At 71.1% G+C, this 109,230-nt stretch carries 113 protein-coding genes (2 of these 113 cut by a window edge); 47 read left to right on the top strand and 66 right to left on the bottom strand.

Features of this window, described 5'->3' with window-relative positions; translation table 11 throughout:
* The 3 genes from I8E28_RS08330 to I8E28_RS08320 form a co-directional block, all read left to right on the top strand.
* A protein-coding gene (locus I8E28_RS08330) for a sensor histidine kinase (RefSeq protein WP_200787525.1) crosses the window boundary here: on the top strand, positions 1–344 show its 3' portion. Its footprint begins 34 nt before the window's first position; the window shows 344 of its 378 coding nt (coding positions 35–378); its start codon lies off the left edge, out of view; the stop codon is at positions 342–344.
* A gap of 250 nt (positions 345–594) precedes the next feature.
* Entirely contained in the window at positions 595–1,689 is a 1,095-nt protein-coding gene (locus I8E28_RS08325) for a sensor histidine kinase (protein ID WP_200787524.1), read from the top strand.
* A gap of 46 nt (positions 1,690–1,735) precedes the next feature.
* A complete protein-coding gene (locus tag I8E28_RS08320) occupies positions 1,736–2,134 on the top strand; it encodes a response regulator (protein WP_200787523.1) in 399 nt (132 codons plus the stop codon).
* Between the two features lie 126 nt (positions 2,135–2,260).
* Here I8E28_RS08320 and I8E28_RS08315 read toward each other — a convergent pair whose 3' ends face one another.
* The gene (locus tag I8E28_RS08315) at positions 2,261–3,568 is read right to left on the bottom strand and encodes an amino acid permease (protein ID WP_200787522.1); all 1,308 of its coding nucleotides are present in this window, start codon (positions 3,566–3,568) and stop codon (positions 2,261–2,263) included.
* A 191-nt stretch (positions 3,569–3,759) separates the two neighbouring features.
* Here I8E28_RS08315 and I8E28_RS08310 point away from each other — a divergent pair, with 191 nt between their 5' ends.
* On the top strand, positions 3,760–4,236 hold the full coding sequence (locus I8E28_RS08310) for a response regulator (RefSeq protein WP_200787521.1): 477 nt from the start codon (positions 3,760–3,762) through the stop codon (positions 4,234–4,236).
* Between the two features lie 18 nt (positions 4,237–4,254).
* Here the strand turns inward: I8E28_RS08310 and I8E28_RS08305 are convergent, their stop codons facing one another.
* Entirely contained in the window at positions 4,255–5,793 is a 1,539-nt protein-coding gene (locus I8E28_RS08305; RefSeq protein WP_275403453.1) for a CoA-acylating methylmalonate-semialdehyde dehydrogenase, read from the bottom strand.
* A 72-nt stretch (positions 5,794–5,865) separates the two neighbouring features.
* On the opposite strand from I8E28_RS08305, the gene I8E28_RS08300 reads away from it, so the two are divergent.
* Positions 5,866–6,789, top strand: a complete 924-nt coding sequence (locus tag I8E28_RS08300) for a LysR family transcriptional regulator (RefSeq protein WP_200787520.1) — start codon at positions 5,866–5,868, stop codon at positions 6,787–6,789.
* On the opposite strand, the gene I8E28_RS08295 is transcribed toward I8E28_RS08300, so the two are convergent.
* From I8E28_RS08295 to I8E28_RS08280, 4 genes are all read right to left on the bottom strand, one after another.
* Positions 6,700–7,266 carry a MerR family DNA-binding protein gene (locus I8E28_RS08295; protein ID WP_200787519.1) on the bottom strand — a complete coding sequence of 189 codons (567 nt, stop codon included), beginning with the start codon at positions 7,264–7,266 and terminating at the stop codon, positions 6,700–6,702. The two genes, I8E28_RS08300 and I8E28_RS08295, sit on opposite strands and share 90 nt — an antisense overlap.
* 85 nt (positions 7,267–7,351) lie before the next feature.
* Positions 7,352–7,837: a PaaI family thioesterase gene (locus tag I8E28_RS08290; protein WP_200787518.1), complete on the bottom strand. Its 486-nt coding sequence runs from the start codon at positions 7,835–7,837 to the stop codon at positions 7,352–7,354.
* Positions 7,838–7,847: 10 nt separating this feature from the next.
* Positions 7,848–8,102 (bottom strand): hypothetical protein, encoded by a 255-nt coding sequence (locus tag I8E28_RS08285; RefSeq protein ID WP_200787517.1) that lies wholly within the window; start codon positions 8,100–8,102, stop codon positions 7,848–7,850.
* Between the two features lie 242 nt (positions 8,103–8,344).
* Positions 8,345–9,244 (bottom strand): LysR family transcriptional regulator, encoded by a 900-nt coding sequence (locus tag I8E28_RS08280; protein ID WP_200787516.1) that lies wholly within the window; start codon positions 9,242–9,244, stop codon positions 8,345–8,347.
* A gap of 113 nt (positions 9,245–9,357) precedes the next feature.
* Here I8E28_RS08280 and I8E28_RS08275 point away from each other — a divergent pair, with 113 nt between their 5' ends.
* The 4 genes from I8E28_RS08275 (at position 9,358) to I8E28_RS08260 (ending at position 16,179) form a co-directional block, all read left to right on the top strand.
* Positions 9,358–10,173, top strand: a complete 816-nt coding sequence (locus I8E28_RS08275; protein ID WP_200787515.1) for an alpha/beta hydrolase — start codon at positions 9,358–9,360, stop codon at positions 10,171–10,173.
* Positions 10,174–10,270: 97 nt separating this feature from the next.
* The gene (locus I8E28_RS08270) at positions 10,271–11,458 is read left to right on the top strand and encodes an efflux RND transporter periplasmic adaptor subunit (protein WP_200787514.1); all 1,188 of its coding nucleotides are present in this window, start codon (positions 10,271–10,273) and stop codon (positions 11,456–11,458) included.
* 30 nt (positions 11,459–11,488) lie between these two features.
* Entirely contained in the window at positions 11,489–14,722 is a 3,234-nt protein-coding gene (locus tag I8E28_RS08265) for an efflux RND transporter permease subunit (RefSeq protein ID WP_200787513.1), read from the top strand.
* Between the two features lie 14 nt (positions 14,723–14,736).
* Positions 14,737–16,179, top strand: coding sequence for an efflux transporter outer membrane subunit (locus I8E28_RS08260; RefSeq protein ID WP_200787512.1), 1,443 nt, complete (start codon positions 14,737–14,739; stop codon positions 16,177–16,179).
* Between the two features lie 8 nt (positions 16,180–16,187).
* On the opposite strand, the gene I8E28_RS08255 is transcribed toward I8E28_RS08260, so the two are convergent.
* The 14 genes from I8E28_RS08255 to I8E28_RS08190 all read right to left on the bottom strand — a co-directional run bounded on the left by I8E28_RS08255 (position 16,188) and on the right by I8E28_RS08190 (position 32,719).
* A complete protein-coding gene (locus I8E28_RS08255) occupies positions 16,188–16,415 on the bottom strand; it encodes a DUF3079 domain-containing protein (RefSeq protein ID WP_200787511.1) in 228 nt (75 codons plus the stop codon).
* 12 nt (positions 16,416–16,427) lie between these two features.
* On the bottom strand, positions 16,428–17,027 hold the full coding sequence (locus I8E28_RS08250; protein WP_200787510.1) for an SCO family protein: 600 nt from the start codon (positions 17,025–17,027) through the stop codon (positions 16,428–16,430).
* Positions 17,024–17,803: a formylglycine-generating enzyme family protein gene (locus I8E28_RS08245; RefSeq protein WP_200787509.1), complete on the bottom strand. Its 780-nt coding sequence runs from the start codon at positions 17,801–17,803 to the stop codon at positions 17,024–17,026. The genes I8E28_RS08250 and I8E28_RS08245 overlap by 4 nt, the downstream gene beginning before the upstream one ends.
* A 19-nt stretch (positions 17,804–17,822) precedes the next feature.
* The gene (gene nirK / locus I8E28_RS08240; protein ID WP_200787508.1) at positions 17,823–19,319 is read right to left on the bottom strand and encodes a copper-containing nitrite reductase; all 1,497 of its coding nucleotides are present in this window, start codon (positions 19,317–19,319) and stop codon (positions 17,823–17,825) included.
* Between the two features lie 452 nt (positions 19,320–19,771).
* Complete coding sequence (locus I8E28_RS08235) at positions 19,772–20,962, bottom strand: NnrS family protein (RefSeq protein ID WP_200787507.1); 1,191 nt, start codon at positions 20,960–20,962, stop codon at positions 19,772–19,774.
* Positions 20,963–20,975: 13 nt separating this feature from the next.
* A complete protein-coding gene (locus I8E28_RS08230) occupies positions 20,976–22,202 on the bottom strand; it encodes an NnrS family protein (RefSeq protein ID WP_200787506.1) in 1,227 nt (408 codons plus the stop codon).
* Entirely contained in the window at positions 22,195–25,737 is a 3,543-nt protein-coding gene (locus tag I8E28_RS08225) for an LAGLIDADG family homing endonuclease (protein WP_200787505.1), read from the bottom strand. The genes I8E28_RS08230 and I8E28_RS08225 overlap by 8 nt, the downstream gene beginning before the upstream one ends.
* The gene (locus tag I8E28_RS08220; protein ID WP_239027201.1) at positions 25,727–26,992 is read right to left on the bottom strand and encodes an NAD(P)H-dependent flavin oxidoreductase; all 1,266 of its coding nucleotides are present in this window, start codon (positions 26,990–26,992) and stop codon (positions 25,727–25,729) included. Before I8E28_RS08220 ends, I8E28_RS08225 begins: the two co-directional genes overlap by 11 nt.
* A complete protein-coding gene (locus tag I8E28_RS08215; RefSeq protein WP_200787504.1) occupies positions 26,989–28,179 on the bottom strand; it encodes a hypothetical protein in 1,191 nt (396 codons plus the stop codon). Before I8E28_RS08215 ends, I8E28_RS08220 begins: the two co-directional genes overlap by 4 nt.
* 1 nt (position 28,180) lies before the next feature.
* A complete protein-coding gene (locus tag I8E28_RS08210; protein ID WP_200787503.1) occupies positions 28,181–28,513 on the bottom strand; it encodes a metal-sulfur cluster assembly factor in 333 nt (110 codons plus the stop codon).
* On the bottom strand, positions 28,510–28,971 hold the full coding sequence (locus I8E28_RS08205) for an RrF2 family transcriptional regulator (RefSeq protein ID WP_200787502.1): 462 nt from the start codon (positions 28,969–28,971) through the stop codon (positions 28,510–28,512). The genes I8E28_RS08210 and I8E28_RS08205 overlap by 4 nt, the downstream gene beginning before the upstream one ends.
* A gap of 52 nt (positions 28,972–29,023) precedes the next feature.
* On the bottom strand, positions 29,024–31,300 hold the full coding sequence (locus I8E28_RS08200; protein ID WP_200787501.1) for a nitric-oxide reductase large subunit: 2,277 nt from the start codon (positions 31,298–31,300) through the stop codon (positions 29,024–29,026).
* A gap of 20 nt (positions 31,301–31,320) precedes the next feature.
* Positions 31,321–31,608: a DUF2249 domain-containing protein gene (locus I8E28_RS08195; protein ID WP_200787500.1), complete on the bottom strand. Its 288-nt coding sequence runs from the start codon at positions 31,606–31,608 to the stop codon at positions 31,321–31,323.
* A gap of 160 nt (positions 31,609–31,768) precedes the next feature.
* Positions 31,769–32,719, bottom strand: a complete 951-nt coding sequence (locus tag I8E28_RS08190; protein ID WP_200787499.1) for a tripartite tricarboxylate transporter substrate-binding protein — start codon at positions 32,717–32,719, stop codon at positions 31,769–31,771.
* Positions 32,720–32,852: 133 nt separating this feature from the next.
* Here I8E28_RS08190 and I8E28_RS08185 point away from each other — a divergent pair, with 133 nt between their 5' ends.
* Genes I8E28_RS08185 through I8E28_RS08175 form a run of 3 tightly spaced genes read left to right on the top strand, consistent with a single transcriptional unit; the run spans position 32,853 to position 35,331 of the window.
* Positions 32,853–33,617, top strand: a complete 765-nt coding sequence (locus tag I8E28_RS08185; RefSeq protein WP_200787498.1) for an SDR family NAD(P)-dependent oxidoreductase — start codon at positions 32,853–32,855, stop codon at positions 33,615–33,617.
* A gap of 13 nt (positions 33,618–33,630) precedes the next feature.
* Positions 33,631–34,668 carry a zinc-dependent alcohol dehydrogenase gene (locus I8E28_RS08180; RefSeq protein ID WP_200787497.1) on the top strand — a complete coding sequence of 346 codons (1,038 nt, stop codon included), beginning with the start codon at positions 33,631–33,633 and terminating at the stop codon, positions 34,666–34,668.
* Positions 34,669–34,707: 39 nt separating this feature from the next.
* Positions 34,708–35,331: a hypothetical protein gene (locus I8E28_RS08175; RefSeq protein ID WP_200787496.1), complete on the top strand. Its 624-nt coding sequence runs from the start codon at positions 34,708–34,710 to the stop codon at positions 35,329–35,331.
* A 15-nt stretch (positions 35,332–35,346) separates the two neighbouring features.
* On the opposite strand, the gene I8E28_RS08170 is transcribed toward I8E28_RS08175, so the two are convergent.
* Genes I8E28_RS08170 through I8E28_RS08160 form a run of 3 tightly spaced genes read right to left on the bottom strand, consistent with a single transcriptional unit; the run spans position 35,347 to position 38,747 of the window.
* Entirely contained in the window at positions 35,347–36,180 is an 834-nt protein-coding gene (locus I8E28_RS08170) for an aldolase/citrate lyase family protein (protein ID WP_200787495.1), read from the bottom strand.
* 9 nt (positions 36,181–36,189) lie between these two features.
* The gene (locus I8E28_RS08165) at positions 36,190–37,371 is read right to left on the bottom strand and encodes a CaiB/BaiF CoA transferase family protein (protein ID WP_200787494.1); all 1,182 of its coding nucleotides are present in this window, start codon (positions 37,369–37,371) and stop codon (positions 36,190–36,192) included.
* Complete coding sequence (locus tag I8E28_RS08160; RefSeq protein ID WP_200787493.1) at positions 37,368–38,747, bottom strand: MmgE/PrpD family protein; 1,380 nt, start codon at positions 38,745–38,747, stop codon at positions 37,368–37,370. Before I8E28_RS08160 ends, I8E28_RS08165 begins: the two co-directional genes overlap by 4 nt.
* Positions 38,748–38,882: 135 nt before the next feature.
* On the opposite strand from I8E28_RS08160, the gene I8E28_RS08155 reads away from it, so the two are divergent.
* On the top strand, positions 38,883–39,797 hold the full coding sequence (locus tag I8E28_RS08155; RefSeq protein WP_200787492.1) for a LysR family transcriptional regulator: 915 nt from the start codon (positions 38,883–38,885) through the stop codon (positions 39,795–39,797).
* Positions 39,798–39,817: 20 nt separating this feature from the next.
* On the opposite strand, the gene I8E28_RS08150 is transcribed toward I8E28_RS08155, so the two are convergent.
* From I8E28_RS08150 to I8E28_RS08115, 8 genes are all read right to left on the bottom strand, one after another.
* Complete coding sequence (locus tag I8E28_RS08150; protein ID WP_200787491.1) at positions 39,818–40,984, bottom strand: acyl-CoA dehydrogenase family protein; 1,167 nt, start codon at positions 40,982–40,984, stop codon at positions 39,818–39,820.
* Positions 40,981–41,832, bottom strand: coding sequence for an HTD2 family dehydratase (locus I8E28_RS08145; RefSeq protein WP_200787490.1), 852 nt, complete (start codon positions 41,830–41,832; stop codon positions 40,981–40,983). Before I8E28_RS08145 ends, I8E28_RS08150 begins: the two co-directional genes overlap by 4 nt.
* A gap of 86 nt (positions 41,833–41,918) precedes the next feature.
* On the bottom strand, positions 41,919–42,893 hold the full coding sequence (locus I8E28_RS08140) for a tripartite tricarboxylate transporter substrate binding protein (RefSeq protein WP_200787489.1): 975 nt from the start codon (positions 42,891–42,893) through the stop codon (positions 41,919–41,921).
* Between the two features lie 24 nt (positions 42,894–42,917).
* Positions 42,918–44,141, bottom strand: a complete 1,224-nt coding sequence (locus tag I8E28_RS08135; protein ID WP_239027200.1) for a CaiB/BaiF CoA transferase family protein — start codon at positions 44,139–44,141, stop codon at positions 42,918–42,920.
* 29 nt (positions 44,142–44,170) lie between these two features.
* Positions 44,171–44,587 carry a Zn-ribbon domain-containing OB-fold protein gene (locus I8E28_RS08130; RefSeq protein ID WP_200787488.1) on the bottom strand — a complete coding sequence of 139 codons (417 nt, stop codon included), beginning with the start codon at positions 44,585–44,587 and terminating at the stop codon, positions 44,171–44,173.
* Positions 44,587–45,756, bottom strand: coding sequence for a thiolase C-terminal domain-containing protein (locus I8E28_RS08125; protein ID WP_200787486.1), 1,170 nt, complete (start codon positions 45,754–45,756; stop codon positions 44,587–44,589). Before I8E28_RS08125 ends, I8E28_RS08130 begins: the two co-directional genes overlap by 1 nt.
* 44 nt (positions 45,757–45,800) lie before the next feature.
* Entirely contained in the window at positions 45,801–46,859 is a 1,059-nt protein-coding gene (locus tag I8E28_RS08120; RefSeq protein ID WP_200787485.1) for a flavin reductase, read from the bottom strand.
* Positions 46,860–46,870: 11 nt separating this feature from the next.
* Entirely contained in the window at positions 46,871–48,337 is a 1,467-nt protein-coding gene (locus I8E28_RS08115; protein ID WP_200787484.1) for an aldehyde dehydrogenase family protein, read from the bottom strand.
* A gap of 112 nt (positions 48,338–48,449) precedes the next feature.
* On the opposite strand from I8E28_RS08115, the gene I8E28_RS08110 reads away from it, so the two are divergent.
* Positions 48,450–49,670, top strand: a complete 1,221-nt coding sequence (locus I8E28_RS08110; protein ID WP_200787483.1) for an amidohydrolase family protein — start codon at positions 48,450–48,452, stop codon at positions 49,668–49,670.
* Between the two features lie 13 nt (positions 49,671–49,683).
* On the opposite strand, the gene I8E28_RS08105 is transcribed toward I8E28_RS08110, so the two are convergent.
* Positions 49,684–50,658, bottom strand: a complete 975-nt coding sequence (locus I8E28_RS08105) for a LysR family transcriptional regulator (RefSeq protein WP_200787481.1) — start codon at positions 50,656–50,658, stop codon at positions 49,684–49,686.
* 119 nt (positions 50,659–50,777) lie between these two features.
* Between I8E28_RS08105 and I8E28_RS08100 the strand changes: the two genes are divergently transcribed.
* Positions 50,778–51,746 carry a Bug family tripartite tricarboxylate transporter substrate binding protein gene (locus I8E28_RS08100; protein WP_200787480.1) on the top strand — a complete coding sequence of 323 codons (969 nt, stop codon included), beginning with the start codon at positions 50,778–50,780 and terminating at the stop codon, positions 51,744–51,746.
* Positions 51,747–51,805: 59 nt separating this feature from the next.
* Here I8E28_RS08100 and I8E28_RS08095 read toward each other — a convergent pair whose 3' ends face one another.
* From I8E28_RS08095 to I8E28_RS08040, 12 genes are all read right to left on the bottom strand, one after another.
* Complete coding sequence (locus I8E28_RS08095) at positions 51,806–52,291, bottom strand: heme-binding protein (protein WP_200787479.1); 486 nt, start codon at positions 52,289–52,291, stop codon at positions 51,806–51,808.
* A complete protein-coding gene (gene soxB, locus I8E28_RS08090) occupies positions 52,288–54,024 on the bottom strand; it encodes a thiosulfohydrolase SoxB (protein ID WP_200787478.1) in 1,737 nt (578 codons plus the stop codon). Before soxB ends, I8E28_RS08095 begins: the two co-directional genes overlap by 4 nt.
* A 133-nt stretch (positions 54,025–54,157) precedes the next feature.
* A complete protein-coding gene (gene soxX, locus I8E28_RS08085; protein WP_200787477.1) occupies positions 54,158–54,838 on the bottom strand; it encodes a sulfur oxidation c-type cytochrome SoxX in 681 nt (226 codons plus the stop codon).
* A gap of 10 nt (positions 54,839–54,848) precedes the next feature.
* Positions 54,849–55,658: a sulfur oxidation c-type cytochrome SoxA gene (gene soxA, locus I8E28_RS08080; protein ID WP_200787476.1), complete on the bottom strand. Its 810-nt coding sequence runs from the start codon at positions 55,656–55,658 to the stop codon at positions 54,849–54,851.
* Between the two features lie 55 nt (positions 55,659–55,713).
* Complete coding sequence (gene soxZ / locus I8E28_RS08075; RefSeq protein ID WP_200787475.1) at positions 55,714–56,025, bottom strand: thiosulfate oxidation carrier complex protein SoxZ; 312 nt, start codon at positions 56,023–56,025, stop codon at positions 55,714–55,716.
* Positions 56,026–56,046: 21 nt separating this feature from the next.
* Complete coding sequence (soxY, locus tag I8E28_RS08070; protein WP_200787474.1) at positions 56,047–56,508, bottom strand: thiosulfate oxidation carrier protein SoxY; 462 nt, start codon at positions 56,506–56,508, stop codon at positions 56,047–56,049.
* Positions 56,509–56,578: 70 nt separating this feature from the next.
* A complete protein-coding gene (locus tag I8E28_RS08065; protein WP_200787473.1) occupies positions 56,579–57,622 on the bottom strand; it encodes a c-type cytochrome in 1,044 nt (347 codons plus the stop codon).
* Positions 57,606–58,958, bottom strand: coding sequence for a sulfite dehydrogenase (gene soxC, locus I8E28_RS08060; protein WP_200787472.1), 1,353 nt, complete (start codon positions 58,956–58,958; stop codon positions 57,606–57,608). Before soxC ends, I8E28_RS08065 begins: the two co-directional genes overlap by 17 nt.
* A 76-nt stretch (positions 58,959–59,034) precedes the next feature.
* A complete protein-coding gene (locus I8E28_RS08055; RefSeq protein ID WP_200787471.1) occupies positions 59,035–59,982 on the bottom strand; it encodes an MBL fold metallo-hydrolase in 948 nt (315 codons plus the stop codon).
* A gap of 5 nt (positions 59,983–59,987) precedes the next feature.
* Positions 59,988–60,335 carry an ArsR/SmtB family transcription factor gene (locus I8E28_RS08050; RefSeq protein ID WP_200787470.1) on the bottom strand — a complete coding sequence of 116 codons (348 nt, stop codon included), beginning with the start codon at positions 60,333–60,335 and terminating at the stop codon, positions 59,988–59,990.
* Between the two features lies 1 nt (position 60,336).
* On the bottom strand, positions 60,337–60,765 hold the full coding sequence (locus tag I8E28_RS08045; RefSeq protein WP_200787469.1) for a DsrE family protein: 429 nt from the start codon (positions 60,763–60,765) through the stop codon (positions 60,337–60,339).
* A gap of 94 nt (positions 60,766–60,859) precedes the next feature.
* The gene (locus I8E28_RS08040) at positions 60,860–62,011 is read right to left on the bottom strand and encodes a YeeE/YedE family protein (RefSeq protein ID WP_200787468.1); all 1,152 of its coding nucleotides are present in this window, start codon (positions 62,009–62,011) and stop codon (positions 60,860–60,862) included.
* A gap of 53 nt (positions 62,012–62,064) precedes the next feature.
* Here I8E28_RS08040 and I8E28_RS08035 point away from each other — a divergent pair, with 53 nt between their 5' ends.
* A complete protein-coding gene (locus I8E28_RS08035) occupies positions 62,065–62,838 on the top strand; it encodes a phosphatase PAP2 family protein (RefSeq protein ID WP_200787467.1) in 774 nt (257 codons plus the stop codon).
* Positions 62,839–62,862: 24 nt separating this feature from the next.
* On the opposite strand, the gene I8E28_RS08030 is transcribed toward I8E28_RS08035, so the two are convergent.
* Positions 62,863–63,609, bottom strand: a complete 747-nt coding sequence (locus I8E28_RS08030; protein WP_200787466.1) for a class II aldolase/adducin family protein — start codon at positions 63,607–63,609, stop codon at positions 62,863–62,865.
* A gap of 85 nt (positions 63,610–63,694) precedes the next feature.
* On the opposite strand from I8E28_RS08030, the gene I8E28_RS08025 reads away from it, so the two are divergent.
* Both I8E28_RS08025 and I8E28_RS08020 read left to right on the top strand, forming a co-directional pair.
* Complete coding sequence (locus I8E28_RS08025; protein WP_200787465.1) at positions 63,695–64,792, top strand: 3-deoxy-7-phosphoheptulonate synthase; 1,098 nt, start codon at positions 63,695–63,697, stop codon at positions 64,790–64,792.
* A 316-nt stretch (positions 64,793–65,108) separates the two neighbouring features.
* Positions 65,109–65,738: a response regulator transcription factor gene (locus I8E28_RS08020; RefSeq protein ID WP_200787464.1), complete on the top strand. Its 630-nt coding sequence runs from the start codon at positions 65,109–65,111 to the stop codon at positions 65,736–65,738.
* Positions 65,739–65,749: 11 nt separating this feature from the next.
* Here the strand turns inward: I8E28_RS08020 and I8E28_RS08015 are convergent, their stop codons facing one another.
* On the bottom strand, positions 65,750–66,589 hold the full coding sequence (locus I8E28_RS08015) for a helix-turn-helix domain-containing protein (protein WP_200787463.1): 840 nt from the start codon (positions 66,587–66,589) through the stop codon (positions 65,750–65,752).
* A gap of 140 nt (positions 66,590–66,729) precedes the next feature.
* Positions 66,730–67,254 carry a flavodoxin family protein gene (locus tag I8E28_RS08010; protein WP_200787462.1) on the bottom strand — a complete coding sequence of 175 codons (525 nt, stop codon included), beginning with the start codon at positions 67,252–67,254 and terminating at the stop codon, positions 66,730–66,732.
* Between the two features lie 147 nt (positions 67,255–67,401).
* Between I8E28_RS08010 and I8E28_RS08005 the strand changes: the two genes are divergently transcribed.
* Positions 67,402–70,056 carry a bifunctional acetate--CoA ligase family protein/GNAT family N-acetyltransferase gene (locus I8E28_RS08005; protein WP_200787461.1) on the top strand — a complete coding sequence of 885 codons (2,655 nt, stop codon included), beginning with the start codon at positions 67,402–67,404 and terminating at the stop codon, positions 70,054–70,056.
* An 86-nt stretch (positions 70,057–70,142) separates the two neighbouring features.
* A complete protein-coding gene (locus I8E28_RS08000) occupies positions 70,143–70,616 on the top strand; it encodes a universal stress protein (RefSeq protein WP_200787460.1) in 474 nt (157 codons plus the stop codon).
* 9 nt (positions 70,617–70,625) lie between these two features.
* Here the strand turns inward: I8E28_RS08000 and I8E28_RS07995 are convergent, their stop codons facing one another.
* Both I8E28_RS07995 and I8E28_RS07990 read right to left on the bottom strand, forming a co-directional pair.
* Positions 70,626–72,161: a PAS domain-containing sensor histidine kinase gene (locus I8E28_RS07995; RefSeq protein ID WP_200787459.1), complete on the bottom strand. Its 1,536-nt coding sequence runs from the start codon at positions 72,159–72,161 to the stop codon at positions 70,626–70,628.
* Positions 72,162–72,289: 128 nt separating this feature from the next.
* On the bottom strand, positions 72,290–73,654 hold the full coding sequence (locus tag I8E28_RS07990; RefSeq protein ID WP_200787458.1) for a trypsin-like peptidase domain-containing protein: 1,365 nt from the start codon (positions 73,652–73,654) through the stop codon (positions 72,290–72,292).
* Between the two features lie 105 nt (positions 73,655–73,759).
* Here I8E28_RS07990 and I8E28_RS20930 point away from each other — a divergent pair, with 105 nt between their 5' ends.
* The 8 genes from I8E28_RS20930 (at position 73,760) to I8E28_RS07955 (ending at position 76,538) form a co-directional block, all read left to right on the top strand.
* Positions 73,760–73,951 carry a universal stress protein gene (locus I8E28_RS20930; RefSeq protein WP_338050742.1) on the top strand — a complete coding sequence of 64 codons (192 nt, stop codon included), beginning with the start codon at positions 73,760–73,762 and terminating at the stop codon, positions 73,949–73,951.
* Complete coding sequence (locus I8E28_RS20925) at positions 73,948–74,097, top strand: universal stress protein (protein WP_338050741.1); 150 nt, start codon at positions 73,948–73,950, stop codon at positions 74,095–74,097. The genes I8E28_RS20930 and I8E28_RS20925 overlap by 4 nt, the downstream gene beginning before the upstream one ends.
* A gap of 6 nt (positions 74,098–74,103) precedes the next feature.
* Complete coding sequence (locus I8E28_RS07980; RefSeq protein WP_338050740.1) at positions 74,104–74,352, top strand: YgaP family membrane protein; 249 nt, start codon at positions 74,104–74,106, stop codon at positions 74,350–74,352.
* A gap of 1 nt (position 74,353) precedes the next feature.
* Entirely contained in the window at positions 74,354–74,809 is a 456-nt protein-coding gene (locus I8E28_RS07975) for a universal stress protein (RefSeq protein ID WP_200787457.1), read from the top strand.
* 33 nt (positions 74,810–74,842) lie between these two features.
* Positions 74,843–75,271, top strand: coding sequence for a universal stress protein (locus I8E28_RS07970; protein ID WP_200787456.1), 429 nt, complete (start codon positions 74,843–74,845; stop codon positions 75,269–75,271).
* Between the two features lie 173 nt (positions 75,272–75,444).
* Positions 75,445–75,609: a DUF1328 domain-containing protein gene (locus tag I8E28_RS07965; protein WP_200787455.1), complete on the top strand. Its 165-nt coding sequence runs from the start codon at positions 75,445–75,447 to the stop codon at positions 75,607–75,609.
* 49 nt (positions 75,610–75,658) lie between these two features.
* A complete protein-coding gene (locus tag I8E28_RS07960) occupies positions 75,659–76,309 on the top strand; it encodes a trimeric intracellular cation channel family protein (RefSeq protein ID WP_200787454.1) in 651 nt (216 codons plus the stop codon).
* A gap of 34 nt (positions 76,310–76,343) precedes the next feature.
* Positions 76,344–76,538 carry an RcnB family protein gene (locus I8E28_RS07955; protein ID WP_338050739.1) on the top strand — a complete coding sequence of 65 codons (195 nt, stop codon included), beginning with the start codon at positions 76,344–76,346 and terminating at the stop codon, positions 76,536–76,538.
* Here I8E28_RS07955 and I8E28_RS07950 read toward each other — a convergent pair.
* Positions 76,513–77,484 (bottom strand): LysR family transcriptional regulator, encoded by a 972-nt coding sequence (locus I8E28_RS07950; protein WP_200787452.1) that lies wholly within the window; start codon positions 77,482–77,484, stop codon positions 76,513–76,515. The two genes, I8E28_RS07955 and I8E28_RS07950, sit on opposite strands and share 26 nt — an antisense overlap.
* A gap of 183 nt (positions 77,485–77,667) precedes the next feature.
* Here I8E28_RS07950 and I8E28_RS07945 point away from each other — a divergent pair, with 183 nt between their 5' ends.
* From I8E28_RS07945 to I8E28_RS07915, 7 genes are all read left to right on the top strand, one after another.
* Complete coding sequence (locus I8E28_RS07945) at positions 77,668–78,699, top strand: TRAP transporter substrate-binding protein (RefSeq protein WP_200787451.1); 1,032 nt, start codon at positions 77,668–77,670, stop codon at positions 78,697–78,699.
* Complete coding sequence (locus tag I8E28_RS07940) at positions 78,699–79,208, top strand: TRAP transporter small permease (RefSeq protein WP_200787450.1); 510 nt, start codon at positions 78,699–78,701, stop codon at positions 79,206–79,208. Before I8E28_RS07945 ends, I8E28_RS07940 begins: the two co-directional genes overlap by 1 nt.
* Positions 79,198–80,499 carry a TRAP transporter large permease gene (locus I8E28_RS07935; protein ID WP_200787449.1) on the top strand — a complete coding sequence of 434 codons (1,302 nt, stop codon included), beginning with the start codon at positions 79,198–79,200 and terminating at the stop codon, positions 80,497–80,499. The genes I8E28_RS07940 and I8E28_RS07935 overlap by 11 nt, the downstream gene beginning before the upstream one ends.
* A gap of 28 nt (positions 80,500–80,527) precedes the next feature.
* Positions 80,528–82,675 carry a thiamine pyrophosphate-dependent enzyme gene (locus tag I8E28_RS07930; protein WP_200787448.1) on the top strand — a complete coding sequence of 716 codons (2,148 nt, stop codon included), beginning with the start codon at positions 80,528–80,530 and terminating at the stop codon, positions 82,673–82,675.
* 1 nt (position 82,676) lies between these two features.
* Positions 82,677–84,212 (top strand): indolepyruvate oxidoreductase subunit beta family protein, encoded by a 1,536-nt coding sequence (locus I8E28_RS07925; protein ID WP_200787447.1) that lies wholly within the window; start codon positions 82,677–82,679, stop codon positions 84,210–84,212.
* A 293-nt stretch (positions 84,213–84,505) separates the two neighbouring features.
* Positions 84,506–84,775: a hypothetical protein gene (locus I8E28_RS07920; RefSeq protein WP_200787446.1), complete on the top strand. Its 270-nt coding sequence runs from the start codon at positions 84,506–84,508 to the stop codon at positions 84,773–84,775.
* A 55-nt stretch (positions 84,776–84,830) separates the two neighbouring features.
* Positions 84,831–86,069, top strand: coding sequence for a multidrug effflux MFS transporter (locus I8E28_RS07915; protein ID WP_200787445.1), 1,239 nt, complete (start codon positions 84,831–84,833; stop codon positions 86,067–86,069).
* Between the two features lie 133 nt (positions 86,070–86,202).
* Here I8E28_RS07915 and I8E28_RS07910 read toward each other — a convergent pair whose 3' ends face one another.
* Both I8E28_RS07910 and orn read right to left on the bottom strand, forming a co-directional pair.
* On the bottom strand, positions 86,203–87,789 hold the full coding sequence (locus I8E28_RS07910) for a DEAD/DEAH box helicase (protein WP_200787444.1): 1,587 nt from the start codon (positions 87,787–87,789) through the stop codon (positions 86,203–86,205).
* A gap of 334 nt (positions 87,790–88,123) precedes the next feature.
* Positions 88,124–88,687 (bottom strand): oligoribonuclease, encoded by a 564-nt coding sequence (gene orn, locus I8E28_RS07905; protein WP_200787443.1) that lies wholly within the window; start codon positions 88,685–88,687, stop codon positions 88,124–88,126.
* Positions 88,688–88,721: 34 nt separating this feature from the next.
* Between orn and I8E28_RS07900 the strand changes: the two genes are divergently transcribed.
* The 3 genes from I8E28_RS07900 to rsgA are packed head-to-tail and all read left to right on the top strand — an operon-like array spanning position 88,722 to position 91,243.
* Positions 88,722–89,981, top strand: a complete 1,260-nt coding sequence (locus I8E28_RS07900; protein WP_200787442.1) for a M48 family metallopeptidase — start codon at positions 88,722–88,724, stop codon at positions 89,979–89,981.
* Positions 89,978–90,304 carry a 4a-hydroxytetrahydrobiopterin dehydratase gene (locus tag I8E28_RS07895; RefSeq protein ID WP_200787441.1) on the top strand — a complete coding sequence of 109 codons (327 nt, stop codon included), beginning with the start codon at positions 89,978–89,980 and terminating at the stop codon, positions 90,302–90,304. Before I8E28_RS07900 ends, I8E28_RS07895 begins: the two co-directional genes overlap by 4 nt.
* A gap of 18 nt (positions 90,305–90,322) precedes the next feature.
* Positions 90,323–91,243, top strand: a complete 921-nt coding sequence (gene rsgA, locus I8E28_RS07890) for a ribosome small subunit-dependent GTPase A (RefSeq protein ID WP_200787440.1) — start codon at positions 90,323–90,325, stop codon at positions 91,241–91,243.
* 3 nt (positions 91,244–91,246) lie between these two features.
* On the opposite strand, the gene I8E28_RS07885 is transcribed toward rsgA, so the two are convergent.
* From I8E28_RS07885 to rpsP, 6 genes are all read right to left on the bottom strand, one after another.
* On the bottom strand, positions 91,247–92,242 hold the full coding sequence (locus I8E28_RS07885; protein ID WP_200787439.1) for a CobD/CbiB family protein: 996 nt from the start codon (positions 92,240–92,242) through the stop codon (positions 91,247–91,249).
* A 34-nt stretch (positions 92,243–92,276) separates the two neighbouring features.
* Positions 92,277–92,999: a CoA pyrophosphatase gene (locus tag I8E28_RS07880; protein ID WP_200787438.1), complete on the bottom strand. Its 723-nt coding sequence runs from the start codon at positions 92,997–92,999 to the stop codon at positions 92,277–92,279.
* A gap of 94 nt (positions 93,000–93,093) precedes the next feature.
* Positions 93,094–93,486 carry a 50S ribosomal protein L19 gene (gene rplS / locus I8E28_RS07875; protein WP_200787437.1) on the bottom strand — a complete coding sequence of 131 codons (393 nt, stop codon included), beginning with the start codon at positions 93,484–93,486 and terminating at the stop codon, positions 93,094–93,096.
* A 126-nt stretch (positions 93,487–93,612) separates the two neighbouring features.
* A complete protein-coding gene (gene trmD / locus I8E28_RS07870; RefSeq protein WP_200787436.1) occupies positions 93,613–94,368 on the bottom strand; it encodes a tRNA (guanosine(37)-N1)-methyltransferase TrmD in 756 nt (251 codons plus the stop codon).
* A 1-nt stretch (position 94,369) separates the two neighbouring features.
* Positions 94,370–94,936, bottom strand: a complete 567-nt coding sequence (rimM, locus tag I8E28_RS07865; protein WP_200787435.1) for a ribosome maturation factor RimM — start codon at positions 94,934–94,936, stop codon at positions 94,370–94,372.
* A gap of 8 nt (positions 94,937–94,944) precedes the next feature.
* Positions 94,945–95,208, bottom strand: a complete 264-nt coding sequence (rpsP, locus tag I8E28_RS07860; RefSeq protein WP_200787434.1) for a 30S ribosomal protein S16 — start codon at positions 95,206–95,208, stop codon at positions 94,945–94,947.
* A 129-nt stretch (positions 95,209–95,337) separates the two neighbouring features.
* On the opposite strand from rpsP, the gene I8E28_RS07855 reads away from it, so the two are divergent.
* The 3 genes from I8E28_RS07855 to I8E28_RS07845 all read left to right on the top strand — a co-directional run bounded on the left by I8E28_RS07855 (position 95,338) and on the right by I8E28_RS07845 (position 96,945).
* Entirely contained in the window at positions 95,338–95,859 is a 522-nt protein-coding gene (locus tag I8E28_RS07855; RefSeq protein ID WP_200787433.1) for a GNAT family N-acetyltransferase, read from the top strand.
* Positions 95,856–96,302 carry an NINE protein gene (locus I8E28_RS07850; protein WP_200787432.1) on the top strand — a complete coding sequence of 149 codons (447 nt, stop codon included), beginning with the start codon at positions 95,856–95,858 and terminating at the stop codon, positions 96,300–96,302. Before I8E28_RS07855 ends, I8E28_RS07850 begins: the two co-directional genes overlap by 4 nt.
* A gap of 106 nt (positions 96,303–96,408) precedes the next feature.
* On the top strand, positions 96,409–96,945 hold the full coding sequence (locus I8E28_RS07845; protein ID WP_200787431.1) for a GNAT family N-acetyltransferase: 537 nt from the start codon (positions 96,409–96,411) through the stop codon (positions 96,943–96,945).
* A gap of 95 nt (positions 96,946–97,040) precedes the next feature.
* Here the strand turns inward: I8E28_RS07845 and I8E28_RS07840 are convergent, their stop codons facing one another.
* Genes I8E28_RS07840 through I8E28_RS07830 form a run of 3 tightly spaced genes read right to left on the bottom strand, consistent with a single transcriptional unit; the run spans position 97,041 to position 99,124 of the window.
* On the bottom strand, positions 97,041–98,051 hold the full coding sequence (locus I8E28_RS07840; protein WP_200787430.1) for an inorganic phosphate transporter: 1,011 nt from the start codon (positions 98,049–98,051) through the stop codon (positions 97,041–97,043).
* The gene (locus tag I8E28_RS07835) at positions 98,051–98,698 is read right to left on the bottom strand and encodes a DUF47 domain-containing protein (protein WP_200787429.1); all 648 of its coding nucleotides are present in this window, start codon (positions 98,696–98,698) and stop codon (positions 98,051–98,053) included. Before I8E28_RS07835 ends, I8E28_RS07840 begins: the two co-directional genes overlap by 1 nt.
* A 60-nt stretch (positions 98,699–98,758) precedes the next feature.
* Positions 98,759–99,124: a DMT family protein gene (locus tag I8E28_RS07830; RefSeq protein WP_200787428.1), complete on the bottom strand. Its 366-nt coding sequence runs from the start codon at positions 99,122–99,124 to the stop codon at positions 98,759–98,761.
* Between I8E28_RS07830 and I8E28_RS07825 the strand changes: the two genes are divergently transcribed.
* The 5 genes from I8E28_RS07825 to I8E28_RS07805 are packed head-to-tail and all read left to right on the top strand — an operon-like array spanning position 99,123 to position 103,449.
* Positions 99,123–99,782: an RluA family pseudouridine synthase gene (locus I8E28_RS07825; protein ID WP_200790333.1), complete on the top strand. Its 660-nt coding sequence runs from the start codon at positions 99,123–99,125 to the stop codon at positions 99,780–99,782. The two genes, I8E28_RS07830 and I8E28_RS07825, sit on opposite strands and share 2 nt — an antisense overlap.
* 37 nt (positions 99,783–99,819) lie before the next feature.
* Positions 99,820–100,434 carry a dioxygenase family protein gene (locus I8E28_RS07820; RefSeq protein WP_200787427.1) on the top strand — a complete coding sequence of 205 codons (615 nt, stop codon included), beginning with the start codon at positions 99,820–99,822 and terminating at the stop codon, positions 100,432–100,434.
* A 9-nt stretch (positions 100,435–100,443) separates the two neighbouring features.
* Complete coding sequence (locus I8E28_RS07815; RefSeq protein ID WP_200787426.1) at positions 100,444–101,202, top strand: SDR family NAD(P)-dependent oxidoreductase; 759 nt, start codon at positions 100,444–100,446, stop codon at positions 101,200–101,202.
* Positions 101,195–102,139 carry an ABC transporter ATP-binding protein gene (locus I8E28_RS07810; protein ID WP_200787425.1) on the top strand — a complete coding sequence of 315 codons (945 nt, stop codon included), beginning with the start codon at positions 101,195–101,197 and terminating at the stop codon, positions 102,137–102,139. Before I8E28_RS07815 ends, I8E28_RS07810 begins: the two co-directional genes overlap by 8 nt.
* Positions 102,136–103,449, top strand: a complete 1,314-nt coding sequence (locus tag I8E28_RS07805; RefSeq protein ID WP_200787424.1) for a hypothetical protein — start codon at positions 102,136–102,138, stop codon at positions 103,447–103,449. The genes I8E28_RS07810 and I8E28_RS07805 overlap by 4 nt, the downstream gene beginning before the upstream one ends.
* Here the strand turns inward: I8E28_RS07805 and I8E28_RS07800 are convergent.
* The 5 genes from I8E28_RS07800 to egtB all read right to left on the bottom strand — a co-directional run bounded on the left by I8E28_RS07800 (position 103,446) and on the right by egtB (position 108,863).
* Complete coding sequence (locus I8E28_RS07800; RefSeq protein WP_200787423.1) at positions 103,446–105,431, bottom strand: S9 family peptidase; 1,986 nt, start codon at positions 105,429–105,431, stop codon at positions 103,446–103,448. The genes I8E28_RS07805 and I8E28_RS07800 overlap by 4 nt on opposite strands.
* Positions 105,432–105,513: 82 nt before the next feature.
* On the bottom strand, positions 105,514–106,242 hold the full coding sequence (locus tag I8E28_RS07795; protein WP_200787422.1) for a 2OG-Fe dioxygenase family protein: 729 nt from the start codon (positions 106,240–106,242) through the stop codon (positions 105,514–105,516).
* A 155-nt stretch (positions 106,243–106,397) separates the two neighbouring features.
* Positions 106,398–106,679, bottom strand: coding sequence for a DUF427 domain-containing protein (locus I8E28_RS07790; RefSeq protein ID WP_200787421.1), 282 nt, complete (start codon positions 106,677–106,679; stop codon positions 106,398–106,400).
* Positions 106,680–106,695: 16 nt separating this feature from the next.
* A complete protein-coding gene (egtD, locus tag I8E28_RS07785; RefSeq protein WP_200787420.1) occupies positions 106,696–107,667 on the bottom strand; it encodes an L-histidine N(alpha)-methyltransferase in 972 nt (323 codons plus the stop codon).
* On the bottom strand, positions 107,664–108,863 hold the full coding sequence (egtB, locus tag I8E28_RS07780) for an ergothioneine biosynthesis protein EgtB (protein WP_207794107.1): 1,200 nt from the start codon (positions 108,861–108,863) through the stop codon (positions 107,664–107,666). The genes egtD and egtB overlap by 4 nt, the downstream gene beginning before the upstream one ends.
* A 197-nt stretch (positions 108,864–109,060) precedes the next feature.
* Between egtB and I8E28_RS07775 the strand changes: the two genes are divergently transcribed.
* Positions 109,061–109,230 carry the 5' portion of an NADP-dependent oxidoreductase gene (locus I8E28_RS07775; protein WP_200787418.1) on the top strand. 868 nt of this gene lie beyond the right edge of the window, so only the first 170 of its 1,038 coding nucleotides appear in the window; the start codon lies at positions 109,061–109,063; its stop codon lies beyond the right edge, outside the window.

Genomic DNA, 109,230 nt, shown 5'->3' with positions numbered 1-109,230 from the left:
TCGCCCTCCGGAACCTGATCGGCAATGCCTGGAAGTTCTCCGCGAAGAAGGAACTAACCCGCATCGAGGTCTGCATTGACGAACGCACCGGGTCGCATGTGGTCCTGCGGGTGTCGGACCAGGGAGCAGGCTTCGACCCACGCTTCGCCGAGAGGCTGTTCGCGCCTTTCGGCCGCCTTCACCATTCGGCGGATTTCCCGGGAACCGGGATCGGCCTGGCCAGCGTGGCCCGCGTCGTGCGCCGGCACGGCGGCACCATCCGGGCCGAATCGACTCCCGAAGAAGGTGCAACGTTCTGGATCACGTTGCCACAGGGCTCGTCCTTTGCGGAGTCGCAACGGTAAAGAGGAGGCAGCAGCAAATCCAGCTCGTTCGGCTGGGTGCGGGTGAAGTTGCCTGGCCACCTTTGCGGGACGCGTGAACACAGTCGCATGTTGCCTTGGGCGCAGCCACCTGCGAACAATGGTCCGACGACACGGTGTCGTGGAGAAAGGCGATCGATGAAGGCGATTGTTATGGCCGAACGGGTTGCGGACATCGCCGGCCCGCGCTCCCGCGAACGCCTCCCTCGCGCGCGCGCGCAGGAGAGTGGGAATGAGACCTGAGCAATTCGGATTGCCGGGGCTGGCTGCGGCCGCCGGCGCAACCTGGACGGTGGAGATCGAAAGCGGGCGGGTGCTGTGGTCCGAGCAGGCTCGGTTGCTCCACGAAGTCCCGGCCGGCTACAACCCGACGGTCTGGGAGGCGCTCGAAGCGATCGAGCCCGAGGACCGGGCGCCCCTGTTTGCAGCGGCCCTGGCCTGCGTGACGGGGGGACGGCCGTTGCGCCAACTGGTCACGCTGCGCACGCCGCGCAGCGGACGCAAGCGCGTGCTGCTGGAGGGCGCGCGGTCGACCGGGCCGCACGGAGGCCTGACGCTGGCAGGAACCCTTTCACCGGTGCAATGCCCGATCGGCGAGGTACCGTCGTCTTCCGACGCACAGGAGCTGCTTGCGCAACTTCGGGAGTGGGAGCTTCTCGGGCACGGGCTCTCACACGACCTGCGCGCACCTGCGGCCGCGGTGCACGGCTTCGCCCTGGCTCTCATGTCCGCGGAGGACGGCCTGAGCGATCGCGGGAAGCACCACGTCCGCCGCATCGCCGCAGCAGGCAAGCGCGTGGAAGGCCTGCTCGATTGCATCCTGCAGTTCGCCCATCTCTCGTCCCAGCCCTTGCGGCCCCAGTTCGTGGACCTCAGTCGCCTCGCGGAGAAGAGCCTCGCAGCGCTCCGCGAAACAGACTCCCACCGACGCGTGGACGTGCGGATCGATCCGGAGATGCGGGCCTATGGCGACGCCTCGCTGCTGCGGCTGGTCGTCCACAACCTGCTGGACAACGCCTGGAAATTCACGAGTCGTCAACTCGAGGCGACGATTCACTTCTCACTCGAGCAGTACGACCTGCGCCAGGTGTACTGCGTGCGCGACAACGGCTGCGGGTTTCGCGCGGACGAGGCCTCGCGGCTCTTCGTGCCATTCCAGCGGCTGCATTCGCGCGAGCAGTTCGATGGCAGCGGCATGGGCCTGGCGCTGGTTCGCCGCGCCGTCGAAAGGCACGGCGGCATGGTGTGGGCCCATTCGGTGCCGGGTCAAGGCGCCAGCTTCTGGTTTGGGCTGCCGTCCCGCATCGGCCAGTCTGGGCCACCCTGATCCGGGAACGAACGCGATGCCTTTCCTGGCACCCGAAGGATTGATCATGGCGAACGCCGTTTCCCGCGATGCGCTGAATATCCTCATCGTCGACGACAACACCGATGCCGCGCACATGCTGTCCATGCTGCTCGAACTGGAAGGTCACAGCACCGTGGTCGCCCACGACGGGCTGGACGCACTCGAGGCGGCTTCGGCGGCCAGGTTCGACGCCGTCCTGCTCGACTTGGGCATGCCGGTCATGGACGGATTCCAGGTCGCCGCCGCATTGCGAGAGCTCGATCCCGCGCCGGCGCTGATCGCGTGCACGGCGTGGAGCGATCCGCAGACGCGCCGGAGGACGGAGTCCCTGGGCTTCCGCGCCCATCTGGTCAAGCCAGTCGGCCTGCGCTCGTTGCAGCACGCACTTGGCGCAGTCGCGGCGGGGAAGGACACTGCGCACTGACTCGCGTTCCATCGCGCCGCGCGATGTCCGCGCGCCTACTACACCGTCGAAAGAGGCCTGGCCGGCCGCTGAGCCGTACCGGATCGAGCCTGATGCGGCGCTGCCGGTCGAGTGAAGAGCGCCAGCTCAGCCCACCGCCGATGGGCGCACCAGCGCGTACAGCGCCAGGATCCCGAGCAGCAGTCCGCCGGCCAGCGCCGGCGCGTGCCAATCACTGCTGGACATCCGGAATCCGATCAGCGCGACGCACAAGACCATGCCGGCGGCGGGCACCCAGCGAGGCACTTCGAACCGTCCCGGCGGATCGTCCACGCGCCTTTGCAGCACGAACAAGGCGCCGTTGACGACGGCAAACACACCCAGCAGCAACAGCACCGCAGCCGAGGCCAGGTTGGCGACACTGCCCAGCAGCCCCAGCGGCAGGAGGATCGCGAGCAACGCGATGGTGGCCAGGTGCGGCGTGCGAAAGCCGTGGTGCACGCTGCCGAGCCTGCGCGGCAGCAAGCCCTGCTGGGCCATGCCATAGACCAGCCGTGAACTGGTGATGTAGTTCACCAGCGCCGTGTTCGCCACGGCGAAGAGCGTGATCGCCGTGAAGACGAGGGGCGGGATGGCGGGCGCGGCGCGTGCCATCACCTCGGTCAGCGGGCCGGGCGCCTGCGACAGGTCCTGCCACGGCACGACCGAGACCGCGGTGATCGCGACCGCGACATAGATCGTGGCGCCGACCAGCATCGCGGTGACCAGCGCGATCGGCACCGTCCGCTGGGGGTCGCGGCATTCCTCGGCGACGTTGAGGGTGTCCTCGAAGCCGATGTACGCGAAGAACGTCAGCACCGCGCCTTGCATCACCAGCAGCACGGCGGGTTCGCCGCCGGCGGACGCGGGCATCTCCAGCAGGTCGACGGATCCCCAGTACCGAAGGCCGACCGCGATCACCAGCAGCAGGCCGCCCGCTTCCACGAGCGTGAAGACGACGTTCACCCACATCGACTCGCGGATGCCGCGCAGGACCAGCGACGCGACCACCAGCAGGAAGCCCGCCGCCGCGGCCCGCGGCGGCATCGACGCCCCCGGAAGCAAGGCCACGAGGTTGCCCGCGAACACCTGCGACTGGGTGGCGACGGAAGCCAGGCCGGAGCACACGACGGCCAGGCCGACGACGAAGCTGAGCAACGGCCGTCCGTACGCCTTCTGCGTCACGAACGCGGCGCCGCCCGCGCGCGGATGGCGCGAGCCCAGGGACGCATACGACAGCGCCGTCAGCAGGGCAGCCGCCATCGCCACCAGGAACGACGCCCAGACCAGGTTGCCGACCTGTCCGGCGGCCTGGCCGACCAGCCCGTAGATGCCGGACCCCAGCATGCTGCCCAGCCCGTACAGCGTGAGCTGGAACGGGCCGATGGACCGGATCAGGGCGGGCGCGGGCTGCACCGGGCACAGTATCTGCCCCCGCTGCCTCGCGAGTCCCGGCGCATGGCTGGGGCAAGCAGCGTGCCGGGCGTCAACATCGCCGCAAGCGAACAAATTCTTTCGCGCGGCGGCTGGCCGGCACTTGCGCGGCACCGGGCCGGCGAGTCCACTGGTCGGCGGCCCTTCCCTGCCGGGCCGTAAGGAGTGCACCCTTGCAGCGTGTTCTTGTCGCCGACAGCCACCGGGACTGTCGCGAGTCCCTGGCCGAACTCCTGGCCATGGACGGGGACCTGGTGGCCCACGCCGCCTCGTTCGAAGAGGTCCTGCAGGCCATGAACGCGGAGGACTTCGATTTCCTCCTGGTCGACTGCCGGCTGGATGGGGCCTCTGCGTTCCTGCTGGAGGGCCTGGGCGAGCGTTGCAGGGGAAGGCTGGCGATCACGGTGACCTCGACGGACGACCCGGCGGTCGGCAGGTTCACTGCCGCTGGCGTCGCGGTCCTGCCCAAGCCGCTCGACCACCGGCTGCTGCGCAAGTTGATCGATTGCCCGCTGCTGCGGCTGGTGATGCTCTGCGCGGAGCAAGGCTTCCGGCCGCAACTGAAAGTGGACTGGCTGCCGCAATCGTCAACGCGCACCGGTGCGGCAGCTGCTGAAGTTCGCGGATCGCAGGCCCCGGGCGCACGCTGACGCCCGGCCCGCCCGCCGTCACTTCGACGTCGGCATCACGAACTCGGCGCCCTTGCCGATGCTCTCGGGCCAGCGCTGCATCACCGACTTCTGCTTCGTATAGAAGCGCACGCCTTCCTCGCCGTAGGCATGCATGTCGCCGAACAGGCTCTTCTTCCAGCCGCCGAACCCGTGCCACGCCATCGGCACCGGGATCGGCACGTTGATGCCGACCATGCCGACCTGCACGCGGCGCGAGAACTCACGCGCCACGTGGCCGTCGCGCGTGAAGCAGGCGACGCCGTTGCCGTAGTCGTGCGAGTTGATCAGCTCCACGGCTTCCTTCAGGTCCTTCACGCGCACGCAGCCCAGCACGGGGCCGAAAATCTCGTCCTGGTAGATCTTCATCGACGGCTTGACGTCGTCGAACAGCGTGCCGCCCATCCAGAAGCCGTTGTCGCAGCCCGCGCCGGCCTTGGCGCCCTGGAACGCGCGCCCGTCGACGACCAGCTTGGCGCCTTCCTTGGCGCCCTGCTCGATGTAGCCGGCGATGCGCTGGCGCGCGACGTCGGACACGATCGGGCCCATCTCGGCATCCGACTCGGTGCCGTTCTTGATCTTCAGCGCGCGCGTGCGCTCCGCCAGCACCGGCAGCAGCTTGTCGGCGGCCGAGCCCACCAGCACGCCCAGCGAGATCGCCATGCAGCGCTCGCCGGCGGAACCGAAGGCCGAGCCGATCAGCGCGTCGGCCGCCTGCTCCATGTCGGCGTCGGGCATGACGACCATGTGGTTCTTCGCGCCGCCCAGCGCCTGCACGCGCTTGCCGTGCCGCGCGCCGGTCTCGTAGATCTTCTGCGCGATGGCCGTGGAGCCGACGAAGGAGATCGCCTGCACGTCCGGATGCTCCAGCAGCGCGTCGACGGCTTCCTTGTCGCCCTGCACGACGTTGAACACGCCGTCGGGCAGGCCGGCTTCCTTCAGCATCCGCGCCATCATCAGCGACGCCGACGGGTCCAGCGGGCTGGGCTTGAGGATGAAGCAGTTGCCCGCCGCGATGGCCACCGGGTACATCCACATCGGGACCATGCAGGGGAAGTTGAACGGCGTGACGCCGGCCACCACCCCCAGCGGCTGGCGCATCGTCCAGTTGTCGATGCCGGTGGAGACCTGCTCGGTGTAGTCGCCCTTGAGCAGTTGCGGGATGCCGCAGGCGAATTCCACGATCTCGATGCCGCGCGTGACCTCGCCCTGCGCATCGCTGAACACCTTGCCGTGCTCGGCGGTGATGGCGCGCGCCAGGTCGTCGCGGTGGCGGTTCAGCTGTTCGAGGAACCGGAACATCACGCGCGCGCGGCGCAGCGGCGGCAGGTCGGCCCAGGCCGGGAACGCGGCACGCGCGGACTCGACCGCGCGTGCGACTTCCGCAGTGCTGGCCAGCGCGACCTTGCCCGTCACCGTGCCGGTGGCGGGGTTGAAGACGTCGGCGGTGCGGCCGCTCTGGCCGGGGACGACGCGGCCGTCGATCCAGTGGTCGATGGAGGCCAGCGCGGCGGTGCGGGTGGGGTCGGGGGCGTTCATGCGCCCAGTGTAGGAGCGCAAGGGTCGGCGTGAACGGCGGGAATTGACAACACTGTTCAGGATAATGAACAGATGACCACGCCCTCCTTCGACGACCTGCACCTGCTGACCGTGCTCGCGCAGACGCGCAGCTACACGTCGACGGCGGCGCGGCTCGGCATCTCCAAGGCCAGCGTGAGCATGCGGGTGGCGGCGCTGGAACGCGCGGCCGGCGTGCAACTCGTGCGACGCACGACGCGGTCGGTGACGCTGACGCCGGCGGGCCAGGAGTTCGTCGGCGCCTCCGCGCACGCGTTCGAGCACATCGAACGTGCGTTTGGCGGCGTGCGCGACCTGGCCGACGAGCCACGCGGCCTGGTGCGCGTCACGGCGCCAGTGGCCCTGGGGCGGCAGCACATCGCGCCGACACTCGCCGCGTTCTGCACGCGTTATCCCGAAGTGCGGCTGGAGCTCGACCTGAGCGACCGCTTGGTGAACCTCGCGCAGGACGGCTTCGACCTCGCGATCCGGCACGCCGAAGCGCCGCCGGAAACCCACGTGGCCTGGGCACTGGCGCCCTGCACTTCGATCCTGGTCGCGTCGGCCGGCTACCTGCACCGGCGGGGCATGCCCAAGCACCCGAACGACCTCGCCGGGCATGCGTGCCTGCTCTACCTGCGCGGTGGCGGGCGCACGTGGACGTTCCAGCGTGGAGACGAGGATCCGGTCTCGGTCGTCGTCGACGGGCCACTGAAGGCGAACAACAGCGAGGTGCTGCGGCAAGCAGCGTTGGGCGGGCTGGGCATCGCGCTGCTGCCGGCGTTCAGCGCGGCCGGCCACATGGGGACGCGGCGGCTGGTGCAGGTGTTGCCGAAGTGGCGGCCGCTCGGCTTCTTCGCGGAGCAGATCTATGCGATCCGGCCCTGGTCACCGCACGTGCCACGCGCGGTGCAATGCGTCGTGGACCACTTCAAGGCCGTGTTCGCGGCGCAGGACTGGCGCAGCGCCGCGTCCTGAGCTTCGCCGCTCGCGCGGCTGCGTCACGCGCAGCGCGCGCTTCCTCTCCTGGCCCGGATTTCTCGCCGTCGCGGGCGCTGCGGCCGTGGCCAACCCGTCGAGGATCACGCAGTGCGCATCCTCGTCGCCGCGGCATTGCGTCACCATCTTCTCCAGCGAGGCGCGCATCTGGTCCAGCTCGCGCTGCTGCTCCAGCAACGCCTGCAACTGGCGTTGCGCGACCTGCTTCACGTCGTGGCTTCGCCGCGTGGGGTCGCGCCAGAACGCCATCAGCTGGCCGATCTGCTCCATCGAGAACCCGAGCGTGCGCGACTGGCGGATGAAGCGCAGCATCGCGATCTCCCCGTCGCCGTAAAGGCGGTAGCCGGCTTCCGTGCGGTCGGCCTCGGGGATGAGGCCGAGCGACTCGTAGTGGCGGACCATCTTGGGCGTGACGCCCGCCGCGGCGGCGGCGTCTCCGATGTTCAGGCGTTGCATCGTCAGCTCCTTCGGTTCGGGGCAGTGTCGACCTTCCCACCATGGCAAGGTCAAGCGGCCAGTGGCCGAGGCAAGGTGATCGCGTTCATGGGCGAACCGGCGCGACCATCGCCGTGGCGGTCGCGAACGGCGCACCACCTGCCACCGGCTCCAGCACCGCCTGCGCGAAGCCGAAGCCACGCGACGAGCGCGTGAGGCCGGCGCGGAACACGAGCGGCGCGTCCGTACGCGCCAGCGACAGGAACTGCACGGACAGCTCCAGCGTGACGACGACATCCGCATCGAAATGCCCGAGCCCCGCGAGCACCACGGCGGCATCGAAGCCGGCCGCGACCACGCCGCCGTTGAGCGCTGCAACCCCACCGCCGCCCAGCACACCCGGATGCAACCGCGACAAGGTGATCTCGGCGATGCCGGGACCCGCGTACCGGCCTTCGAAGCCGAACCACCCGATCTCGCTCCGGCATGCGAAGCTGGCCAGCCGCGCACGGCGCTCCGCAGCCCCGAGCCGGAACGGGAGCAGACCGAGCCGCAGGCCGGGCTCCGCGAGCGTCGCATCGGCGCGCTGCATGGCGCTGCCTTCAGCGCCGAATCGCCCGGCCCGGGAAGAAGGGCTGCGCGTCGATCCAGCTGCGGCGCGCCACGGGACCGGAGGGGGTCATGAGGATGCCGCTCTCCACGCCGCGCGAGTGCGTGATGCCGATATCGCGCAACTCCCGCCATTCCATGCGAGCGAGTTCATCGGCGTCTCGGCGCAGGCGTCCGCGTTCGGACAACCAGCTGCGCGCGTTGGCGATCCACGCCGGCGAGCGGGACCAGGGGTTGGGTTCGTGCATTCGATGCTCCTTGGAGAGGAGCTCGCATGGTTCCGGTTGCCACGGTGGCAAGGTCAAGGCGCCCCTTGCCGGCCAATCTAGGGTGTGCGAACCTGCGTGGCAATTCCCCTCACGCGCGGACATCGTCTGCGGATTTGCACATGGTCACCGCCCCCCGACCGAAGCGGCTGCGTTGCGACAGCGTTTCGGCGAATTCGGTGGTGAGCTGCAGGTCATCGGCGCGAATCGGCCGGCCGCGCCGCTCACTGGCGCGCAAACAACTCCGCCGACCACTCCACGAACGCGCGCACCTTCGCGCTCAGGTGCCGGTTGGGCGGGTACACCACGTGCAGCGGAATCGGCGGCCGGTCCCAGTCGGGCAGCAGCCGCACCAGCTCGCCGCGCTCCAGGTGCGGACGCGAGCCGAACTCGGCCACCTGCGACACGCCCAGGCCGGCCAGCACGGCCGCCATGTGCGCGTTCGCTTCGTTGAGCGACAGCCGGTAGCGGCCCAGGATCTCCAGCGATTCACCGTCCTTGTCGAACAGGTGCGGATACGGGCGCCCGGTGCGCGTGGAAAAGTAGTTGACCGTCGTGTGCCGCCCTTCCTCCAGCGACTGCGGCGTCTCCGGCACCCCGTGTTCGCGCACGTACGCCGGCGACGCAACCGTGAGCAAGCGCAGGTTGGCGATGCGTCGCGCGACGAGCGACTGCTCGGTGAGTTCGCCGCCGCGCAGCACGACGTCGACGTTGTCGGCCATCAGGTCCACCGGCCGATCGGTCACGCCCAGGTCGAGCTGGATGTCCGGATAGCGGCGGAAGAAATCCGGCAGCGCGGGAATGAGGATGAGCCGCGCGACCGACGTGCCGACGTCCACGCGCAACCGGCCGCTCGGGTTGGCCTGCGCATTGGAGAGGCTGGCCTCGATGTCGTCGAGATCGTTGAGCAGCCGCGACGCGCGCTCGTAGTACGCCGCGCCGTCGGCGGTCACCGTCACGCGGCGCGTCGTGCGGTGGAGCAGGCGCACCTTCAGCCGCTCCTCGAGTTGCTGGACCAGCTTGGTGACCGAGCCCTTGGGCAGGTTGAACGATTCGGCCGCGCGCGTGAAGCTGCCCGTCTCCACCACGCGGGCGAACACCTGCATCGCCTGGATCCTGTCCATCTCTTTCCTCGCTTCCCTCGGGCTCGTTCGGCGCGGATTGTTCATCGGCCGGAAACAGAGAACTGGACAAGGCCCTCTTTATCCGCATGCGATGCGTGCCTATCCTTCGGACCATGCCTGTGATCCCGCGTCCTCCCGAAGTGCGCACCATGCCGGTGCCCGGCACCGGCCGCAACGCTTGCGTGCTCGGCGCCAAGCGGCGTGGCCAGGTGCTGCCGCTCGTGCTGCATTTCCATGGCGGCAACTTCACCGGCGGCCACCCCGATGACGAATCCAGCATGGCTCCGCTGCTGGCCGGCGCCGGCGCGGTGGTCGCGTCGTTCGATTACCCGCTCGCGCCCGACCACCGGTTTCCGGTGGCGGTCGAGGCGGGCTACGTGGCACTCGAGTGGCTGTCCAGGCAGCGCGGCACGCTGGCGGGCAAGGACGCGCCGCTGTTCGTCGCCGGCGAGGAAGCCGGCGGCAATCTCGCGGCCGCGGTCGCGATGGTCGCGCGGGACCGCCTGCATCCGCCGCTTGCCGGCCAGATCCTGGTGGCGCCGATGCTCGATCCCTGCACCGGGTCGCCCTCCCTGCGTGACAAGCTCGGCACGCAGCTGGCCTGCCGTTGGTCCGATGGCTGGCAGCAGTACCTGCGCGGCCCGATGGATGCCGAACATCCGTATGCGGTGCCTGGCCGTGCGCAGCGCCTCGCCGGCCTGCCGCGGGCGCTGATCCTCACCGCCGCCGACGACGCGATGCGCGACGAAGCAATCGCGTTCGCACAGCGCCTGCGCGATGCAGGCGTGTCCGTCACCAGCCCCGTGCTCGGCACGCCGTCGGGCTGGCCGGAATCGCTGGAACAGGTGCCGCCGGACCAGTGTCCGTGCGCGGCCGAAGCCCAGGAGCACCTGCGCGCGTTCCTGCGGCCGCCGATCGTGCCTTCCTAGGGCCCCTCCCCACACCCCTTGACCTTTCCCTCGTGGCAAGCCCGATCGTGCGGGCTGGCCTGGACTCGCTCACCCCAAAACCGACAAGGACCGCCCCATGAAGAAGACTCTCGCCACCGTCAAGCCCCGCCACTGGTGGGCCGCCGCCAGCCTCGGCGCCGTCGCGGCCGCCGTGACGCTCGTGCTCGGGCCGCAGCCCGGCGCGCAAGCCAGTGCGCCCGCCGCGGCGCCCCCTGCCACCCCTGTGTCCGTCGCGACGCTCGCCGAGCGTGAAGTGACCGCGTGGGACGAGTTCTCCGGCCGCCTCGAAGCGGTCGAGCGCGTGGACCTCCGCTCGCGGGTCGCCGGCGCGGTGCAGGCCGTGCACTTCCGCGAAGGCGCGATCGTGAACAAGGGCGACCTGCTCGTGACGATCGACCCGGCGCCGTACGCGGCCGAAGTCGAACGCGCCGAAGCCCAGGCCGCCGCCGCACAGGCCCGCGTGACGAACGCGACCAGCGAGCAGGCACGTGCGCGCCGGCTGTGGGAAGACAGCGCGATCGCGCAGCGGGAGCTCGACGAGCGCACGAACGGCCTGCGCGAGGCGCAAGCGAACCTGCGCGCCGCGCAGGCGCAACTGCAGGCCGCGCGCCTGAACCTGTCGTACTCGCAGGTACGCGCTCCCGTGTCGGGCCGCGTCGGCAAGCTGGAAGTGACGGTCGGGAACCTGGTGACCGCAGGACCGGGCGCGCCCGTGCTCACCACGCTGGTGTCGGTGAGCCCGATCTACGCCAGCTTCGAAGCCGACGAACAGACCATCGTGCGCGCGCTGCGCGACCTGCACGGCGGTGCGAGCGCGCGGCAGCTGCTCGAGCGCATCCCCGTGCGCATGGACACCGCCGCCGGTGACGACCGCACCTGGGAAGGCAAGCTGCAGCTGATCGACAACCAGGTCGATGCCAAGAGCGGCACGGTGCGCGTGCGCGCGGCGTTCGACAACAAGGACGGCAGCCTGATCCCCGGCCAGTTCGCCCGCATCCGCATGGGCCAGCCGAAGCCGGCGCGCGTGCTGCTGGTGAGCGAACGCGCGATCGGCACCGACCAGGACAAGAAGTTCGTGCTGGTCGTGGGCGACGGCAACAAGGCCGAATACCGCGAGGTCGCCCTCGGCGCCCCGGTCGACGGCTTGCGCGTCGTGCGCAGTGGCCTCAAGCCCGGCGAACGCATCGTCGTCAACGGCCTGCAGCGCGTGCGCCCCGGCGCCGTCGTCGCACCGCAACCTGTAGAGATGGTTGCGAAGTCCTGAGTTCATCCCGCCCCTGAGTGAGAGAACAAGATGAACTTTTCGAAATTCTTCATCGACCGGCCGATCTTCGCGGGCGTGCTATCCGTGCTGATCTTCCTGTCCGGGCTGATCGCGCTGCGCGGGCTGCCGATTTCCGAGTACCCGGAAGTCGTTCCGCCCACTGTCGTCGTGCGGGCCAACTACCCGGGCGCCAATCCGAAGGTGATCGCCGAGACGGTCGCCACGCCGCTCGAGGAAGCGATCAACGGCGTCGAGGGCATGCTCTACATGAGCAGCCAGGCCACCACCGACGGCCTGCTCACGCTGAACGTCACGTTCAAGCTCGGCACGGACCCGGACAAGGCGCAGCAGCTGGTGCAGAACCGCGTCTCGCAGGCCGAGCCGCGGCTGCCGGAGGAAGTGCGCCGCCTCGGCCTGTCCACGGTCAAGAGCGCGCCGGACATCACGATGGTCGTGCACCTGGTGTCGCCCAACGGCCGCTACGGCATGGACTACCTGCGCAACTACGCGGTGCTCAACGTCAAGGACCGGCTCGCGCGCATCCAGGGTGTCGGCCAGGTCGGCATCTGGGGCGGCGGCGAGTACGCGATGCGCATCTGGCTCGACCCGCAGAAGGTCGCGCAGCGCGGGCTGTCGGCGGGTGACCTCGCGCATGCGGTGCGCGGCGAGAACGTGCAGGCCGCGGCCGGCGCCGTCGGTGCCTCGCCCACGCTGCCTGGCGTGGATGTGCAGATGTCGCTGAACGCGCAAGGCCGGCTGACCAACGAGCAGGAGTTCGGCGACGTCATCGTCAAGGCCGGCGCCGACGGCGCCGTGACGCGCCTGCGCGACGTCGCGCGGCTGGAGCTCGGCGCGGCCGACTACTCGCTGCGCTCGCTGCTGGACAACCAGCCGGCCGTGGGCATCGGCGTCTTCCAGTCGCCCGGCTCCAACGCGCTCGAGATCTCCGAGCAGGTGCGCGCCACCATGGCCGAGATCGCGAAGACGATGCCCGAGGGCGTCGAGTACCGCATCGCCTACGACCCGACGCAGTTCGTGCGCGCCTCGATCAAGTCGGTGGTGCAGACGCTGCTGGAAGCCATCGCGCTCGTCGTGCTGGTGGTGATCCTGTTCCTGCAGACCTGGCGTGCGTCGCTGATCCCGCTGCTGGCCGTGCCGGTGTCGGTGGTCGGCACCTTCGCCGTGCTGCACCTGCTGGGGTTCTCGATCAACGCGCTGAGCCTGTTCGGGCTGGTGCTCGCGATCGGCATCGTCGTCGACGACGCGATCGTGGTGGTGGAGAACGTCGAGCGCAACATCGAGGCCGGGCACTCGCCGCTGCAGGCCACGTACATCGCGATGCGCGAAGTGTCCGGGCCGATCATCGCCATCGCACTGGTGCTGGTCGCCGTGTTCGTGCCGCTGGCGTTCATCAGCGGCCTGACGGGCCAGTTCTACCGCCAGTTCGCGGTCACCATCGCGATCTCCACCGTCATCTCGGCGATCAATTCGCTGACGCTGTCGCCCGCGCTGGCTGCGTTGCTGCTGCGCGGCCACGACGCGCCGAAGGATGCGCTGACGCGCTTCATGGACAAGTGGCTGGGCTGGCTGTTCCGCGGCTTCAACCGCGCGTTCGGCCGCGGCGCCGACAAGTACGCCGGCGGCCTGCGCGGTGCCGTCGGCCGCAAGGCGCTGATGCTGGGCGTGTACGCGGCGCTGGCCGTCGCCACCGTGGGCCTGTTCAAGGCCGTCCCCGGTGGGTTCGTGCCGGGCCAGGACAAGCAGTACCTGATCGGCTTCGCGCAATTGCCCGACGGCGCGACGCTCGACCGCACCGAGTCGGTGATCCGCAAGATGGGCGAGATCGCGCAGAAGAACCCGAACGTGGCGGGCACGCTGGCCTTCCCGGGCCTGTCGATCAACGGCTTCACCAACAGCTCGAACTCCGGGATCGTGTTCGCGATGCTCAAGCCCTTCGAGGAGCGCAAGCACGCGGACCAGAGCGGCAACGCGGTCGCGCAGCAGCTGAACCAGCAGTTCGCCGGCATCCAGGACGCGTTCATCGTGATGTTCCCGCCCCCGCCCGTGCAGGGCCTGGGCACCACCGGCGGCTTCAAGCTGCAGCTGGAGGACCGCGCCTCGCTCGGCTATGACGCGATGGATGCGGCGGTGAAGGCATTCATGGCGAAAGCTTCGCAGGCGCCCGAGCTCGCCGGCCTGTTCACCAGCTGGCAGGTCAACGTGCCGCAGCTATGGGCCGACGTCGACCGCACCAAGGCGCGCCAGCTGAACGTGCCGCTCACGGACATCTTCGACACGCTGCAGATCTACCTGGGCAGCCTGTACGTGAACGACTTCAACAAGTTCGGCCGCACGTACTCGGTGCGCATGCAGGCGGACGCGCCCTACCGCGCGCACGCCGACGACATCGGCCTGCTGAAGGTGCGCTCCACCACCGGCGAGATGGTGCCGCTGTCGGCGCTGATGAAGGTGCGCGAGAGCTACGGCCCCGAGCGCGCCATGCGCTACAACGGGTACCTGGCCGCCGACATCAACGGCGGTGCGGCGCCCGGCTACTCCTCGCACCAGGCGCAGGCCGCCATCGAGCGCATCGCCGCCGAGACGCTGCCGCCCGGCATCACGTTCGAGTGGACCGACCTCACCTACCAGGAGATCCTGGCCGGCAACTCGGCGCTGTGGGTGTTCCCGCTCGCCGTGCTGCTGGTGTTCCTGGTGCTGGCCGCGCAGTACGAGAGCCTGACGCTGCCGCTGTCGATCATCCTGATCGTGCCGATGGGGCTGCTGGCCGCCATGACCGGCGTGTGGCTCTCGCGCGGGGACAACAACATGTTCACCCAGATCGGGCTGATGGTGCTGGTCGGGCTGTCGGCGAAGAACGCGATCCTGATCGTGGAGTTCGCGCGCGAGCTCGAGTTCGCCGGCCGCACGCCGGTGCAAGCGGCGCTCGAAGCGGCCCGTCTGCGCCTGCGTCCGATCCTGATGACGTCGCTGGCCTTCGTGATGGGCGTGCTGCCGCTGGTGCTGTCCACCGGCGCCGGCGCCGAGATGCGCCAGGCCATGGGCGTGGCCGTGTTCGCCGGGATGATCGGCGTGACCGCGTTCGGCCTGTTCCTCACGCCGGTGTTCTACGTGGTGCTGCGTCGCCTGGCCGGCAACCGGCCGCTGCGCCAGCACGGTCCGTCGACACACGAGGATCCGGTGCCCGCTTTCGGCGGCGGCGCCACCGCCCGCGCGCTTCCCGCCGCCCCGCGGCTGCACGATTGATGAAGGAGCACGCCATGCGACGCTTTCTCCTGTTGCCCCTCGCCGCCGCGCTGCTCGTCGCCGGCTGCGCCACGTCCCTGCCGGACCTCCCGGCCGACGCCCCCGTGCCCGCACGGTTCAAGGAAGACGGTGCCCGCTGGACCGTCGCCCACCCTGCGGAAGCGCAGGACCGCGGCACCTGGTGGAAACCTTTCGCCGACCCGGCGCTGGACCGCCTGGTCGAACAGGCTGCGGAGCGCAACACCTCGATCGCCGAAGCCGGCGCGCGGCTCGCACAAGCGCGGGCCCTCGTCCGCTCCGCGCGTGCGGACCGCATGCCGCAAGTCGGCCTCGGTGCATCCGCCAGCCGCGGCGCCGGCGCGAACACGCCCTCGGGCGCCGAGCCCGCCACGCTGCTGCAGGCCGACGCGGCGCTCTCGTGGGAGCTCGATCTCTCGGGCCGCCTGGCCCGCGCGCAGGATGCCAATGCCCTCGACGCGCAGGCGCGTGAGGCGCTGCTGCAAAGCACGCGCCTGATGGTGCAGGCCGAAGTCGCGCAGGCCTACCTGGCGCTGCGTGCCCTCGATGCCGAACGCACGCTGGTGCGCGAGACCGTGCGCGCGTATGGCGACACGCTGCGCCTGACGCAGCGGCGCTACCAGGCCGGCGACGTGGCCGAACTGGACGTCGTTCGCGTGCAGACCGAGTTCTCCGCGACCGAGTCGGAAGCGCTCGCGCTGGACCGGCAGCGTGCGCAACTGGAACACGCGCTGGCCGTGCTGGTCGGCGAAGCCGCGAGCGAGTTCAGCTTGCCGCCGATCGCGTGGTCGACGGCACTGCCGGCGATCCCGCCTGGCGTGCCCGGCACGGTGCTCGCGCGCCGGCCCGACGTCGCGGCCGCGCAGTCCAGCCTGCTGGCGGCGCAGGCGCGCGTCGGCGTCGCGCAGTCCGCGTGGTTCCCCAGCGTCGCGCTCACCGGCGCCGGTGGCTTTGCCTCGCCCGAACTCGGCGACCTGTTCAAGTGGTCGGCGCGCGCATGGTCGGTCGGTGCGCTGCTGTCGCTGCCGATCTTCGACGGCGGCCGGCGCGAGGCGGGCGTGCTGTCGGCGCAGGCGCAGCTCGATGCGCAGCTGGCGCAGTACCGCGGCCAGGTGCTGAACGCGTTCCGCGAAGTCGAAGACCAGCTGTCGGCCTTGCGCCTGCTCGACGAGCAATCGCAGGCGCAAGGCCGCGCCGTGGATGCGGCGCGGCGCGCCAGCGCGATCTCGGAAACGCGCTACCACGCCGGCATGGTCAGCCAGCTGGAGCTGCTCGATGCGCGACGCAGCGAACTGCGCAACCGCCGCCAGGCGCTGCAGGTGCGCTCGGCGCAGTACCAGGCGACCGTGGGGCTGATCCGCGCGCTGGGGGGTGGCTGGGATGCGGCGCCTTCGGCACCTGCAGCCACGAAGGAACATTCGCAACTCGCCGCGCGCTGACGCTCGGGTCAGGTTCCTGGCTGCGCGGTGGGGGTCGCGGCAGGCGAAGCCCCGGGTTCGGCCTGCACCGGATCGAGCCCGAATCCTTCCCAGCCGGGCCCGTACAACTCGATCGGGTGCTGGGTGCGCTCGGTGCCGTTGCCGCAGATCATCTGGTCAGCCGCGCAGTAGCGGTCGCAGCCCCAGCACGTGCGCTCCGGGTGCGCCGGCCTGATGGGGAAGATCTTCCTGGCCAAGTGCGCCCCCGATCAGGCGATCTTGCGCACCGCCGCCAGCACCACCGGGTCGACTTCGCCCAGCTTCCCCGTGCGCGCCACGATGCGGCCGCTGGCATCGAGCACGTCGACGACGCTCGAGTGGTTGTATTCGCCGTCCGACAGCCTGCGGTACTGGATGCCCAGCACGGCCGCGAGCTTGCGCGTGGTCGCCTCGTCGGCGCGCGCCAGGATCCAGTTCGCACCGGCCGAGCGCGCCTGCGCGGTCTTCTTGAGCACCGCGACGGTGTCGCGCTCCGGGTCGAAGCTGGCCATCAGCACCTTCACGCGCGCACGGTCCGCGGCCGGCATCGCGCGCAGCGTCGCGTGGATCGTCTCGATGATCATCGGGCAGACCATGTCGCACGAGGTGTAGAACATGCTGGCGAGGACGGGGCCGCCGCGCAACGAGGACAGCGCGAACGGACGGCCCTCCTGGTCGACGAGCGTGGCGTCGAGCCGGTAGATCGAATCGGGCGGCACTGGCGCGGCGGGCAGCGGGTTGTCGTGCGCATCATGCGCGAAGGCCGGCGCGGCCGCCAGGGCCGCCAGCGACAGGAGCGCGCCGCGGCGCGTGAAGGTGGAAGCCGTCATGGGGTTCCTTGCACGGGCTTCACGCAGCGGAAGCCCAGGGTCGCCGTCGTGTCGGCGGCGTTGAGGGACGACAGCAGCGCGATGCGCATGAGCACCGCATAGCTGTCGCGATCGATGATGTTCAGCGCGCCGGCACCGCAGAACTTGAGCTTGTCGGGGTCGCCCTGGGTGCGGCTGTCGCCGGCGATGAACAGCGCGTTGAAGTCGTCCACCCACTCCCACACCAGGCCGTGCAGGTCGCGCAGGCCGTAGGCGTTGGGTGCCCCGCCGACAGCCGCGAGCGCGGTGCCGCCGGGCTTCTCGTACCAGGACAGGATGGCGCGGCGCCACGCGGGGTCGGCACGCGCGTCGGTGCGCGTGGCGTCGGCGGCGGCGGCGTACTCCCACTCGATCCAGGTCGGCAGCCGCGCGCCTTCGCTCTCGCAGAACGCGCGCGCGGCGAACCAGCTGACTTCGGTGACGGGCACGCCGCGCTCGAGCGCGGGACCGGCCGCCGCAGGCGTGGCCCACTGCAGCAGGTAGCGGCGGTCCACGAAGACCGAGGGCGCCTGCCCGCGCATCCACTCGGGATGCGCCTGCACGAAGGAGGAGAACTCGCCGACCGTGACCGGCGTGGTGCGCATCGCGAACGGCGCGACGTCCACCGGCGCCGACACGGTGGCCACCGGGCCTTGCGGCAGCACGCTCTCGAAACGGCCGCCGGGTACCAGGCGGTACTCGCCGGCTTGCACCACCGCGCAGGCGGCGGCGAGGACGACGGCGGCGAGCGGCTTCATGGCAGTTCTCGCGGAGCGCTCACTTGTGCTCGGCCTGGCCCTGGGCGGCGGGCGCCGCGGCGCGGGCCTTCTTCACGTCGTCCTTGGAGACCACGTGGCCGGGGTTGCCCCAGCTGTTGAAGACGTAGGTCAGGATGTTGGCCACCTCGTCGTCGTTGAGCTGGTTCATCGGCGGCATCACCGAGTTGTAGTCGGTGCCGTTCACGGTGACCTTGCCCGACAGGCCGCGGAGCACCACGTCGATGGCCTTCGCGGCTCCCGCGCCGAGGAAGTCGGACTTGGCCAGCGGCGGGAACACGCCGGCCATGCCCTTGCCGTCCGACTGGTGGCACACCGAGCAGGTGCCGGCGAACAGCTGCTGGCCGGCCTTGATCTGCTCGTCCTTGGTCAGCTTGCCGGCGGCGGCGCCCTGCGCGGCCTGCGTCACCGCGGCCAGGTTGGGCTGCGCGCGATCGCCGAGGTACACCGCATCGACTTCCTTGCCCGAGTAGATCGCCTTGTTCTCGGCGCCATCGATGCGAAGGATGGCGAGCGCGCCCTTGTTGAACGCGCGGAACAGCGAGTGATCCACCATCACGTAGCTGCCCGGCACGCGCGCCGTGAAGGTCGCGATGGCCGCGCCGCCCGCGGGGATGACCGTGGTCTGCACGTTCTTCTGCACGTTGCTGCCGCCCTCGAACCGCACCTGGTCGAAGATCGCGCCGATCACGTGGAAGCTCGAGATCAGGTTCGGGCCCCCGTTGCCGATGTACAGGCGCACCTTCTCGCCGACGTTGGCGGTGATGGCCTTGTCGCCGGTGAGCGCGCCCTCGGCGCCGTTGAACAGCACGTAGGTCGGCTTCTCGTCGATGGCCTTCTCCATGTCGAACGGCTGGTGGCCCTTCTCGCGGTACTTGCCCGTCGTGTAGAAGTCGCCCTGCATCACGTAGTACTCCTTGTCCACCTTGGGCAGCCCTTGCGGCGGCTCCACCAGGATCAGGCCGTACATGCCGTTGGCCACGTGCATGCCCACCGGCGCCGTGGCGCAGTGGTAGACGTAGATGCCTTCGTTGAGCGCCTTGAAGGTGAACTGCGACTCGTGGCCCGGCGCGGTGAAGCTGGAAGCCGCGCCACCGCCCGGCCCGGTGACGCCGTGCAGGTCGATGTTGTGCGGCATCTTGCTGCCCGGGTGGTTCTTCAGGTGGAACTCCACCGTGTCGCCCTGGCGCACGCGGATGAAGCTGCCGGGCACCGTGCCGCCGAAAGTCCAGAACGTGTAGTTCACGCCCTCGGAGATCTGCATCGTCTTCTCGACGACCTCCAGGTTCACGATCACCTTCGCCGGGTAGTTCCGGTTGGTCGGCGGCGGCACGTGCGGCGGGCTGGTGAGGATCGCCTCGATCGGCTTGCCGCGCGGCGTGCCTGCGTCGGCCGGCGCCGCAGGCGCGGCAACCGACAGCAGCGGCCCGCCGATCGCGGCGGCCAGCACCAGCAGGCGCGAGGCGCGCAACAGCCGGGGGAGGGTCAGGGTCGTCATCTTGGTTTCCTCAGGTCGATAGCAAAGCAGCATCTGCCATGGACCTTAGGCTCGCGACTGCCGGGCAGCCTTGACCTAAATCAACCGTCTGCCGGGCCGGCGCCGCGCTGTCGCGTGCGCGCCAGTGCGCGGGACACAGGCCTTCGTCGTCCCCGCGAAGGCGGGGACCCAGCGCTTTCCTTGTCTTGTCATTCCGGCGAAGGCCAGAAGCGCGCCGCGCGCATCACTCGACCATCGAAAATCGGCCCCGGCAGGCACCGCCTGACGCGCCCCCCTCGTCACGCTCCGCCGTGCCTTCTCCGACCAAGGCGCCCAACACCCGTGGCGCACTCGCTCGCACAACCCGGACAACCTTCAATCCTCTGCGTCCTCTGCGCTTGCTCTGCGTCCTCTGCGTTAGGGAGTCCACGAAGCGGCGCGATGGCGCCGCGCACGCACGACAGCGCCGCGCATCAGCCCGGCTTGCCGTCCAGCCGAGGCCGCGTCAACACGGGCAGGTAGCGCACCGTGAACAGCCCGAAACCCGCAGCCCACAGCAGCGCCGCAGCGAGCCACGCTTGCGCCGTCGCGGCCGGCAGCAGCGGCGGCACCAGCACGCGCACCACGCCCGCCGCGGCGACCAGCACGTAGCAGGCCACGTCCCAGCGGTCGGCGCGCAGCGGGCGCGCGGTGTGGCCCCGCGAGGTGCGCGTCATCATCCCGACGACCAGCAGGCCGAGCGCGCCGGTGGTCAATGCGTGCGTCGCCACCGAGTTGGTGACCCACCCCACGGCCGCCGCCGCGCGCAGCGCGAGGTGGATCCACAGCCAGGCGTAGCCCGCGTGCAGCACCCACACCAACGGCGTGCGCAGCGTGCGCCAGGGCTGCCACAGGCACCAACGCGCCAGGTGCGCGAGCGCGGCGATCGCGGCGACCCCAGCGAGCAGCGCGATCGGCGCCTGCAGCACGTCGAGCGCCAGCAGCGCCAGCAGGCTGCCCAGTGCCACCTTCTCGAGCCACGCGCGCCGCTGCGCGTTCGCACCGGGCACGCCGTTGTTGGTGAACATGGGCACCACGCGCCCCGCCATCACGGCCAGGATGAACAGCACGACGTCCAGCGCGAGCCCGATGCCGGCCCATCCGGGCAGCGCGAGCCGCCCCATCGCATGCAGGTGCACCACCAGCGTGGCGAGCGCGAACGCGACGAGCAGCGCGACGAAGAAGTAGTTGCGCCGGTTGCGCGCACGCACGAACGGAATCGCCAGCGCGATCGCGGCGGCCAGCGGGAACGCGGCGTTCAGCAGGGCCGACGTCATCGGCCACGGCGTCATCACGGCCAGCCGGCCCGCGAGCCAGAGCGCCGCCAGCGCGGCGAGCCGCCCGCCGGTCGGCGTGGGCTGGTTGGTCCAGTTGCGCCCCGCCGTGAACAGGAAGCCGACGATCACCGGCAGCGCGAAGCCGAACAGCATCTCGTGCGCGTGCCACAGCGGATCGGCGAGATACGTCATGCCGAGGTGGCCACCCATCTGCAATCCCCACAGCAGGGCGGAGAGCGCGCCGAACGTGCCGGCCAGCAGGTAGAAGGGGCGGAAGCCCAGTTGCCACAGCGCGAAGCGCGGCAGGGCACGGACGGGAGGTTCTTCGATGTGGAGGAAACCGGACATGGGCGAAAGAAGGTCAATGCCGCGCGCGCGCCGTCGTGGCGAGCGCCGCTTCGTGGACGATGCGGAAGGCCCAGGCGCCGAGCGAGGCGCTCCACAGCACGGCGGCGGGCAGCAGGAGGAACGGGAGGGCGAACGCCGCCGCGGCGATGCGCAGCAGCACGGCGCCCTGTACCGCAGCGAACAGCCAGGCCGGGCGGGCGCCGAGCACGAGCGGGCGCGCCGTGTGCGCGGCCACGACTTGCGACGCCATGCCTGCCAGCAGCAGGCTGAAGGCGCCGGCGCCCAGCGCATGCACGTCGGCCAGCGGCAGCGGGGCCGCATGGCCCGCCGCGCGCGATGCCGCGTTGAACGCGCCGAGCAGCCAGCCGGCAGCGAACCAGCAGCTGCCCAGGAACAGCGCGCGCACGAGCGGCGTGCGCAGGTGCCGCGCGCGTTGCCAGGCGAACGCGCCGGCGGCGATGGCGAGCCCCGCGGCGCCCTGCACCGCCGCGAGCAGTCCCAGCCACGCCACGTGCTCGCCCATCCACGGTGCGATCGCCCGCAGCACCACCGCCGCCAGCACCACGGCGAGCAGTGCATGCGCACGGCGCGAGGCGCCGGGCAGGTCGAACGCGGGGACGAGGCGGTCGGCCGCGACGGTGAACACCGCCGCCACGCAGCCCCAGAAACCGGTGAGAACGGCGGCGCCGGCGACGTCCCAGCGTTGCAGCGCGGTGGCCGCAGCCAGCACCGCGGTCGCAACCGCGCCGGCGGCGAGCGCAGCGGCGATGAGCGCCGGGTGCAGGCGGTCGGGCTTGTCGCTCGCGCGCACCTGCCGCACGGCGCGCCGCGCGAGATCGGCCAGCCCCGCCGCGGCGATTGCAGCGCCCACGGCGGCGAACGCAGGAGCGACCAGGGTGCCTGCGAGCCACACGCACCAGCCGATCGCCTGCGCGCCGAAGGCCGGCAACAGCGACGCCGTCGGCGGGGCCGGCACGCGCAGCCAGCGCGGCAGCGCGGTGAAGGCGAAGCCGCCGATGAACAGCGGGAACGGCCCCAGCGCCATCACCGCCCCGTGCGCGAGCGGCCGCGGCACGGCCCAGCGCGGCACGGCACCCGGCACGAGCACGGCGATCCACCACGCGCCCGCCAGCGCCAGCAGCGTGGCGCCGGCGGCGAAGCCGAGCCGCCACGGCTGCGCGAGCAGCGACTGCAGCTGCCAGCGCGCAGGGCTTAGCGGCGAAGCGGCAGGATCAGCCACAAGCTCCCACATGGCCGCACTGGGTGCAGAACTCGCACCCGTCCTTCCGGATGACAGCATGCGCGCCGCACTCGGGGCACTTGGTGCCGGCCATCGCGGTGCCGGCGACGCCGACGGCGGGCGCCGGCGTGGTGAGTGTCGGCGCGGCGTCGCCGCGGCGGCGCGCGATCAGCGCCTGGATGGCATACGCGATCGCCGCCACCTCGGAGTCGTGCCACAGCGGCACCTCGGCGCCGTCCGCGCGCTGGTACGTGCCCAGCCGCACCGGCCCGCGGTCCCACGCGACCTTGCGCATGTCGTCCAGCGCGCGGTCGAGGAAGCCGCCGCGCGCGGCCAGCGACAGCAGCCGCATGCAGGCGGAGATCCACTGCTGCGACTCGCCCTGCTGGCCCACCGGCATGAAGAACTCGATCGCGCGCTCGCGGCCCTCGCCCACCGGCAGGAAGGACACCACGAGGTACAGGGTCTGGCGGCCCTGCTGCGTCCAGTACTCGACCTTCTCGGCCACCGCGGGCAAGGTGCCGCGCGGGCGGCGCTCGATGACCGCGCGCATCGGGTCCGGCGCGGGCGTCTCCAGCAGCGGCGCGACGGCCGCCTGTGCGGGGCCGGCGTCGAGCACCGAGCCGAGGATGGTGTTGGGCCGGTACGTGGCCAGCCCCTTCAGGCCCGCGCGCCATGCTTCCAGGTACAGGTCCTTGAAGTCGTCGTACGGATAGTCCTCGGGCACGTTGACCGTCTTGCTGATCGCCGTGTCGACGAAGGGCTGCACCGCTTCCATCATCGCCAGGTGCGCCGCCGCCGGCATCTCCAGCGCGCTGACGAAATACGGCGGCCGTTCGGCGGTCTCGCCGGCGAGCGAGCGGTACAGCCGCCAGGCGTGGTCGACCACCTCGTACTCGCTGGTGCTGCCGTCGGCTTCGCGCTTCTTGCGCCGGTAGGTCCACGAGAAGGGCGGCTCGATGCCGTTGGACGCGTTGTCGGCGAACGCCAGGCTCACGGTGCCGGTGGGCGCGACCGACAGCAGGTGGCTGTTGCGGATGCCGTGCGCGCGGATCGCGTCCTGCAACGCCGGGTCGAGCCGGCTGGCGAACGTGCCGGGCCGCAGGTAGCCGCCGGCGTCGAAGGCCGGGAACGCCCCCTTCTCCCTGGCCAGCTCGACCGACGCCGCATACGCCGCGTCGCGCATGGCGCGCGCGATGCGCACCGCCATCGCGCGGCCGTCGTCCTCGTCGTAGCGCAGCTTGAGCATCGCCAACGCGTTGCCCAGCCCGGTGAAGCCCACGCCGATGCGGCGCTTGGCGCGCGCCTCGTCCTGCTGCTGCGGCAGCGGCCAGTGCGTGAGGTCCAGCACGTTGTCCAGCGCGCGCACCTGCACCGCCACCGCGTCGCGGAAGGCGTCGAAGTCGAACGCCGCCTCGCCGCCGAACCCGAACGGCTGGCGCACGAAGCGCGTGAGGATCACCGGGCCGAGGTCGCAGCAGCCGTACGCGGGCAGCGGTTGTTCACCGCAGTTGTGCACGTACAGGCCGTTGGCGTCGAACGCGTGGACGTCGCGCACCGTGACGTCGTAGACGTCCTCCTCCCCGTCCTCGTCGACCGCCTCGACGGTGGCCGTGAAGCGCTCGACGTTCAGGGCACGGCGGTACGCCGACAGCGCATGGTCCAGGCGCTCGCGCTTGCCGGTGTCGGCGAAGCCCACGCGCTCCTCGAACTCCAGCAGGTTCGCGCCGCTGATGACCAGCTCGTGCACGGGCCGCGCGTCGTAGAGCGCCTGCCCTCCCTTGCCATCGCGCATGACCTGGCGCAGCGCGGGCTTGCGATCACGGTAGATCGTGCTTGCAATGCCCAGGCGCAGCAGCATGCGCTGCGCGGCCGCGAGCAGCGAGACGTCCGACTGCGTGAGCCGCACGCTCACGCCCTTGTCCTGGCTGCCCTGCACCGAGCCGTCGGCATCGAACAACCCGCGCAGGAGGCCCACGGTGAAGTCGCTGGACTGGCGCTCGACGTGCGGCGTGATTGTCTTGTGTCCCACGCGCAGGCCAAGCCTGAAGGCCAGGTCGCGCAAGGCCGCGGACCCCATGCGCATCTCGCCGCGGCCGTCGCCCACCGGCCGCTGGAAGCCGCCGAAGTCGGCGCGGTGCGGCAAGGTGCTCGCGGCGGCTTCCGCGGCGGCCACGATGCCCGCGCTTCCGCCCAGGGCGGTGTGCTCGTCGCCGACGGCGCGCAGCTCCGGCGCCCACACGGAGAGCACCGCCTTGTCTTTTTTGAGCGTCCCGTCGCCGATCAACAGGCCCAGCAGGTAGCCCTCCTGCTCGGTGCCGGCTCCCTGCCAGCCGCGCGTGGCGCGGTGGTCGTGCAGCACGATCTCGTCGCCCCGCTGCAGGTCACCGGCTGGCGACCACTGCACCTCCGTGACGTAGCGCGTCCGGCGCGCCATCTTGCGCACCAGGTGGTCCGGCGTGAGCCGCAGCTCATGCCCCTCGCGGGTGCGCAGGCGCACGACCTGCTTGCGCCCAGTGGCGAAGAACCCGTCGCTGTCGACCGGGAACGCCTTGCCGTCGACGACGGCGGTGAAGCGGCGGCCGACGAGGTCGGCTACCTGCGCGGGCCCCTCGGTCGTGAGCACCCACGTGTCCGCGGTGACGCACGGATTCGTCGCCGTGATCCGCTCGCAGTACGCGAGGTTGTTGTCGGTGTTGATCGTGTCCAGGAACAGGATGCCGGGCTCGGCGAAGTCGTAGGCCGAGCGCATCACCAGGTCCCACAGTTCGCACGCGGGCACGGTGCGGTAGACCCACATCCCGTCGGCGCGCTGGTGGGCGCCGGCGGCGACGAGATCCCGACCCGGCTCGGCACGGTGCACCAAGGGCCAGTCCGCGCCCGCTTCCAACGCACGCATGAACTCGCCAGGCACGCCCACCGACACGTTGAAGTTGGACCAGCGGCCCGGCGTGCGCTTGGCGCCGATGAACTCGCGTACGTCCGGGTGGTCGATGCGCAGCACGCCCATCTGCGCGCCGCGGCGCGAGCCCGCGCTCTCGACCGTCGCGCAGGAGCGGTCGAACACGTCGATGTAGCCGCACGGGCCGGACGCGATCGAGCGCGTCTTGCGCACGATGGCGCCGCGCGGGCGGATGGCCGAGAAGTCGTAGCCGACGCCGCCGCCGCGGCGCATCGTCTCCGCCGCTTCGCGCAGCGCCTCGTAGATGCCGGGCAGCCCCTGGTCGTCGCGGCCCTGGATCGCGTCGCCCACCGGCTGCACGAAGCAGTTGATCAGCGTGGCCTCGAGGTCGGTGCCGGCGGCGCTCATGATGCGACCGGCCCCGATCGCGCCCCGGCGCAGGTTCTCCAGGAAGCGCGCCTCCCACAGCTCACACAGCGGCGGGGCCTCCACGCTGGCCAGCGCCCGCGCGACGCGCTCGTACAGGTCGTCCAGCCCGCGCTCGCCGTCCTTGAGGTACTTCTCGGCCAGCACGTCGGTGCTGATCGGTTGCGGCGGCAGCGCCGCGGCGCGCACGGGATCGTCACGTTGCATGGATCACCTCCAGGGTCGGCGCGGCGGGGCGGATGCCCCCCAGCAGCCACTGCATCAGCTCGGCGACGCTGCGGACCTGCTCGCCGAAGGGTAGCGCGCCGGCGCCGCGGAAGAACAGGCCCTTGCGCACTTCCCCCAGCCACGCGTGGCCGAGCACCTTGTCGATGCAGAACTGGCCCCAGTCTGCCTTGCCGTCGCGCAGGCCGCACTGCGCGAGGCAATCGAACCACATCGTGCAGTGGCGCTTGGCGTGCGCGCCCGCCTGCAGGCGGCTCTCGAGGCGCAGGTACTTGTCCAGCCACGGCGTGCGCACCGCGCGCGCGGGCAGGCCGGCGACGCTGGTGAACTCGACGATGTCCTCCGGCCGGGCCTCGGCCAGCACCTGCTTGAAGTGCGGATGCGCATCGCTTTCCCGCGTGACTGCAAAGGGCGTCCCGAGTTGCGCGGCGGCGGCGCCGAGCGCCTGCACGCGCGCGATGTCGTCGCGGCTGCGGATGCCACCGGCCGCGATCACGGGTACGTCGCGCTCCAGCCCCATCTCGCGCAGCACCTCCAGCACCTGCGGCAGCACGACCTCGAAGTCGAAGCGCGGGTCGTGCAGGTCCTCGATGCGCGCCGCGCCAAGGTGGCCACCCGCGTGGCCGGGGTGCTCGATGACGATCGCGTCGGGCTTGCGGCCGCGCCTGGCCCAGCGCCGCAGCACCAGCTGCGTGCCGCGGGCGTCCGACAGGATCGGCACCAGCGCGACGTGCGGATGGTCGGCCGCGAGCTCGGGCAGGTCCAGCGGCAGCCCGGCGCCGACCACCAGCGCGTCGGCGCCGCTCTCCAGTGCCTGGCGCACGGACGCCGGGTACTCGCCCACCGCGCGCATCACGTTCACCGCGACGAGGCCGCGGCCCTGCGCGATGTCGCGCGCACGCCGGATCTCGCGCGACAGCGCTTCCAGGTTCGCCGCGTTGATCGCGCCCCTGGCGCCCTCGCCTTCCAGCGCCGCGGTGCGCTCCATCAGGTCCGGATGCACGCGGCGCAGGTCCACCGACGCGATCGTGCCGACCGCGCCGCACCCGGCCACCGTGCCGGCGAGACCGCCGGCGGACACGCCCACGCCCATCCCGCCCTGCACCACCGGCAGCAAGCTGCGGCCGCGCCACTGCAGCGCCTTCAATCCGCTGTCCTGCGCCAGTTGCGCCAGGCTCGCGGCGAACGCGGCGCCTTCCTCGGTGGCCTGCGCGGCCGCCATCCCGTCATCGGTCATCGTGTTGCCCTCTCTCCTTCATCCCGTGGCCCGCCAGCCGCACCGGCGCGTGCCTCGGCCCGGGGGTCGTGAACCAGCGCGCGGCGCCGCCAGGCGACAGCGCCCGCGACGACGGCGATGAACACCAGCAGCGCGAGCGCGTTGCCCGCCGCGCCCGCGGCGCGCCACGTGGCGTCGACCGCGCCGCCCGCGAGGCGCGCCAGCAGCGTCAGGTGCAGCAACGCCAGCGGCAGATAGAAGGCGCGCCCGAAGGCGAGCTTCCAGCCCGCAATGGCCGGAAGGATCACGGGCGCGTGCCCCAGCACCATGCTGGCGACGAAACCGAGCCCGATCGCATGCAGCGCCGCGTCGCGCACCGGCGCCCCGTAGGCGGTAGCGATCCAGGCGATGCCGCCGATGCCGAGCCAGCCGTAGCCCGCCAGCAGGCACACCGCCATGTAGCGGGGCAGCCCCGGCGCGTGCAGGGTGCGGCGCGCGATGTCATGGCGAAGGAACCAGCCGGCCAGCAGCAGCAGCGCCGCGCCGAACACCGCGCCGCCCGCGCGTGGGGAGAAGAACGTCGCGGCCGCGCCGGCCACGAGCAGCGCGAGCAGCGCGTGCAGCCGCCACTCGGCGGCCGGATGGCGGCGCATCAGGCGCGTCATCTCCAGCCGCTCGGCGGCGATCGTGGCGACGAGGAAGGTGAACCACCACGGCACGATCGCGTCGGCCGGCGCGGCGGCCGCGAACAGCACGTTGCCGGCGAGCCAGCCGGCGGCGGCCAGCACCAGCAGGCGCGTGTGCGGCGCCGGCTGGCGCCGCATCAACGCGACGTTGACCGCGACGAAGCAGGCCGATGCCAGCGCGAGCAGCAGCGCGCCTTCGGCGACACGGCCGGCCAGCAACGCGGCGGCCGCCAGGGCCGATGCGACCGGCGAGGTCCAGCCGAGCGGGTGGCGCAAGGCGACCGCGCGCTCCAGGCCGATGACCGTGCCCAGCATCCCGCCGATCACCAGCGCGCCGTGCAGCGCGGCCGCGGTCGCCCAGGCGGTGCCGGGCGTGCCGGGCCACGGGACGCCCGCGCGCAGCAGGCCACCGCCGAACGCAGCGATGCCGGCCAGCACGGCAGCAGCCGCGAGCAGCGGCCCCGCAGCGGCGAGCCGTGCCGGGCGGGCTGCAGGTCGCGCGATCCGGCCGGGCGCGGGCATCTCACCAGCCCATGAAGCGCCGCGCGCTGTCGCTCAGGCGCTCGGGCGACCAGGGCGGCTCCCACACCAGCTCGACGCGGATCAGGAGGTCGGCGGGCACGGCCTGGTCCAGCTCGTGCTCGATGTCGCCGACGATGGTGTCGGCCACCGGGCAGGCGGCCGAGGTCATGGTGACCCGCACCTGCAGCTCGCGCCCGTGCAGTGCCACGCCGTAGACGAGCCCCAGGTCGACGATGTTCATCGCCACCTCGGGGTCGGCCACGCGCCGCAGCGCGTGGTCGACGGCGGCCGCCAGCTCGGGCGGGCCGTCGCAGGGATAGGCCTGGCCGCTCATGCGCGCTTCCGCGCGCCGGCGGCCGGGAAGAACAGCACCTGGGCGAGTTGCCCGCGGTTGCGGACGACGTCGGCCAGCGTGTAGCGGTCCAGCACCGCGTAGAAGGCGGCGATCGCCTCCTCCAGCGGGCCGCGCAGCTTGCAGCTGCCGGCGATCACGCAACTGTCGCTGCGCTCGCCGTCGAAGCACTCCGCCACCACCGCGTCGCCTTCGGTGTCGCGGACGACCGCACCGATGTTGATGCGCGCCGGCGGCAGCGCCAGCTCGAGGCCGCCGCCCTTGCCGCGCACGTTGCGCAGCCAGCCGGCCTTGCCCAGGAAATGCGCCACCTTCACGAGGTGGTGCTCGGAGATGGCGAACGCGGCCGCGATCTCGCCGATGGTGGCGCGGCGGCCGGGCTCGACGCCCAGGTACATCAGGACCCGCAGGCTGTAGTCGGTGAAGGCGGTCAGGCGCATGTGGACTCCTTGTGCGCGCGGCGGGGGCCCGGGGCCCCCGCCCATTTCACTGCTAGCGGGCCACCGCGGCGGCGACTTGCGCCGGCACGATCGCTTCGCGGCGGCCGCGGCCCAGCAGGCGCATCACGTAGACGGCCAGGAACAGCGCACCGGCCGCGAACACGATGTCGCCGGGGACGCGCAGCCAGACCATCGTCTCCATGAACGGCGAGTGGATGACCTCGGGCGAGCGGGCGTACCACATGCCCTTGCTGATGCTGGCGGCGGCCTGGTAGATGCCGGCGGGCAGCAGCGACAGGAAGATCATCAGCGCCAGGCCGATGTTCAGGCACCAGTAGGCGGGCTTGAGCAGGCGGTCGGCATGCAGGTGGCGCGCGTACAGGCCGCGCAGGCAGAACAGCATCAGGCCGATGCCCAGCATGCCGTAGACACCGAACAGCGCGCCGTGGCCGTGGGCCGCGGTCATGTTCAGGCCCTGCACGTAGTACAGCGACGCCGGCGGGTTGATGGCGAAGCCGAGCAGGCCGGCGCCCACGGTGTTCCAGAAGCCCACCGCGACGAAGCACAGCACGGGCCACTTGTAGGCGGCGAGCCAGGGCATGCCTTGCGAGCGCCTCCAGGTCTGGAGCGCTTCGAGGCCGATCAGCGTGAGCGGCACCACCTCCAGCGCGGAGAACACGGCACCGACGGCGATCACCGAGGTGGGCGTGCCGGTCCAGTACAGGTGGTGCAGCGTGCCCAGGATGCCGCCGAACAGGAACACGATGGTCTCGGCGACGATGGCGCGGTTGGCGCTCGCGGCGCGCACCAGGCCCAGCTTGGTGAACAGCAGCGCGATGACGGCGGTGGCGAACACTTCGAAGAAGCCCTCGACCCACAGGTGCACCAGCCACCACCTCCAGTACTCCACCATCGAGTAGTGGGTGTGCTGGCCCCAGGCGAGCGAGGTCGCGTAGAAGCCGCCGATGCAGGTGGCCGACAGGAACACCATCGCGATCAGGCCGCGGCTTTCCGACGGCGTCTTCAGCGCAGGCCACAGCGCACGGCCCAGCAGCACCGCCCACAGCAGCAGGCCGACGAACAGCAGGTACTGCCACACGCGGCCCATGCTGGTGAACTCCAGGCCCTGGTTGCCGACCCAGAAGCTGAAGTCGACGCCGCGGTGCTGCAGCGTGCCCAGCCAGCCGGTCACGGTGGACCCCACCACGATGGCGATCAGCGCCCAGAACAGGAAGTCGGTGCCCAGCTTCTGGAGCCTGGGCTCCTTGCCGCCCAGCATCGGGGCGATGTACAGGCCGGTGGCGAGCCACGCGGTGGCGATCCAGAACACGCCCACTTGCGTGTGGATGGTGCGGCTGGTCACGTAGGGCAGCAGGTCGGAGATCGGCAAGCCGAAGAAGGAACTGCCCTCGACCGCGTAGTGCGCGGTGATCGCGCCCATGCCGATCTGCAGCAGCAGCAGGCCGGCGACGGCGAAGAAGTACTTGCGCGTGGCCTTCATCGACGCCGTGGCCTGGAAGCCCAGGAGCGGGTCGGCCTTGGGCGGTACCGCTTCTTCTTCGTGCTTGCCGGCGCCGTGCAGCCACAGCATGGCGGCGATGCCGGCCAGCAGCAGGATGATGCTGGCCATCGACCACATCGCCGACGACGTCGTCATCGTGTTGCCCACCAGCGGCTCGTGCGGCCAGTTGCTGGTGTACGAGACGCCGGGCTCGTCGGGGCGATCGGTCGCCGCGGCCCAGGCACTCCAGAAGAAAAAGGCGGCCAGTGCGTCACGATCCTGGGCCGCGGGAACTTCGCCGCTGCGCATCGCGTATTGCTCGCGCAGCTTGTCGAGGGAGGAGGCGTCGCCGAACAGCGCGGTGTAGTGCGCCGCGGTCTCGCGGATGGCCTGCGCGCGCAGTTCCGACACCGTCACCTTGCCGGTGGCGGCGTCGTACGTGTTGCCGCGCATCTCGTCCTTCAGCGCGCCGTCGACGGCGTGCTGCTGCGACGGCGACAGGCCGGCCGGGTCGCTCACCAGCGCCTTCGCACGCAGCGTGCGCAGCGCCAGGGCTTCACGGTGCAGCCAGTCGGCGGACCAGTCCGGCGCGACGTACGCGCCGTGGCCCCAGACGCTGCCTTGCTGCTGGCCGCCGGCGGCCAGCCAGACCTGTTGGCCGCGCTGCACCTGCTCGCCGGTGAACAGCGTGTCGCCGCGGGCCGTGGCGACGGCCGTCGGGATCGGCGGCGCCGAGACGTAGATCTGCCAGCCCAGGTACCCGAGGGCCCCGAACGACAGGACGAAGACCAGCCCCAGCCAGCGCCAGAGCGTTTGCGTGTTCTTCATGGTGGACTCCGGGTGGGTGCTCAATGACCGCCGCCGCCGCACGCGCCGCAGCAGGTGGGCTCGGGCGGGGCGGAACGCACGCGCGTGATCCCCACGCGCCAGGTCTGCGGGCCGCGCTCGAGGTAGTTCCATTCGGACTCCTGCGGCGCGAGCAGCTCGAAGTGCGATTTCAGGACCACCGGGTCGTGGTCGCAGAGCAGCTCCATCGCCTCGCCCTCGGCGAGGTCCTGGAACGTCAGGAAGATGATCGGGTGTCGGCGGCGCGGCTCGATGCTGCGCACGTCCACGCGGGCCACGGTGTCGGACATTGCGGGCTCCTCTCTCGTTGAAGGTGCATGGGGAATGCACCTATTAGAGGAGCCCGGCCGGGCTCAGGACTTGATGTAAGTCAACCTCGCGCGCTGCGCGGGGCGCCGGTCGTCGGTCGCGAATCCCGCGGCGTGCCGGCGCCACCGCGGGTCGAGGCGATCACTTCTGCAGGTTGACCGTCTTCAGCGCCTCGCCCCACTCGGCCGAACGGCGCTTCACGTTGGCTTCGAACTCGGCGCCGGGGATGCGCAGCGGATCGTTGCCGAGCTTGCTCAACGCGTCCTGGAACTCGGGCTTGGCGGCGATCGCGAGGACGGCGGCCTCGACCTTCTTCACGATCTCCTTCGGCGTGCCCTTCGGTGCGGCGATGGCCGTCCACGATTCGGCGCCGGCCTCGATGCCCAGTTCCTTGATGCTCGGCACGTCCGGGGCCTCGGGCCAGCGCGCCGGGCTGGCCGACGCCAGCAGCCGCACCTTGCCGGTGGGGATGTGCGGCAGGATGTCCGCCGGGTTGCCCAGGATCGCCTGCACCTGCCCGCCCAGCAGCGCCGCCGAGACTTCCGCGCCGGACTTGTAGTTGGCGATGCCGAACTTGCTCTTCCCGGCAGTGGCGATGTTCTGGATGATCAGGCTGTTCAAAGCCGCGCCCGACGCGAAGAAGATGTCGCCCTTGCGGCCCGCGTCCAGCAGGTCCTGCATGGTCTTGTACGGCGAATCGGCGCGCACGGCGACGCCGAAGCGCGGGTTGGCGAACGCCGCGGCGTACTCGAAGTCGGCCAGCGTGAACTTCACCGGCACCAGGTGCGGCGCCAGCGCGATGGTGGACGCGGTGACGATGCCCAGGTTGTAGCCGTCGGGCTTCTGCCGCGACACGAAATCCGGGCCCAGGGTGCCCATCGCGCCCACCTTGTTCAGCACCACCACCGGCTTGCCCAGCGCACCTTCGAGGTGCCTCGCGATCAGCCGGGTCATCAGGTCGGTGTTCCCGCCGGCCCCGTACATGACGGTCAGCGAGATATCGCGTTCCGGCCACGCCGCCTGCGCCGATGCGAAGGTCGAGACGGCCAGCACGGAAAGGGCCACGAGGCCTCGGACGAATTGCCTGATCACGGATGTCTCCTGGGTTGTAGTCGCGCGGCAGATGCTACGAGCGGGACGCGCGTGACACGTTTCTTCTTTGCGGAAGCGACCCTTTGCCAAAGCCGAATGGGCCGCCCAGCCTGCCGTGCCTAGGATCGCGGGCATGCAGGACAAGCTCCAGGGCCGAGTGGCCATCGTCACGGGCGGCGCACGCGGCATCGGCTTCGGCATCGCCGAACGGCTGGCGCGCGACGGCGCCCACGTGGTCATCGCGGACGTCATCGACGACACCGCCCAGGCCGCGCAGCGGCTGGCGGAGCAAGGCCGCAGCGCGCAGGCGTGGCGGCTGGACGTGTCGCAGGAACGCGAGATCGGCGAGTTCGTGCGGGGGGTCGAACGGCAGCATGGCCGCATCGACATCCTCGTCAACAACGCCGGCATCTCGCCGAAGAACAATGGCACCAAGTTCCTGGTGGAGGAGACCAGCACCGAGAACTGGTCGCGCGTGATCGCGGTCAACCTCACAGGGCCCTTCCTGCTCTGCCGCGAGTGCATCCCCGTGATGCGCCGGCAAGGCCACGGCCGCATCGTCAACATCACCTCGCAGTCGGCGCGCACCCGGCCGGAAGCGACCAGCGGGCACTACGCGGCCTCGAAGACCGGCCTGATGGGCCTGTCGCGCGCGCTCGCCGGTGAGGTCGGCAACGGCGGCATCACGGTGAACTGCGTCGCCCCCGGCGTCATCGAGACGCCGATGCTGTCCACCTTCTCGGACGAGCGCCGCGCGCACCTCGCCTCGCGCATCCCGATGGGCGCGATGGGCGCGCCGGCGGACATCGCCGCGGCCGTGGCCTTCCTCGCGTCGGACGACGCCCGCTACATCACGGGCACGACGATCGACGTGAACGGCGGCATGTTCATGACCTGAGGCGGGACACCAGATGCTCGCATTGCGCAAACCTGCCCCCGCCCCCGGCCTCGTGCTGCAGGACGTCCCCGAACCCGGCGACCCGGGCGCCGGCGAAGTGCTGGTCGAGGTGGCCGCCGCCGGCATCTGCGGCTCGGACCTGCACCTCGACGACTGGACGCCCGGCTACGAATTCATGGCCGGCGCGATGCCGGTGACGCTGGGCCACGAGTTCAGCGGCCGCGTCGCCGCGACGGGCGCCGGTGTGCAGGGACTCATGCGCGGCCAGCTCGTGGCCGTGTACCCGATCCTGCATTGCCGCCAGTGCGTGAACTGCGTGCGCGGCGACACGGCGCTGTGCCTGAACCGGCGCGCGCTGGGCGTGACGCTCGACGGCGGCTTCGCCCGCTACGTGCGCGCGCCGGCGGCCAACTGCATCCCGCTTGCGCAGGGCCTGGACCCCGCGCTCGGCGCGCTCGTCGAACCGCTGTGCATCGGCGACCACGCCAACATCGTCGGCGAGGTCAAGTTGGGCGAGACCGTCGTCGTGCTCGGCCCCGGCACCATCGGCCAGGCCGCGGCGCGCGTGGCGCGCTGGCGCGGCGCCAGCCGCGTCGTCGTCGTCGGCCTGCGCGACGAAGCCCGGCTGGCGACCGCACGCGCCGTCGGCGCCACGCACAGCATCGACCTCGCCTCCACGCCCGACGTGCTCGCGCGCTTCCGCGCGCTCACCGGCCTCGACCATGCGGACGTGGTGATCGAAGCCACCGGCCACCCCGCCAGCATCGCCGACGGCCAGCGCCTGCTGAAGAAGGGCGGCATCCTGGTCGTCGCCGGCATCCACGCGGCGCCCGCGTCGCTGGACCTCGTGACCCTCGTGCGCCAGCGCCAGCAGGTGCGCGGTGCGCACTCCTCGCTGCGCCCCTCGTGGGACGTGATGGCGCAGCGCATCGGCGACGAGCCCGAGTCGGTGCGCGCGATGGTCAGCCTGTCGCTGCCGCTGTCCGAGGCGCTCGAAGGCTTCGCGCGCTGCCGCAAGCGCGACGTTTCCAAGGTGATCCTGCAGCCGTAGGCGCCCTGCCCCACCCCGAAGAGAAAGTGAGACAACGCAATGACCAAGTTCGACGTCACCAAGCGCCTGCCGGAAGTCGACGAGGCGCTCGCGCGCACCGACAACCCCCGCCACATCGCGATCCTGAAGAACTACGTGCGGCACGCCAACCTGGAGGTCTCGGGCCTGTGGGAAGGCATCGTGGCGCCGGACATGATGGTGGAGCACCCCGTCTACGTGTTCCATTCGCACCAGGGCATGCGCCGCATCGAGGGCATGGCCGCCGTGCGCGCCGAGTACGAGAGCTACGAGAAGCTGGGCAACACGGTGATCTACCACACCGACGGCCACATCATGGTCGACGACTTCGGCTTCATGACCGAGTACGTGTCGCACCGCTTCTGGCCCGGCAGCCTGCTGCGCACCATGGGTGACGACGTCGACGACGCGAAGGCGATGTACCTGGTCTCGATGACGCAGATGATGAACTGGCCGTACGACGAGCGCGCGCGCGTCGTCGGCGAGCGCGTCTACCGCGGCGGCGACCGCAAGATCCGCGAGTGCGACCCGGCCGAGGTGATCACGATGCAGGAATGCCGCGACAAGCTGCTGCCCACGCTGCCCGAGGTGCACTCGCCCTTCACGGGCAAGCCCTGGACCAAGCAGGAGCTCGCGACGGCCTGACCGCGCGACGCGCGCCTAGCCCGCGTCGAGCACGCGCCGCGCGAGCCGGATCACGGGCCCGTCGACCATCCGGCCGTCGAGCTGGAACACGCCGGGGTTCGTGCGCGCGGCCTCCAGCACCCGGCGCGCCCATTCGCGCTGCGCCTCGCTCGGCGAGAACGCCGCGTTGACGCTGGCGACCTGGGCCGGATGGATGCACAGCTTCCCGCCGAAGCCCAGGCGGCGCGCGCGCTGGCTGGCCGCGTCGATTTCCTGCGCGTCATCGGTGGCGACGGTCACGCCGTCGACCGGCGCGGCGATGCCCGCCAGCCGGCTCGCGATGACGAGTTCGAGCCGCACGGGCACGAGTTCCTCCTCGCCCGGGCCGCTGGCTATGCCGGCATCGACCTGGAAATCCAGGTGCCCGAAGGCGAGCCGCACGACCTGCGGCGCGGCCGCGAGCTCGCGTACCCGCGCCCAACCGGCCACCGACTCGATCAGCGGCACCAGGCTCGCAGGTCCCGCCGCTTGCGCCACGCGGGCCAGGTTCGGCAGGGAATCGGCCTTCGGCAGCATCGCGCCGCCCAGCCCGCCTGCCGCAGTCGCAGCGAGCACCTGCAAGTCGGCGTCGAACCACGGCGTGTCGCCCGCATTGATGCGCACGAGGAGGCGCGCCCGGTCGGCCGGCGACAAGGTGGCGAGCGCCGCGGGCAAGCCTTGCCGCGCTGCATCTTTCTCGTGCGGAGCCACCGCATCTTCGAGATCGACGATCACCGCGTCGGCGCCACTGGCCAGTGCCTTGGCGATGCGCTCCGGCCGCGTGGCCGGCACGAACAGGAAACTGCGCGCCCGCGCGAGATCGCTGCCCACGGCCCGGCCTCAGATCGCCGAAGCCGCGCGCAGCGACGCGATGTCGGCGTCGCTGCGACCGAGCTCGCGCAGGATGGCGTCGGTGTGCTGGCCCACCGCGGGGACGCCGTCCATGCGGTACTCGTAGCCGTCGTTGGCGCCGGGGGGCAGCAGCGCCGGGATCGGGCCCGCGGGCGAACCCACCTCGCGCCAACGCCCTCGCGCCGCCAGCTGCGGATGCGCCCACACGTCCGCCATGGTGTTCACGCGCGCGTTGGCGATCTGCGCCTCGTCCAGCAAGGCCGTCACCTGCGCGGGCGTGAGCCGCCCGAACACGCCCAGGATCACCGCCTCGAGCGCCTTGCGGTTCTCGTGCCGGCGCGCGTTGCTGGAGAAGCGCGCGTCGTCGGCGAGCGCCGGCTGGCGCAGCACGACGGCACAGAAGGACTTCCACTCGCGCTCGTTCTGCAGGCCCAGCATCACCATGCCGTCCTCGCCGGTCGCGAACGGGCCATAGGGATAGATCGTCGCGTGCGCAGCGCCGCTGCGCGCCGGCGGCGCTGCGCCTTCGAACGCGTAGTACATGGGAAATCCCATCCACTCGGCCAGCGCTTCCAGCATCGACACGTCGATGTGCGAGCCCTGCCCGGTGCGACCGCGCTGCAGCAGCGCGGCCAGGATGTTGCTGTACGCGTACATGCCCGCGGCGATGTCGGCGATCGAGTTGCCTGACTTCGCGGGCTGGTCGCCGTTGCCGGTGACGGACAGGAACCCGGCCTCGCTCTGGATCAGCAGGTCGTACGCCTTTCGGTCGCGATAGGGACCGTCGTTGCCGTAGCCCGAGATGTCGCAGGCCACGAGCCGCGGGTTGAGGTTGCGCAGGGCATCGCGCCCCAGCCCCATGCGCGCGGTGGCGCCCGGTGCCAGGTTCTGCACCAGCACGTCGGCCTGCGCGAGCAGGTCGCGCAGCACCGCCATCGCGGCGGGCTGCTTGAGGTCGAGCGTCAGGCTCTCCTTGGACCGGTTGACCCAGACGAAGTGCGACGCGAGCCCGTGCACGCGCTGGTCGTAGGCGCGCGCGAAGTCGCCTTCGCCGGGTCGTTCCACCTTGATGACGCGTGCACCGAGGTCGGCGAGTTGCCGGGTGCAGAACGGCGCGGCGATCGCGTGCTCGAGGGAGACGACGGTGATGCCGTCCAGCGGACGCGTCATCGCGCGGCTCCCGGCAGCAGGCGGCCGACGCGCGGCAGGCGTTCCAGCGACCAGCAGGTCTCGATCAGGCCGCGCATCTCCTCGCGCGTCGCCGCGCCGGCGAACTCGGCCAGCCGGATCGCCTTGTCCTCGATCTCGCCGCGCTCGAGCGTGTTGCCCGGGTCGCCCTTGGGCTCGTCCACGCGGCCGTGCAGTTCGCGGCCGTCGCGCGTGCGCACGGTCACCTTGCCGATCCAGCGCGCCGGATACGCGGTGTCCACTTCGGGGTCCAGCGCCATCGTGACCTTGGGACGGAAGGAGCTGACGGCCGTGTCCCCCAGGCTCGCCTCGAACTCGCCGACACCGGCGCGACCGTGCGCGGCGATCAGGCCGAGCACCGTGCCCATCGAGAACTTGGCCTGGTGCACCGTCTCCGGCACGTCCACCGCGCCGAGCACGTCGATGGCGCCCTGGTGCACGTGCGCGGTGACGCTGTCGACCTGCGACGGCTCCAGCTTCTCGCGCTGGAACACCTGCTGCAGCGCGTCCGCCGCCGGGTGCGTGTGGCGGCACGAGGCGTGGAACTTGAACGAGGTCTCGGCCAGGGCCCAGCGCTGGCCGAGCCGGTCGGTGAGCTTGGCCGGGTCGGCGTCGCTCGACATGGCCGCGGCCATGCCCTGCGCGCCCTCCAGGATGTGTTTGGCGCCGGTGAATCCCTGCTGCGCCAGGTACGCCGCCGTCACGCCGGCGCCCGCCGCGTGCGCGGTGTGCAGCTGCTTGGAGTGCGCGGCGTCGCGCAGGAATTCCCACAGCCCGGCCGACTGCGTGCCGGCGGAGCCGAAGGCGTCGAGCATCTGGCGCGGCGACAGCCCGAGCAGGCGGCCCGCCGCCGCCGCCGCCGCGAGGGTGCCCGCGGTGCCCGTGGTGTGGAAGATCTTGTAGTGCGAGCGGCCGAGGAACTCGCCGACGCGAATGCCGACTTCGTAGCCGGCGACGCTGGCCACCAGAAGGTCGCGCCCGCTGGCGCCCAGGGCCTGCGCCGCCGCCAGCGCGGCGGGGAACACCACCGCCGCGGGATGGAACACCGAGCCGTTGTGCACGTCGTCCTGCTCCGCGAAGTGCGAAGCGGCGGCGTTGGCCATCGCCGCGAAGAACGGCGAGCTGCCGCTGCGTGACACCAGCACTTCGCTCGGGCCGTCCTGCGGGCCCATCTGCGCGGCGTACGCCGTGATCATCTGCACCGGCGCGCCGGTCTTGCCGGCCAGGGCCGAGCCGGCCCAGTCGAGGAACAGGTCCTCGCAGCGGCGCAGCACCGGCGCCGGGATGTCCGCGTGTTCCAGGCGCGCCGCGAAGTCCGCGAGGACGCGTGAGGGGTGGTTGGTGGTGTCGTCGTTCATGCCTGTGCTCCCGGGTGCACGCGTGCCGCATCGGCTGCTGACGCGGCGGATAAAATGAGTGTAGAGATGATCCAGGCCGCCACGGCTTCGCATGTGCGGAAGCCTGTGTTCCCGGGCTTCGAACGGGACTGATCCATGCGCTACGACCTCGTCGACCTTCGGCTGTTCCTGAACGTCGGCGAAACCCTGAACCTGACGCGCGCCGCGGAGAAGAGCTTCCTCTCGCTGCCGGCCGCCAGCGCGCGCATCAAGCAGCTGGAGGACGCGTTCCAGGCCCCGCTGCTGGTGCGGCAGCCCAAGGGCGTGCAGCTCACGCCGGCCGGCGAGACCCTGCTGGCCCATGCGCGCGAGATCTTCCGCAGCCTGGAGTGCATGCACTCCGACCTGTTCCCGTACGCCAAGGGCATCAAGGGCCGGATCCGCGTGCTGGCGAACACCACCGCCACCAACTCGTTCCTGCCCGAGGCGCTGTCGCGCTTCCTGGGCGACAACCCGGACATCGACGTCGAGCTGGAGGAGCAACTCTCGGCCGAGATCGTGTCGCTGGTCACCAGCGGCGCCGCGGACCTGGGCATCGTCGCCGGCGACGTCTCCACGGCGGGGCTGGAAGCCACGCCGCTGTTCATCGACGAACTGGTGCTCATCACGCCGCCCGAGCATGCGCTGGCCAGGCAGGCGGACGTGCCGCTGGACGCCATCGTCGACAGTTACCCGTTCGTGGGCCTCAACCAGTCCAGTGCCATCCAGTCGTTCCTGGACCAGGCGGCCCGCCGCGTGAACAAGCGCATCAGCCTGCGCGTGCAGCTAGGCAGCTTCGACGCGGTGTGCCGCATGGTCGCGGCCGGCGTGGGGCTGGCGATCGTGCCTCGCACCTGCGCACAGCGGTTCGCCGGCCCGCTCGGCCTGCGCCTGATCCCGCTGCAGGATACCTGGGCGCGGCGCGAGATCCGCCTGGTCAAGCGGGCCGGACGCGACCTGCCGCAGTTCGGCGAGCTCCTGATCCGCTACCTGCGGGACGCCGCCGCCGACGAGACCCGCAACCCGGGCTGACGGCGGATGCGCCGCCGGCGTCAGAACGAGCGCGGCAGCCCCAGCAGGTGCTCGGCCACGTACGAGTAGATCAGGTTGGTCGAAATCGGCGCCACCTGGTACAGGCGCGTCTCGCGGAACTTGCGCTCGACGTCGTATTCGCAGGCGAAGCCGAAGCCGCCGTGCGTCTGCAGGCAGGTGTTGGCGGCTTCCCATGACGCCTTGGCGGCCAGGTACTTGGCCATGTTGGCCTCGCCCCCGCAGGGCTGGCCGGCGTCGAACAGGCTGCACGCCTTGAAGCGCATCAGGTTCGCGGCCTCGGTCTCGATGTAGGCATCTGCGATCGGGAACTGCACGCCCTGGTTGCGGCCGATCGGCCGGTCGAACACGACACGCTCGCTGGCGTAGCGGCGCGCGCGGTCGATGAACCAGTACGCGTCGCCGATGCACTCGGCCGCGATCAGGGTGCGCTCGGCGTTCAGGCCGTCCAGGATGTACTTGAAGCCCAGGCCCTCCTCGCCGATGAGGTTCTCGCGCGGGATCTCCAGGTTGTCGAAGAACACCTCGTTGGTCTCGTGGTTCACCATGTTGCGGATCGGGCGCACCTCCATGCCCTTGCCGATCGCCTGGTGCAGGTCCACGATGAAGATGCTCATGCCCTCGCTCTTCTTGCGCACGTCCGCCAGCGGCGTCGTGCGGGCCAGCAGGATCATCAGGTCCGAGTGCTGGATGCGCGAAATCCACACCTTCTGCCCGTTGACCACGTAGCGGTCGCCCTGGCGCACGGCGGTGGTCTTGAGCTTGGTGGTGTCGGTGCCGGTGGTCGGCTCGGTGACGGCCATCGACTGCAGCCGCAGCTGGCCGCTGGCGATGCCGGGCAGGTACTGGCGCTTCTGCTCGGGAGAGCCGTGCCGCAGCAACGTGCCCATGTTGTACATCTGGCCGTGGCAGGAGCCGGCGTTGCCGCCGCAGAAATTGATCTCCTCCATGATCACGGACGCTTCCGCGAGGCCCAGCCCCGAGCCGCCGTACTCCTGCGGGATCAGTGCCGCCAGCCAGCCGGCTTCGGTCAATGCGTTGACGAACGCCTCGGGGTAGCCGCGGGCCTCGTCCACCTCCTGCCAGTACTTGCCGTCGAACTGGCGGCACAGGCTGCGGAGGGCTTCGCGGAGGTCCTGGTGCGCGTCGGGGCGGGGGATGTCGTTCATCGTTGCTGGAGGGTGGCGGTAGCGTGCATGGTGAGCCAGCCTTCATGGTCGCTGGCCCACAAGTCGACGGATCGGCCATCGGCTGTGGGACGGCCGTGGACGCGGAAGGGGTGCAGGTCGAAGGTGGGCCGCACCGCCTTGAAGCTGAAGGTGGTCATCACCGCATCGGGCCGCTCGCGGCGCACCAGGTCGGCCAGCAAGGTGGCGATCAGCGGGCCGTGCACGACGAGGCCGGGGTAGCCCTCGACCTCGGTCACGTACTGGCGGTCGTAGTGGATGCGGTGGCCGTTGAAGGTGAGCGCCGAGTAGCGGAACAGCAGCACGTCGTCGGTCACGATCTCGCGCGACCAGGTGGCGTCCCTGGGCGCCGGCTGCGGCGCGGGCGGTGCATCACCCGGCTGCGGCGCGCCGCGGTAGACGATGTCGTGCTCCTCGGTCACGGCCAGGCCGGCCGGGCCATGCACCTCGTGCTTCACCAGCACGAAGACCAGGTCGCCGCTGCGCCCCTGCTTGTGCGTGACGGACTCGATGCGCGAGCGGCGCTCCACGGCGTCGCCGACGCGTAGCGGCGCGCGGAACGCCAGCCGCCCGCCGGCCCACATGCGCCGCGGCAGCGGCACCGGCGGCAGGAACCCGCCGCGGCGCGGGTGGCCGTCAGCGCCGATCTCGGACTGCCGCGCCTGCGGCAGGAAGTAGAGCCAATGCCACAGCGGCGGCAGCTCGGAGCCCTCCCCGGCCTTCGGGTCGTCGCGGTCCAGGGTCGCGGCGAGCCCGTTGATCGGCGCGGCCGTGATGGCGTCGCGCAAGGTCTCGCTGCGGCCTTCCCAGGCCTGGAGGTCTGCTGTCATGCAAGCGATGGTGCCGTCGGCGCACCTCGCGCGCAATGCGGCATGCGAGAAGCGGGCCTTCCGGAGAATCGAAGGCTCGCGCTGGGCTAGTTGACCTTGGCGTTCGTCAGCGAAACCACCTGGCGCCAGCGCGCGACCTCGGCCGGCAGCTTGGCGGCGAACTCCTTCGCGTCGTCGGGCATCGGGTCCATGCCCATGCGGGCGAGCATCGCGCGGAACTCGGCCGTCCCCGTGACCTTGGACACGGCGGCGGACAGCTTCTGGACCACCGCCGGCGGCGTGCCTTCGGGCGCGAGCAGCGCGTACCAGGCCACCATGTCGTAATCGGGCACGCCCGACTCGGCGACGGTCGGCACGTCCGGCAGCGACCCGGAGCGTCGCGCCCCGGTGACGGCCAGCGCGCGCAGCTTGCCTGCCTTGATCTGGGACGCCGCGGTGGGCATGGCGACGAAGTTGATCGACGGTTCCCCGCGGATGGTGTCCGTCAGCGCCTGCGACGCCTCCTTGTAGGGCACGTGCATGAGGTCGATGCCGGCCAGGCTGTTGAACAACGCGCCGGCCATGTGCGCCGAGGAGCCGCTGCCCAGCGAGGCGAAGCTCAGTTTGCCGGGCTGCTTCTTGGCTTCGGCCACCAGCTGCTGCACGGTGGCGAAGCTGGCCGTGGGCGAGCTGACGACCACCAGTTGCGCCTGCCCGAAGCGGGCGACGGGGATGAACTTGAACGGGTCGTACGGCAGGTTCGTGTACATCAGCCCGCTGGTGTAGTGCGACTGCGTGGTCGCCAGCAGCGTGTAGCCGTCGGCCGGCGCGCGCGCGACACCCTGCGTGCCGATGATGCCGTTGCTGCCCGCGAGGTTCTCCACGGTGAGCGTGGTCTTGAGTTCCTCGCCGACCTTGATCATCAGCGCGCGGGTCAGCACGTCCAGCCCGGTGCCGGCGCCGTACGGCACCACGATGCGGACCGGGCGCGACGGATAGTCGTCGGCCGCGGCCACCTGTCCGGCAGCGAGGGCGAGCGAGGTGGCGGCGAGCAGGAGCGCGCGGCGGATCTGGGAACGCATGGATGGATTCCTTCCAACAAAAGATCAGATGGCGCCGCGCGCCTTGAGGCTCGCGTAGGCCTGCTCGTCCAGGCCGAGCAGGCCGCGGTAGACCGCCTCGTTGTCGCGGCCGAGGGCCGGGGCCGGCTCCATCGCGCGTGCGGGCGTCCCGCCGAGCCTGGGCGTGGGTGCCGGCATCTTCAGCGGCCCGAGCGCCGGGTGCTCCAACGTGGCGATCGAACCGCGCTGGCCGTAGTGGGGATCGGCCAGGATGTCGTCGACCGAAAACACCAGCGAGTGCGGCAGCCCATGCTGCTCCAGGATGCCGAGGATGTCGCTCACCGGCATCGACTTGATCCAGTCGCCCACCATGCCGTTCACGACCTCGATGTTCTTCCAGCGCGCGTCGTGCGTCGCGAAGCGCTCGTCCTTCGCCAGCGCCGGTTGCCCCATCGCTTCGCACAGCTTGGCGAACAACGGGTTGTTCGAGATGGTCATGACGATGTAGCGCCCGTCGCAGGTCTCGAAGTGGTCGCCGGGCGCCGCCGCGAAATGCAGGTTGCCGCGCCGGGCCCGCTTGACGCCGACCTTGTCGGCCGCCGTCACCATGATGTCGGTGAAGCGGAAGACGGATTCGAACAGCGACACGTCCACGTGCTGGCCGGTCCCGCCGCGCGCGTCGCGGTGGAACAGCGCGAGCATCGCGGCGAAGGCGCCGAACAGCGCCGACTGGTAGTCGGCCATCGCCACGCCCGGGCGAACCGGCGCGCGGTCGGCGTAGCCGGTGATGTTCAGCAACCCGGCGAACGCCAGCGCGATGCGGTCGAACGCCGGCTTCTCCGCATACGGGCCGGTCTGGCCGTAGCCCGACACGCTCACCATCACCAGCCGCGGGTTCTCCTGGCTCAGCTGCTCGTAGCCGACGTTCCAGCGCGCCATGGTTCCGGGGCGGAAGTTCTCCACCAGCACGTCCGCGTGGCGCACCAGCTGCCGCAGCATCTGCTGGCCTTCTTCCTGGCGCAGGTCGAGCGTCACCGACTTCTTGTTGCGCCCCTCCACGTTCCACCACAGGCTCTCGCCCTCGCAGAACGGGCCGATGTTGCGGATCGGGTCGCCGCCGTCGGGCTGCTCGATCTTGATCACGTCGGCGCCGAAGTCGCCCAGCAGCGTGGCGACCACCGGCCCGGCGATCATGGTTCCCAGTTCGAGCACGCGAATCCCGGCCAGGGGCGTCGGCGCGGGTCCTGCACTGCCATCTCGTTTCATCATCTCGACCTTGCTCTTTCTGCTTGTTGCGTTCAGGCGCGGAACCGGGGCACGTGCATGCCCTCGCCGATGTCGTCCCACCACAGCTTCACCGGCAGGCCAATGCGCACGGCGCCGGGATCGATGTCGGTGATGTTGGTGATCAGGCGCACGCCCGGCAGCGCGGGGAACTCCACCACTGCCACCACGTACGGCAGCCGCGGCGTGACGGCCGGATGGCTCGCGTGGCGCACGACGGTGTAGCTGTAGACCTCGGCGTCGGGCGGCGCCTCCTTCCAGTCGATGCCGCACGACTGGCAATGCGGGCACATCGGCAGCGGCGGGTGCCGCAGCGTCCCGCAGCTGGTGCAGGCCTGGAAGCGCAGCGAGCGGTCCTTGCAGAACTCCCAGAAGCCGGCCTCGTCCATCGTCGGCTCGGGCCGGGGCATGTCGTCGGGAAAATAGCTCATCACACCCTCCCCAGGATGGCGGCGCTGGTGGGCGACACGCCCAGGCCGCCGGTGACCAGGCACACGCGCGCATCCGGCACCTGCGATGTCGACGTCCCGCGCAACTGCCGCACGCCCTCGATCAGCAGGTTCATGCCGTGCACGTAGGCCTCGGACAGCTGCCCGCCCGAGGTGTTGATCGGCAGCTTGCCGCTGTCGCGGCGGATCGCGCCGCTCTCCACGAACGCGCCGCTCTCGCCGCGGCCGCAGAAGCCGTACTCCTCCAGCGCCATCAGCACCAGGCCCGAGAAGTGGTCGTAGATCTGCGCGACGTCGATGTCCGCCGGCGCGACGCCCGCGGCCGCGTACAGGTCGCGCGCGAGGCCGCGGCCGTTGGTGGACGCGTAGTCGGCGTCGGGCATGTTGTGGCTCGCGAGGGGGCCGTGCCCCCATTGCGGGCCGCCGCCGTGGATGGAGGACAGCACCTCGATGACCGGCTGCTGCAGGTCGGCCGCGCGCTCGCGCGTGGTCACGACCACCGCGCAGGCGCCGTCGGTTTCCAGGCAGCAGTCGTACAGGCGCAGCGGCTCGGCGATCCAGCGGCCGTCCAGGTACTGCTCCAGCGTGAGCGGCTTGTCGTGCATCACGGCGTTCGGGTTGCGGTTGGCGTTGGCGCGCGCGTTCAGCGCGACTTCGGCCAGGTGCAGCTCGGTGATCGGATACAGGTGCATGAAGCGGCGCACCAGCAGGGCCAGCATCGAAGGCGGCGAGAACAGGCCGAAGGGATTGACGAAGCTGGCACCGGGCCGCACCGCGGAGAACTTGCCGAACCGGCGGCCCTGCCCCTGGCACAGGCCACGGTAGACGGCCACGGCCTCGGCCTGGCCCGACTCGACCGCGGCGCATGCCTGCGCGAGTCCGCCCATCGAGCCGCCGCCGCCGCCGCCCCAGACCATGGACGACCAGCGCAACTTGGGCAGCCCGAGCGCCACCGCCATCAGAGGCGCCGAATTCGCATCGTCGGAGAACGAGGCGAGGCCGTCGACGTCCGCCGGCTGCATGCCCGCGTCGCGGATCGCGGAGACGATGGCCTGCGCCGTGATCTGGAACTGGCTGCGGTCCTTGATGCCACCCCAGCGGGTGAATTCGCTCTGGCCGACGCCGACGAGGCAGGCCTTTCTTCGTGTCATTCCTTGGGCTCTTTCGTGGTGGATGCTCGGGTGCGGTTCGGGACTCAGGCGGCCAGGGCCGTGGGCGCGGTGCGGTGGCCGAGCCGCGCCGACAGGCTGGCGGCGGCCTGCAGCAGGTCGGGGGTGAGCGAGGCGGCGCGGCCGCTCTGGCCGGCCACGCAGCACAGCGCGAGGACCATGCGGCCGGCACGGTCGAACACCGGCGCGCTCAGGCCGACCATGTCGGGCAGCGATGCGGGCGCGGATTGCGCGACGCCCGCCGCACGGACCTCGCCCACGCGCTGCCGGTACAACTCGCGGGCAGCGCGCACGTCGCCGCCCTGCGACTGCAGCGCTGCGAGCGCCTCCAGCAGCACGGGCTCGCACATGTCCTGCGGAAGGTGCGCGCCGAACAGCAGCCCGGTGGCCGACGTGAGCGGCGAGACGACCGCGCCCGTGCGCAGCTCCGGCATCTGGCGGTCCGGGCCGGGCTCCCAGCGCACCAGCGTCGGCCCGCGATTGCCCCACACGCCGACGCCCATCGTGGCATCGAGGCGGTTCGCGAGTTCCGGCAGCGCGGCGCACGCCAGCCGCACGGCCTCGTTGTGCGCGAGGTGGTCCGCGCTGCCCTCGGGCAACGTGAAATTCAGCTCGTGCTCGAAGGCCACCATGTAGCGGCCCTTGGCGAACGCGAGCGGCCGGCGGTCGTTGCGTTCCACCGCGACCACTTCCCCGAGGTACACCACGTGGTCGCCGCCGGGGTACATCGCGACCTTGCGGCACTCCACGTACGCGCAGCACTCCGGCAGCGCCGGCAGCCCCGCCTGGCGCGCGTGCGTCGCGATGCCGGCGAACTTGTCCGGGCCCGACGTGGCGAACCGCTGCGACAGCTCGCGCTGGTGTTCCGACAGGATGTTGACGATGAAGCGGTCCGAATCGCGGAACGCCGGGTGGCTGCGCGCCCCCGTGGCCTGGCTCCACAGCACCAGCGGCGGATCCAGCGACACCGAGCTGAAGGAGTTGGCCGTCACGCCCTGGTAGGCCCCCTGCGCATCGACCGTGGTGACGACCGTCACGCCGGTGACGAAGCTGCCGAAGACGTTGCGCAGTTCGCGGGTGTCCATCGCCGTCCCCTTCAGCCGTGGAAGTGCACGATGGTCTTGGTCGTGCTCATGTCCTCGAGCGCCAGCAGGCCCTTCTCGCGGCCGTGGCCGCTGCGTTTGACGCCGCCGAAGGGCAGCTCGACCCCGCCGCCCGCGCCGTAGCAGTTGATGAAGCACTGCCCCGCCGCCAGCCGCTGCACCAGGCGCGCGGCCCGGTCGCCGTCCCGCGTCCACACCGCGGCGACCAGTCCGTAGTCGGTGCCGTTGGCGAGCGCCACCGCGTCCTCCTCGTCGTCGAACGCCAGCGCCGCCAGCACGGGGCCGAACACCTCCTCGCACGCGATCGCGTTGTCGCGCGGCACGGGGCCGAAGACGATCGGCGCGACGAAGTGGCCGCGGGCCAGCAGGGAGTCGGCGACGCGCGCGCGCCCCAGCACGGGAACGCCCTCGGCGATCGCCTGGTCGACGTAGCGCTGCACGCGCTGCCGCTGCACGCGGTTGATCACCGGCCCCAGGTCCGGGTCGTCCCAGGGATCGCCGACGCGCAACTGCTCGAAGCCGGCCGCCACTTTCTGCATGAACTCGTCGAACACCGCACGCTGCACCAGCACCCGGCTGCCCGCCGAACAGGTCTGGCCGGCGTTCTGCGTGATGGCCTTGACCACCGTGGCGGCGCAGCGGTCGAGGTCCGCATCGGCGAAGACGACCTGCGGCGACTTGCCGCCCAGCTCCAGGCACACGCGCACGCTGTTCACCGCGGCGGCCTGCTGCACCAGCGCCCCCACGCGCGGCGAGCCGGTGAAGGAGATGTAGTTGATGTCAGGGTGCGCGGCCAGCGCGGCGCCGGCGGCGTCGCCGTACCCGGTGACCACGTTCAGCACGCCGGCCGGAAAGCCCGCCTCGAGGGCCAGCGCGGCGATCTCCAGGCTGGTGAGCGAGGCGTCCTCGGCGGGCTTGACGACGCAGGCGTTGCCCATCGCAAGCGCGGGCGCCACGGAGCGACCGAACATCTGCACCGGGTAGTTCCACGGAATGATGTGGCCGGTCACCCCGTGCGGCTCGCGCACCACCTTGACCGAGTAGCCCGGCTCGAAGGGGATGACCTGGCCGAGCACCTTGTCCGCCGCCGTCCCGTAGTACTCCAGGTAGCGGGCCAGCACCTTGACGTCGTTGCGCGCCAGCGTGATCGGCTTGCCTGTGTCCAGGGCCTCGATCCAGGCCAGCCGCTCGACGTCGCGCAGCACGGCATCGGCGAGCTTGCACAGCAGCCGGCCGCGCGCGGTCGCCGACAGGCGACCCCAGGGCCCGGCCAGCGCCTCGCGCGCGGCGCGCACCGCCGCGTCGATGTCGGCCGCGTCGCCGGCCGCCAGCCGCGCGAGCACGGCGCCGTCCGCGGGACAGGTGACTTCAATGGACGACGCGCCGGCGCGCCACTGGCCGCCGACGTGGTGGTGGCCGCCGGGCGCGGCGGTCGTGGGGAGCGAAGGAGCGTGGGTCATGGGTTGTGTCGCGCAGGGACCGGCCCGGAGGCCGCGTTGAATTCTCATGTTAGCATGTCTGTTATCTCATAACGAGATATGCAAACCCGCAACTTCCCGACCTGAGGCCACCATGGACCTGAGCACCCCCGAATCCGCCGCGCGCCTGCAGGCGCCTGCCGCCAAGAAGCAGTCGCTGCAGGACTACTTCGTCGTGTCCGCCGACAGCCACGTCAATGAGCCGCACGACCTGTGGCTCAAGCGCATCGACGCGCAGTTCCGCGACCGCGTCCCGCGCGTGCAGGTGGACGAGAAGGGCCGCAAGTGGTTCGTGGTGGAGGGCTTCCGCAAGTCCATGATCCGCGAGGCCCCGCGCGACGAGCAGGTGAGCGTCGACGAGTTCCGCGAGCGCAGCGAGGCCGCCGGCAAGCGGCTGGAGCTGGACCGCACCAAGGGCGCCATGTTCCAGCAGCGCGGCAACCCCTCGGCGGACCGCTACGAGGACATGGACTACGACGGCATCGACGCCGAGATCCTGTTCCCCAACAAGGGGCTCACCAACTGGTCGTCACCCGACTCCGCGCTGCACGTGGCCATGTGCCGCGTGTACAACGACTGGGTGCACGAGGTGTTCGGCGGCTCCACGCGCAGCTTCCCGACCGCGTGCGTGGCGCCCGCGGACATCCCTGCGTGCGTCGCCGAGATCGAGCGCGTGGCCAAGCTGGGCTTCCACTCGGTCACCATGCCGCCCCTGGTCGCCGGCAAGGGCTACAACCTGCCCGACTACGACCCGGTGTGGGCCGCGTTGCAGGAGACGGGCATGCCGGTGTGCTTCCACGCCGGCACGGGCAAGGACCCGCGCACGGCCAGCGGTGACGGCGGCGCGATCATCAACTACGTGGTCCACGCGATGAACACGGTGCTCGAGCCCACGGTGCAGCTGTGCGCTTCCGGCGTGTTCGACCGCTTTCCCGGCCTGAACTTCGCCACCATCGAGGCTGGCGTGGGCTGGGTGCCGTACGCGCTGTGGGCGATGGACCATGGCTTCGAGAAGCACGCGTTCTGGGTCTCGCCCAAGCTGAAGAACAAGCCGAGCGAGTACTTCAAGCGCCACGGCCACGCCAGCTTCCAGGATGACCCGATCGGCATCGAGACGCGCGCCTGGAGCGGCATCGACAGCATCCTGTGGGGCAACGACTATCCCCACATCGAGGGCACCTGGCCCTACTCGGAGCAGGTCACGTCGCGGCTCACCAACGGCCTGACGCGCGAGGAGAAGGCCAAGATCGTCGGGCTGAACGCGGCGCGGCTGTTCCGCATCGACGTGCCGGCGGACAAGCGCCTGCCCGCGTGAGGGCACGCGGGGATCAGCGATCCCCGCGGATCTTCGAGCGCACGACGTTGGCGATCTCGCGCGACATGGCCTTCATGTGCGGGGTCTGGGGCCGGTCGCGCAGGCTGGCCAGGTAGACGGTGCGCTTGAGCGCCGGCGCCAGCGGGATCGCCACGAGCTCGCCCGACGCCACCTCGTCGGCGCAGGCCACCAGCGGCAGGATGGTGGCGAAGCGGCCATTGCGCAGCACGGCCTTGGTCATCCCGAGGCTGTCCAGCCGCAGCCTCGGGTCGAGGTGGATGCCGCCTTCCTCGCAATACGTTTCGACGAGCGCGCGCGAGCCGTGGCTGGCCACGGGCAGGATCAGTTCCAGCTCGGTCAGCTTCTCGCGCACGACGCTCCTGCTGCGGGCGACGGGGTGCGATGCACCGACCACCACCATCAGCGGCTCGACGACCAGCTTCTGCATCGCCAGCTTGTGCGAGCTGGACTCGTGCAGCACGATCGCCAGGTCGACCTGCCCCGAGGCGAGGAAGTCGTACACCTGCCCCGTGGACGCCTCGTACGCGACCAGGTGCACGTCGGGGAATGTCGTCACGAAGCGCTGCACCACCTCGGGCATGTAGACGTTGGAGAACGCGGGCGGCGACGCGATGGTGATGGTGCCGGATGCCGGCCGGCGCTTGAGCTGGTCGAGCTTCTCCACCGTCGCCGACATCTCCAGCAGGATGGCCTCGGCCTGCGCGAACAGCAGCTCGCCCGCGGGCGTCAGCGTGACGCCGCGTCCGGTCCGCAGCAGCAGCTGCTCGCCCACGTCCGCCTCGAGCTGCTGCAGCTGGCGGCTGATCGCCGATTGCACGACGCCCAGCACGGCCTCGGCCGTGCTGAGGCTGCCGAGCCGCGCGACGTGGAAGAAGTAGAACAGGCGGCGCGAGTCGAGCAGGTTGCGCGCCGAGATCTCGGCGATCGCGCTGCGGGCGCGGGACGGCGCTCTGGGTTCTTGGGACATGCTGGGACCGCCTGCTGTGCTGGGCCGCGATTGTGCCAGCCGCCGCCGCTCAGGGAAATCACGGGACTTGTTGAACCGGCATACCAGCTATGCTGTCCTGAATCGATTGGGGGATCCCGATGCTTCACCTTCCCGCCCTGCGCCGCCGCGACCTGCTGGTCGCCGGTGGCCTCGCAACGCTGTTCGGCCGCACCGCGCTGGCCCAGGCCACGCCGCGGTTCCTGGTCGCGGCGGCCGCCGGTGGCGCCACCGACCTGTTGACGCGCGTCTTCGCCCAGTGGCTGGGCGAGGAATGGGGGCGCCCCTGCGTGGTGGAGAACCGCCCGGGCGCGGGCGGCCTGATCGCCACGCAGGCCTTGCAGAAGGCACCTGCGGACGGCAACACGCTGATGCTGGCCGCCCTGAGCCACGTCGCGAACCTGGGCATGATGGAAAGCGCCCAGTACGACCCCGTGAAGGACTTCACGCCGATCGCCAAGCTGCTGAACTTCGCGTCCGTGCTGGTGGTGAATCCGGCCGTCCCGGCGCGCACCATGAAGGAGTTCATCGCCTACGCCAAGGCCAACCCGGGCAAGCTCAATTGGGGGCTCGGCGCCACCGGCACCTCGCAGCACCTGGCTGGCGTCATGCTGGCGCGCGAGGCAGGCATCCAGTACGCGACCATCCCCTACAAGGGCGGCGGCCCCGCGATGAACGACCTGCTCGCGGGCCAGGTCCATTTCATGATCGAGAGCATTCCCACCGCGCGCCCCCACATCCAGTCCGGCAAGATCCGCGCGCTGGGCGTGACGGGCGGTCAGCGCTCCACGGGCCTGCCGGACGTGCCGACGATCGCGGAAGCGGCCCTCCCCGGTTTCGACGTGCAGACCTGGTTCGCGCTGATGGGGCCCGCGGGCTTGCCGGCGGATTTCGTGCAGTCCACGTACCAGCACCTGCAGACCATCATGGCGCGGCCCGTCGTGCGCGAGAAGCTGCTGTCGCTGGGTGCGCAGCCGGAACTGCAGAATCCGGCGCAGACCAAGGCGTTCATCGAAGCGGAAGCCAGGCGCTGGCTGCCCATCATCAAGGAGGCGGGGATCAAGGTCTAAGCGTCCCCGGTGCCGCCATCGAACGCCAGCCCCGGGGCTGGCGGTTGACGTCCTTCCGGCTAGAAGTCGAGATCGGCCGCGACGGCCTGAAGCCCCGCACGCGCGCACTGGTCGTCGGCATCGCCGCCGGGAGCGCCCGAGACACCGATGCCGCCGACCAGCGAACCGGCCGCTTCGATCGTGCGCCCGCCGCCGACGGCGACGACACGCGGCAGTTGGCGGATGCCCGACGAGGGCTGCCCGGCCTGGGTCTCGCGCGCCAGGGCGAGCGTGTCCATGCGGAAGCTCGCGGCGGTCCATGCCTTGTTCACCGCGGTGTCGGCGGTGTGCGGGCCCGCGAAACGGTCGCGAAGCAGGACGATCGGCACGCCGGCACGGTCCGCCACGGCGACAGCGACTGCGAATCCGGCGCCCCTGCAACTCGCCAGCGCGGCCTGCGCGGCCTTGAGCGCGGCTTCCGGCGTGATGGCCTTCTGCTCGTACGTGCCTTGCGCGAAAGCCGCGCCCACCGCGGTCGCGAGCAGCGCGGCAGCGAGCCGCTTCACGCCGCCACTCCCGGGTTCGGCAGCACGCCGACGAGCTTGGGCACGTTCGGTTGGCGGGCCGTGACCTTGCCGCCCCTGGCCTGGAGCCAGGTCTCGACGACGTCCCACACCGGCTTCGCGCCCTGCGCCGTGCGCGCTTCCTCAGCGACCGGCGCCCAGCCGGCGACCTTGTACACGCGCGACGCCTCGATGGGCTTGCCGCCCAGGCGCATGTCGCGGATGCGGCTGCCCATCGCCGCGCGCGGGTCGCAGGTGTACTGCATGCCGCCGACGCGGACCATGTCGCCGCCCTGCTGGTAGTACGGATCGGCGTTGAACAGGTTGTCGCAGACGTCCTCGAGCACCGTCTTGAGGTTCTCGCCGGTCATCTGCGTGACGGTGGCGAACGAGTACGTCGTCGCCGTCATGTCCATCAGCCACTCGCGCGTGATCGGCTGGCCGGCGAGCAGCGACGTGCCCCAGCGGAAGCCGGGCGAGAACGCGATCTCGGCGCCCTGCACGTCCATCAGCGCGTCGAGGATCAGCTGGTCGCCGGTGCCGTTGAAGTTGCCGCGACGGTAGAGCGTGCCTTCGGTGACCGCGAGCTGCTCGGCGAGCTTTGCCGCATACGGCGCGCGCACGCGGTCGATGAGTGCCTGCATCGGCGCATCGGCGGGCAGCAGGTCCGACAGCACGGGCAGCAGCTTGTAGCGGAAGTCCTGCACCTTGCCGCCGCGCACGTCGAGGTCGAGGACGCCGAGGAACTTGCCGTTGGAGCCGGCGTTGGTCACGACGGTCTGGCCGCCCGCGTTGCGCACGATGCTCGCCACCGGCATGCCGTCGTGGGTGTGGCCGCCGAGGATGGCGTCGATGCCGCGCACGCGGCTGGCCAGCTTCAGGTCGACGTCCATGCCGTTGTGGCTCAGCAGCACGACCGCCTGCGCGCCCTTGCCGCGCACCTCGTCGACCATCTTCTGCAGGTTGTCTTCCTGGATGCCGAAGGTCCAGTCGGCCACGAAGTAACGCGGGTTGGCGATCGGCGTGTACGGGAACGCCTGCCCGATGATGGCGGTGGGGACGCCGTTGATCTGGCGGATGACGTAAGGCGGGAACACGGGGTCACCGAAGTCCGCGGTCTTCACGTTCTGCGCGATGAAGTCGACCTTGCCCGCGAAGTCCTTGTCGACGACTTCCTTGACGCGGTCCATGCCGAGCGTGAACTCCCAGTGGCCCGTCATCACGTCCACGCCGAGGAGCTTGGCTGCGTCGACCATGTCCTGGCCCTTGGTCCACAGCGCGGTGGCGGACCCCTGCCAGGTGTCGCCGCCATCGAGCAGCAGCGCGCCGGGCCGCGTCGCCTTCAGCCGCTGCACCAGCGTGGCCAGGTGCGCGAAGCCGCCCACCTTGCCGAAGCGGCGCGCGGCAGCCTCGAAGTCCAGGTACGTCAGCGCGTACGCCGGCGCGCTGCCGCGCGGCACGTTGGCCGCCTTCAGCAGCGCCTCGCCGACGAGATGCGGCGGCTGGCCGCTCATGCTGCCGATGCCGAGGTTGACGCTCGGCTCGCGGAAGTAGACCGGCAGCAACTGCGCGTGGCAGTCGGTCATGTGCAGCAGCGACACGTTGCCGAATCGCGGCACGTCGTAGAGCGACTCGCCCGCGGTGGCGGCGTCCGCATCGGCCCAGCGGCCCAGGCCCATGCCCGCCACGCCGGCGGCGCCGAGCACCTGGAGGAATTCGCGCTTGCTCAGTTGCATCGTCGAGGAGGGAAATGGTGGATCCCCGCCTTCGCGGGGAAGAGGATCCCCGCCTTCGCGGGAGCATGGAACCGGTGGATCCCCGCCTTCGCGGGGATGACATGGCGGGCCGGCTGCGCCGGCCTCCTCCATGTCACTTGTTCACGGGGGATTGGGGGTCGAGCAGCAGCGCCATCACGTGGCGGATCTGCTGCTCGTCGAGGATGCCCGAGTGGCCCACGCGAGGCATGTTCGAGCAGGCGTTGTAGGCCTTCGCGTTCCAGAGCTTGCCCCACGTGTATTCCACGATCGCCTTCGACTCCGGGCTGGCCGGGTTGGCGACGCCGCGCAGCTTGCCGTAGTGGTACAGGCTCGGCCCGATGGTGCCGAAGGAGATCTCCTCCTTCGTGATCTGGTGGCAGTTGTAGCAGTTGCCGCCGTTGGCCTGCTTGGCGTTGTCGGTCCACGTGAGGCCGCGGCCGCTCTGGGCGATCTTCTCGCCTTCCTTCCAGTCGCCGAGGAACTTGCCGTCGGCCGGCCACTTGATCGTCTTCAGGTTCGCTTGCTCGATGGCGGTGGCCTGCGCCGCAGGCAGCGGCTTGCCGGCGACGTCGGCGGCATTGCAGGCGCGCAGCGTCTCGTCGATGTCCGTGGCGCGCTCGACCTTCACACCGGCCTGCTCGCGAAAGCCCGCGCGCACCATGTCGCCGGCGATCTTGTCCAGCTCGGCGGACGCGGGCATCGCGCCGCCCATGCTTGCGCAACCCACCACCGCCGCGGCGGCCACCAGGGCGCCCGCTGCGAGCGCCAGCTTCTTCGTCGTGTGCTTGTTCATCGCAGGCTCCTCAGCGCTTGATGGTCGGCGCCGCGGACTTCGCGCCCTTGGCGTTCACGCCGAGATAGGTGGACAGCGCCGCGAGCGCGTCGCTGCCGAACTCGGGATACGGGAACCGCTGCTGCCGGAAGCAGTCGTTCAGGCGCAGCTGCATGCTCCACATCTGGCCGTTGGAGACGCGGTAGGCCGGCCAGGCCGCGAAGCCGACGCCGTCGCCGGGGTTCTTCGTGAGGTTCGGCAGGTCCTGCAGGCGGATGCGCTTGCCGTCGTCGCCGTGGCACGAGGCGCATGCGAAGTCGTGCGTGCCCCCGCGCAGGAAGAAGATGCGCTTGCCGACCTCGTAGGCGACCTTCTCCTGCGGGTGCGACTGCGGCAGGTTGAACGGCAGCCCCTTGGACTCGGCCGCGACCCAGGTCGCCAGCGCGGTCACGTTGGCCTGCTCGCCCTTGCCGAAAGCCGTCTTGGCGATGGCGCCGGCGTCGAAGCCCTGCAGCGTCGCCATGCACGTGACCAGCCGGCTCTCAAGGTCCTGCACCTTGCCCGTGTCGGCGAAGAAGCGCGGCAGCTCCACGAACGCGCCCTTGACCACGCCCGCCCCCTTGCCGAGGTCGCACTGCTCCAGCGACGCGTTCTTCGGGCCGCGCTTCTGCTTCCAGAGCGCCTCGCCCTTGGCCTCGAACAGCTCGGCGGGGTTGCCGTCGGCCAGCATGGCGCGGTACTCCTCGATCGACTGGGTGGCGGACTTCTGCGCCTGCGCGTGGGCCGCGCCCACGGCCAGGGCGGCGGCGGCCGCGAGGGCGGCGATTCGGGTGGGTGTCATGGTGCTTGTCTCCTCGTGTCGGTCGGCGCGGCCGGGTCGGACCGGTCTGCTGCGCTCAGCTGATGGTCGCTTCGTCGGTGCGCGTGTCGCCGTGGTTGTCCTTCCACGTGATCGCCACCTTGTCGCCCGCCTTCGCGCCCTTGAGCGTGAATTGCAGGAACGGGTTCTTCGCCACCGCGGGGCCCCATTCGGCCGCCAGCACCGGCTTGCCGTTGAGGGCCGCCGCCACTTCGGTGATGTGCCAGGCAGGGATGACCTTGCCGGCAGCGTCCTTGCGCTGGCCGGTCTCCATCTCGTGGCTCATGAGGACCCGCACGAGGGCCTTGTCGCCCTGGGCCTGGGCGCGGATGCGCATCGGATCTGCCATGTCTTGCTCCTTGTGTGTGCTTCAGCCGCCGCAGCCGCCGAGGGTGACCTTGACTTCCTTCTTCGCGAACAGCGCCTTGCCGTCCGCGGTGATGGCGACGGCGTACACGTCCGACGACTGGCCCATCTTGGCCCGCGTGAGGAAGTTCGCCTCCACCGCGTCGCTGACGTCGAACTTGGCGACCAGCGCGCTCGGGTTCTTCTCCACCAGCAGCAGCAGGTGCTTCACGTTGGGCAGCGTGGTGGCGACGCCCATCGGGACGACGGCGCCGTTCTCGGCGATGTCGGGCGCGGTGAGCGTGACGTCCTTGCTCTCGGCCGGCGCGGCGCCGGCGCCGTACGCCTTCACCGCGTCGGCGATGCTCCTGGCGTCGAAGGCGGACTTGGTCCACGACGCGCGTGCGAGGGTGGGGAACAGGCCCGTGGCGGCCAGCAGGCCGGCCACGACGGCACTGTGCTTGAGTGCGTCTCGGCGGGTGGTCATGGTGTCTCCGGTTGGTGCGAGGTGCAGGTTAGTGAACGAATGGAATGCGCAGGACGGGGCAATCCCTGCTTCACGGCTTGGCGCCGGCCAGCCAGCCGGCGATCTGGCGCAGCGACGCGTCGTCGAGCGCCTGCGGCGGCATGGGCGTGGGACCCCACACCCCGGCGCCGCCGGACTTGATCTTGCCGGCGAGGTAGTCGGCCTTGCCGGGGTACTTCGCAGCGACCTCGGCCCACGCGGGGCCCAGCACGCGCTGGTTGCTCGCGTGGCAGGCGGTGCAGTTGTTCTTCTGCAGCAGGCCGGCGACCGCGGGCGGGGCGACCGCCGCTTCGGCCGTCGGCTTGGCCGGCGCGGCCGCGGCGGTGCCGCTGGTGTCGACGCCGCGTTGCGCGCCCACCGTGCGGTTCTGCTCCGCCAGGTTGCCGTGCGCGTTGCGCGCGAACGCGGGCAGCAACGACGTGACCTTGGGATCAACCGCGCAGTCCTTCATGCACCGCGTGCCCTGCACGTCCGGCCGCGCCGCGCCGGCCAAGCCCTTGCCCGGCCACATCGCATGCGCCGTGGTCATGCCGTTGCGGTTGGGCATGCGCTGCTGCACCTGCGCGATGTTGGCGTCGGAGAGCGTGAAATCCGCGGGCACCACGTCGGACAGGTTCAGGAGATACGCCGTCACCGCGTACACCTCGTCGACGCCGAGCGATTTGGGCGCGTTCCACGGCATCGCGCGGTTGATGTAGTCCCACAGCGTGGAGACGGTCGCGACCTTCATCATGGTCGTGCGGCCCGGGAAGTCGGTGCGCTTGAGCGCGGCCACGCGGCCGCTGGCGATGTCGTCCTTGGACGTGCCGCCCACCAGCGGGTTGAAGACGGAATTGGACTCGCCGAAGACGCCGTGGCACGAAGCGCACTTGTCTTCCCAGACCTGCTGGCCCTTCTCGACGCTGCCCGACCCCTTGGGCAGGCCTTGGAAGTCGGGGCGCACGTCGATGTCCCACGCCTTCACCTCGGCCGCCGTGGCGTCGCGGCCAATGCCGGCATAGGCCTGTTGCGCGAACGACGGCGCGGTGCAGGCCGCGAGCGCCACGGCGAGCAGCGCCTCAGCCCACCTGGACATTCTTCACCTCGCCGCTCTCCTCGACCAGCCACGACTGGATCGCGTTGTTGTGGTAGATCGAACGCGTGCCGCGCACCGCGCGCAGTTGCCGATACGAAGGCTGCACGTAGCCCGTCTCGTCGGTCGCGCGGCTCTGGATGATGGCCGGCTTGCCGTCCCACACCCAGTCGGCGGAGAAGCGCGCGAGGCACTTGCTCATCACGGGCTCCTGCAGCCGCGCAGGGCGCCACGAGCGGCCGCCGTCGACGGAGACGTCGACCGCCTTGACCTTGCCGCGGCCCGACCAGGCCAGGCCGGTGATCGAATAGAAACCCTTGTCCAGCAGCACCTGCCCGCCCGAGGGCGTGGTGACCACGCTCTTGCACTCCTGCAGGCTGGTGTACTGGCGGTGCGTGCCGTCGGGCATGAGGTCGACGTAGTGGACGGTCTCGTCCTTCGTGTTCCAGGGCTGGTCGCCCACCTCGATGCGGCGCAGGTACTTGACCCAGCTGACGCCCTGCACGCCCGGCGCGACGAGCCGCAGCGGATAGCCGTTCTCCGGACGCAGCATCTCGCCGTTCTGGCCGTACGCCACCAGCACCTCGCCGCTCTCGACGAGGTCCATCGGCACGGTGCGGGTCATCGACGAGCCGTCGGCGCCCTCGCCCAGCACGAAGCGCGACTTGCGGAAGTCCACGCCCGCCATCTCCAGCAGCGTGCGCAGCGGCACGCCGGTGAACTCGCTGCACGAGAGCATGCCGTGCGTGTACTGGCAGGTGGGCACCGCGACGTTGCCCCATTCCATGCCGGTGTTGGCGCCGCACTCGATGAAGTGGAAGCGCGACACCGAGGGCAGCCGCATGATCTCGTCCATCGTGAAGACCTTCGCGGCCTTCACCTGCCCGTTGACCATCAGGCGGTGCTTCGACGGGTCGATGTCCCACCAGCCCTGGTGGTGCCGCTCGAAGTGCAACCCGCTGGGCGTGACGATGCCGAACAGCGACTGCAGCGGCGCGAACGACACCGACGCCTGGCGCGTCTGCGTCAGGCCGGGGCTGGTGCGGCGCTGCACGTTCGCCTCGTACTTCGACGGCTTGCCGTAGCCGTCGGTGGCCACGGGCTGCCCCAACCCCCTTGAATGCTCCGGCAGCTGCAGGATGTTCGGGTCGCCGTCGGCGGGCGCCGGTGCGGCGGCGGCACCCGCCGCTGCGGCCACGCCGGCCGCGGCAGCGAACGCGCCACGCAGGAAATCACGCCGGCCCTGGCGCGCTTCGGCGACGGCTTGCTGGATGCCTTCGCCGTCGAGGAAGTTCTCGGGCGCCTTGCGCACGCGGCCTGGAGTCAAGGATGATTGCATCGCTATATTCGGATTCACAAATATATAAGCGGGACGCCCGCGGCGGTTCTGGGGTTTTCCTAGGGGCGCGCGCGCATCAGTCCTTCTCCTGTTCCATCAGGAGATAGGTGTTGTACGCATTCATGCGGTTGGCGGCATGGAAGAGCGGCAGGTGCTCGAACCGGCTCCAGTCCGCCGCGGCGTACGCCTCCTCGAAGGGCTCGAGGTTGCGCGCGGCCTGCCCCATCACGCGGCGCAGGTGCTGCAGGTAGTCGCGGGTGAGTTCCATGTCCGCCTTCGCGTCGCGCGACGCGGGCCCGTGCCCGGGCACGACGACCTGCGCGCCGAACTGCAGCAGCTGGTCGAGCGCCGCGATCCAGTGGCGGCTGTTGGCCTGCCCCACGAACGGGATCCGGTTGCGGAACACGAGGTCGCCGGCGAACAGGACCTTTTCCGAAGGCAGGTAGACGACGACGTCCTCGACCGTGTGGGCCGGCCCGACCGGCACGACCTGCAGCCGCACGCCGCCGACGACGAGCTCGCGCGGGCCGTCGATCCACTCGTCCGCCTGCACGAGCTGCGTCTGCGCATCGATCCAGGGAGCGAGGTCCTTGCGCGACGCCTCGAGCCGCAGGCGCGCGGTGTCCGAGTTGAGGTACTCGCGCCCGCGCTGGTGGGCGACGATGCGCGCGCCGGCGGCCTTGTATTCCTGCAGCCCGTACACGTGGTCGGCGTGGTAGTGCGTGAGCACGACGTGCGTCACCGGTTGCGGCGTGATCTTGCGGATGGCCGCCAGCATCTCGCGCGCGAGCGCCGGCGAACCGAGCGCGTCGATCACAACCACGCCGGCGGGCGTGACCACGAACCCCGCGTTGGAGATGAAGTTGCGGTTGGCCGGCGAGCCCAGCGCCGACTGGCCCTGGACGAACCAGGCGGAGGCGGACAGCTGCTGGGGGACGACCGCGGGCGGCGACTGCGCGAACGCGGCGCGCGCCAGCGCGAGCCACAGCAGGAGGACGATGGCGCCGGCGCGCTGGCGGGACATGCCGGTCAACGGGAGACGTCCGACTCGATCGCGATCTGGGTGCAGACCGCGCGGCAGAGCGTGACGACGCGGTCGTTGACGATGCGGTAGTAGATCTGCACGCCCTCGCGCCGGCGGCCCAGCACGCCGGCCTTGAAGAGCGTGTTCAGGTGCTGCGACATGTTGGGCTGCGTCGTGTCGATCTCGGCCAGCAGTTCGCTCACGTTCTTCTCGCCGTTGCACAGGCTGCTGATGATCTTCAGCCGCATCGGCGCCGACATCACGCGGAAGATCTCCGCGGCCAGCTCGAAGACCTCGTCGGTCTCGACGGCCGGGTTGTCGCGGGCGGCCTGGCGGGCGGCGGTGGCAGGCATGTCAGGGCTTGATGTACGCGTAGTGCTCGCGCGACTGCAGCTGGCCGATGCGCACCACGCCGGACGGCGTGAACTCCGCATCCAGGATGAACTTGTCCTTCGGGATGTTGCGCGTCTTCAGCGTGATCTCGCAGACCTCGAAGCGAACGCCACGAGCCTTGAGCGCGCTGACCAGCGACGCGTAATCGATGTTCGGGTTCTTCTTGTCGCGCGCGCCTTCCATCAGGAAGTCGATGCCCGCCGCGTGGGTGACGACGACGATCTTGGTGTCGGGCGCGACGTCCAGGTGGTTGCGGATGTTGCGCAAGCCCTTGGTCGCCTGGGTGTCGGTGTCGTCGAAGTGGTAGACGACCTTGTCCTGGGCCTGCGCGAAGCCGGCGAGCGCCAGCAGCGCGACCAGCGCGAGGAATCGGCGGATGAGGATCGACATGGGGGGCCTCCGCGGGGCCAAGTGCCCCGCGACGAATATAAGCGACGGCTTTTGTTTGGGCCCCGGGGGAAGACCCTAGGAGCCTGCGCGGCCCCTAGGCCACCTGGTCGCGCAGCGTGGGCGCGGCCCGCGCCTCGTCGCGATCGATGCGCCACGTCTGGTAGCGCACGCCAAGCACGGCACCCGCGAGCATCGCAGGCACGGCCACGAAGCTCGTCAGGCTGAGCGTGGCCAGCCCCGACACGCCCTGCCCGATGCTGCAGCCGAACGCCGTCACGCCCCCGATGCCCATGAGCAGCGCCCCGGCCAGGTGGTGGCCCAGGTCCGCGGTGCCCGCGAAGCCTTCCCAGCGGAACTCGCCGCGCAGCAGCGCCACGGCCGCCGACCCGGCGATCACGCCCGGCACCGACACGATGCCGACCGTCAGCCGCTTGTTGGCATCGCTGAAGAACAGCAGCCAGTCCAGCGCATAGGCGATCGGCCCCGCGAAACTGAAGGCCTCGGCGCGGCCCGTGTTCGTCGCCAGCCAGGCTTCCTGCAGGGTCTCCGGGTGTTCCGCCACGTGGCCCACGCCGCCAGTGAGCAACCACATGGCGATCACGAGCAGGCCGATACCCGCACCGGCGCCGGCAACCGGCGCGCTGCGAACCCCGCCCTGCCATGCGGCCCAGGCCAGCAGCGGCAGGCCGACGGCCACGCCGGCCAGCAGGGCGGCGGCGCCGGGCGCGAGCTGTGCTTGCGCCGACAGCCACGACGCGAGGTCCGCGTTGCGTCCCATGTCCACCGCCACGAGGTCGACGGTCCGCGCACGCAGCACGGCCGTGATGCCCTTGAGCGTGGCGAATCCCGCCACGGCCGCGACCACCACGACGACCACCGCCTTCAGGTTGCCGCCGCCGACGCGCACCAGCGCCTTGCTGATGCAGCCCGACGACAACACCATGCCGAAGCCGAAGACGGTGCCGCCGGCCAGCCCCGACAGCCACAGCCACCGCGGCGTGGCATAGAGCGTCTGGGCCGCGCCCACGATGCCGGCGGCCGACAGCGCCGCAAAGCCGAGCACGGCGACACCGGTCGCGATCGCCCACTGGCCCAGCCGGGTGCGGTCGCCGAGCACCACCGCATCGCTGACGGCGCCCATCGTGCAAAAGCCACTCCAGCGCACGAGGGCGCCGAAGCAGGCCGCGAGGGCGAAAGCTCCCCAGAGGACGGCCCGGGCCAGCGAGGAAACATCTGCAGACTCCATCGGGGCATTCTAGGGACGCCTGCAGCGCCACTCCGCCGTGACCTTGGGGCATCATGCAACGCGCGCCCGTGTCGGGCGGTGCGCATTCGATGCTGCTGCGTGCGGACGCCATGGCCGTGAACCCGATCACTTCCCTCGACCACGCGATCCTGTCCGGACTGAACGGATTCGCCAGGACATCCTGGGCGTTCGACAACGCCGTCGCGTTGCTGACCGAGAACGACCTGACCAAGGGAGCGGTCGCGGTCGCCGCGCTGTGGTGGGCCTGGTTCCGCCGGGAGCAAGGGCGGGAGGCCACCGTCGACCGGGCGCACGTGATCGCCACGATCCTCAGCTGCCTGGCCGCGCTGGCGGTCGGCCGGTTGCTGGTCATCGCCTTGCCGTTTCGCGTCCGGCCGATCCACGACGCCGAGCTGGGGTTCCTGGCCCCGTACGGCGCCGCGGGCGCCGAGCTGGCCAAGGCGAGTTCGTTTCCCAGCGACCATGCCGTGCTGTTCTTCGCGCTGGCGACCGGCCTGTTCTTCGTGTCGAGGCGGGCGGGGGTCCTCGCGGCGCTCTACGCCTTCGCCGTGGTCGCCCTGCCCCGGCTGTACCTGGGCCTGCACTACTTCAGCGACATCGTCGCCGGGGCGGCGATCGGCGTCGCCGCCTGCTGGATCGGGAACCTGGTCCTGCCGGCCAGCCGGGGCGTGCAGCGCATCCTGGCAGCCTCCACGACCCGGCCGGCGCTGTTCCATTTCATGCTGTTCGTGGTGACCTTCGAGATCGCCGAGCTGTTCGACAGCAGCCGGGCCATCGCGGGTCGGCTGCTCATGCTCTTCACGTGACGGCTCGTCGCCGGCGGCGGTGCCTCACTCCGCGTAGCCGGGCATCTCCCGATCCAGCACGCGCATCATGGCCGCGAAGTACAGCGCCTCGCGCTCGGCCTGCGAGTGGCTGTTGCGCGGGTTCGGCGCCGCCACTTTCCTTTCCGTCGCTTCGTCCAGCAGCGCGATCGGCTTGCCGGTCGACATCGCGAGGACCTGCGCGCGGCAGACGCGTTCCAGCTTGTACAGGCGCCGGTACGCCTGCCCCACCGTGTCGCCGGTGACGAGCACGCCGTGGTTCTTCATGAACATGATCTGCTTGTCGCCGAGCACGCGCGCCAGGCGCTCGCCTTCGCTCAGCGACGCGGCCAGCCCGGTGTAGCCGTCGTCATACGCGATGCTGCGCGTGAGGAAGGCGGCGGTCTGGCTGGCCGGTAGCAGGCGGTTGTCCTCCAGCATGTTCAGCGCCAGCGCCCAGGTCTGGTGGGTGTGCAGGATGACGTTGGCGCCGGTGAGCCGGTGCAGCGGCGCGTGGATGCTCAGCGCGCTCAGCTCGAGCGTGCCTTCGCCTTCGAGCACTTCGCCCGCCTCGTTGAACACGATCAGGTTGCTGGCCTTCGCTTCCGACCAGTGCAGGCCGAACGGCAGCACGAGGTAGCGGTCGTCCTGGCCTGGCACGCGCATCGTGAAGTGGTTGTCGATGCCCTCCTCCAGGTCGTCGTGGACGGCCAGGCGGTTGGCCGCGGCCAGGTGGACGCGTGCGCGCCACGCGTCGTCGTTCAGGTCCTTCATCGCTCGTGCTCCCGTTGAGGCTTGCACGACAGTGTAGGAGCCTGCGCTCCTAGGGCAGCAGCGGCCGGGCAGCGACAATGCCGCGATGACCCCCGCCCGCCTGGAAGACGAGCCTGCCGCCGCGAACGTCGACGACGTCCGCATCCGCCAGATCCGGCCGCTGATCTCGCCCGCGCTGCTGCAGCAGGACATCCCGGCCGACGCGGCCGTGAACGACTTCGTGGCCGCAAGCCGGCGCCGCGTGGCGGACGTCGTGCATGGCCGCGATCCGCGCCTGCTGGTGGTCGTCGGGCCCTGCTCCATCCACGACTACGACCAGGCGATCGAGTACGCGCGGCGGCTGCAGGGGCTCGCGCGCGAGCTCGACGACGCGCTGCTGCTCGTGATGCGCGTCTACTTCGAGAAGCCGCGCACCACCGTCGGCTGGAAGGGCTTCATCAACGACCCGTCGCTGGACGGCACGTACCGCGTGAACGAAGGCCTGCGCCTCGCGCGGCGCCTGCTGCTGGAGATCGCGCGGCTGGGCGTGCCGGCGGGCACCGAGTTCCTGGACCTGCTCAGCCCGCAGTACCTGTCCGACCTGATCTCGTGGGGCGCGATCGGCGCGCGCACGACCGAGAGCCCCAGCCACCGGCAGCTCGCGTCGGGCCTGTCGTGCGCCATCGGCTTCAAGAACGGAACCGACGGCAGCGTGCAGATGGCGGCCGATGCGCTGGTCGCGTGCAAGGCATCGCACGCGTTCATGGGCATGACCAAGATGGGCGTCGCCGCGGTCTTCGAGACCAGTGGCAACGAGGACTGCCATGTCATCCTGCGCGGCGGCTCGCGCGGGCCGAACTACTCGCCGCAGGACATCGAGGCCGCGTGCGCGGTGCTGCGCAAGTCCGGCGTGACCGAACGCGTGATGGTCGACTGCTCGCACGGCAACTCGGAGAAGAAGTACGAGCGGCAGGTGGACGTCGCGAAGGCACTGGCGGGCCAGGTCGAAGCCGGCGAGCACCGCATCCTGGGCCTGATGGTGGAAAGCCACTTGCGCGCAGGACGGCAGGACCTCAAGCCCGGCGCCCCGCTGCAGCACGGCGTGTCGATCACCGACGCCTGCCTGGGGTGGGAGGCGACGGAGGAGCTGCTGCGATCGCTGGCGGCCGCGGTCACGGCACGGCCGCGCCCGACCCGGACCTGACGAGCCGGCCCGGACCCGCGGTCCCCGGAAGCGACGCTGCGCGAGAGCGAGGAGCGCTTCCGGCTCACCCTCGACGATGCGCCGATCGGCATGGCCCTCGTCGCATGCGAAGGCCTGCCGCGCTGACGGCCCGCGACGCCTGGCCTTGGCAGTCAACGCGCGTCGCGCCGGCGGCGGCTGGACGCACCACGGCCCCTGACGGGTAACCGGGAGAAACGCCGCTGGACGTCCGGCGGGCCGGCAGCCATGTTGGAACTGCGGAGCCAGGTGCGCACGACGACGGCGTTGGCGCGCCGCCCGGCACCTGGGGAGTTCCATGGCCACCGTGCTGTTGATCGACGACCACGACATCGTCCGCTTCGGGATCGACACGCTGATGCGTGCCGCCGGACTGCACGTGGTCGCGTCCGCGCAGTCGCTCGCCGCCGGGTTGGCGGCCATGGCGGAACTGCGCCCGGACCTGGTGGTGACCGACATGGGCATCGGCGACTCGCACGGACTGGACACGGTGCGCCGCGTGCTGGCGGCGCAGTCGCCGCGGCCGGTGCTCGTCGTCTCGATGCAGGACGAATTGCTTTACGCCGAGCCGGTGCTTGCCCTGGGCGCCGCCGGCTACGTCATGAAGGAAACGGCGCACGCCAACGTGGTGCCGGCGGCACGCGCGGCGCTTGCCGGCTCGAAGTGGGCCAGCGCCGCCGTCGTCGCCCACCTCGCGGCCAGGGCGGCGCGGCGCCGGGACGCCCTGCCTTCGGCGACGCAGGACCACCTGACCACGCGCGAGCTCCAGATCCTCGAGCAGCTCAAGTCGGGCAAGACCACCAAGGAGATCGCCACCGCGCTGCACCTGAGCGTGCGCACGGTCGATTCGCACCGCGCGAACATCAAGCAGAAGCTGGAACTGCGCACCGGTGCCGAGCTGATCGCGTTCGCTTCGTCACGCCTCTAGCTGCGGGCGCCTCACGCGGCCAGCGCCTGCGGCTGGCCGGCCGGACAGTGCTCGCGCACGAGGGCCGACCCCACGGGGCGCGACAGGCATTCGAGCGCATCGGCCGCCAGGATGTGGATGCTGCGCTTGGACACCGTGATCCAGCCGCGCGCCGCGAACGTGGACAAGGCGCGGCTGACGCTTTCCATCGTCAGCCCCAGGTAGCTGCCGATCTCCGCGCGCGACATGCGCAGCTCGAACTGCGTGCCGGAGAAGCCGCGCTCGCGCATCCGGCCCGCCAGCGCCAGCAGGAACGCCGCCACCCGCGGGTCGGCCTGCCGCAGCGAGGCGACGGCCTTGGCCGCCTGCTCGCGCACCAGTTCCGCCGCCGCCGCCTGCACCAGCCTCGCGGCGGGCGCCGGCCCCGTCGCCGTGGGCGGCAGGCGCATCAGCTCGGCATGCGGGATGGCGCAGACCTCGGAGTCCTCCAGCGCCACTGCGAAGGTCGCGTGCCGGCCGGTCGCCAGCCCTTCGAAGCCCACGAGCTCGCCTGCGAAGCAGAAGGCGGTGACCTGCTCGTAGCCGTCCTCCAGCGTGAACGCGGTCTTGAGCGTGCCCACGCGCACCGCGTAGACGTAGGCGCAGGCCTGCCCTTCGCGAAACAGCAGTTCGCCCTTGCGCAGCCGCCGCCGGCCGACCAGCAGGTGGCCCGCTTCCGAGGCGCCATCGGCCAGCACCGCGACGCAGTTGTCGCGCAGGTGGCAGGCCGCGCAGGATGCCTGCGCATCGGTGCCGCGCGCGGTCCGCACGTGCAGCGCGGACGGTGCGTCCACCAGCACCAGGCGGTCTTGGGTGGGAACGGGGTGGTCCATGGGAAGTCCGTCGGCGCACGCGCGCCGTGGACCCACTGTCGCCATCCCGCCGCCGCCTGCCTTCGGTAGGACTACCGACCGCAGGCCGGTAGTCGCACCCGTGGCACGCGAGCGACTCAGCGGTGCCGCCGAGCCGGCGTTCAGGCCGTGCCGGGCGAGTACTCCATCGGGCGCACCGGCGCCGCGGCGGGCTTGCCCGCGAGCACGTCGCCGAACGCCTGCAGCGCGTCCGCACAGCTGCCGTCCTCGACCGAACGGGCGCGGAACACGGCCGTGAGCAGAGGGGCCTGCCGCAGCAGGCGCTCGATCTCCGCCCCCGCGTTGTCGGCGCCGCTCGCGTTCATCGTGGTGGCCACCGCATAGCGCCGCAGCCGCAGCGAATGGTGCGTGACGAAGCTGCGCATCGGCCCGGCCAGCTGGTAGAGCCACACCGGCGCCACGAGCACGACCTGGTCGAATCCGCCGGGTTCCGGGCCTTCGTAGCGGATGGGCGGCTCGCGCCCGAGCAGGCTGTCCAGCAGGCAGCGCCAGGTGCCGACGGCGCCCGAGCGGGGGCGCTCCTCGACGACTTCGCCGACCGGCCAGCCCTGCTGGGCGGCGAGCAGTTGCGCGACACGGCGGCTGGTGCCCGTGTAGGAGTAGAAGACGATGAGGGTCGATGGCATGGCAAAGCCTCCAGGGTGGCCGCTGCACCTTAGGACCGCCCGGCCGCGCCCGCCTTGATCGCCCTCAAGGACAGGGCGGTGCTGCCCGGCGGTCCATCGCTTGCGCTGGATCAAGCGGCAGCCGGTCCCCCGCGCGACACTGCCGCCATGAGCGTCCGCAACCTCGAAGCCCTGTTCGCCCCGCGCTCCGTCGCGGTCATCGGCGCGTCCACGCAGCCGGGCAAGCTGGGCGCGCTCGTGCTGCGCAACCTGCGCGCCGGCGGCTTCGAAGGCCCGGTCAGCGCGGTGGGGCTGCGCGCCGGCGAGATCGACGGCCTGCCCATCGTGGCGGGCGTGGACGCGCTCGCGCATGCGCCGGACCTCGCGATCATCTGCACGCCCGCACCCACGGTGCCCTCGCTCATCGCGCAGCTCGGGCGCCGCGGCACGCGCGCGGCAGTGGTGCTGACGGCGGGACTGAAGCAGCGCGGCGAGGATGGCCGCACCTACGAGCAGGCGATGCTCGAGGCGGCGCGGCCCTGGCTGCTGCGCGTGCTCGGCCCCAACTGCATCGGCGAGCTGGTGCCGGCGCTGCACCTGAACGCCAGCTTCGCGCCGGGCGATGCCCGGCCCGGCCCGCTCGGGTTCGTCACCCAGTCCGGTGCGCTGGCGGCGGCGATGCTCGACTGGGCGGCGGCCCGCGCGATCGGCTTCACTCACTTCGTGTCGCTGGGCGACAGTGCGGACGTCGACTTCGGCGACATGCTGGACTACCTGGGCAGCGAGGCCCGCACGCAGGCCATCCTGCTGTACATCGAGTCCGTGCGGCAGGCGCGCAAGTTCATGTCCGCCGCGCGGGCCGCGGCGCGCAACAAGCCGGTCGTGGTCGTCAAGGCTGGCCGCGCACCGGCCGGCGCCCGCGCGGCGGCGTCGCACACGGGCGCGCTGGCGGGCGCGGACGACGTGATCGACGCCGCGATCCGGCGCGCCGGCATGCTGCGCGTGGACACGCTGGAATCGCTGTTCGACGCCGCCGAGCTCCTCGGCCGCCGCCATCCGTGGCAGGGCGAACGCCTGGCGATCCTCACCAATGGCGGCGGTGCCGGCGTCCTCGCGGCCGACGCCCTCGCCCTGGGCGGCGGCACGCCGGCGGAGCTGTCGGCCGCCACGCTGCAGGCGCTCGACGCGGTGCTGCCCGCCGGCTGGCCCCGCGCCAACCCCATCGACATCGTCGGCGATGCGCCGGTGGAGCGGTACACGCACGCGCTGCGCATCCTGCTGGCCGCGCCCGAGGTCGACGGCGTGCTGTTCATGCACGCACCCACGGCCATCGTCCCAGCCGCGGACATCGCCTCGGCCTGCGTGCCGCTGCTGCGCGGCGCCTCCAAGCCGGTGCTCGCCGCGTGGCTCGGCGGCGTGCGCGTCGAACCCGCGCGGCAGGCGTTCGCCGCCGCCGGCGTGCCCTGCTTCCTCACGCCGGAGCAGGCGGTGCAGGCCTGGCTCCGGCTGGCGCAGTACCACGCGAACCAGCAGGCCTTGCTGCAACTCCCGGCGAACGAGCCCGACCTGCGCATCCCCGACGCGGCAGCCGCCGCCGCGCTCGTCGCGCACGCGGTGCGGCAGGGCCGCGAGTGGCTCGACACGGGCGAGACCGCCGCCCTGCTGGCGGCCTACGGCGTGCCGTTCGTTCCCACGAAGGTCGTGCAAGGCGTGGAGCAGGCGGTGGACGCCGCGGCGGCGCTGGGCGGCCCCGTGGCCCTCAAGGTCGTCTCGCCGCAGGTGCTGCACAAGACCGACGCGGGCGGGGTCGCGCTCGACCTCGCGGGCAGCGACGCGGTGCGCACGGCCGCGCACGCGATGGTCGCGACGGTGAAGCAACGCGTGCCGGATGCGCAGGTGACCGGCTTCGTGGTGCAGCCGATGGTGCGGCCGCGCCGCGCGCGCGAACTGATCGTCGGCCTCGCGACCGACCCCGTGTTCGGTCCCGTGGTGCTGTTCGGCGCCGGCGGCATCGCCGCCGAGATCGAGCGCGACCGCGCGGTCGACCTGCCGCCGTTGAACGGGGCGCTGGCCCGCGCGATGGTCGCCCGCACGCGGGTCGGCGCGCTGCTGCGTCCGCACCGCGGCCAACCGGGCGTCGACGAGGCGGCCCTGGCCGACGTGCTGCTGCGCGTGTCGCAGCTCGCGTGCGACCTGCCCGAGGTCGTCGAGCTGGACCTCAATCCGCTGCTGGCGGGTCCCGAGGGCGTGATCGCCCTCGATGCCCGCGTGCGGGTGCGCGCGTGGTCCGGCGCGCGCGACGGCCACCTCGCCCTGCGGCCCTACCCGCGCGACCTGGAAGCGCGGTTCACCCTGGGAGACCGGACGCTCGGCCTGCGCCCGGTGCGGCCGGACGACGGCGAACGGCTCACGGCGTTCTACGGCGAGATGTCGCCCGAGGACCTGCGCCTGCGCTTTTTCTTCAGCCAGCGCGAGGTGCCGAGCTCGCAGCTGGCGCGCTTCTGCCAGGTCGACTACGACCGCGAGATGGCGTTCCTGGCCCTGGACGGCGGGACGGTCGCCGGCGAGGTGCGCGCCATCTGCGACCCGGACAACCGTGTCGCCGAATTCGCGATCCTGGTCGCGCCCGGGTGGCGCCGGCGCGGCCTCGGCCGCTCGCTGCTCGAGCGCATGGCGGCCTACCTGGCCGCCCGCGGCACGGCCGAGATGGTCGGCGACTGCCTCATGGACAACGCGGCGATGGCGGCGCTCGCGCGCGCCACCGGATTCCGGGTCGCCGACATGCCGGGCGGCCTGCACAAGCTGACGCGCCCGCTCGCCTGACGGCCGCTCGCCGCGGCGCGCACTTGCGCGGGCGCAAGGCGGTGCGGGCACGGGCCGTCCACAGTGAGGCTTTTGCAGGAGGACCGATGGCAGCCTTCCAACGCATCCTGGTCCCGGTCGACGGCTCCGAGAGCGCACACCGTGCGTTCACGACGGCCGTCGAGCTCGCGCGGCGTGGCGGCGCGCGGCTGCGCCTGGTGCACGTGCTGGACGAACTGCTGTCCGCGAGCGGGTGGCGCTTCGCCACCGAGGTGATGGAGTCGAACCGCCAGCAGGCGCGCGCGGTACTGGAGCGCTGGGCCGGCACTTGCGCGCGCATCGGCATCGCCTGCGACACGCAGGTGCTCGAGCCGTCCGGCCACCGGCTCGGCGAGGCCGTCGCCGAGGAAGCGGGCCGGTGGCACGCGGACCTGGTGGTCGTCGGCAGCCATGGCCGGCGCGGGGTCGGACGCGCGCTGCTGGGCAGCGGCGCCGAGCAGATCGCGCGGCTGGCGCCGGTGCCGGTGCTGGTCGTGCGCCATCCCGTCGCGCACGCGCCGGACCGGCACCAGGGCACCTGAGCGGGCAGCTCAGGTCGGCGGCGCCGGCTCCCGCGGCGGCGCGGGAAAGTCGGCGACGATGCGCGTGCCGCTGCCGCGCACGGAGTCGATCGATAGCGACCCGCCCGCAAGTCGGGCCCGCTCGCGCAGGGACACCAGCCCGAAGTGCCGGCCCCGTTCCTGGACCGAAGCCTGGCCCGGCGGATCGAACCCGGCGCCATCGTCGGAAATCTCCAGCCGCAGGCGCTCGCCGCGCAGCCGCAGCGACAGCGACACGTGCTTCGCACCGGCGTGCCGCGCCGCGTTGGTCAGTGCTTCCTGCGCGATGCGGAAGCACGTGGTCTCCAGGTCCGGCGCGAAGCGCTGGCCGCGCAGGTCGCTGGCGAACGTGGTCTCCCAGCCGGCCGGGCGCGCCTGCTGGTCGAGCATCCATTCCAGCGCCGGCTCCAGGCCCAGGTCGTCGAGCACGGCCGGCCGCAGGTTCAGCGCGAGCCGCCGCGTGTGCTCGATCGCGCGGTCGACGAGCTGCACGCAGTCGGCCACCGGCCGCGTGCCGCCGTGCTGTGCCAGCCCGTCCACCTGCAGGCGCAGCCCGGTCAGCAGCTGGCCTAGATCGTCGTGCAGTTCGCGCGCGATCCGCCCGCGCTCGTCCTCCTGCGCGCGGACCAGCCGGGCCGACAGGGCCTGCAGCCGGTCCCGGGCCCCGGCGAGTTCCGCATTGGCGCGCCGCAGGTCGCCGGTGCGCGCGAGGACCTCGGCCTCCAGGGTGCGGTTGAGGTGCTGCAGTTGCTCCTCCGCGCGGGTGCGCTCGCGCACTTCGGCCCGCAGCGCTTCCTCCGCGCGCCGGCGCTCGCTGAGATCGCGCGTGACCTTGCAGAACCCCTGCAGCCGGCCGTCGGCATCGCGCAGGGGCGTGACCACCACGCTGGCCCAGAAGCGCGAGCCGTCGTGCCGCACGCGCCATCCCTCGCCGATGAACTCGCCCTGCCGCGCCGCCGTGGCCAGCACCTGCGCGGGCACGCCGGCAGCGCGGTCGCCGGCGCCGTAGAAGACCTCGAAGTGGTGCCCGAGGATCCCGGCGGCGCTGTAGCCGTTGATGCGTTCCGCGCCCGTGTTCCAGGTGCGCACGCAGCCCGCCTCGTCCAGCAGCACGATCGCGTACTCGCGCACGCTCAGCGACATCAGCTCGTCGAGCTTGCGCTGCGTGACGTCGTCGAACAGCAGGCCCACCTGGTCGCCGCCGGGCGCACCGCAGGGGAACGCGAGCACGTCGAACCAGCGGTACTCGCGGCGCGAGCGCTGTTCGGTCCGCCAGGGACGGCCCGTGCGGACCACCATCGCCAGAGTGGCGAGCCAGCTGGCCGCGTCGCCCACCGTGACGTGCCCCAGCCGCCGCGCCGCTGGTTCCACCTGGCGCGCCAGCTGCCCGAACGCGCGGTTGGAGGCGACGACTTGCGCATCCAGCAAGCCGCCGTGCCCATCCGGCGTGACGCGCAGCAGGCAGAAGCCCTCGGCCATGTGCTCGCGCACCAGCCGGTCCACCGCAGTGCCATCGAGCTGGGCCATGCGCGCCTCCGGCGCCGCTCCCGGCGGCGCCACTCCACTGTAGGCAGCGCGCGGCCGTTGGCAATGGGAGGGGCGAAGGACGAACGTCAAGTGACGCGCAGCCCAGGCGTCCGCGCCGGCCGTCGCGCTCAGGGGAGCGGCCGCAGCGGGACCGCGACGTACAGCCGCACCCCCTCGCGTTCGAGCAACAACGCCACTTCGGCGGCACGGCGGGTGCGCGCGTCGCGCACCGCCGCCTCGAACGCAGCCACGTCCCGCACCCGCGCGGCGTTGACCTTCAGGATGCGGTCCCCCTCCTCCACGCCCGCGAGCAGGCCGTCGCCCGAGACGCCCGCGACGCGCACGCCGGGCGCCTGCCCGGTCGCGACTTCGGCCACGGGCGGCGCGAGCAGCAGCCCGAGCCGCTGCGGCGCCCACGCGGGACCGAGGGGGGCTGCTTCCGCCGGTGCGGCAGCGCCGCTGCGCGCCACCTGCACCGTGCGCTGCTGCCCGAAGCGCCACACGTCCAGTCGCAGGGCGCCTTGCGCGGGCTCGGCCAGCGCGTGCAGCAAGGTGTCGGCATCGTCCAGTGGCACGTCGTCGATGGCCTGCACCACGTCGCCCGAGCGCAGGCCCGAGCGCGCGGCGGCGGACCCGGCCTCCAGGTCGATGACGAGCGCCCCCCCCGCGCGGGACACGCCGAGGGCGCGCTGCAACGCCGGGGTGAGGGTCTGCGCGTGCGCGCCCGCGCTGCGCATCCCGCCGCCCTGCAGGATCGAGGCGGCGACGCGGGCCACGCGGTCCGCCGGGACGCTGAACGACATGCCCATGTAGGTGCCGTGGGGCGAGAAGATCAGGCTGTTCATGCCCACGACGCGGCCGCACAGGTCGAACAGCGGGCCGCCGGAATTGCCCGGGTTCAGCGCGGCGTCCGTCTGGATCAGCGGCACGCCGTCGCCGCCCGCCAGTTCGCGCGGGTAGGCGCTGACGACGCCGGCGGTGACGCTGCGCTCGAAGCCGAACGGGCTGCCCAGCGCGCCCACCCACTGCCCTGCCTGCGCTGCGGCCGGCGACCAGCGCACCGGCGCGAAGCGCTCACCGTCGATGCGCAGCACGGCGACGTCCAGGCGCTCGTCGGCGCCGAGCACTTGCGCCGCGAGTTCGCGCGCGTTCGGCCCGTTGACCCACGTCTCGGCCGCGTCCGCGATCGCGTGCGCGCTCGTCACGATCACCTTCCCGTCGTCGATCGCGAAGCCGGAGGCGACCGCGGCCTCGGCGACCCAGGTCGGCGCCTCTTCCTTGGCCAGGCCCTTCAGGCGGCGCCAACGGATCGACACGATCCGCACGACCGACGGCGCGACGTCGCGGGCCGCGGCGCCCAGCCGCTCGGGCGCCCCGGCCGGATCGCAATCGGCTTCGCCGGAGGCGGTTGCGGCACCGGCCAGCCCGCACGCGAGCACCGCGGCGAGCATCGCGCGGCAAGCCGGCGGCAGGAAAACGTCGTGGACAGCCATGGCAGCGGCGCCACTGTGCGGCGCCAGGCCCCGCGCAGGCTTGATTGCACGCAAGCCGCGTTGCACATGCCGCGCGCAGCATGGACACCCATCAAGGAGGTCGCCATGGCCACGTTCGCGCGCATCCTGGTCCCCGTCGACGCCAGCGAGCCCGCGCGCCGCGCGCTCGCGCTGGCCCTCCAGCTGGCCAGGGAGTCCGGCGGCCACGTGCGGGTGCTGCACGTGGCCGACGAGCTCGAGGACCTGCGTGGCTGCGCCTGCGCGAGGAGCCGGGCCGGCACCTGGCCGACAGCGTGAACGCCGAGGTGCGCTCGTGGAAGGCGGACCTCGTCGTGGTCGGCACGCATGGCCGCCGCGGGGTGGCGCGCCTGCTGCTGGGCAGCGGCGCCGAACAGATCCTGCGCGCCAGCGACGTGCCCGTGCTGCTGACGCGGACACGGTGAGGCCACTTGCGCGCGATCAAGGCGGGCACGCGCGCAACGACCAACACTGCCTGCCTGGAGGTCACCGCCATGGGCACGAATGTCGGCATCGTCGATCGCACCGTCCGCGTCGTCGCGGGCCTGCTGCTGCTGTGGCTGATGATGGACGGCCGCATCGGGCCCTGGGGCTGGCTGGGGCTGATCCCCCTCATCACCGGCGTGGCGGGCGTGTGCCCGCTGTACGGCGCGCTGGGCATCAGCACGAAGGCGCCCTGACATGTTCGGGCGCATCCTGGTCCCCTACGACGGCAGCGCGCCGTGCGTGAAGGCACTGGTGCACGCGACGCAGCTCGCCCGCGAGCAGCAGGCGTGGGTGCGCCTGGTGCACGTCATCGACGGGCTGGAGGCGGCCAGCGGCCTGCACTACTCGCACGAGGCGCTGGACGAGGCCCGCCGCCACGGGGAGCGCGTGCTCGCCGACGGGGCCGCGATCTGCCGCGCCGCCGGCATCCCGCACGATTCGCAGCTGCTGGACCGGCAGGGCCGTCGCCTCGGCGAGGCCGTCGCCGACGAGGCTAGCGCGTGGAAAGCGCAGCTGGTGGTGATCGGCTCGCACGGGCGCCGCGGGCTGCAGCGCCTGCAACTGGGCAGTGGCGCGGAACAGGTGCTGCGGCTGTCCCCCGTTCCCGTGCTGCTGGTGCGGGACCCGGGGCTGCAACCGTCGGCATCGTGAGTCCTGCATCGACAGCATCCCTGGAGGCCCACCGTGTACAAGCGAATCCTCGTGCCCACCGACGGCAGCGAGCCGTCCCGCCGGGCGCTCACGACCGCCATCGCCCTCGCGCGGCAGGACAGCGCGCGCGTGCGCCTGCTGAACGTCTTCGACCCGATGGTGTGCCTGACCGGCTACGAGGTCAGCGCGAGCGTCATCGAAGACGCGCGGCGTTCCGCCGAGCGCTTGCTGCAGGACGAGCGGCGGGCCGTCGACGAGGCCGGCGTGCCGTGCGAGGTGCAGTGCTGCGACGCGATCGGCACGCGCCTCGGCCAGGCGGTGGCCGACGACGCGACCAAGTGGGACGCCGACCTCGTCGTGATCGGCAGCCACGGCCGGCACGGCCTGGGCCGCCTGCTCCTGGGGAGCGGCGCCGAGGAGATCCTGCGGCTCGCGCCGGTGCCGACGCTGCTCGTGCGCTGACCCGCTTCCGGCCGGGGCGCGGCTGACGCGCGGGAGACGCGGGTCCTACACACCGCGTGGAGCCGGCACGGACAGCCGGGCACGCCCGCGGCTGGCCATGGCTGCGGCGCGACCTGCCTAAGCTTTCCTCCAAGCGCGCACCCATCGATGCGCCGATTGAAAGGGAGAAAGCCATGCTGCATTACGCCGTCGTGTTCCTGGTGATCGCACTGATCGCCGCCGTCTTCGGGTTCGGCGGGATCGCCGCGAGCGCCGTCGGGATCGCCAAGATCCTGTTCGTCGTGTTCCTGGTCCTGGCCGTCGTCTCGTTCCTGTTCGGCCGCAACCGCCGGCTCTGACCGGGCAGGCCCGCCGGCCGGTAGCGCGGCGGCACGCGACAATCCGTCGATGAACGACGGATCGTTGCTGTCGCTGCTGCTGCTGGCCGTCGAGGCCGGCGCCACCCTCGCCTTCGCGCTCTCGGGCCTGCTCGAAGCGGCGCGCAAGCGGCTCGACGCGGTCGGCGTGTGCGTCGTCGCGGGGCTCTCCGCGTTCGGCGGCGGCACCTTGCGCGACGTGCTGCTGGACCGCCGCCCCTTCGTCTGGGTCGCGCACACCTGGTGGCTGTGGGCGCTGCTGGCGCTGTGCATCGGCGCGATGGCGTTCCTGCGGGCGCGCCACTTCGCGCCGACCGAGCGCGCGATGCAATGGCCCGACGCGCTGGGGCTGGGCCTCTTCAGCGCCAGCGGCACGCAGCTGGCGCTCGCGCAGGACCTGCCGGGGATCGTCGCGGTCTTCATGGGCATGGTGACGGCCACCTTCGGCGGCGTGTTGCGCGACATCGTCTGCAACGAGATCCCGCGCGCCCTGAGCGACCACCGCCCCTATGCGCTCTGCGCCTTCGCCGGTGGCTGGGTGCTGGTGCTGGCGGACCACTTCGCACTGTCGCCGGCCGCCGGGCTGCTGCTCGGCGCCGCGGTCGCGTCGGGGCTGCGCATCGCGGCGCTGCTGACCGACTTCACCTTGCCGAAGTGGTCGTCGGGCAGCGAAGGCCCCTGACCTCCGCCGTGATCGACGAGCTTGCAACTTGCACGTGCCGCACGGCCCAGAATTCCGCCGCGGTGCCCGGCTGCCGCACGAACTGCGCGCCCGCCCCTATGTCGTGGGCAACTGGCGTGCGTACCACCTCGCCCCGCCGCGGCGCGGCTACGAGTGGGTGCAGGTCGGCCCGGACTTCGTGCTGACCGCCATCGGCAGCGGCGTCATCGCGACCGTCGTGCTGCGCTGACGCCCGAAGCCGGCGTGGCGACGCCGCGCCGGAACAACTTCTGCACGAGGGCGCGGATCCACACCTGCGCGGGATCCTGCGCCGTCGCCGTGTGCCACACCAGGCGCACGTCGTAGCGCGCGGCGGCGGCCTGCGGCAGTGTCCAGGTGCGCAGGCCCTGGCGCCGCTGCAGGTCGCGCGCATACATCGCGGGCACGATCGTCAGCAGGTCGCTGCCCAGCGCCAGGTCCGCCAGCGCCCCGAAGTGCCGCGCACGCACGGCGACGCGGTTGGTGATCTGAAGCCGCTGCAGCATCTGCTCCACGCTCGCATGGAAGGTGGCTGCGGGCGCGGCCACCGCGAGATGCGCATCGGCCAGCTGCTCCTGCGTCAACCGCGTGCGCGTGCGGCCGCCCTTGCGCGGTGCCCACCCCGGTGACGACACGGCCACGTACTCCTCGCTGAACAGCAGATCGGCGTGGATGCCGCGCTGGCGCGGATGCAGGATGCCGATCGCGAAGTCGATCTCGCGTGCCTCCAGCACCTGCGGCAGGTCCTCGGCCGCCACCGACAGGTTCACCAGCTGCGTGCTGGGCGCCTGCTCGCGCAAGGCGGCGACCAAGGGCGGCAGGAACATCATCTCGCCCAGGTCGGACAGCGACAGCCGCCAGCGGATGTCGCTCTCGGCGGGCAGGAACGCCTGCGGTCCGGCCACCAGCGACTCCAGCTCGCGCAACATCGCCTCCACCTGCGGCGCGACGGCTTCGCACGCGCGCGTGGCCACCAGCCCTTTCGGCGAGCGCACGAACAGGTCGTCCTCGAAGAAGCCGCGCAGGCGCGCCAGGGCGTTGCTGGTCGCGGGCTGCGACAGCGACAGCGCGCGTGCCGCCGCCGTCACCGAGCGCGTGCGGTGGATCGCCGCCAGTACGCGCAGCAGGTTCAGGTCCAGGTGGCGGAAGTTCTTCATGCGCGCCGGCGAGGCATTCCGGATCCATATCAGGGTTGCCCCTGATTATCCATGCCGTGAATGGCCCGCATTCGCAGATTCCATTGGCGCGCGGGGCGGCTCGTCCCTAGAGTCGTGCGCAGAGGCCGGCCGCTCCGTCGCGCAAGGCCCGTCCGCCATCGAGGCAATCCACAGGAGACAAGCATGCGCCAGCGCCATTCCCGTTCCGTGTCCACGCCCCTCGCCCTCGCCGCCGCCCTGCTGTTCGCAGGCGCCGTGTCCGCGCAGGACAAGCCGGTCGAGATGAAGTTCGCCCACTGGCTGCCGCCGACGCACTCGCTGTCCAAGACCGGCTTCGAGCCGTGGGCCAAGTCGGTGGAAGCCGCGTCCAAGGGCAGCATCAAGGTGGCCCTGTATCCCGCGCAGCAACTGGGCAAGGCCGCCGACCACTACGACATGGCGCGCGACGGCATCGCCGACATGACCTGGGTGAACCCCGGTTACCAGGCCGGCCGCTTCCCGCTGATCGCGGCCGGCGAACTGCCGTTCCTGGTCGGCAAGCCGGGCACCGGCTCGGCCGCCATCGACGCCTGGTACCGCAAGTACGCCGCGCAGGAAATGAAGGACGTGAAGTTCTGCTTCGCGCACCTGCACGTCGGCACCATGCACTCGAAGAAGCCGATCACCGAGCCGTCCCAGCTCAAGGGCATGAAGATCCGCTCGTCCAACGGCACCAACGCCGCGTTCATGACGCTGCTGGGCGCCACCAACGTGCAGGTGTCGGCGCCGGAAGCACGCGACGCGCTGGACAAGGGGGTGGCCGACGCGATCGCCTTCCCCTGGGATTCGATCGTCTCTTTCGGCATCGACAAGGCGGTGAAGTACCACACCGACATGCGCCTGTACGCGTCGGACTTCGTCTGGGTGATGAACAAGGGCTGGTACGACAAGCTCGCCGCCGGCCAGAAGAAGGTCATCGACGACCACTGCAACAACGACTGGGCCGGCAAGGTCGGCGCCGCGTGGGGCGACTTCGAGGACGGCGGCCAGGCCAAGCTGGAGAAGTCCGCCGGCCACACGATCGTCAAGCTCACGCCGCAGCAACTGGACCAGTGGAAGAAGGCGGCCGAGCCGCTGTATGGCCAGTGGGTGCAGGCCGCCGACAAGGCCGGCTTCAAGGGCCAGGAAGCCCTGGGCGAGCTGCGCAAGGAGATCGAAGCGCGCAAGGCCAACTGATGCGCCGGCTGCTCGCGGCCGCCGAACTGGTGGCGGCCCTGTTCCTGCTCGCGATCGCGCTGCTCACCTCGGGCAACGTCGTGCTGCGCGACGTCTTCAGCTACCAGATCCCCGACTGGTACGACGGCGCGCGCATGCTCCTGGGCATCGCGCTGTTCTGGGGCGTGGCGCTGGCCACGTACTACGGCAGCCACATCTGCGTCGACGCGCTGTGGGAGCACCTGGACACCGGCGGCCGCCGGCAGCTGGACATCGTCGCCACCGTCTGCACCCTCGCCTTCCTCGTCCCGCTCGCGTGGATGGTGTGGGTGAAGGTCGCCGGCACCGGCACGCAGGGCACGATGGACCTGCGCATGCCGCTGTGGATTTTCTATTCCGTGGCGTCCGTGGGCACCACGGTCGCCGTGATGCTGGCAATCGCACGCATCGTGTTGCTGTGGCGGGGCGAAACCGACCGGCTGCGCCCGCCGGCGCTGGACGACCAGGCGGAGGCGACCCATGTCGCGTGACCTCGTCGCCCTGCTCGGCTTCCTGGGCATGTTCGCGCTGATGGCGGTCCGCGTGCCGATCGGTGTCTCGATGGGCATCGCCGGCGTCTGCGGCTTCGCGGCGCTCTCGGGCTGGAAGGCCGGCTTCAACCTGCTGGCCAACGTGCCGCTCTCGGTGGTCACCGACTACAACCTGAGCGTCATCCCCATGTTCATCCTGATGGGGGCGTTCGCGTCGCGAGGCGGCATGAGCCGCGAGCTGTTCATCGCCGGCCGCGCCTGGCTCGGCCACCTGCGTGGCGGGTTGGCAATGGCGTCCGTGGCGGCTTGCGGCGGCTTCGCGGCCATCAACGGGTCGTCGGTGGCGACCGCCGCGACGATGGCGCAGGTGGCGCTGCCCGAGATGCGCCGCGCGGGCTACCACCCGGGCCTGTCGGCGGGCCTGATCGCCGCCGGCGGCACGCTGGGCATCATGATCCCGCCGTCGGTGATCTTCGTGCTGTACGGGATCATGACGGAGACGGACATCAAGAAGCTGTTCGCCGCGGGCGTGATCCCCGGCCTGCTGGCGGTCGGCTTCTACTTCATCGTCGTGCAGGTGATCGCGCGCATGCGGCCCGACGCGCTGCCGCGCGGCGAGGCGCACGCCTGGCGCGAGCGCTGGGCTTCGATCCGCGGGCTGTGGGCCGTGATCCTGCTGTTCGCGTTCGTGCTGGGCGGCATCTACGGCGGCCTGTTCACGGTGGAGGAAGGCGCGGCGGTCGGTGCGGCCGGCACGCTGCTGATCGGCATCCTGCGCCGGCGCCTGAAGGTGCCGGACATCCGCGCCGCGCTGATCGACACGCTGCGCGTCTCGTCCGCGATCATGACCATCGTCATCGGCGCGTTCCTGTTCGGCTACTTCCTCACCATCACCCAGTTCACCCAGAAGGCGGTCGACGTGCTGGTGCACCTGCCCGTGGGCGCTTACGGCGTGCTGGCGCTGGTCATGGTCGGTTACTTCATCCTCGGCGCGGTGATGGACGAACTGGCGATGATCCTGCTGACGGTGCCGGTGGTGTTCCCGGCCATGATGCAGCTGGGCTTCGACCCGGTGTGGTTCGGCGTCATCGTCGTGATGGCGGTCACCTTCGGGATGATCTGTCCGCCCGTGGGCATCAACGTGTTCGTGATCAACTCGATCGCGAGGGACGTGACACTCGGGCGGATCTACAAGGGCACCATGCCCTTCATCGCGGTCGACGTGGTGCGCCTGGTGATCCTGTGCGCGTTCCCGGCGATCTCGCTCTGGCTGCCCTCGCAGCTGAACTGACCCTTTCCACTTCGCAGGAGTTTCGCGCGTGGAACGTTCCTTCCAGACCGAGATCCAGGCCCTGCAGCTCGGGGCCGGCCAGACCTTCCACGGCGAAGGCATCCTGGCCGTCACCAAGGCGCTGCTGCAGTCCGGCGTCACCTACGTCGGCGGCTACCAGGGCTCGCCCGTGTCGCACCTGCTCGACGTGATGGTGCAGGCGCGCGAGGACCTGGAGCAACTGGGCGTGCACGTCGAGGCGTGCACCAACGAGAGCTCTGCGGCCGCGATGCTGGCGGCGTCGATCATGTATCCCGTGCGCGGCGCCGTGACCTGGAAGTCGGTGGTCGGCACCAACGTCGCGTCGGACGCGCTGTCCAACCTGGCGTCGCCGGGCGTGCGCGGCGGCGCGCTGATCGTCGTCGGCGAGGACTACGGCGAGGGCGCCAGCGTGATCCAGGAACGCACCCACGCGTTCGCGCTCAAGTCCACGCTGTGGCTGCTCGACCCGCGGCCGCACCTGCCCACCATCGTGCGCATGGTCGAACGCGGCTTCGAGCTGTCGGAAGCCTCGAACACGCCGGTGCTGATGGAACTGCGCATCCGCACCTGCCACCTGCGCGGGAGCTTCGTCGCTTCGGACAACAAGGCCCCGGCCATCTCCAGCCGCGCGCTGGCGCAGCAGCCGCCGGCGTTCGACTACGACAAGCTCGCGCACCCGCCCGCGACGTTCCGGCACGAGAAGCTGAAGTACGAGCAGCGCATGCCCGCGGCACAACGCTTCATCGAGAAAGCCGCGCTCAACGAATGGATGCCCGGCGATGTGCGCGGCATCGCGCTGATCGTGCAGGGTGGCCTGTACAACACCGTGGTCCGGGCGATGCAGCAGGTCGGCCTGGCCGATGCCGAAGGCCGCCCGCGCATCGACATGCTGGTGCTCAACGTGGTCTACCCGCTGGTGCCGGCCGAGATCGAGCGCGCCTGTGCCGGCCGCGCCGCCGTCCTCGTCATCGAGGAAGGCCAGCCCGAGTTCATCGAGAAGGACGTCGCGACCCTCGTGCACCGCGCCGGCAGCCCCGTGCGCGTGCACGGCAAGGACCTGCTGGCGATGGCGGGCGAGTACACGGTGGAAGTGGTGGCCCGCGGCCTGGTGCAGTTCGTGGAGCGCCACGCGGGCGCCGATGCAGGACGTGCGGGCACCGCGTGGCTCGACACCGTGTCGGACCTGCGCCGCCGCGCCTCCGAAGCCCTGGGCGGCGCCGTGCCGCAGCGGCCGCCCAACTTCTGCACCGGCTGCCCCGAGCGGCCGGTCTATGCGGCGCTGAAGCTGGTCGAGCGCGAAGTCGGGCCGCTGCACATCTCGGCCGACATCGGCTGCCATTCGTTCGCGTCGTTCGAGCCGTTCTCCTTCGGCCACTCGATCCTGGGCTATGGCATGAGCCTGGCCTCGAGCGCGGCGGTGAAGAACTTCAGCGCCAAGCGGCCGGTCGCGATCATGGGTGACGGCGGCTTCTGGCACAACGGCCTGCTCTCCGGCGTGACCTCGGCGCTGCTCAATCGCGGCGACGGCGTGCTGGTGATCATGAAGAACGGCTATACGTCGGCGACCGGCACGCAGGAGACGATCTCCACGCCGACGTCCGCGTCGCGCCGCGTCGCCGAAGGCACCAGCGCCACCGGCTCCGAGCTGACGATCGAGAGCACGCTGAAGGGCATGGGCGTGCGCTGGCTCAAGACGGTGCACAACTACCGTGTCTCGAAAGTGCGCGAGGCCTTGCGCGAAGCGCTGACGACGCCCTTCGGCGGTCTCAAGGTGATCATCGCCGAGGGCGAATGCCAGCTGGAGCGCCAGCGCCGCCTGCGGCCACTGCGTGCCGAGCGCCTGAAGCAGGGCCTGCGCACCGTGCGCACGCGCTACGGCGTCGACGAGGACACCTGCACCGGCGACCACTCGTGCATCCGCCTTTCGGGTTGCCCGACGCTGACGGTGAAGGACACGACGGACCCACTGCGCACGCAGCCGGTCGCGCACGTCACGAATGGCTGCGTCGGCTGCGGCTTGTGCGGCGAAGTCGCCGACGCCGCCGTGCTGTGCCCCTCGTTCCACCGCATCGACATCGTCACCCACCCCAGCTGGTGGGACCGCCTGCTGGACCGCATCAACCGCGTCGTGATCGGCGCGCTGCAACCCGCCTGACATGACCCGCCCTCCCCTGCGCATCCTGGTGGCCGCCCTCGGCGGCGAAGGCGGTGGCACGCTGCTGGACTGGATCGTGCGCTGCGCCGAACTGTCCGGGCTGCCGGTGCAGGCGACGTCGGTGCCCGGTGTCGCGCAGCGCACCGGTGCGACCAGTTACTACGCCGAACTGCTGCGCGACCCGCTGCCGGCCGGTTCACCCGATCCGGTGTTCGCGCTCACGCCGGTGCCGTCGATGGTCGACGTGCTGGTCGCCAGCGAGCTGCTGGAGGCCGCCCGCATGATCGAGCGCGGCTTCGTCGACGCGGGCACGACGCTGATCGCGTCCACCCACCGCGTGTACACGACGATCGAGAAGATGCACGGCACCGATGGCCGGGCCGACGCCGATCGCGTGCAAAGCGCCGCCGCGCAGCTGGCGGGGCGCAGCATCCTCGTCGACATGGAGTCACTCGCGCAGCGGCACGGCACGGTGGTGTCCGCCGTGATGTTCGGCGCGCTGGCCGGCGCGGGCGTGCTGCCCTGGCCGCGGGAGCGCTGCGAGGAAGTCATCCGGCTCGGCGGCCGCGGCGCGCAAGCGAGCCTCGCGGGGTTCGCGGCAGGCTTTGCGGCTGCGAGCGAAGGCGCACCGGCGACCGCCGCGACGGCAACGCGCGATGACGTCGCGGCGGTCCTCGCAGACGCGCCTCTGCGCGCGGAAGACCGTGCGGCTCTCATGCAGCGCTGCTCCGCGCTGCCGGGACAGGTGGGCGTGCTGGCCGCCCACGGTGCCCTGCGCTGCCTCGACTACCAGGACTTCGCGTACGCCACCACGTACCTGGACCGGCTCGAGCCGCTCGTGCAGGCCGCACCGGCCAGCGCCGTGCTCGAGGAAGCCGCGCGCCAACTCGCTCTGTGGATGTGCTTCGAGGACATCGTGCGCGTGGCCGACCTGAAGACGCGCCGCGAGCGATTCGAGCGCATCCGTGCCGAAGCGCGCGCCGCGGCGGGCGAGGTCGTGCGCATCACCGAGCACTTCAAGCCGGGCGTGCACGAGGTGTGCGACCTGCTGCCGCGCGCCGCGGGCCTGCGCCTGCTGCGCACCGCGCACCTGCGCGGCTGGCTGGGCGAGTCGGCGCACGCCGGGATGCACATCCGCTCGACCAGCATCTGGGGCTACCTGCTGTTGCGCACGCTCGCGAAGCTGCGCCCGTTGCGGCGCAAGTCGCTGCGCTTCCACCAGGAAGACGAAGCGCTGCAGGCCTGGCTGCAGGCACTGGCGCAAGCCTTGCGCCAGGCGCCGGATGTGGCCGCGCCGCTGGCGCGGTTGCCGCAGGTGCTGAAGGGCTACGGGGAGACGCAGCGCCGCGGTCGGGAGCACTACGCCAGCCTGTGGCGCGAGCACGTGGTGCCGGCGCTGCAGGAACGCGGCACGCGCGACGCAGCCGCTTTCAATCAGGCACTGCAGGCGGCGCTGGCCCAGCCGGAATCGGCACGGAGTGCAGTGGCCCCCGCCGCGCAGCCCGTGTTCTGGGCGGCGCCGGCGTCGAAGCGCTAGCGCTTCAGATCCACAGGGCCAGCATCACCGCGGCCCAGACGCCGACCGCGGCAGCGATCCCGGTCCAGAAATACGGCGTACCCACCAGCCCCGCGTCTTCCGGTGCCATGACTGCGTTCTCCTTGTCGCAGCCATCCTGGGCATCCGCCCGTGGCGGGTTCGTAGGACGGACTTGTTTCGCCGCGTGCGCGCAGCGCGCATGCCGGCACCAAGCTCATGGTGAGCCGGCGTCCTACACCCTTCTCCGCTTTCGGACGCTGCCGCTCAGGCAGCGTGGTGGCCATCATCACGCCGTGATCCGAGACATCGACAACAACGAACGCCAGCTCCTGGCCAGCCACTTGCGCGCCAGCGGGCGCGACCCGTCCAGCTTCAGCGTCGCCCTCCAGCCCGACGGGCTGGTCCGCGTCAGCGGCCCGCGCGGCACCGCCTTCTACCCGCGCGCGCAATGGTTCGACCGCTTCACGCGCCACCTCGACAAGGCCTTCTTCGATCCCGCCGTGCCCGCCCCGTCCGGCCCCCGGCTGGAGCGTAAGGGCCCTGCAATGCTCCAAGCTGCCTGAGCGGTAGGATGCGGCTCCGCATGGACCGCCGCATGCCCGCCACCCTCTCCCCGGCATGAATCCCGACGCCGCCACCCTCTGGCGCGCGCCGCCGTGGGCGCTCGCCGTGCTGCTGGCGATGCTGGGCATGCTGGGGCCGTTCTCGATCGACACCTACATCCCGGCCTTCACCGGCATCGCGGACTCGGTCGGCGCGACGCCGGTGCAGATGCAGCAGACGCTGTCGGCGTACCTGTTCGGCTTCGCCTTCATGAACCTGTTCCACGGTGCGCTGTCGGACAGCTTCGGCCGCCGGCCGGTGGTGCTGGTGGGCATCGCGGTGTTCACTCTCGCGTCGGCCGGCTGCGCGCTGTCGCAGACGATCGGGCAGCTGGTGTTCTTCCGCGCGCTGCAGGGGTTGTCGACCGGCGCCGGCATCGTGGTGTCGCGCGCGGTGGTGCGCGACATGTTCCCGCCCGCGCAGGCGCAGCGCGTGATGAGCCAGATCACGATCTACTTCGGCGTCGCGCCGGCCGTGGCGCCGATCGTGGGCGGCTGGCTGTTCGTGCACGCCGGCTGGCACGCGATCTTCTGGTTCCTCACCGGCGTCGGCGTGCTGCTGTGGACCGCCAACTACAAGCTGCTGCCCGAGACCCTGCATGTCACGCACCGGCAGCCGTTCAAGGTCCGCAACCTGCTGCGCGGCTACTGGGAACTGGGCGCGAGCCCGCGCTTCCTGCTGCTGGCCCTGGCCAGCGGCGTGCCGTTCAACGGCATGTTCCTGTACGTGCTGTGCGCGCCCGCGTTCCTGGGCGAGCACATGGGCCTGCAGCCGCAGCAGTTCTTCTGGTTCTTCGTGCTCACCATCAGCGGGATCATGGGCGGCGCGTGGCTGAGCGGCCGCGTCGCCGGCAAGATCCCGCCCAAGCGCCAGATCCGCAACGGCTTCGTGATCATGCTGTCGGTGTCGCTGGTCAACGTGGTGGCCAACCTGCTGTGGACACCGAACGTCTGGTGGGCGCTGTGGCCGATCGCGATCTTCGCCTTCGGCTGGGCGCTGATGGTGCCGGTGGTGACGCTGCTGGTGCTGGACCTGAACCCCGAGCGGCGCGGCATGGCGTCCTCGCTGCAAGCCGTGATCGGCTCGACGGCCAACGGCGTGGTGGCCGGCGCGATCGCGCCGCTGGTGATGCATTCCACCCGCGCCATCGCGATCTCGTCGATCCTGATGCTGCTGGTGGGGCTGGTCGCTTGGATCTACGCCCACTGGCGCTGGCCCGACATCGGGCGGCACGCCACGGCCCAGCCTGCGTAGAAGGCAAAAAAAAGGGACCCCGAGGGGTCCCTTGTTCATTGTTCTTCTTGTCGTTCTTGTTCTTGTCGTTCTTGTTCTTCTTGCGCTCTGTGCGTCTGTCGCGCTTTTTGCGTCGTGCTGTCCGGCCCTGTCCTTAGCGCTTCTTCATGTCGCGCGGCACGAAGGTCTTGCCACCGTTGCCCTTGCCGGCGAAGCCGCCGCCGGAGCGTTCGAACGGGGCGCCTTCGCGGCGGCGGTCGCTGCCGCCGAAGTCGCCGAAGCCGGGCTTGCGGCCGAAGCCCTCGCCGCCACCACTGCGGCGCGGGGCGCCGGTGCGGTGCGCCGGGGCGCCGCGGCCCTTGCCGCCGAAGCCGGGTTGCGGCGCGCGAGGCGGGCGGTTCTGCGGCTCCATGCCGGGCACCACCTCGGCCTTGAACGGCTGCTTGGTGAAGGCTTCGATGTCGAAGATGCGGAAGCGGTCGCGGTATTCCGCGAACGTCACGGCCAGGCCGTCGCGGCCCGCACGGCCGGTGCGGCCGATGCGGTGCGTGTAGTCCTCGCTCTTCATCGGCAGGCCGAAGTTGAACACGTGCGTGATCGTCGGCACGTCGATGCCGCGCGCGGCGACGTCGGTGGCCACCAGGATCTGCACCTGGCCGCTGCGCAGCGCCATCAGGCGGCGGTTGCGCAGGCCCTGGCTCAGCGCGCCGTGCAGCGCCACGGCCGCGAAGCCGGTCTGCTGCAGGTCTTCGGCGAGCGCGTCGCATTCGATCTGCGTCGAGGCGAACACGATGGCCTGGTCCATCGACGCATCACGCAGCCAGTGGTCCAGCAGCGCGCGCTTGTGCTGCGGGTGGTCGGCCCAGAACAGCACCTGCTTGATGTTGGCGTGCGCTTCCTGCGGCGAGTCGATCTGGATGCGCTGCGGCTGGCGCATCACCCGCGAGGCCAGCTGCTGGATGCGCGGCGCGAAGGTGGCGCTGAACATCATGGTCTGCTGGCGGGCGGCCGTCAGGCGGTTGACTTCGGCCAGGTCGTCGGCGAAGCCCAGGTCCAGCATGCGGTCGGCCTCGTCGACGACGAGGAAGCGCACTTCGTCCAGCTTGATCTGGCCCGAGCGCTGCAGGTCGAGCAGGCGGCCCGGCGTGGCGACGACCAGGTTGGCGTTCTGCAGGCGCGCGATCTGGACCTGGTAGGGCATGCCGCCGACCACGTTGGCGATGCGCAGGCCGCGGCAGTGCTGCACCAGGCCGATGGCGTCGTGCGCCACCTGCTGCGCCAGTTCGCGCGTGGGGCACAGCACCAGCGCGCCGGGCGCGGCGGGCTTGAAGCTGCGCGGGTCGGTCGGGTTGCGGCGCTTGCGCTTGGGCGGCTCCTCGCCACGGGCGGCGGCTTCGGCCGCCGCGCGCTGCTGCTCGGCGCGCTCGCGCTCGGCTTCCTCGGCCTGCATCTGGATCAGCGTGTGCAGCACCGGCAGCAGGAACGCCGCCGTCTTGCCGCTGCCGGTCTGGCTGGACACCATCAGGTCGATGAAGGCCTGCTCGCCCTTGCCGCCGGTGGGCAGCGCGCGCGGGATGACGTCCGCCTGCACGGCGGTGGGGTCCGTGTAGCCCAGGTCCGCGACGGCCTGCACCAGCTCGGGCGCGAGGCCCATGCGCACGAAGCCGTTGGGGATGGAAATGATCTCGGAATCGGTTTGCGCAGGCGCGAAGTCGCCCTGCACGTCGAACGTGTCGGTCATGGAATCTCGTTGCGACCACCCCCGTGGGGAGCGGTCGTCGTCAGTGGTCAGGAAACATCCACCATCAGACGACAATCCGGGCGCTGCTGCGGCCGGTGGCTCGATCGGTGAGCCTGTGCATGAAGGGAGATGCAAGGACGCGGCGTCGTAAGCACCGCGAGAACCCGTATTGTCGCACGAATGCGGGTTTTCCCCAAATCGCTGGGGACATCGCGCTCAGAACTCCCAAACGCGGAAGTCGCAGAACACCGCGGAAGTCGCAGAAGGACATCCATAAGGATTGTTCTGCGCCTTCCGCGCTTCTTCTGCGACTTCTGCGTTCGGGAGTCCGCCTTCAGTCCAGCCGCAGGAACTGCTCGCGGTAGTGCGCGAGTTCGTCGATCGACTCGTGCACGTCGGCCAGGGCGGTGTGGGCCTGCTGCTTCTTGAAGCTGTTGAACGCGGCGGGCTTCCAGCGGCGGGCCAGTTCCTTCAGCGTGCTCACGTCGAGGTTGCGGTAGTGGAAGAAAGCTTCCAGCCGCGGCATGTACTTCACCAGGAAGCGGCGGTCCTGGCCGATGGTGTTGCCGCACAGGGGCGACGTGCCCTTGGACACGTAGCGCGACAGGAAGGCGATCAGTTCGTCCTCGGCGGCCTGCTCGGTCACGGTGGATGCCTTCACGCGGTCGATCAGGCCGCTCTTGCCGTGCGTGCCCTTGTTCCACGCATCCATCCTGTCCAGCTGTTCGTCGCTCTGGTGGATCGCGAAGACCGGTCCTTCGACGCGCGGCTGCAGGTCGGGGCCGGTGACGATGACGGCGATTTCGATGATGCGATCGACCTCGGGATCGAGGCCGGTCATCTCGCAGTCGAGGAAGACGAGATTCAGGTCGTTCTTGGCCAGCGTTGCGTCGGACATATCGAGGCATTGTCGCATCGCCTAAACTGGAGTGATGCTTTCTCCGTACGCTTGGACGCTCGCGTTCGCCGCCATGCTGGTGGCCAGCCTCGCACTGCGGTTCTGGCTCGCATCGCGGCAGATCCGCCACGTCGCCCGCCACCGCGGCGACGTGCCGGCGGCCTTCGCGTCCACCGTGTCCCTTGCCGCGCACCAGAAGGCGGCCGACTACACGATCACCAAGTCGCGACTCGGCCTGATCGAGATGGCGTTCGGTGGCGTCGTGCTGCTGGGCTGGACCTTGCTCGGGGGACTGCATGCACTGAACCAGGCACTGCTCGCGTGGCTCGGGCCGGGCATGGCGCAACAGCTCGCGCTGCTCGTCGCATTCACCGCCATCGGAGGCCTGCTGGACCTGCCGTTCAGCCTGTACAGCACGTTCGTGATCGAGGAGCGCTTCGGCTTCAACCGCATGACCTGGCGGCTGTGGCTGCTCGATGCGATCAAGGGCCTGCTGCTGGCCGCCGTGCTGATGCTGCCGCTGGCCTGGGCCGTGCTCTGGATCATGGGCGCCGCGGGCCGCCTGTGGTGGCTGTATGCCTGGGCGCTGGTCGCGCTGTTCCAGGTGTTCGTGCTGTGGATCGCCCCCGTCGTCATCATGCCGCTGTTCAACAAGTTCAGCCCCTTGCAGGACGCCGGCCTGCGCGAACGCATCGTGGCGCTGATGCAGCGCTGCGGGTACACCGCGCGCGAGTTGTTCGTGATGGACGGCAGCAAGCGCAGCGCGCACGCCAATGCGTACTTCGCCGGCTTTGGCCGCAACAAGCGCGTCGTCTTCTTCGACACGCTGCTCAACAAGCTGTCGCCCGCCGAGATCGACGCCGTGCTGGCGCACGAAATCGGGCACTTCCGCCACCGCCACATCGTCAAGCGCATCGGCGCCGTCTTCGCCGTCAGCCTGCTCGGTTTCGGCCTGCTCGGCTGGCTGCAGTCGCAGCCGTGGTTCTACCTGGGGCTCGGCGTCGGTCCCAACCTCGAAGGCCCGAACGATGCCCTGGCGCTGGTGCTGTTCCTGCTGGTGGTGCCGGTGTTCTCGTTCTTCGTCGGCCCGCTGATGGCGCAGCTGTCGCGCGGCCACGAATTCGAAGCCGACGCCTTCGCCGTCGCGCAGACCGGCCGCGACGACCTGAAGTCCGCGCTGCTCAAGCTGTACGAGGACAATGCGTCCACGCTCACGCCGGACCCGCTGTTCGTGAAGTTCTATTACTCGCACCCGCCGGCGTCCGAGCGGCTGGCCCGCATGGCGGCCGCATGAGGGACCCCGACGCCGAACAGCGCCGGCCGCGCCGCGCGCTGACGCCGACGCAGGTCGTCGCCCGCCTCGCCACCGCACCTGGCTGGCGCCTGTCGGGCGACGGGGCCGACGTCGCGATCGAGAAGACCTTCGACTTCCCCGACTACCACGAGGTGATCGCGTTCGTGAACGCGGTGGCCTTCATCGCCCACCGGCGCGACCACCACCCCGACCTGTCGGTGCACTACGCGCGCTGCGTGGTGAAGTGGAGCACGCACAGCGTGCAGGGCCTGTCCGACGCCGACTTCGAATGCGCCGCGCTGGTCGACGCGCTGCTGGCCTGAGCATGGGAGGCACCGCGCGTGGCTGACCGGTCCGGGTTGTCGACGGGCCTGGTGGTCGCCACCTTCGGCCGCCACGTGCTGGTGGAGTCCCCGGACGGCCAGCGGCGCATCTGCCACCCGCGCGGCAAGAAGGGCCAGGCGGTGGTCGGCGATCGCGTGCAGTGGCGGCCCTCGCACGACGAAGGCACGGTCGAACGCATCGACGCGCGCCGCAACCTGTTCTACCGGCAGGACGAGATCCGCACCAAGTCCTTCGCCGCCAACCTCGACCAGGTGCTGGTGCTGATCGCGGCCGAGCCGGAGTTCTCCGAGCATCAATTGACGCGCGCGCTGATCGCCGCCGAAGCCGAGAAGATCACGCCGCTGATCGCCTTGAACAAGAGCGACCTCGTCGAGCCGTTCGAGCGCGCGTGGCGCCGGCTGCAGCCGTACCAGCACATGGGCTACGGCGTGCTGCCGCTGTCGCTGCGCCTGTCGCGCGACACCGACCACGAGCACCTGATGCAGCACCTGCGCGGCAAGACGACGCTGGTGCTCGGGCCTTCGGGCGCAGGCAAGAGCACGCTGATCAACCTGCTGGTGCCGCAGGCGCAGGCGCAGACCGGCGAGATCTCCAAGGCGCTCAACTCGGGCAAGCACACGACGACGAGCACGACCTGGTACTGGGTGGACGAAGCGAAGACCACCTCGCTGATCGATTCACCGGGGTTCCAGGAATTCGGGCTGCACCACCTGGAGCCCACCGCGCTGGCGAGCCTGATGCGCGACCTGCGGCCGCACCTGGGCCAGTGCAAGTTCTACAACTGCACGCACCGCCACGAACCGGGCTGCGCGGTGATCTCGGCCCTGGCGCACGCCGAAGCCGAGCACCCGATCACGGCCAACCGCTACCGGATCTACTGCGACCTGTTCGACGAGCTGAGCGAGCCGCAGTGGTGAGGGCTAGCCGAGCAGCCTTGCCAACGTCAGCAGTGCCAGCAGCACCATCCACAGCACCACGGTGCGCCAGACCAGGCCGACGATGCTGCGCAAGTGGGCGGGTTCGGCGTCGCGGCCGGGGGTGCTTTCGCTGTCGGCGTCGGTGCCGCCCGGCGCGTTCGGCGCGGCGCTGAAGGTCTGCGAGGTGTTCGGCGAGAACGCGGACCGCAAGGCTTCGCCGCCCAGGCGCACGTTCACCGCGCCGGACGTCGCGGCCAGGATCACGCCGTCGTTGTCGTTCGGGAAGCGCTGCGAATGGTGGCGCCAGCAGTCGATCGCTTCCTCGAAGCTGCCGACGATGGCGAACGCGAGCGCGGTGATGCGCGCCGGCAGCCAGTCGATCACCTTCCAGGCCTGCGCCGCGGCCACCTGCGCCGCTTCGCTCACCGGCTGCGACAGGCTGCGGTAGCGCCAGTAGCGCGTCACGAATTCGGCCATCCGGTACAGCACCGCGCCGGCCGGCCCGAGCCCGAAGGCGGCGAGCACCGAGAACCACGCCAGCACGCCGAACACGTGGCGGTGCGCGGCCAGCACCGAGTATTCGATGACGTGGCGAACGATCTCGCGCCGGGGCAGCTGCGCCGCGTCGACCTGCTGCCACTGCGCGAGCAGCTCGCGCGCGCGGTCCTCGTCCCCGGCATCGAGCGCGTCGCGGATCGCGGTGAAGTGGTGGCTGAACTGGCGGAAGCCCAGCGTGACGTACAGCACCGCGACGCTCCAGGCGACCGCGGCCAGCCAGCCGACGGTCTTCACCAGCGCCCAGTGGATCGCAGCCACGGCCACCGCTGGCACCAGCGTGGCGACGCACCACGCGATCCAGCCGTGCTGCATGCTGCCGGCATCGAAGTTGCGGCTGGCCCAACGCGCCCACCGGCGCAGGCCGGCGTGGATCGGGTTGTGCCTCGCCAGCGGCCGGACCTGCTCGAGCAGGAGCGCGAACAGGATGGCGAAGAAACTCATGCGCCGATGATACGGGCGGCCCTCGCGGGGCCGCTTACGCCGCGAGGAAGCGGTAGAAATTGCGCAACAGCCCCGCCGTGGCGCCCCAGATGAAGCGCTCGGTGGTGCCCTGCATGTAGGGCATCGAGAACCACTCGCGCTCGGCGCCGCCGGCCAGGATGCGGTGGCGGCGGTGGTGCGCCGGGTTCATCAGGAACTGCAGCGGCACCTCGAAGGCGTCGGCCACTTCGTGCTCGTTGAGCACCAGCGGCGCATGCGGCTGCACCAGGCCGATCACCGGCGTGATGATGAAGCGCGTGCCCGTCGTGTACGTCGGCAGCTCGCCGACCACTTCGACGAAGGACGGCTCGAGCCCGATTTCCTCGTGCGCCTCGCGCAGCGCCGTGTGGGCGGCGTCGCGATCGGTGTCGTCGCGCTTGCCGCCCGGGAAGGCGATCTGGCCCGAGTGGGTCGACAGGTGCACCGTGCGCTCGGTCAGCAGCACCATCGGCTCGTCGCGCATGACGATCGGCACCAGCACCGAGGCCGCGGCGATCTGGCGGTCGGTGAAGCGCGGCTCGGCGCGCAGCTCCGGCTGCCAGTCGGGCGGGAAGCGGAAGCGCTGGCGGATGGCCTCCGGGCGCAGCTGCTCCGGCACCACCGGCGGCAGCTGCGTGTCGATGCCCACGACCGGCACGGTGCGCGGGTCGAAGTTGGGCAGCTTGGACAGCGGCACCACGTCGGGTGGCGGGGTCGCGGGACTGGGGTCGATCGGCATGGGCGGGTCGGAAAAAGAAAACCGCCGCGGGCGGGTGGCCGAGCGGCGGTGTCCTGGGTCCCGGCCTGCGCCGGGACTGCTGCTTTGCAGCCGCTTACTCGGCGGCCGCGGCAGCCGGGGCCTTCTTGGTGGAGAGGGCCAGCTTCTCCTTGATGCGGGCCGACTTGCCGCTGCGCTCGCGCAGGTAGTACAGCTTGGCGCGGCGGACGTCGCCGCGGCGCTTGACTTCGATGCCGGCGATCAGCGGGCTGTAGGTCTGGAAGGTGCGCTCGACGCCTTCGCCGCTGGAGATCTTGCGCACCGTGAAGCCGCTGTTGAGGCCGCGGTTGCGCTTGGCGATCACGACGCCTTCGTAGGCCTGCACGCGCTTGCGGGTGCCTTCGACGACGTTCACGGACACGATCACGGTGTCGCCGGGGGCGAACTCGGGGATCTTCTTGCCCAGGCGGGCGATTTCCTCTTGCTCGAGGGTCTGGATCAGGTTCATGGTGGTTCCACGCGATCTTGCCCTGCTACGCAAGGGGCCCCGCTTCGGGGCTGTCTCGGACAGCCGGGGGCGGCCGGGCAGAGGATCGGAGAGCCGGTGATTATAGCCTGCCGGGCTGTCCCCGGCCTAGGGCTGGGCCGGAAGCGATTTCAGGAACGCCTCGTCCGCCTTGGACAGGCGCCCCGCCGCGCGGGCGGCGGCCAGCAGGTCCGGCCGCAGGCGGGCGGTGGCTTCCAGCCGGCGATCGCGCCGCCAGCGCTCGATCTGGGCATGGTGGCCGGACATCAGTTCGGCGGGCACCTTGCGCCCCTGCCACTCCTCCGGCCGCGTGTAGTGCGGGCAATCCAGCAGGCCGTCGATGGCGGGGTTGAAGCTGTCCGCCTCGTGGCTGCCGGTGTCGTTCAGCACGCCGGGCTGCAGGCGCGCCACGGCGTCCAGCAAGGCCATGGCGGCGATCTCGCCGCCGGACAGCACGAAGTCGCCCAGGCTCACCTGCACGTCCACGTCGGTGTCGATGAAGCGCTGGTCGATGCCTTCGTAGCGGCCGCACAGGAGGATGGCGCCGGCGCTGGCGGACCAGCCCTCGACCCGCGCGTGGTCCAGGCGGTCGCCCACCGGCGAGAACAGCACCACCGGCGCGGCATCGCCGCGATCGGCCTTGACGGCCGCCACGCAGCGCGCCAGCGGCTCGGCCAGCATCACCATCCCGGGGCCACCGCCGAACGGACGGTCGTCGACGCGCCGGTAGTTGCCTTCGGAGAAGTCCCGCGGGTTCCAGAGGCGCACGTCGACCAGTTTCGATTCGTACGCCCGCCGCGTCACCCCGCTTTCCAGGAACGGCGCGAACAGCTCCGGGAACAGCGTGACGACGTCGAAGCGCACCTCAGTCCCCCGGCTGCCAGTCGACCGTGATGCGCTTGCCGGCGATGTCGACGGTGTCGACGAACGCGTTGACGAACGGGATCAGCGTCTCGGCCCGCTGGCCGTCGACCTGGCGGGCGATGACCAGGACCGTCTGCGGCCCGGTGGGCATGAGGTCCTCGACCGTGCCGAAGACGAAGCCTTCGCGGTTGACCACCTGCGCGCCAAGCAGGTCGACCCAGTAGAACTCGTCGTCCGCGGGCGTGGGAAAGCTCGAGCGCGGCACGAACACGCGCGCGCCCTTGAGCAGTTCGGCGGCGTTGCGGTCGTCGACGTCGTGCGCCAGCGCCACGACGCTGTCGGAGTGCTCCTTGGCTTCGCGGATGCGCAGCAGCTGCGCGCCCGTGAAGGCCGGCTTGGTGGCCTTCTCCGGCGGCAGCAGGAACCAGCGGCGGGAAGAAAAAAGCGCTTCCGGGGAAGCGCTGTGGGGCAGGACCTTGAACCAGCCCTTGATGCCCCAGGCATCGTGGATGCGCCCGACTTCGATGGCGTCCGCGGGCAATTCCGCGGGCTCGAGCCCGGGCACCATCGCGGCGGTCAGGCTGCGGCGGCGGGCGCCTTGGCCGCGGACTGCTTGAGGATGCGCTCGACGGTCGGGGAGACCTGCGCACCGACGCCGCGCCAGTAGGTCAGGCGGTCCTCGGCCATGCGGGTCTTTTCCTCGCCATCCTTGGCGATCGGGTTGTAGAACCCGAGGCGCTCGATGAAGCGGCCATCGCGGCGCACGCGCTTGTCGGCGACGACGATGTTGAAGAACGGACGGCTCTTGGAGCCGCCGCGGGAGAGTCGAATGACGACCATGATTTATCCTTCGGGTGGTACCACAGCGGCCGACACGGCCGCTGCGCGGATCTTCCAGCGTTGAGACACGCGCATCGGCCACCCGGCCAGCGACACGCTGGAAAGCCCACGATTCTAGCAGACCGCCCCATGCCCACGATCCGCCCCAGCACGGACGCCGACTTGCCGGCCGTCACGTCCATCTACGCCCACCACGTGCTGCACGGCACCGGGACCTTCGAAACCACCCCGCCGACCGAGGCCGACATGGCCGGCCGCCGCGCCGACGTGCTGGGCAAGGGCCTGCCCTGGCTGGTGCTGGAGGACGGCGGCCGCGTGATCGGCTATGCCTACTGCAACTGGTTCAAGCCGCGCCCCGCCTACCGCTATTCGGCCGAGGACTCGATCTACCTGCACCCCGATGCCGCCGGTCGCGGCCTCGGCAAGCAACTGCTCACGGCGCTGTGCGAGCAGGCACAGGCCGCGGGCGTGCGCAAGCTGATCGCGGTGATCGGCGATTCGGCCAACGCGGGTTCGATCGGCGTGCATCGCGCGCTGGGCTTCCAGGACGTCGGCGTCGTCAAGTCGTGCGGCTGGAAGTTCGGCCGCTGGCTGGACATCGTCCTCATGGACAGGGCCCTCGGCGAAGCCGACGGCAGCGCCCCCGAATGAAGAGCAAGACTCTCGCCACGTGGCTGGCGTTCCTCGGCGGCACGTTCGGCCTGCACCGCTTCTACCTGCACGGCGCCCGCGACTGGCTGGGCTGGCTGCTGCCGATCCCGACGCTGGTCGGCGCGTACGGCGTGCTGCGCATGGCCACGCTGGGCACCAACGACGGCCTCAGCTGGGTGTTGGTGCCCGTCCTCGGGTTCACCTTCGCGGGCTGCTGCCTCACCGCCATCGTCTACGGCTTGCGCAAGCCGCACGAGTGGAACGCGCGCTGGAACCCCGGCGCCGACCCCGAAGCGCCGGCCGGCCAGACGCGCTGGGCGACGATCTGGGCAGTGGCGCTCGCCCTGATGGTCGGCACCGCCGTGCTGATGGCCAGCATCGCGATCAGCTTCCAGGGCTACTTCGAGCACCAGGTCGAGGAAGGCCGGCGGATCTCGCAGTGAGGTGCGCGGCGCCTTCGCGCATGCGCCGATGCACAAGCGGCATTTCGCAGCCGCGCCGCGCATCGGTAGAGTGGCTCGTCCATTCATCACCCACAGGAGCTCCGTGATGGACGCCGCTCGCCCCATCGAGGACGTCGTGATCCGCGCCGCCGAACCGGCGGACGCCGCCGGAATGTCGGCGGTCATCGGCCGCCTGGGCACCGTCGAAGGCACGCTGCAGATCCCCGACATGCCCGTCGCCTCGCGCATCGACCACCTGCAGAAGATCGAGCCACGCGACTGCAAGCTGGTCGCGGTCGCCGGCGGCGACATCGTCGGCGTCGCGGGCCTGCATTCGGTCGGCATGTCGCTGCGACGCCAGCACGTCCGCTCATTGGGCATCGGCATCGCCACCGAATGGCAGGGCCGCGGCCTCGGCCGCCGGATGATCGAGCGGCTGCTCGATTGGGCCGACAACTGGGCCGGCGTGCTGCGCATCGAGCTGCACGTGCACGCGGGCAATGCACGCGCGAAACGCCTGTACGAAAGCCTCGGCTTCGTCGAGGAAGGCCGCCACCGCGGCTACGCCATCACGGCGGGCCACTACGAGGACAGCTTCTCGATGGCGCGCCTGCACCCGAACCCACCGCAGATCCAGAAGTAACCGTCATTCCCCGCGAAGGCGGGAATCCATCGCTTCCGCCTTGCTCCGCAGTGATGGAAGCGGTGGGCCCCCGCCTCCGCGGGGACGACGAAGCGTCAGAAGATCTGCAGCGACACCCAATACCCGATCGCAGCGACGAACGCCGCCGCCGGGATGGTGAAGATCCAGGCCCAGACGATGTTGCCGGCGACGCCCCAGCGCACGGCGCTGGCGCGCTGGGTGGAGCCGACGCCGACGATGGCGCCGGTGATGGTGTGCGTGGTCGACACGGGGATGCCCAGCGCGGTGGCCAGGAACAGCGTCAGCGCGCCGCCGGTTTCGGCGCAGAAGCCGCCCACGGGCTTGAGCTTGGTGATCTTCTGGCCCATGGTCTTGACGATGCGCCAGCCGCCGAACATCGTGCCGGCGCCGATGGCCGTGTAGCACGCGACGATCACCCAGCCGGGCGGCGACTTGGCCGCGGCCGAGACGTGGCCGCTGGCGATCAGCAGCAGCCAGATGATGCCGATCGTCTTCTGCGCGTCGTTGCCGCCGTGGCCCAGGCTGTACGCGCCGGCGGACACCAGCTGCAGGCGGCGGAACCAGCGGTCCACGCGCGAAGGCGTCGAGCGGCGGAAGATGTGCGAGACGGCCACCATCATCAGCGAGCCGAGCAGGAACCCCAGCAGCGGCGAGACGAAGATGAACAGCACCGTCTTCCAGATGCCGGCCGCGACCAGCGCACCGGCGCCGGCCTTGGCGATCACCGCGCCGACGATGCCGCCGATCAGCGCGTGCGACGAGCTGCTGGGGATGCCGTACAGCCACGTCACGATGTTCCAGATCGTGGCCCCCAGCAACGCCCCGAACACGATGTGCGTGTCGACGATCCCCGGCTCGACGATGCCCTTGCCGATGGTGGCCGCCACGCTCAGGTGGAAGATGAAGATCGCGAACAGGTTGAAGAACGCAGCGAACAAGACGGCCGTCGTCGGCCGCAGCACGCCGGTGGACACGACGGTGGCGATGGAATTCGCCGCGTCGTGGAACCCGTTCATGAAGTCGAAGACCAGGGCCAGGGCCACCAGCATGATCACCACCCAGAGGGCGGCCTGCGTCGCTTCCATCAGGAGTGCTCGAGGATGATGCCCTCGACGACGTTCGCCACGTCCTCGCACTTGTCGGTGATCGACTCCAGCAGTTCGTACACCGCACGCAGCTTGATCACCTCGCGCACGTCCGGCTCCTCGCGGAACAGGCGGCTCATCGCCGCGCGCATCACGCGGTCGGCGTCGGACTCGATGCGGTCGATCTCCTCGCAGGTCTTCAGCGCCGTCTCGGCGGTGTGCGAGTCGGTCAGGTCGCCGATCAGGGCCACCGCGTCCTTCACCCGTTCGCAGCACTTGACCGAGAGGTCGGTCAGCCGCGTGATCTCGTCGTTGACCTGGCGCAGGTCGTACAGCGACATGGTCTCGGCCGAGTCCTGGATCAGGTCGGCGATGTCGTCCATCGTGTTGATCAGGGTGTGGATCTGGTCGCGGTCGATGGGCGTGATGAAGGTCTTGTGCACCAGGCGGTTCACCTCGTGCGTCACCCGGTCGGCGGCGCGCTCGGCCTCGTCCACTTCGCGCGTGTACTGCTCGCGCATGTTGGCATCGCCGTAGTTGGCGACCAGCTTGGCGAATGCATGCGCCGCCTCGACGATGCGCTCGGCATGCTGGTTGAACATTTCGAAGAAGTTGCCTTCGCGTGGCAACAGCTTGCCGAAGAGCATCGCGTTCCGTCCGTATCTGCAGGGTTGCGCGGAGTGTAACGGGCGCCCCTGCGCCGTCCGTCAGCCGCGGAACATGAAGTACGCCGCGCCCACCATGCACAGCGCGGCCCACAGGTAGTCCAGCTTCAGCGGCTGCTGCAGGTAGACCACCGCGAACGGCACGAACACCGCCAGCGTGATCACTTCCTGCATGATCTTGAGCTGCGCCACCGACAGCCCCGCCTGCTGGAAGCCGATGCGGTTGGCCGGCACCTGCAGCAGGTACTCGGCCAGTGCGATCCCCCAGCTCACCACGGCGGCGATCCACCAGGGCTTGTCGGCCAGGTTCTTCAGGTGGCCGTACCAGGCCAGCGTCATGAACAGGTTGGAACACACGAGCAGCACGATGGTCTGCAGCGAGGCGGGGGACGTGAGGGCGGCGGCCATGGTCGGCGGATTATCGGCAGGGGCGCCGGCCTGGCTCGTCCATGCCGACGCATGGCTGGTCGTGGTCGACAAGCCGGCCGGACTCCTGTCGGTGCCCGGCCGTGGCGAGGACAAGCAGGACTGCATGGCGCGGCGGGTGCAGCAGCACTTCACGGACGCGCTCATCGTCCATCGGCTGGACCAGGCAACGTCGGGGCTGCTGCTCTTCGCGCGCGGCGCCGACATGCAGCGGAAGTTGTCCATGGACTTCGAAGGACACCGCGTGCACAAGCGGTATGTCGCCGTGGCCGGGGGCGAGATCGAGCCCTCGCCGGACTGGTCTGAGATCGACCTCCCCTTGCGCGCCGACTGGCCGAACCGGCCGCGGCAGGTGGTGGATCGCGACCAGGGCAAGCCCAGCCTCACGCGGTGGCGAGCCGTCGGGCCGGGTCCGCTCGCCGGCACCACGTTCGTCGAGCTGGAGCCGGTGACCGGTCGCTCGCACCAGCTGCGCGTCCACCTGCAAGCCATCGGCCACCCGATCGTCGGCGATGCGCTCTATGCGCCGCCCGACATTGCAGCAGCCGCGCGCCGCCTGCTGCTGCACGCCGGCGAGCTGCAGCTGGTGCACCCAGCCAGCGGCGAGCCCATGGCGTGGCAGAGCCACGCGCCGTTCTGAGGCGCGCTACGCTGGAAGCGATCGCAAGGAGCCCGCCATGCCCAGCCGCCTGCCCACCCGCCGCACCGTCGCCGCCGCCCTCGTCGTCGCGCCCGCGTTGTGGCGCAGCGCGCTGGCCCAGGCGCCGCGCCGCCTGACGCCGCGCCAGACGGAGGGCCCGTTCTATCCCGTCGCCCTCCCCTCCGACACGGACTTCGACCTGCTGCGCAACGGCGCGCAGCGCTATGCGAAGGGCGAAGCGGGTTGGCTCGAAGGCACGCTCACGGACGTGGACGGCCGCCCGGTCGGCGGGGGCGTCGTCGAAATCTGGCAATGCGATGCGGCCGGCCACTACCACCATCCCGGCGACGGCGGCGCCGACCCGGCGTTCCAGGGCTTCGGCCGCGTCGCCGTCGATGCGCAGGGCCGCTGGCGCTTCCGCACCCTCCGGCCGGTGCCGTACACGGGCCGCACGCCGCACATCCACCTGAAGGCCCGCCTCGCGCAACGCGAGCTGCTCACCACGCAGGTGTACGTGCAGGGCGACCCGCACAACGCGCGCGACGGCCTCTGGCGCAGCCTCGGTGCGGAAGACCGCGCGGCGGTCACGGTGCCCTTCACCGCCGGCGCCGAAGGTTGGCGCGCGGACTTCCCGCTGGTCGTGGCCGCCTAAGATGGCGGGATGACCACGCCCCTGACCATCCTCACCGGCGCCTCGCGCGGCATGGGCCTCGCGATGGCCGAACAGCTGCTGGACGCCGGCCACGACCTGCTGTGCATCTCGCGCAAGACCAACGATGCGCTCGAGGAGCGCGCGCGATCGCTGGGGCGCAAGCTGGTGCAGTGGCCCCAGGACCTTGCGCGCACCGACGCCGCCGCCGCCAAGCTGGAGACCTGGATCGCCTCGCGCGACGCAGCCAGCATCGCGAGCGCCACCCTGATCAACAACGCCGGCGTGGTCCCCACCATCGCCCCGGTCGACGCCATCTCGGCGGCCGACCTGGTGCAGGCGCTGCGCGTCGACCTCGAGGCGCCCATGCTGCTGGCCAGCGCCTTCCTGCGCGCCACCGCATCGTGGACCTGCCCGCGCAAGGTCCTGAACATCTCCTCCGGCCTGGGCCGCCGCGCGATGGCGTCGCAGGCCGTGTACTGCGCGGGCAAGGCAGGGCTGGACCACTTCACGCGCTGCCTCGCGCTCGAGCAGGCACAGCAGCGAAACGGCGCCAAGGTGTGCTCGCTCGCGCCCGGCGTGATCGACACCGACATGCAGGTGCAGATGCGCGGCGCCGATCCTTCGCAGTTCCCCGATGTCGGCACCTTCCAGGGCCTGAAGGCGCAGGGCCAGCTGACGTCGGCGCAGGACGCGGCGCGCCGGGTGCTCGCGTACCTGGCCCGTCCGGACTTCGGGACCAACGCCATCGGCGACGTGCGCGATGCGTGACGGCGCCGTCATCACCGTCGACGGCCTCGTCTTCGACTACCCGGGCAAGCGGGCGCTGCGTGGCGTCGACATCGCGGTCCCGCGCGGCGCGGTCCTCGCGCTCGTGGGGCCGAACGGCGCCGGCAAGAGCACGCTGATGCGCGTCATCGCCGGCCTCGACGAGCCGGTGGAGGGCCGCGTGCAGGTGTGCGGCATCAGCGTGCTGGACGAGCCGCGGCAGGCGCAGCGCCACCTCGGCTACCTGAGCGACTTCTTCGGCCTGTACGACGAGCTCACCGTGCGCCAGTGCCTGGTGCACGCGGCGTCGGTGCGGGCCATGCGTGGCGCCAGCGCGCAGGCGGCCGTGACGCAGGCAGCGCGCCGCGTCGGTCTCGCCGACCGCCTCGACGTGCGCGCCGGCGCGCTGTCGCGCGGCTTGCGCCAGCGCCTGGCGATCGCGCAGGCCATCGTGCATTCGCCCGACGTCATCCTGCTCGACGAACCGGCGTCGGGCCTCGACCCCGAAGCGCGCGCCAGCTTGTCAGGCCTGTTCCGCGAGCTGCGCGCACAGGGCCACACGCTGGTCGTGTCCTCGCACATCCTCGCGGAGCTGGAGGAGTACTCGACCCACATGCTCGCCATCCGCGATGGCCGCGTGTCCGACTTCGTCGAGCTCGGCGGGCACGTGCAGGCCGGCGTGCAGCGCCTGCGCATCCGCCTCGCCGGTGCGTGGCAATCGCCGCCCGGTTTCTGGGAAGCGCAAGGCGCCGGCCTGCGCGACCGCGGCGACCCGTTGCTGCTCACCGTCGACATGCCCGGCCAGGATGCGGGCGCCGCGCGCCTGCTGAAGGCCCTGGTGGAGGCCGGCGCGCCCGTCGCCGAATGCACCGTCATGCGCGAGAGCCTGCAGGACACCTACCTGCGCAGCGCGCGCGTGCCGGAAGGGAGCCCCGCATGAACCCCGAAATCCGCCGCTACGCCTGGCTCGACCTCGGCTGGCACCGGCTCGTCATCGCGCCGCTCGTGCTCGCCACGCTGGCGGCCATCCCGCTCGTGGCGGCAAGGAGCCCGTCGAAGGCGCTCGCGTGGGGCGCCGCCGGCCTCTTCCTGGCCGTGACGCTGGGCTGGGGCACGATGCGCGCGCTGGCCAGCGTGTCCGAGGAAGCGCGCGAGCGCACGTGGGACTTCCAGCGCATGTCGGCGTCGACCGCCGCCGAGCTCGCGCTGGGCAAGGTGTTCGGCGCGCCCGTGTTCCAGTGGTATGTGGGCGCCTGGTGCCTCGCGGTGTTCCTGATCGCGGGCCTGCAGGCGCGGCTGCCCAACGTCGCGGCGTTCACCGTGGCGATGCTCGGCGGCGCCGTGCTGCTGCACGCGCTGGGCGTCGCGCTGTCGGCCGCCGGCTCGCATCTACAAGTGGGCCAGCGTGCACGCCGCGGCGGGGCCGTCGTCGTCTTCATCGGGCTGCTGCAGATGGCCCCGATGGCCTTGATGCTGCTGGCCGACCGGCAGCGCGCGCTGGTGCGCTGGTGGGGCTTGCTGCTCTCCGTGGAAACCTTCGCCGCGCTGTCGATGGTGCTGTTCGCTGGGTGGGCCGTGCTGGCGGCGTGGCGCGCCCTGTCGCGCGAACTGCGCGAGCCGGTGCAGCCCTGGGCCTGGCCGGCCTTTGCTGCCTTCGCGGCGCTGTGGTGGGCGGGCCTGTCGACGCCCACCCACGACCGCGTCACCACCGGCGAAGCGCTCGGCCTCGCGGCCGCGATCCTCGTGCTCGCCACGTACGTCTCGGCGGTCGTGGACCCGCTGACGCCGGTCAGCCTGGCGCGCACGCTGCGCGCGTGGCGGCCCGGCGCGGCGCGCTGGCAGCACCGCATTCCGGATTGGCTGCTGCATGGCGCGCTGGCCGTCATCGTTGGCGCTGCGGCGTTCGCCTTCGCATTGCCGGGCCAGGTCCTCGCGTCCGCCCTGCTGGTGGCCGCGTGCCTCGCGCTGCGCGACGCGGCGATCGTCGGCTGCTTCGGACTGCTCACGCCGCTGCGCAACCCGGTCGGCCGCGCGATCTTCTACATCGCGCTGGCCGACCTGCTGCTGCCGTTCGTGCTGGTGACGTTCGGCCTGCCGGAGGTCGCGCGCCTGGTGTTCCCGGTGCTGGCCTTGCCTGACCCTGGCCCGGGCACAGCAGCGGCCATCGCTGCCGTGCAGGCGGCGCTGGCGCTCGGCGCGCTGGTGCTCGCCGCGAAGCACGTGCGCCGGCTCGAACCGGCTGCTGCCTAGCTCTCGGAGACTTCCTCGCGCTGCTCGGCTTTCGCCGCCGGCGCGGGGCGTTCGCACCAGCGTGCAAGCCAATCCATGATGCGTTCGCACGCATCGCGGCGCATCGAGGGCGCGCCGTCGCTCAGGAAGTGGTGGTCGCCGCCCGGGTACAGCACCAGTTCCGCCGGCGTGTCGCCCGCGCGCATGAGGCTGACGAACATCTCCTCGGACTGGCACTTGGGGCAGCGCTCGTCGTCTTTGCCCTGCAGGAACAGCACCGGCGTCTTCGACTTCTCGATGTGCTGCAGCGGCGACAGCTCGCGCGCGCGGTGGCGATCGAACCGCGGCTTGCTGCCCACGTACAGCGGGTCCGCGTAGTAGCCGCCGTCGGAGGTGCCGTAGTGGGTCTCGATGTTGCCGACCGGCGCCATCACCACCGCGGAGCGGAACAACTGCGTGTGGCCGACCGCCCACGCGCTGAGGAAGCCTCCATACGACTTGCCGACGATGCCCACGCGCTTGTCGCACGTGCCGTCGTCCTGCAGTTGCCGCACGACCTCCAGGTGCTGCGGCAGGTCGAGTTCGCCCCAGCGGCCGTTCAGGCGTTCGCAGAATTCGCGGCCCTGGCTGGCGGAGCCGACCGTGTTGAGCGCCAGGATCGCCCAGCCGCGCGAGCACAGCACCTGCCAGTACACGTTGGTTTCGAAGTCCAGCAGCGCGTAGCTCGCCGGGCCGCCGTGCACGTCGTCCACCAGCGGCTGCGGGCCTTGCACGTCACGCGCCCGGATCAGCCAGCCTTCGATCGTCTCGCGGCCACCCTCGCCGTCCGGCACGGTGAACTCGCGGTGCTCCGCCACCAGCGGCGTGCGCTCGCGCCACCAGGGGTTGAAGTCGCTCAGCCGCCGCTCGTGCTGGCCGTCGGCTTCGCACGTCCACAGCTCGTTCGGTTCCGCCGGATGGTCGACGCTGAACACGAAGCGCTCGCCGTCGCCGCAGAACGCGCCGAACTGGCGCTCGCCGGCCACGAGCACCTGCAGCTCGCCGCCGGCCGCCGGGATCGCGCACACCTCGTGGCAGCCGTGCCAGGCGCGGGTGAAGACCACGCGCTCGCCATCCGCCGACCAGTGCACCGACATGCCGTCGGCCACCTCGAGGTTGTCGTCGCCCAGCTGGCTCATGCGGCCGGTGGCGGCATCGAGCACGTACAGCGCGTTCTGCGCACTGCCCTCCTGCTGCGCGGCGGCGAAGGCGAGTTTCGAGCCATCCGGCGACCACGACGGCTGCAGCACGGTGGCGAAGTCACGCGTGAGCTGGCGCGCGCGGCCGCCGTCGGCGTCGCAGAGCCACAGGTCGGTGCGGTGCGCGAAGCGGCCTTCGCGCGTGCGGCCATACGCGACCTGCCGGCCGTCGGGCGACGGCACGAAGCTGAAGACGTCGAAGTTGCCGTCGGTGAGCTGCTCGTGGTCGCCCTTCTCCACATCGATGCGGAACAGGTGGATCTCGCGCCGCAGCAGGTAGCCCATGCCGTCGGACTTGTAGGGCAGCTTCCACGCGACTTCGGGCGTGGTCGGCCCGGAGGCGCCCGCCGGGCCGCGCTTGCCATGCCGGTCCGGGTCGACGCTCACCGCGGCGGTGACGAGCAGGCTCTTGCCATCGGTTGCCCAGCGCAGCGACGACACGGCGCCGGGCAACTGGCCGCACTGGCGCACGCCGCTGCCGTCGGGATCGATCAGATGCACCTGCATCGACCCGCTGGCGCTGGACAGGAACGCGATGCGGTCGCCCTGCGGCGACCAGCGCGGCGATTGCCCGGAGCCGTCGCCACCGAGTTGCTGCGGCGCGCCGCCGTCCAGCGGCAGCAGCCAGAGCGTCTGGCGGTAGCTGTCCTGCGCACGGTCGACGGACCGGACGGTGCACACCGCGGCCGGCGCGGCGGCGGTGCAGTGCACGTCGACCACCTTGCGGTGCAGTTCCAGGTCGGAAGTCTCGAAAGGTCTGGTCATGTGCCGACGCTACGGCCGGCGGCGCAGGCGTGGTGTGCGACGGCGCAGATGTCCGCCGTCGGTGCCTTCCGAACCGGATGGCTCAGCCGCCCTGGAAGCCGCCGGCGCGGTACGTGAGCACCAGCGTGTCGCGGTGCCCGCCGGGCTCGCTCGGCTGGATTGGCGTGGTCTCGTGCACGACACGCTCGTCGTCCAGCAGCAGCACGCTCCACGGCTCGGCCAGCGTGAAGCGCTGGCCCGCGGGGCCGTCGGCGTCGAACACGCGAGTCTCGCCGCCCTTGATGCCCGTGCGGTCGACCAGGAACACCGCGACCAGGTCGACGCCGTCACGGTGCGCGCCTTCCGGCGTCGGGCGACCGATGCCGTCGGTGGTGTCGATGCGGAACTGGTGCGCCTCGATGAACCAGGGCTGCGCGCCGCGCAGGCCCGACGCGATGCCGGCCAGTGCGAGCAGCAGCCCGGACCAGGCCGGCTGCGCGACGACGTCCGGCTGCATCGGCTCGAACCAGCGCTGCATGCCGCCGTGCAGCGCGTTGTATTCGACGGGCTGCCAGTGCGCGCGGTGCGGCGCCTGCTCGAGCCTGCCGCCCTCGGCCACGAAGCAGGAATGGCGGCGCCGGCGGTACCGTCCGCCGTCCTTCAGGTAGGTGTCGGGCGGCAGGTCGTCCCACGACGGCGCCAGCGCCTGCAGGTGCGGCAGCGGGCGGCCCGCGAGCTCGGCCACGCCGGGCGGGCTGACGGCCGCGAAGCCGCGCGATCGCAGCAGGGCCGGGACCTCGGCGGCGGCGCAATACGGGGGTGGCAGCAGCATGCGCCGAGCTTACCGCTGCGGGCAGGCCGGTCGCCGCGAAGGCGCTCTCCGTCATTCCCCGTGGAGGCGGGAATCCACCGCTTCCGCCCCGGGGCGCTTGATGGAAACGATGGGTCCCCGCCTCCGCGGGGACGACGGGAAAGTGTCCGCGCGGCCTACTCCCCGACCGTCACGCCCTTCCAGAACGCCACTCGCCCGCGGACCATCTCGGCTTCGGGCTTGGGGTCCGGGTAGTACCAGACCGCGTCCGGGTTCATCTCGCCGTTGACCAGCAGCGAGTAGTAGCTGGCCTGCCCCTTCCACGGGCAGCTGGTCTTGTGGTTCGAGAAGGTGACGTACTTGCGGTCGAGCGCCGCTTCGGGGAAGTAGTGGTTGCCCTCCACCAGCACCGTGTCGTCGCTCTGCGCGAGCACGACGCCATTCCAGCTTGCCTTCATCCTTGGTCCTCGTCCTTCAATCCGGTGCGTGCAGCCAGTGCACGCTGAACAGGTGGTCCGGGTCGGTCCACACCGGGCCCGGCGTGAAGCCGGCTTCGCGCGCCAGGCGGCGCAGTCCTTCGACACCGAACTTGTACGAATTCTCCGTGTGCAACGCCTGCCCTTCCTCCAGGAGGTACGGGCGGCCGCCCACGTGCACCTGCTGGCGCGCGCGGCTGACCAGGTGCATCTCGATGCGCCGCTCGGCCGCGTTGTAGAACGCGCTGTGCCAGAAGCGGTCCAGGTCGAAGTCGGTGCCGATCTCGCGGTTGGCACGCGCGAGCAGGTTCAGGTTGAACTCGGCCGTCACCCCTTGCGCGTCGTTGTATGCGGCATGCAGCACCGCCGGGTCCTTCACCAGGTCCGCCCCCAGCAGCAGGCCGCCGCCGCGCAGCAGCCGCGCCGCGCTGCGCAGGAAGTCCAGCGCCTCGGACGGCGTGAAGTTGCCGATGGTCGAACCGGGGAAGAAACCGACGCGGCGCGCGCCGGGCAACGGCGGCGGCAGGTGCACGACCTGCGTGTAGTCGCCTGCCAGGGGCAGCACCAGCAGGCCGGGATGCTCGCGCTCCAGCGCGGCCGCGGCCTGCTCCAGGTGCGCGCCGGAGATGTCGATCGGGATGAAGCGACGCGGCTGCAGGTCACGCAGGAGCAAGCGCACCTTGGTGCACGATCCGGCGCCGAATTCGACCAGGTCGCAGCCGGTGCCGATCTCGCGCGCGATGTCGGCGGCATGCGTGGCCAGGATCGACGTCTCGGTGCGCGTCGGGTAGTACTCGGGCAGCTCGCAGATCCGTTCGAACAGGCGCGAGCCGGCGTCGTCGTAGAAGTACTTGGGCGAGATCGAATGCGGCGGCTCCGCGAGGGCGCGTTGCAGGTCGCGCAGGAAAGGCGAAGCGGTGGCCTCGCTGCGCAGCACGTCGCGCAGCAGCGCGACCGTCGATCCATTCATGCACGTCCTTTCGCCAGCCGCAGGCCGGTGCACTGCCAGCGTGCGGCCGGCGGGAAGAAGTTGCGGTACGTCGGCCGCGCGTGGCCGCCCGGCGTGAAGGCGCTGCCGCCCCGCAGCACCAGTTGCCCGACCATGAACTTGCCGTTGTATTCACCGACCGCGCCCGCCAGGGGCTGGAAGCCGGGATAGGGGTCGTACGAGGAGCGGGTCCACTGCCATGCATGGCCCGTGCGCTGCAGGAAGCCCGGTGCTTCGCACAGCGCCTCCCATTCGAACTCGGTCGGCAGCCGGGCACCGGCCCACTCGGCAAAGGCCGTGGCTTCATAGAAGCTCAGGTGCGTGACGGGCGCGGCCGCATCGAGCGGGCGCACGCCCTGCGCGCCGAACACCTGCCATTGATCCGACGGCGCGCGTGCGCCACCGGGCGCCAGCCAGTAGGCCGGCGCGATCCAGCCCTGCTGCTGCACCGCCGCCCAGCCATCGGACAGCCACAACGACGCACGCGCATAGCCGCCGTCCTCGATGAATTGCTGGTACTCGCCGCAGGTGACGAGCCGGTCGGCGATCGCGAACGGCTGCAGCCACACGCGGTGCCGCGGCGTTTCGTTGTCGAACGCGAAACCGTCGCCTTCGTGCCCGACGTCGACGGGCCCGCCGTCATGCTCCAGCCAGCGCAGGGCCGGCGTGCTCGGCGCGAGCCGCAGCGCCGGCGTGTCGTGCGGCTGCCAGGCCGGCAGCAGCGGATTGCAGCTGAACGCATGCAGGATGTCGGTGGCCAGCAGTTCCTGGTGCTGCTGCTCGTGCTGCAGGCCCAGCTCGACGAGGTCGCGTGCGGCATCCCATTCCGCGGCCGGCGCGGTGAGGATGAACTGCTGCACCGCCTGGTCGACGTGCTCGCGGTACGCATGCACGTCCCCGAGCGACGGCCGCGTGAGCAAGCCGCGGCGGGGACGCGGATGGCGTGGCCCGAGCGACTCGTAGTAGCTGTTGAACAGGCGCGCGTACGCGGGATCGAAGCAGCGGTAGGCAGGATCGTGCGGGGCGAGCACCACGGCCTCGAAGAACCAGCTGGTGTGCGCGAGATGCCACTTGGTGGGACTGGCATCGGGCATGGACTGCACGCACTGGTCCTCGGGCGTGAGCGTGGAGGCGAGTGCCAGGCTGTGCGCGCGCACCTCGGCATGGCGCACGGCCAGCTGCTCGCGTCCGGTCGACGCGGCGGCATGGCGGTCGTGGAGTGTTTGGGTGACGGGCACGGATGGGCTCCTTCCTCGTAGGTCGGCGTCCTCGGCCGGTCATTACAGCACGCGTGCTCCGCATGCAGGGAAGGTGTCACCCGCGCTACCCTGCCCTGTCCAGGCCCCGCCTACGATGCAGCTGAAGAGGAGCTCCGATGACCACCGCCGCCATGAACCACCAGTTCCGTCTCGCCCGCCGCCCCATCGGCCTGCCCAACGCGGACGACTGGCAACGCACCACGGAGCCCGTGCCGGCCGCGCCCGAGGGCGGCGTGCTGGTGCAGACGCTCGCCCTCTCGCTCGACCCGGCCATGCGCGGCTGGAT

Source organism: Ramlibacter algicola, assembly GCF_016641735.1.
Classification (GTDB): Bacteria; Pseudomonadota; Gammaproteobacteria; order Burkholderiales; family Burkholderiaceae_C; genus Ramlibacter; species Ramlibacter algicola.
The sequence above is the reverse complement of the archived record's forward strand: the minus strand, read 5'-3'. Positions and strand labels throughout refer to the sequence as shown.

Excerpts from the sequence above, each read along its gene's own strand:
- I8E28_RS08035 (WP_200787467.1), top strand. The coding sequence starts at position 62,065 with ATGCAACGCGCGCCCGTGTCGGGCGGTGCGCATTCGATGCTGCTGCGT.
- I8E28_RS07900 (WP_200787442.1), top strand. The coding sequence starts at position 88,722 with ATGCTTTCTCCGTACGCTTGGACGCTCGCGTTCGCCGCCATGCTGGTG.
- I8E28_RS08065 (WP_200787473.1), bottom strand. The coding sequence starts at position 57,622 with ATGTCCAGGTGGGCTGAGGCGCTGCTCGCCGTGGCGCTCGCGGCCTGC.
- I8E28_RS08125 (WP_200787486.1), bottom strand. The coding sequence starts at position 45,756 with ATGACACGAAGAAAGGCCTGCCTCGTCGGCGTCGGCCAGAGCGAATTC.
- I8E28_RS07910 (WP_200787444.1), bottom strand. The coding sequence starts at position 87,789 with ATGACCGACACGTTCGACGTGCAGGGCGACTTCGCGCCTGCGCAAACC.
- egtD (WP_200787420.1), bottom strand. The coding sequence starts at position 107,667 with ATGAATGGATCGACGGTCGCGCTGCTGCGCGACGTGCTGCGCAGCGAG.
- I8E28_RS08105 (WP_200787481.1), bottom strand. The coding sequence starts at position 50,658 with ATGTCCCAAGAACCCAGAGCGCCGTCCCGCGCCCGCAGCGCGATCGCC.
- I8E28_RS08150 (WP_200787491.1), bottom strand. The coding sequence starts at position 40,984 with ATGAACGACATCCCCCGCCCCGACGCGCACCAGGACCTCCGCGAAGCC.
- rimM (WP_200787435.1), bottom strand. The coding sequence starts at position 94,936 with ATGGTGCCCGGGCTCGAGCCCGCGGAATTGCCCGCGGACGCCATCGAA.
- I8E28_RS08250 (WP_200787510.1), bottom strand. The coding sequence starts at position 17,027 with ATGACGGCTTCCACCTTCACGCGCCGCGGCGCGCTCCTGTCGCTGGCG.
- I8E28_RS08325 (WP_200787524.1), top strand. The coding sequence starts at position 595 with ATGAGACCTGAGCAATTCGGATTGCCGGGGCTGGCTGCGGCCGCCGGC.
- I8E28_RS08040 (WP_200787468.1), bottom strand. The coding sequence starts at position 62,011 with ATGGAGTCTGCAGATGTTTCCTCGCTGGCCCGGGCCGTCCTCTGGGGA.
- I8E28_RS08260 (WP_200787512.1), top strand. The coding sequence starts at position 14,737 with ATGCGACGCTTTCTCCTGTTGCCCCTCGCCGCCGCGCTGCTCGTCGCC.
- I8E28_RS07810 (WP_200787425.1), top strand. The coding sequence starts at position 101,195 with ATGCGTGACGGCGCCGTCATCACCGTCGACGGCCTCGTCTTCGACTAC.
- I8E28_RS08220 (WP_239027201.1), bottom strand. The coding sequence starts at position 26,992 with ATGACCGATGACGGGATGGCGGCCGCGCAGGCCACCGAGGAAGGCGCC.
- I8E28_RS08285 (WP_200787517.1), bottom strand. The coding sequence starts at position 8,102 with ATGCACGAACCCAACCCCTGGTCCCGCTCGCCGGCGTGGATCGCCAAC.
- I8E28_RS07990 (WP_200787458.1), bottom strand. The coding sequence starts at position 73,654 with ATGGCTGTCCACGACGTTTTCCTGCCGCCGGCTTGCCGCGCGATGCTC.
- I8E28_RS07830 (WP_200787428.1), bottom strand. The coding sequence starts at position 99,124 with ATGGCCGCCGCCCTCACGTCCCCCGCCTCGCTGCAGACCATCGTGCTG.
- I8E28_RS07825 (WP_200790333.1), top strand. The coding sequence starts at position 99,123 with ATGGTCGGCGGATTATCGGCAGGGGCGCCGGCCTGGCTCGTCCATGCC.
- I8E28_RS08110 (WP_200787483.1), top strand. The coding sequence starts at position 48,450 with ATGGACCTGAGCACCCCCGAATCCGCCGCGCGCCTGCAGGCGCCTGCC.
- I8E28_RS07815 (WP_200787426.1), top strand. The coding sequence starts at position 100,444 with ATGACCACGCCCCTGACCATCCTCACCGGCGCCTCGCGCGGCATGGGC.
- soxB (WP_200787478.1), bottom strand. The coding sequence starts at position 54,024 with ATGCAACTGAGCAAGCGCGAATTCCTCCAGGTGCTCGGCGCCGCCGGC.
- I8E28_RS07965 (WP_200787455.1), top strand. The coding sequence starts at position 75,445 with ATGCTGCATTACGCCGTCGTGTTCCTGGTGATCGCACTGATCGCCGCC.
- I8E28_RS08305 (WP_275403453.1), bottom strand. The coding sequence starts at position 5,793 with ATGAACGCCCCCGACCCCACCCGCACCGCCGCGCTGGCCTCCATCGAC.
- I8E28_RS07845 (WP_200787431.1), top strand. The coding sequence starts at position 96,409 with ATGGACGCCGCTCGCCCCATCGAGGACGTCGTGATCCGCGCCGCCGAA.
- I8E28_RS08000 (WP_200787460.1), top strand. The coding sequence starts at position 70,143 with ATGGCAGCCTTCCAACGCATCCTGGTCCCGGTCGACGGCTCCGAGAGC.
- I8E28_RS07975 (WP_200787457.1), top strand. The coding sequence starts at position 74,354 with ATGTTCGGGCGCATCCTGGTCCCCTACGACGGCAGCGCGCCGTGCGTG.
- I8E28_RS07925 (WP_200787447.1), top strand. The coding sequence starts at position 82,677 with ATGACCCGCCCTCCCCTGCGCATCCTGGTGGCCGCCCTCGGCGGCGAA.
- I8E28_RS07915 (WP_200787445.1), top strand. The coding sequence starts at position 84,831 with ATGAATCCCGACGCCGCCACCCTCTGGCGCGCGCCGCCGTGGGCGCTC.
- I8E28_RS08145 (WP_200787490.1), bottom strand. The coding sequence starts at position 41,832 with ATGACAGCAGACCTCCAGGCCTGGGAAGGCCGCAGCGAGACCTTGCGC.
- I8E28_RS08045 (WP_200787469.1), bottom strand. The coding sequence starts at position 60,765 with ATGTCGATCCTCATCCGCCGATTCCTCGCGCTGGTCGCGCTGCTGGCG.
- I8E28_RS08010 (WP_200787462.1), bottom strand. The coding sequence starts at position 67,254 with ATGCCATCGACCCTCATCGTCTTCTACTCCTACACGGGCACCAGCCGC.
- I8E28_RS08140 (WP_200787489.1), bottom strand. The coding sequence starts at position 42,893 with ATGCGTTCCCAGATCCGCCGCGCGCTCCTGCTCGCCGCCACCTCGCTC.
- I8E28_RS08185 (WP_200787498.1), top strand. The coding sequence starts at position 32,853 with ATGCAGGACAAGCTCCAGGGCCGAGTGGCCATCGTCACGGGCGGCGCA.
- I8E28_RS07995 (WP_200787459.1), bottom strand. The coding sequence starts at position 72,161 with ATGGCCCAGCTCGATGGCACTGCGGTGGACCGGCTGGTGCGCGAGCAC.
- I8E28_RS08225 (WP_200787505.1), bottom strand. The coding sequence starts at position 25,737 with ATGCAACGTGACGATCCCGTGCGCGCCGCGGCGCTGCCGCCGCAACCG.
- soxX (WP_200787477.1), bottom strand. The coding sequence starts at position 54,838 with ATGAACAAGCACACGACGAAGAAGCTGGCGCTCGCAGCGGGCGCCCTG.
- I8E28_RS08320 (WP_200787523.1), top strand. The coding sequence starts at position 1,736 with ATGGCGAACGCCGTTTCCCGCGATGCGCTGAATATCCTCATCGTCGAC.
- I8E28_RS07885 (WP_200787439.1), bottom strand. The coding sequence starts at position 92,242 with ATGAGTTTCTTCGCCATCCTGTTCGCGCTCCTGCTCGAGCAGGTCCGG.
- I8E28_RS08300 (WP_200787520.1), top strand. The coding sequence starts at position 5,866 with ATGACCACGCCCTCCTTCGACGACCTGCACCTGCTGACCGTGCTCGCG.
- I8E28_RS07800 (WP_200787423.1), bottom strand. The coding sequence starts at position 105,431 with ATGACCAGACCTTTCGAGACTTCCGACCTGGAACTGCACCGCAAGGTG.
- I8E28_RS07950 (WP_200787452.1), bottom strand. The coding sequence starts at position 77,484 with ATGAAGAACTTCCGCCACCTGGACCTGAACCTGCTGCGCGTACTGGCG.
- I8E28_RS07880 (WP_200787438.1), bottom strand. The coding sequence starts at position 92,999 with ATGCCGATCGACCCCAGTCCCGCGACCCCGCCACCCGACGTGGTGCCG.
- orn (WP_200787443.1), bottom strand. The coding sequence starts at position 88,687 with ATGTCCGACGCAACGCTGGCCAAGAACGACCTGAATCTCGTCTTCCTC.
- I8E28_RS08165 (WP_200787494.1), bottom strand. The coding sequence starts at position 37,371 with ATGACGCGTCCGCTGGACGGCATCACCGTCGTCTCCCTCGAGCACGCG.
- I8E28_RS08280 (WP_200787516.1), bottom strand. The coding sequence starts at position 9,244 with ATGGACAGGATCCAGGCGATGCAGGTGTTCGCCCGCGTGGTGGAGACG.
- soxC (WP_200787472.1), bottom strand. The coding sequence starts at position 58,958 with ATGCAATCATCCTTGACTCCAGGCCGCGTGCGCAAGGCGCCCGAGAAC.
- I8E28_RS07960 (WP_200787454.1), top strand. The coding sequence starts at position 75,659 with ATGAACGACGGATCGTTGCTGTCGCTGCTGCTGCTGGCCGTCGAGGCC.
- I8E28_RS08025 (WP_200787465.1), top strand. The coding sequence starts at position 63,695 with ATGACCCCCGCCCGCCTGGAAGACGAGCCTGCCGCCGCGAACGTCGAC.
- I8E28_RS08210 (WP_200787503.1), bottom strand. The coding sequence starts at position 28,513 with ATGAGCGGCCAGGCCTATCCCTGCGACGGCCCGCCCGAGCTGGCGGCC.
- soxA (WP_200787476.1), bottom strand. The coding sequence starts at position 55,658 with ATGACACCCACCCGAATCGCCGCCCTCGCGGCCGCCGCCGCCCTGGCC.
- rpsP (WP_200787434.1), bottom strand. The coding sequence starts at position 95,208 with ATGGTCGTCATTCGACTCTCCCGCGGCGGCTCCAAGAGCCGTCCGTTC.
- I8E28_RS08155 (WP_200787492.1), top strand. The coding sequence starts at position 38,883 with ATGCGCTACGACCTCGTCGACCTTCGGCTGTTCCTGAACGTCGGCGAA.
- soxZ (WP_200787475.1), bottom strand. The coding sequence starts at position 56,025 with ATGGCAGATCCGATGCGCATCCGCGCCCAGGCCCAGGGCGACAAGGCC.
- I8E28_RS08135 (WP_239027200.1), bottom strand. The coding sequence starts at position 44,141 with ATGATGAAACGAGATGGCAGTGCAGGACCCGCGCCGACGCCCCTGGCC.
- I8E28_RS08245 (WP_200787509.1), bottom strand. The coding sequence starts at position 17,803 with ATGAAGCCGCTCGCCGCCGTCGTCCTCGCCGCCGCCTGCGCGGTGGTG.
- I8E28_RS08275 (WP_200787515.1), top strand. The coding sequence starts at position 9,358 with ATGCCTGTGATCCCGCGTCCTCCCGAAGTGCGCACCATGCCGGTGCCC.
- I8E28_RS08100 (WP_200787480.1), top strand. The coding sequence starts at position 50,778 with ATGCTTCACCTTCCCGCCCTGCGCCGCCGCGACCTGCTGGTCGCCGGT.
- I8E28_RS08175 (WP_200787496.1), top strand. The coding sequence starts at position 34,708 with ATGACCAAGTTCGACGTCACCAAGCGCCTGCCGGAAGTCGACGAGGCG.
- I8E28_RS07945 (WP_200787451.1), top strand. The coding sequence starts at position 77,668 with ATGCGCCAGCGCCATTCCCGTTCCGTGTCCACGCCCCTCGCCCTCGCC.
- I8E28_RS07795 (WP_200787422.1), bottom strand. The coding sequence starts at position 106,242 with ATGCTGCTGCCACCCCCGTATTGCGCCGCCGCCGAGGTCCCGGCCCTG.
- nirK (WP_200787508.1), bottom strand. The coding sequence starts at position 19,319 with ATGACGACCCTGACCCTCCCCCGGCTGTTGCGCGCCTCGCGCCTGCTG.
- I8E28_RS07935 (WP_200787449.1), top strand. The coding sequence starts at position 79,198 with ATGTCGCGTGACCTCGTCGCCCTGCTCGGCTTCCTGGGCATGTTCGCG.
- I8E28_RS08180 (WP_200787497.1), top strand. The coding sequence starts at position 33,631 with ATGCTCGCATTGCGCAAACCTGCCCCCGCCCCCGGCCTCGTGCTGCAG.
- I8E28_RS08160 (WP_200787493.1), bottom strand. The coding sequence starts at position 38,747 with ATGAACGACGACACCACCAACCACCCCTCACGCGTCCTCGCGGACTTC.
- I8E28_RS08030 (WP_200787466.1), bottom strand. The coding sequence starts at position 63,609 with ATGAAGGACCTGAACGACGACGCGTGGCGCGCACGCGTCCACCTGGCC.
- I8E28_RS07840 (WP_200787430.1), bottom strand. The coding sequence starts at position 98,051 with ATGGAAGCGACGCAGGCCGCCCTCTGGGTGGTGATCATGCTGGTGGCC.
- I8E28_RS08270 (WP_200787514.1), top strand. The coding sequence starts at position 10,271 with ATGAAGAAGACTCTCGCCACCGTCAAGCCCCGCCACTGGTGGGCCGCC.
- I8E28_RS08115 (WP_200787484.1), bottom strand. The coding sequence starts at position 48,337 with ATGACCCACGCTCCTTCGCTCCCCACGACCGCCGCGCCCGGCGGCCAC.
- I8E28_RS07940 (WP_200787450.1), top strand. The coding sequence starts at position 78,699 with ATGCGCCGGCTGCTCGCGGCCGCCGAACTGGTGGCGGCCCTGTTCCTG.
- I8E28_RS07820 (WP_200787427.1), top strand. The coding sequence starts at position 99,820 with ATGCCCAGCCGCCTGCCCACCCGCCGCACCGTCGCCGCCGCCCTCGTC.
- I8E28_RS07805 (WP_200787424.1), top strand. The coding sequence starts at position 102,136 with ATGAACCCCGAAATCCGCCGCTACGCCTGGCTCGACCTCGGCTGGCAC.
- I8E28_RS08050 (WP_200787470.1), bottom strand. The coding sequence starts at position 60,335 with ATGCCTGCCACCGCCGCCCGCCAGGCCGCCCGCGACAACCCGGCCGTC.
- I8E28_RS08290 (WP_200787518.1), bottom strand. The coding sequence starts at position 7,837 with ATGCAGCGCGCCGATGCGACGCTCGCGGAGCCCGGCCTGCGGCTCGGT.
- I8E28_RS08055 (WP_200787471.1), bottom strand. The coding sequence starts at position 59,982 with ATGTCCCGCCAGCGCGCCGGCGCCATCGTCCTCCTGCTGTGGCTCGCG.
- I8E28_RS08005 (WP_200787461.1), top strand. The coding sequence starts at position 67,402 with ATGAGCGTCCGCAACCTCGAAGCCCTGTTCGCCCCGCGCTCCGTCGCG.
- I8E28_RS07895 (WP_200787441.1), top strand. The coding sequence starts at position 89,978 with ATGAGGGACCCCGACGCCGAACAGCGCCGGCCGCGCCGCGCGCTGACG.
- I8E28_RS08200 (WP_200787501.1), bottom strand. The coding sequence starts at position 31,300 with ATGAAGAACACGCAAACGCTCTGGCGCTGGCTGGGGCTGGTCTTCGTC.
- I8E28_RS08130 (WP_200787488.1), bottom strand. The coding sequence starts at position 44,587 with ATGAGCTATTTTCCCGACGACATGCCCCGGCCCGAGCCGACGATGGAC.
- I8E28_RS08295 (WP_200787519.1), bottom strand. The coding sequence starts at position 7,266 with ATGCAACGCCTGAACATCGGAGACGCCGCCGCCGCGGCGGGCGTCACG.
- I8E28_RS08020 (WP_200787464.1), top strand. The coding sequence starts at position 65,109 with ATGGCCACCGTGCTGTTGATCGACGACCACGACATCGTCCGCTTCGGG.
- I8E28_RS08235 (WP_200787507.1), bottom strand. The coding sequence starts at position 20,962 with ATGTCCGGTTTCCTCCACATCGAAGAACCTCCCGTCCGTGCCCTGCCG.
- I8E28_RS08205 (WP_200787502.1), bottom strand. The coding sequence starts at position 28,971 with ATGCGCCTGACCGCCTTCACCGACTACAGCCTGCGGGTCCTGATGTAC.
- I8E28_RS08015 (WP_200787463.1), bottom strand. The coding sequence starts at position 66,589 with ATGGACCACCCCGTTCCCACCCAAGACCGCCTGGTGCTGGTGGACGCA.
- I8E28_RS08120 (WP_200787485.1), bottom strand. The coding sequence starts at position 46,859 with ATGGACACCCGCGAACTGCGCAACGTCTTCGGCAGCTTCGTCACCGGC.
- I8E28_RS07835 (WP_200787429.1), bottom strand. The coding sequence starts at position 98,698 with ATGCTCTTCGGCAAGCTGTTGCCACGCGAAGGCAACTTCTTCGAAATG.
- I8E28_RS20930 (WP_338050742.1), top strand. The coding sequence starts at position 73,760 with ATGGCCACGTTCGCGCGCATCCTGGTCCCCGTCGACGCCAGCGAGCCC.
- I8E28_RS07855 (WP_200787433.1), top strand. The coding sequence starts at position 95,338 with ATGCCCACGATCCGCCCCAGCACGGACGCCGACTTGCCGGCCGTCACG.
- I8E28_RS07790 (WP_200787421.1), bottom strand. The coding sequence starts at position 106,679 with ATGAAGGCAAGCTGGAATGGCGTCGTGCTCGCGCAGAGCGACGACACG.
- I8E28_RS08265 (WP_200787513.1), top strand. The coding sequence starts at position 11,489 with ATGAACTTTTCGAAATTCTTCATCGACCGGCCGATCTTCGCGGGCGTG.
- I8E28_RS08215 (WP_200787504.1), bottom strand. The coding sequence starts at position 28,179 with ATGCCCGCGCCCGGCCGGATCGCGCGACCTGCAGCCCGCCCGGCACGG.
- soxY (WP_200787474.1), bottom strand. The coding sequence starts at position 56,508 with ATGACCACCCGCCGAGACGCACTCAAGCACAGTGCCGTCGTGGCCGGC.
- I8E28_RS08195 (WP_200787500.1), bottom strand. The coding sequence starts at position 31,608 with ATGTCCGACACCGTGGCCCGCGTGGACGTGCGCAGCATCGAGCCGCGC.
- I8E28_RS07850 (WP_200787432.1), top strand. The coding sequence starts at position 95,856 with ATGAAGAGCAAGACTCTCGCCACGTGGCTGGCGTTCCTCGGCGGCACG.
- rplS (WP_200787437.1), bottom strand. The coding sequence starts at position 93,486 with ATGAACCTGATCCAGACCCTCGAGCAAGAGGAAATCGCCCGCCTGGGC.